Annotated in this window: 90 protein-coding genes, 2 pseudogenes and 1 riboswitch; of the genes and pseudogenes, 70 read left to right on the top strand and 22 right to left on the bottom strand. The window is 43.2% G+C overall.

Going from position 1 to position 97835, the window contains the following annotated elements; translation table 11 throughout:
* The 15 genes from mnmA to RP262_RS04245 form a co-directional block, all read left to right on the top strand.
* Positions 1-1094, top strand: a 1094-nt coding sequence (gene mnmA / locus RP262_RS04315) for a tRNA 2-thiouridine(34) synthase MnmA (protein WP_311154421.1), incomplete at its 5' end; no start/stop codon positions are given.
* A gap of 139 nt (positions 1095-1233) precedes the next feature.
* Complete coding sequence (mnmG, locus tag RP262_RS04310; protein ID WP_311154420.1) at positions 1234-3141, top strand: tRNA uridine-5-carboxymethylaminomethyl(34) synthesis enzyme MnmG; 1908 nt, start codon at positions 1234-1236, stop codon at positions 3139-3141.
* A 157-nt stretch (positions 3142-3298) separates the two neighbouring features.
* Positions 3299-5320: a DHH family phosphoesterase gene (locus tag RP262_RS04305; RefSeq protein WP_311154419.1), complete on the top strand. Its 2022-nt coding sequence runs from the start codon at positions 3299-3301 to the stop codon at positions 5318-5320.
* On the top strand, positions 5317-5769 hold the full coding sequence (gene rplI, locus RP262_RS04300; protein ID WP_002894242.1) for a 50S ribosomal protein L9: 453 nt from the start codon (positions 5317-5319) through the stop codon (positions 5767-5769). The genes RP262_RS04305 and rplI overlap by 4 nt, the downstream gene beginning before the upstream one ends.
* A 26-nt stretch (positions 5770-5795) precedes the next feature.
* Positions 5796-7151 (top strand): replicative DNA helicase, encoded by a 1356-nt coding sequence (dnaB, locus tag RP262_RS04295; RefSeq protein ID WP_311154418.1) that lies wholly within the window; start codon positions 5796-5798, stop codon positions 7149-7151.
* A 2-nt stretch (positions 7152-7153) separates the two neighbouring features.
* Positions 7154-7429 carry a Veg family protein gene (locus RP262_RS04290; protein ID WP_002894239.1) on the top strand — a complete coding sequence of 92 codons (276 nt, stop codon included), beginning with the start codon at positions 7154-7156 and terminating at the stop codon, positions 7427-7429.
* Between the two features lie 96 nt (positions 7430-7525).
* A complete protein-coding gene (locus RP262_RS04285; protein WP_311154417.1) occupies positions 7526-8149 on the top strand; it encodes an HAD family phosphatase in 624 nt (207 codons plus the stop codon).
* 84 nt (positions 8150-8233) lie between these two features.
* Positions 8234-8335: riboswitch (TPP riboswitch) on the top strand.
* Between the two features lie 90 nt (positions 8336-8425).
* On the top strand, positions 8426-9205 hold the full coding sequence (locus RP262_RS04280; protein WP_227969317.1) for an ABC transporter permease: 780 nt from the start codon (positions 8426-8428) through the stop codon (positions 9203-9205).
* A gap of 41 nt (positions 9206-9246) precedes the next feature.
* Positions 9247-10248 (top strand): ABC transporter substrate-binding protein, encoded by a 1002-nt coding sequence (locus RP262_RS04275; protein WP_311154416.1) that lies wholly within the window; start codon positions 9247-9249, stop codon positions 10246-10248.
* On the top strand, positions 10248-10970 hold the full coding sequence (locus RP262_RS04270; RefSeq protein ID WP_311154415.1) for an ABC transporter ATP-binding protein: 723 nt from the start codon (positions 10248-10250) through the stop codon (positions 10968-10970). The genes RP262_RS04275 and RP262_RS04270 overlap by 1 nt, the downstream gene beginning before the upstream one ends.
* 262 nt (positions 10971-11232) lie before the next feature.
* Positions 11233-11844 carry a 30S ribosomal protein S4 gene (rpsD, locus tag RP262_RS04265; protein ID WP_002899562.1) on the top strand — a complete coding sequence of 204 codons (612 nt, stop codon included), beginning with the start codon at positions 11233-11235 and terminating at the stop codon, positions 11842-11844.
* Between the two features lie 202 nt (positions 11845-12046).
* A complete protein-coding gene (locus RP262_RS04260; protein ID WP_311154414.1) occupies positions 12047-13078 on the top strand; it encodes an NAD(P)-dependent oxidoreductase in 1032 nt (343 codons plus the stop codon).
* Positions 13053-13880 carry an MBL fold metallo-hydrolase gene (locus RP262_RS04255; RefSeq protein ID WP_311154413.1) on the top strand — a complete coding sequence of 276 codons (828 nt, stop codon included), beginning with the start codon at positions 13053-13055 and terminating at the stop codon, positions 13878-13880. The genes RP262_RS04260 and RP262_RS04255 overlap by 26 nt, the downstream gene beginning before the upstream one ends.
* Entirely contained in the window at positions 13849-15108 is a 1260-nt protein-coding gene (locus RP262_RS04250; RefSeq protein ID WP_311154412.1) for a F390 synthetase-related protein, read from the top strand. Before RP262_RS04255 ends, RP262_RS04250 begins: the two co-directional genes overlap by 32 nt.
* A 100-nt stretch (positions 15109-15208) precedes the next feature.
* Complete coding sequence (locus RP262_RS04245) at positions 15209-16153, top strand: 3-oxoacyl-[acyl-carrier-protein] synthase III C-terminal domain-containing protein (RefSeq protein WP_311154411.1); 945 nt, start codon at positions 15209-15211, stop codon at positions 16151-16153.
* A 103-nt stretch (positions 16154-16256) separates the two neighbouring features.
* Here the strand turns inward: RP262_RS04245 and RP262_RS04240 are convergent, their stop codons facing one another.
* Together RP262_RS04240 and RP262_RS04235 are read right to left on the bottom strand one after the other, a co-directional pair.
* Positions 16257-16787 (bottom strand): TetR/AcrR family transcriptional regulator, encoded by a 531-nt coding sequence (locus tag RP262_RS04240; RefSeq protein ID WP_002918003.1) that lies wholly within the window; start codon positions 16785-16787, stop codon positions 16257-16259.
* Positions 16788-17019: 232 nt separating this feature from the next.
* On the bottom strand, positions 17020-17724 hold the full coding sequence (locus RP262_RS04235) for a DUF4947 domain-containing protein (protein ID WP_268697919.1): 705 nt from the start codon (positions 17722-17724) through the stop codon (positions 17020-17022).
* A gap of 373 nt (positions 17725-18097) precedes the next feature.
* Between RP262_RS04235 and RP262_RS04230 the strand changes: the two genes are divergently transcribed.
* The 3 genes from RP262_RS04230 to RP262_RS04220 all read left to right on the top strand — a co-directional run bounded on the left by RP262_RS04230 (position 18098) and on the right by RP262_RS04220 (position 22703).
* Complete coding sequence (locus tag RP262_RS04230) at positions 18098-20521, top strand: YhgE/Pip domain-containing protein (RefSeq protein WP_311154410.1); 2424 nt, start codon at positions 18098-18100, stop codon at positions 20519-20521.
* 189 nt (positions 20522-20710) lie between these two features.
* A complete protein-coding gene (locus tag RP262_RS04225; protein ID WP_311154409.1) occupies positions 20711-21424 on the top strand; it encodes a polyphosphate polymerase domain-containing protein in 714 nt (237 codons plus the stop codon).
* A 19-nt stretch (positions 21425-21443) separates the two neighbouring features.
* Entirely contained in the window at positions 21444-22703 is a 1260-nt protein-coding gene (locus tag RP262_RS04220) for a carbohydrate-binding domain-containing protein (protein ID WP_002934532.1), read from the top strand.
* A 79-nt stretch (positions 22704-22782) separates the two neighbouring features.
* On the opposite strand, the gene RP262_RS04215 is transcribed toward RP262_RS04220, so the two are convergent.
* From RP262_RS04215 to RP262_RS04200, 4 genes are all read right to left on the bottom strand, one after another.
* Positions 22783-23736 (bottom strand): S66 peptidase family protein, encoded by a 954-nt coding sequence (locus RP262_RS04215; RefSeq protein WP_002927374.1) that lies wholly within the window; start codon positions 23734-23736, stop codon positions 22783-22785.
* Between the two features lie 144 nt (positions 23737-23880).
* Positions 23881-24921, bottom strand: coding sequence for a DUF4097 family beta strand repeat-containing protein (locus RP262_RS04210; protein ID WP_311154408.1), 1041 nt, complete (start codon positions 24919-24921; stop codon positions 23881-23883).
* Positions 24914-25513, bottom strand: coding sequence for an HAAS signaling domain-containing protein (locus tag RP262_RS04205; protein ID WP_311154407.1), 600 nt, complete (start codon positions 25511-25513; stop codon positions 24914-24916). The genes RP262_RS04210 and RP262_RS04205 overlap by 8 nt, the downstream gene beginning before the upstream one ends.
* Complete coding sequence (locus RP262_RS04200; protein WP_002899377.1) at positions 25488-25826, bottom strand: PadR family transcriptional regulator; 339 nt, start codon at positions 25824-25826, stop codon at positions 25488-25490. The genes RP262_RS04205 and RP262_RS04200 overlap by 26 nt, the downstream gene beginning before the upstream one ends.
* A gap of 258 nt (positions 25827-26084) precedes the next feature.
* Between RP262_RS04200 and RP262_RS04195 the strand changes: the two genes are divergently transcribed.
* From RP262_RS04195 to RP262_RS04170, 6 genes are read left to right on the top strand one after another with little or no spacing between them, the layout of a single operon-like run.
* Positions 26085-26216: a teichoic acid D-Ala incorporation-associated protein DltX gene (locus RP262_RS04195; RefSeq protein WP_002894209.1), complete on the top strand. Its 132-nt coding sequence runs from the start codon at positions 26085-26087 to the stop codon at positions 26214-26216.
* Positions 26217-26235: 19 nt separating this feature from the next.
* Positions 26236-27786, top strand: a complete 1551-nt coding sequence (gene dltA, locus RP262_RS04190) for a D-alanine--poly(phosphoribitol) ligase subunit DltA (protein WP_311154406.1) — start codon at positions 26236-26238, stop codon at positions 27784-27786.
* Positions 27783-29027: a D-alanyl-lipoteichoic acid biosynthesis protein DltB gene (dltB, locus tag RP262_RS04185; protein WP_002899375.1), complete on the top strand. Its 1245-nt coding sequence runs from the start codon at positions 27783-27785 to the stop codon at positions 29025-29027. The genes dltA and dltB overlap by 4 nt, the downstream gene beginning before the upstream one ends.
* Before the next feature lie 19 nt (positions 29028-29046).
* Positions 29047-29286: a D-alanine--poly(phosphoribitol) ligase subunit DltC gene (gene dltC, locus RP262_RS04180; RefSeq protein WP_002894204.1), complete on the top strand. Its 240-nt coding sequence runs from the start codon at positions 29047-29049 to the stop codon at positions 29284-29286.
* Positions 29279-30547 (top strand): D-alanyl-lipoteichoic acid biosynthesis protein DltD, encoded by a 1269-nt coding sequence (gene dltD / locus RP262_RS04175; protein WP_311154405.1) that lies wholly within the window; start codon positions 29279-29281, stop codon positions 30545-30547. The genes dltC and dltD overlap by 8 nt, the downstream gene beginning before the upstream one ends.
* Positions 30548-30587: 40 nt before the next feature.
* Positions 30588-31073, top strand: coding sequence for an N-acetyltransferase (locus RP262_RS04170; RefSeq protein WP_311154404.1), 486 nt, complete (start codon positions 30588-30590; stop codon positions 31071-31073).
* A gap of 29 nt (positions 31074-31102) precedes the next feature.
* Here RP262_RS04170 and RP262_RS04165 read toward each other — a convergent pair whose 3' ends face one another.
* The 3 genes from RP262_RS04165 to RP262_RS04155 form a co-directional block, all read right to left on the bottom strand.
* Positions 31103-31930, bottom strand: coding sequence for a Cof-type HAD-IIB family hydrolase (locus tag RP262_RS04165; RefSeq protein WP_311154403.1), 828 nt, complete (start codon positions 31928-31930; stop codon positions 31103-31105).
* A 32-nt stretch (positions 31931-31962) separates the two neighbouring features.
* Positions 31963-32709, bottom strand: coding sequence for a DeoR/GlpR family DNA-binding transcription regulator (locus tag RP262_RS04160; protein WP_311154402.1), 747 nt, complete (start codon positions 32707-32709; stop codon positions 31963-31965).
* A gap of 164 nt (positions 32710-32873) precedes the next feature.
* On the bottom strand, positions 32874-33269 hold the full coding sequence (locus tag RP262_RS04155) for a hypothetical protein (protein ID WP_002917987.1): 396 nt from the start codon (positions 33267-33269) through the stop codon (positions 32874-32876).
* Between the two features lie 280 nt (positions 33270-33549).
* Between RP262_RS04155 and RP262_RS04150 the strand changes: the two genes are divergently transcribed.
* Together RP262_RS04150 and RP262_RS04145 are read left to right on the top strand one after the other, a co-directional pair.
* Entirely contained in the window at positions 33550-34131 is a 582-nt protein-coding gene (locus tag RP262_RS04150) for a DNA-3-methyladenine glycosylase (protein WP_042763746.1), read from the top strand.
* Between the two features lie 3 nt (positions 34132-34134).
* Entirely contained in the window at positions 34135-35397 is a 1263-nt protein-coding gene (locus tag RP262_RS04145; RefSeq protein ID WP_311154401.1) for a S41 family peptidase, read from the top strand.
* Positions 35398-35423: 26 nt separating this feature from the next.
* Here the strand turns inward: RP262_RS04145 and RP262_RS04140 are convergent, their stop codons facing one another.
* Both RP262_RS04140 and RP262_RS04135 read right to left on the bottom strand, forming a co-directional pair.
* Positions 35424-36590 (bottom strand): MFS transporter, encoded by a 1167-nt coding sequence (locus tag RP262_RS04140; protein ID WP_311154400.1) that lies wholly within the window; start codon positions 36588-36590, stop codon positions 35424-35426.
* A 39-nt stretch (positions 36591-36629) separates the two neighbouring features.
* The gene (locus tag RP262_RS04135; protein ID WP_311154399.1) at positions 36630-37151 is read right to left on the bottom strand and encodes a TetR/AcrR family transcriptional regulator; all 522 of its coding nucleotides are present in this window, start codon (positions 37149-37151) and stop codon (positions 36630-36632) included.
* Positions 37152-37320: 169 nt separating this feature from the next.
* Here RP262_RS04135 and RP262_RS04130 point away from each other — a divergent pair, with 169 nt between their 5' ends.
* The 23 genes from RP262_RS04130 (at position 37321) to RP262_RS04020 (ending at position 62016) form a co-directional block, all read left to right on the top strand.
* Positions 37321-38208: a cation diffusion facilitator family transporter gene (locus RP262_RS04130; RefSeq protein WP_311154398.1), complete on the top strand. Its 888-nt coding sequence runs from the start codon at positions 37321-37323 to the stop codon at positions 38206-38208.
* A 1127-nt stretch (positions 38209-39335) separates the two neighbouring features.
* Positions 39336-41018: a GspE/PulE family protein gene (locus RP262_RS04125; protein ID WP_125408847.1), complete on the top strand. Its 1683-nt coding sequence runs from the start codon at positions 39336-39338 to the stop codon at positions 41016-41018.
* Position 41019: 1 nt separating this feature from the next.
* Positions 41020-42084 carry a type IV pilus twitching motility protein PilT gene (locus RP262_RS04120; RefSeq protein WP_002899359.1) on the top strand — a complete coding sequence of 355 codons (1065 nt, stop codon included), beginning with the start codon at positions 41020-41022 and terminating at the stop codon, positions 42082-42084.
* A 3-nt stretch (positions 42085-42087) separates the two neighbouring features.
* Positions 42088-43314, top strand: coding sequence for a type II secretion system F family protein (locus RP262_RS04115; protein WP_125378295.1), 1227 nt, complete (start codon positions 42088-42090; stop codon positions 43312-43314).
* A gap of 169 nt (positions 43315-43483) precedes the next feature.
* Positions 43484-43957, top strand: a complete 474-nt coding sequence (locus RP262_RS04110; protein ID WP_311154397.1) for a prepilin-type N-terminal cleavage/methylation domain-containing protein — start codon at positions 43484-43486, stop codon at positions 43955-43957.
* A gap of 115 nt (positions 43958-44072) precedes the next feature.
* Positions 44073-44546 (top strand): prepilin-type N-terminal cleavage/methylation domain-containing protein, encoded by a 474-nt coding sequence (locus RP262_RS04105; protein WP_311154396.1) that lies wholly within the window; start codon positions 44073-44075, stop codon positions 44544-44546.
* A gap of 79 nt (positions 44547-44625) precedes the next feature.
* Complete coding sequence (locus RP262_RS04100) at positions 44626-45081, top strand: prepilin-type N-terminal cleavage/methylation domain-containing protein (RefSeq protein ID WP_311154395.1); 456 nt, start codon at positions 44626-44628, stop codon at positions 45079-45081.
* 140 nt (positions 45082-45221) lie between these two features.
* A complete protein-coding gene (locus RP262_RS04095) occupies positions 45222-45719 on the top strand; it encodes a hypothetical protein (RefSeq protein ID WP_002908293.1) in 498 nt (165 codons plus the stop codon).
* A gap of 17 nt (positions 45720-45736) precedes the next feature.
* Positions 45737-47119, top strand: a complete 1383-nt coding sequence (locus tag RP262_RS04090; RefSeq protein WP_002908291.1) for a VWA domain-containing protein — start codon at positions 45737-45739, stop codon at positions 47117-47119.
* 12 nt (positions 47120-47131) lie between these two features.
* Entirely contained in the window at positions 47132-48628 is a 1497-nt protein-coding gene (locus RP262_RS04085; RefSeq protein ID WP_311154394.1) for a prepilin-type N-terminal cleavage/methylation domain-containing protein, read from the top strand.
* Positions 48629-48671: 43 nt separating this feature from the next.
* Positions 48672-50084 carry a pilus assembly protein PilM gene (gene pilM, locus RP262_RS04080; protein ID WP_061603054.1) on the top strand — a complete coding sequence of 471 codons (1413 nt, stop codon included), beginning with the start codon at positions 48672-48674 and terminating at the stop codon, positions 50082-50084.
* Complete coding sequence (locus tag RP262_RS04075) at positions 50084-50665, top strand: PilN domain-containing protein (RefSeq protein WP_002894178.1); 582 nt, start codon at positions 50084-50086, stop codon at positions 50663-50665. Before pilM ends, RP262_RS04075 begins: the two co-directional genes overlap by 1 nt.
* Entirely contained in the window at positions 50649-52235 is a 1587-nt protein-coding gene (locus RP262_RS04070; RefSeq protein ID WP_311154393.1) for a hypothetical protein, read from the top strand. The genes RP262_RS04075 and RP262_RS04070 overlap by 17 nt, the downstream gene beginning before the upstream one ends.
* 264 nt (positions 52236-52499) lie before the next feature.
* A complete protein-coding gene (locus RP262_RS04065) occupies positions 52500-54236 on the top strand; it encodes an MFS transporter (RefSeq protein ID WP_311154392.1) in 1737 nt (578 codons plus the stop codon).
* Positions 54237-54291: 55 nt separating this feature from the next.
* Positions 54292-55380: a hypothetical protein gene (locus tag RP262_RS04060; RefSeq protein WP_311154391.1), complete on the top strand. Its 1089-nt coding sequence runs from the start codon at positions 54292-54294 to the stop codon at positions 55378-55380.
* A 7-nt stretch (positions 55381-55387) separates the two neighbouring features.
* Positions 55388-56452: a VanW family protein gene (locus RP262_RS04055; RefSeq protein ID WP_042763105.1), complete on the top strand. Its 1065-nt coding sequence runs from the start codon at positions 55388-55390 to the stop codon at positions 56450-56452.
* Between the two features lie 68 nt (positions 56453-56520).
* Positions 56521-57261, top strand: coding sequence for an A24 family peptidase (locus RP262_RS04050; protein ID WP_023917077.1), 741 nt, complete (start codon positions 56521-56523; stop codon positions 57259-57261).
* Between the two features lie 34 nt (positions 57262-57295).
* On the top strand, positions 57296-57895 hold the full coding sequence (locus RP262_RS04045) for a glucosaminidase domain-containing protein (protein ID WP_002894168.1): 600 nt from the start codon (positions 57296-57298) through the stop codon (positions 57893-57895).
* Positions 57896-58055: 160 nt separating this feature from the next.
* Positions 58056-58970 (top strand): hypothetical protein, encoded by a 915-nt coding sequence (locus tag RP262_RS04040; RefSeq protein WP_311154390.1) that lies wholly within the window; start codon positions 58056-58058, stop codon positions 58968-58970.
* A gap of 48 nt (positions 58971-59018) precedes the next feature.
* Entirely contained in the window at positions 59019-59909 is an 891-nt protein-coding gene (locus tag RP262_RS04035) for a hypothetical protein (RefSeq protein ID WP_002919950.1), read from the top strand.
* A 51-nt stretch (positions 59910-59960) separates the two neighbouring features.
* Positions 59961-60995 carry a SepM family pheromone-processing serine protease gene (locus RP262_RS04030; RefSeq protein ID WP_002927325.1) on the top strand — a complete coding sequence of 345 codons (1035 nt, stop codon included), beginning with the start codon at positions 59961-59963 and terminating at the stop codon, positions 60993-60995.
* 197 nt (positions 60996-61192) lie between these two features.
* Entirely contained in the window at positions 61193-61789 is a 597-nt protein-coding gene (locus tag RP262_RS04025) for a DUF3796 domain-containing protein (RefSeq protein ID WP_311154389.1), read from the top strand.
* Between the two features lie 2 nt (positions 61790-61791).
* Positions 61792-62016, top strand: coding sequence for a helix-turn-helix transcriptional regulator (locus tag RP262_RS04020; RefSeq protein WP_002894155.1), 225 nt, complete (start codon positions 61792-61794; stop codon positions 62014-62016).
* Between the two features lie 355 nt (positions 62017-62371).
* On the opposite strand, the gene RP262_RS04015 is transcribed toward RP262_RS04020, so the two are convergent.
* The 7 genes and pseudogenes from RP262_RS04015 to rpmF form a co-directional block, all read right to left on the bottom strand.
* Positions 62372-62806 carry a protein-export chaperone SecB gene (locus tag RP262_RS04015; RefSeq protein ID WP_223311006.1) on the bottom strand — a complete coding sequence of 145 codons (435 nt, stop codon included), beginning with the start codon at positions 62804-62806 and terminating at the stop codon, positions 62372-62374.
* Positions 62806-63150: a hypothetical protein gene (locus RP262_RS04010; protein ID WP_223311005.1), complete on the bottom strand. Its 345-nt coding sequence runs from the start codon at positions 63148-63150 to the stop codon at positions 62806-62808. The genes RP262_RS04015 and RP262_RS04010 overlap by 1 nt, the downstream gene beginning before the upstream one ends.
* A 14-nt stretch (positions 63151-63164) precedes the next feature.
* Positions 63165-63752, bottom strand: a complete 588-nt coding sequence (locus RP262_RS04005) for a hypothetical protein (RefSeq protein ID WP_223311004.1) — start codon at positions 63750-63752, stop codon at positions 63165-63167.
* A 262-nt stretch (positions 63753-64014) separates the two neighbouring features.
* Positions 64015-65259 carry a hypothetical protein gene (locus RP262_RS04000; RefSeq protein WP_311154388.1) on the bottom strand — a complete coding sequence of 415 codons (1245 nt, stop codon included), beginning with the start codon at positions 65257-65259 and terminating at the stop codon, positions 64015-64017.
* A gap of 2 nt (positions 65260-65261) precedes the next feature.
* A pseudogene (locus RP262_RS03995) lies at positions 65262-65769 on the bottom strand (ATP-grasp domain-containing protein); the annotation flags it as partial.
* A 287-nt stretch (positions 65770-66056) separates the two neighbouring features.
* Positions 66057-66206 carry a 50S ribosomal protein L33 gene (rpmG, locus tag RP262_RS03990; protein ID WP_001265622.1) on the bottom strand — a complete coding sequence of 50 codons (150 nt, stop codon included), beginning with the start codon at positions 66204-66206 and terminating at the stop codon, positions 66057-66059.
* Between the two features lie 15 nt (positions 66207-66221).
* A complete protein-coding gene (gene rpmF, locus RP262_RS03985) occupies positions 66222-66404 on the bottom strand; it encodes a 50S ribosomal protein L32 (protein WP_000290416.1) in 183 nt (60 codons plus the stop codon).
* A gap of 251 nt (positions 66405-66655) precedes the next feature.
* On the opposite strand from rpmF, the gene ilvD reads away from it, so the two are divergent.
* Complete coding sequence (ilvD, locus tag RP262_RS03980; RefSeq protein WP_399553053.1) at positions 66656-68377, top strand: dihydroxy-acid dehydratase; 1722 nt, start codon at positions 66656-66658, stop codon at positions 68375-68377.
* A 76-nt stretch (positions 68378-68453) separates the two neighbouring features.
* Here ilvD and RP262_RS03975 read toward each other — a convergent pair whose 3' ends face one another.
* Complete coding sequence (locus tag RP262_RS03975) at positions 68454-68795, bottom strand: metal-sulfur cluster assembly factor (protein ID WP_002899327.1); 342 nt, start codon at positions 68793-68795, stop codon at positions 68454-68456.
* 181 nt (positions 68796-68976) lie between these two features.
* On the opposite strand from RP262_RS03975, the gene hisS reads away from it, so the two are divergent.
* The 14 genes from hisS to RP262_RS03905 all read left to right on the top strand — a co-directional run bounded on the left by hisS (position 68977) and on the right by RP262_RS03905 (position 89061).
* Entirely contained in the window at positions 68977-70257 is a 1281-nt protein-coding gene (gene hisS, locus RP262_RS03970; RefSeq protein WP_311154386.1) for a histidine--tRNA ligase, read from the top strand.
* Between the two features lie 167 nt (positions 70258-70424).
* On the top strand, positions 70425-70712 hold the full coding sequence (locus RP262_RS03965) for a WXG100 family type VII secretion target (protein ID WP_009659211.1): 288 nt from the start codon (positions 70425-70427) through the stop codon (positions 70710-70712).
* 234 nt (positions 70713-70946) lie between these two features.
* Positions 70947-73946 (top strand): type VII secretion protein EsaA, encoded by a 3000-nt coding sequence (gene esaA / locus RP262_RS03960; RefSeq protein WP_311154385.1) that lies wholly within the window; start codon positions 70947-70949, stop codon positions 73944-73946.
* Between the two features lie 6 nt (positions 73947-73952).
* Positions 73953-74411, top strand: a complete 459-nt coding sequence (essA, locus tag RP262_RS03955; RefSeq protein WP_311154384.1) for a type VII secretion protein EssA — start codon at positions 73953-73955, stop codon at positions 74409-74411.
* 1 nt (position 74412) lies between these two features.
* Entirely contained in the window at positions 74413-74652 is a 240-nt protein-coding gene (locus RP262_RS03950; protein ID WP_002894139.1) for an EsaB/YukD family protein, read from the top strand.
* Position 74653: 1 nt separating this feature from the next.
* On the top strand, positions 74654-75913 hold the full coding sequence (essB, locus tag RP262_RS03945; protein WP_072074831.1) for a type VII secretion protein EssB: 1260 nt from the start codon (positions 74654-74656) through the stop codon (positions 75911-75913).
* A 2-nt stretch (positions 75914-75915) separates the two neighbouring features.
* Positions 75916-80325, top strand: a complete 4410-nt coding sequence (gene essC, locus RP262_RS03940) for a type VII secretion protein EssC (protein ID WP_311154383.1) — start codon at positions 75916-75918, stop codon at positions 80323-80325.
* Positions 80326-80390: 65 nt separating this feature from the next.
* A complete protein-coding gene (locus tag RP262_RS03935) occupies positions 80391-81059 on the top strand; it encodes a hypothetical protein (RefSeq protein ID WP_311154382.1) in 669 nt (222 codons plus the stop codon).
* Between the two features lie 12 nt (positions 81060-81071).
* Complete coding sequence (locus RP262_RS03930; protein WP_311154381.1) at positions 81072-83693, top strand: SA1320 family protein; 2622 nt, start codon at positions 81072-81074, stop codon at positions 83691-83693.
* A gap of 237 nt (positions 83694-83930) precedes the next feature.
* Positions 83931-84143: a hypothetical protein gene (locus tag RP262_RS03925; RefSeq protein WP_311154380.1), complete on the top strand. Its 213-nt coding sequence runs from the start codon at positions 83931-83933 to the stop codon at positions 84141-84143.
* A gap of 170 nt (positions 84144-84313) precedes the next feature.
* On the top strand, positions 84314-86068 hold the full coding sequence (aspS, locus tag RP262_RS03920) for an aspartate--tRNA ligase (protein ID WP_311154379.1): 1755 nt from the start codon (positions 84314-84316) through the stop codon (positions 86066-86068).
* Positions 86055-86990, top strand: a complete 936-nt coding sequence (locus RP262_RS03915) for a YitT family protein (protein WP_311154378.1) — start codon at positions 86055-86057, stop codon at positions 86988-86990. Before aspS ends, RP262_RS03915 begins: the two co-directional genes overlap by 14 nt.
* Before the next feature lie 182 nt (positions 86991-87172).
* Positions 87173-88450 carry an MATE family efflux transporter gene (locus RP262_RS03910; RefSeq protein WP_311154377.1) on the top strand — a complete coding sequence of 426 codons (1278 nt, stop codon included), beginning with the start codon at positions 87173-87175 and terminating at the stop codon, positions 88448-88450.
* On the top strand, positions 88447-89061 hold the full coding sequence (locus tag RP262_RS03905; RefSeq protein WP_311154376.1) for an HAD-IA family hydrolase: 615 nt from the start codon (positions 88447-88449) through the stop codon (positions 89059-89061). Before RP262_RS03910 ends, RP262_RS03905 begins: the two co-directional genes overlap by 4 nt.
* A 47-nt stretch (positions 89062-89108) precedes the next feature.
* On the opposite strand, the pseudogene RP262_RS03900 reads toward RP262_RS03905, so the two are convergent.
* Together RP262_RS03900 and RP262_RS03895 are read right to left on the bottom strand one after the other, a co-directional pair.
* Positions 89109-89585: pseudogene (locus RP262_RS03900) on the bottom strand (YcxB family protein).
* A 78-nt stretch (positions 89586-89663) separates the two neighbouring features.
* A complete protein-coding gene (locus tag RP262_RS03895; protein ID WP_009659209.1) occupies positions 89664-90206 on the bottom strand; it encodes a histidine phosphatase family protein in 543 nt (180 codons plus the stop codon).
* 97 nt (positions 90207-90303) lie between these two features.
* On the opposite strand from RP262_RS03895, the gene polA reads away from it, so the two are divergent.
* From polA to RP262_RS03880, 3 genes are all read left to right on the top strand, one after another.
* The gene (gene polA / locus RP262_RS03890) at positions 90304-92946 is read left to right on the top strand and encodes a DNA polymerase I (protein WP_311154375.1); all 2643 of its coding nucleotides are present in this window, start codon (positions 90304-90306) and stop codon (positions 92944-92946) included.
* 273 nt (positions 92947-93219) lie between these two features.
* Positions 93220-93657 carry a CoA-binding protein gene (locus RP262_RS03885; protein ID WP_227969220.1) on the top strand — a complete coding sequence of 146 codons (438 nt, stop codon included), beginning with the start codon at positions 93220-93222 and terminating at the stop codon, positions 93655-93657.
* A 1-nt stretch (position 93658) separates the two neighbouring features.
* Positions 93659-94171 carry a kinase gene (locus tag RP262_RS03880; protein WP_227969218.1) on the top strand — a complete coding sequence of 171 codons (513 nt, stop codon included), beginning with the start codon at positions 93659-93661 and terminating at the stop codon, positions 94169-94171.
* A 17-nt stretch (positions 94172-94188) separates the two neighbouring features.
* Here RP262_RS03880 and RP262_RS03875 read toward each other — a convergent pair whose 3' ends face one another.
* Entirely contained in the window at positions 94189-95064 is an 876-nt protein-coding gene (locus RP262_RS03875) for a DUF975 family protein (protein ID WP_311154374.1), read from the bottom strand.
* Positions 95065-95216: 152 nt separating this feature from the next.
* On the opposite strand from RP262_RS03875, the gene tgt reads away from it, so the two are divergent.
* The 3 genes from tgt (at position 95217) to rpsJ (ending at position 97705) form a co-directional block, all read left to right on the top strand.
* Entirely contained in the window at positions 95217-96359 is a 1143-nt protein-coding gene (gene tgt, locus RP262_RS03870) for a tRNA guanosine(34) transglycosylase Tgt (protein WP_223313988.1), read from the top strand.
* Positions 96360-96384: 25 nt separating this feature from the next.
* The gene (locus RP262_RS03865; RefSeq protein ID WP_311154373.1) at positions 96385-97023 is read left to right on the top strand and encodes a phosphoribulokinase; all 639 of its coding nucleotides are present in this window, start codon (positions 96385-96387) and stop codon (positions 97021-97023) included.
* Between the two features lie 373 nt (positions 97024-97396).
* Complete coding sequence (gene rpsJ / locus RP262_RS03860; protein WP_003009585.1) at positions 97397-97705, top strand: 30S ribosomal protein S10; 309 nt, start codon at positions 97397-97399, stop codon at positions 97703-97705.
* Positions 97706-97835 lie beyond the last annotated feature (130 nt).

The raw sequence follows: 97835 nt of genomic DNA, 5'->3' as shown, positions 1-97835 counted from the left end.
TTGTTGGTATGAGCGGAGGTGTTGATTCATCAGTAACTGCTTTGCTCTTAAAAGAACAAGGTTACGATGTGATTGGCATCTTCATGAAAAACTGGGACGACACAGACGAATTTGGTGTCTGTACAGCCACAGAAGACTACAAGGATGTAGCTGCTGTTGCAGATCAGATTGGCATTCCTTACTACTCTGTCAACTTTGAGAAAGAGTACTGGGATCGTGTTTTTGAATACTTCTTGGCAGAATACCGAGCTGGTAGGACTCCAAATCCAGATGTCATGTGTAACAAGGAAATCAAGTTTAAAGCATTCCTTGACTATGCCTTGACACTGGGTGCAGATTACGTTGCAACGGGTCACTATGCTCAGGTGAAGAGAGACCAAGATGGCTTGGTTCACATGTTGCGTGGCAAGGACAACAATAAGGATCAGACCTACTTCCTAAGCCAACTGTCACAGGAACAACTGCAAAAGACTATGTTTCCTCTGGGTCATTTAGAAAAGCCAGAAGTTCGAGCAATTGCTGAAAGAGCTGGTTTAGCTACAGCTAAGAAAAAAGACTCGACAGGTATTTGCTTCATTGGTGAGAAGAATTTTAAAGAATTTCTGAGTCAATATTTACCAGCCCAGCCTGGTCGCATGATGACCTTGGAAGGCCGAGATATGGGCCAGCATGCTGGCTTGATGTATTATACTATTGGCCAGCGAGGTGGTCTTGGAATTGGTGGTCAGCACGGGGGAGATAATGAGCCTTGGTTTGTGGTTGGAAAAGATCTCAGCCAAAATATTCTTTATGTGGGTCAAGGCTTTTACCATGACAATTTGATGTCAACCAGCCTTGACGCTAGTCAGGTTCATTTCACAAAAGAAATGCCAGAAGAATTTACTATAGAATGTACAGCTAAGTTCCGTTATCGTCAGCCTGATTCCAAAGTGACAGTTACTGTAAAGGGTGACAAGGCAGTTGTCAACTTTGATCAGCCTCAAAGGGCTGTTACTCCAGGTCAAGCAGTCGTCTTCTATGATGGAGATGAGTGCTTAGGTGGTGGCTTGATTGACAGAGCTTATAAGAATAGTCAAGTCTTGCAGTACATTTAGATTGACAATTCAGCTCAATCTGCTACAATAAGATAAGCAATACCTATGATGGTCAAAGCTCATGGATGTTGCAGGCTTTTTTGTCCTGCACTTCTGGAGACTTGGCCTTTTTTGGTGAAAAAAAACGAAGGAAAAAGAAATGTCACACAATTTTACTGAAAGTTATGATATTATCGTGATTGGAGCAGGGCATGCTGGGGTTGAGGCATCGCTGGCTGCTAGTCGAATGGGTTGCAAGGTTCTTTTAGCAACCATCAATATTGAGATGCTGGCTTTTATGCCCTGCAATCCATCTATCGGAGGATCTGCTAAAGGGATTGTTGTCCGTGAAGTAGACGCTTTGGGCGGTGAGATGGCCAAGAATATTGACAAGAGCTATATCCAGATGAAGATGCTCAACACGGGTAAGGGACCTGCAGTTCGGGCTCTTCGGGCGCAGGCGGATAAGGAAGTCTACTCCAAAGAAATGCGGAAGACTGTCGAAAATCAAGAAAATCTGACCTTGCGACAAACTATGATTAATGAAATCTTGGTAGAAGATGGTAAGGTAATTGGGGTTAAGACAGCGACCCATCAGGAGTATGCAGCTAAAGCCGTCATTGTTACGACTGGAACAGCCTTGCGAGGAGAAATTATCATTGGGGATCTCAAGTATTCATCAGGTCCTAACCACAGTCTGGCAGCTATTCCTTTAGCAGATAACTTGCGGGATCTAGGTTTTGAAATTGGTCGTTTTAAAACCGGAACGCCTCCGCGTGTCAAGGCATCATCTATCAATTATGATGTGACCGAGATTCAGCCAGGTGATGAAAAGGCCAATCATTTCTCTTATGCGTCTCGCGATGAGGACTATGTGAAAGATCAAGTTCCTTGCTGGTTGACTTATACCAATGCGGAAAGTCATGAGATTATCCAAAATAACCTGCATCGGGCGCCTATGTTTTCAGGAGTAGTCAAGGGTGTGGGGCCACGTTATTGCCCGTCTATTGAGGATAAGATTGTCCGTTTTGCAGACAAAGAGCGTCACCAACTTTTCTTAGAGCCTGAGGGCCGTGATACGGAAGAAGTTTATGTGCAGGGGCTGTCAACCAGTCTGCCAGAAGATGTACAAAAGGACTTGGTTCACTCTATCAAAGGTCTAGAAAATGCTGAGATGATGCGGACAGGCTATGCCATTGAGTACGATATGATTATGCCCCACCAGTTACGGGCAACCTTGGAAACTAAGAAAATTTCAGGGCTCTTTACAGCAGGTCAGACCAATGGGACTTCTGGCTATGAAGAAGCTGCAGGTCAAGGAATTATCGCGGGTATCAATGCTGCCTTGAAAGTCCAAGGTAAGCCAGAGCTGATTCTGAAACGCAGTGACGGTTACATTGGAGTCATGATTGATGATTTGGTGACCAAGGGAACAGTAGAACCTTATCGACTCTTGACTAGTCGAGCTGAGTACCGTCTGATTCTCCGCCATGACAATGCCGATATGCGTTTGACAGAGATGGGACGAGAAATTGGTCTGGTAGATGATGAACGCTGGGCTCGTTTCGAGATTAAAAAGAATCAATTTGACAACGAGATGAAGCGTTTGGAATCTATCAAACTAAAACCTGTCAAGGAAACAAATGCTAAGGTAGAAGCGCTTGGCTTTAAGCCTCTGACAGATGCAGTAACTGCCAAAGAATTTATGCGACGTCCGGAAGTGTCTTACCAGGATGTGGTTCAGTTCATTGGTCCAGCGGCAGAGGAGCTTGATGAAAAGATTATCGAGCTAATTGAAACAGAGATTAAGTATGAAGGCTATATTTCCAAAGCTCTTGATCAGGTTGAGAAGATGAAGCGCATGGAAGAGAAGCGGATTCCAGCTAATATTGACTGGGATGATATTGACTCGATTGCGACAGAAGCACGACAGAAGTTTAAGAAAATCAATCCAGAAACAATTGGTCAGGCTAGTCGTATTTCTGGTGTCAATCCAGCAGATATTTCCATTTTGATGGTTTACTTAGAAGGCAAGTCTAGAAGCATTTCTAAAAATCAAGCGAAGTAACTCTTGTAAAAGGCTTAGTTTCCTTTGGGAAGCAGCCTTTTTGTGTAAATTTACAAGCGGTTTACAAAGTTGTAAACTTTGAAAGGCTGTTTTTCGCTTCCTTTACCCTTCTTAAATGCCTTACTTATTGGGAGAAATTCGCTTTTTTCTCGAATTTATGGTAAAATGGCGGAATAAGAGGTCTATGATGAAAAAATTTCGTTTTGCCCCAATTCACTTAGCGATGGCGGGTCTAATTTCCTTTATAATCTTAGCCATCTGTCTGAGACTTTTTGGTGATAGTTTGGCCATGCTAGCTGCTCTCATGCTTGTGCTGGCTCTTTTGATTGTGCTTTTTATCCAGCAACAGAGAGTATCCGAGCTAGATGAGATTGAGCAGATTCATTATGTCAATCATCAGGCAGAAGGGAGCCTCGCTTCCTTGCTGGATAAGATGCCAGTTGGTGTCATTAAAATCAGTGAAGATAATGGTGATGTAGAGTGGTTTAATCCCTATGCGGAACTGATTTTTACAACCGAAGATGGTGATTTTGATGCAGATATGCTCAAGAATATCATGAAGGCTGCTTATTCAGACTCTGGTCATTATGCTACGGTTGGAGACAAGAAATATTCGGTTTACTTGGACCGTGCATCCAGTGTGTTTTATTTTTTTGATGCATCCAATGAATACGAAGCCACTGTTGGTCTGGTAACAACGCGCCCGGTGATCGGAATTATCTCGGTGGATAATTATGATGATTTGGAGGATGTCGTTTCTGACACAGATATCAGCCATATCAATAGCTTTGTGGCCAACTTCGTAGCAGAATTTTCTGAGCAGTTTCACATGTTTTACCGTCGGGTTGGTATGGATCGGTTCTATCTTTTTACGGATTACACAGTGCTGGAACAGCTGATGGAAAATAAATTTTCTATCATTGATCAATTCCGGACGGAAGCTAAAAATCGCGAGCTGTCATTGACACTCAGTATGGGCTTTTCTTATGGTGATGGCAATCATGATGAAATCGGTCGGGTAGCCCTGCTTAACCTCAACTTAGCTGAAGTTCGCGGTGGGGATCAGGCTGTCGTCAAAGAAAATAATGACAACATGAATCCAATCTTCTTTGGTGGAGGAACGGCGTCAGCTGTTAAGCGCACGCGCACGCGAACTCGGGCTATGATGACTGCGATCTCTGATAAGATTAAGAGTGTGGATCAGGTCTTTATAGTCGGACATAAAAATCTGGATATGGATGCCTTGGGTTCTTCTCTTGGTATGCAACTCTTTGCTAGTAATATCATTGAGAAAGCTTATGTGGTCTATGATCCGTCCCAGATGGCTTCTGACATTGAGCGGTCCATTACAAAGCTTCAGCAGGAAGGGGCTGACTATCTGCTGCCGCTTTCTGAAGCAGTAAATATGGTGACCAATCGGTCGCTTTTGATTATGGTTGACCATTCCAAGATATCTCTGACGCTGTCTAAGGATTTCTTTGATCAATTCAGTCAGATTATCGTAGTCGATCACCATCGTCGTGATGAAGACTTTCCAGAAAATGCTGTGATTGCCTATATCGAAAGTGGGGCTAGCAGTGCCAGTGAGTTGGTGACGGAGCTGATTCAGTTCCAGAATTCTAAAAAGAACCGTCTCAGTAAGATGCAAGCCAGCCTTCTCATGGCGGGGATCATGCTTGACACCAAAGGATTTTCATCTCGAGTCACCAGTCGGACCTTTGATGTGGCCAGCTATCTACGGACTCGGGGTAGTGACAGTGTTGTGATTCAGGATATTTCGGCTACGGATTTTGAGGAATATCGTGCGATTAATGAGCTGATTTTAAATGGCAAGAAGATTTTGCCTAATGTCATTGTAGCAGCTGGTCCAGAGGAGAACACTTATGATACAGTTGTTATCAGTAAGGCAGCTGATACCATGCTCTCCATGTCAGGAATTGAAGCTACTTTTGTCGTGAGCAAGAATACCAAAGGCTATGTGTCTATTTCGGCTCGCAGTCGCAGCAAAATCAATGTTCAGCGAATTATGGAAAAGCTGGGCGGTGGCGGTCATTTCAATCTGGCAGCAGCTCAAATTGAAGGTAAAATAGTTTCTGAGGTCCTTCAGTCGCTGAATCAAGAAATTATGGACCAAGTCATTAAAGAGGAAGTAATAATAGACGAGGAGAAAAAAGGATGAAAGTAATTTTTTTAGCAGATGTAAAAGGCAAGGGCAAAAAAGGCGAAATCAAGGAAATGCCGACTGGCTACGCTCAAAATTTTCTGATTAAGAAAAATTTAGCCAAGGAAGCAACAGCGCAGGCTATTGGAGAACTGCGCGGCAAGCAAAAGTCCGAAGAAAAAGCCCACGCTGAACTAGTGGCAGAAGCTCAGGCTATTAAGGCTAAGTTAGCAGAAGAAGCTACTCTTGTTGAATTTACTGAAAAAGTTGGTCCGGACGGTCGCACCTTTGGCTCTATTACCAGCAAGAAAATAGCAGAAGAGCTGCAGAAGCAGTTTGGCATCAAAATTGACAAACGGCATATTAAGGTGGACTCACCGATTCGCTCCATTGGTCTGATAGATGTTCCAGTGAAAATTTATCAGGATATAACTGGGGTGATTCGTTTGCGGGTTAAAGAAGGATAATAGTGATTTGAAGGAAGGATTTACCGATGGCAGAGATTGATGAACTCCGAGCTCAGCCTCAGGATATTTTAGCGGAGCAGTCCGTCTTAGGAGCCATTTTCATTGATGAGAGCAAACTGGTCTTTGTTCGTGAGTATATCGAGCCTGCTGACTTCTTTAAGTATGCCAATCGCTTGATTTTCAAGGCTATGATTGACTTAGCTGACCGCGGGGATGCCATTGATGCAACGACGGTTCGCAATATTTTGGATAGTCAGGGTGACTTGCAGAATATCGGCGGTCTCAGCTACTTGGTGGAAGTGGTCAATTCTGTGCCAACCTCTGCCAATGCTGAATACTATGCTAAAATCGTTGTAGAAAAGGCCATTCTAAGGCGGCTGATTTCGCGTCTGACAGAGTCTATCAATCAAGCCTACGATGGTGACCGTCTGTCAGAGGAAATTATCGCCGGAGCTGAAAAAGCTCTGATTGATGTCAGTGAGACGGCCAACCGCAGTGGCTTTAAAAATATCCGTGATGTGCTGAATCTTAACTTTGGCAATCTGGAGGCTCGATCTCTGCAGACATCAGATATCACTGGGATTGCGACTGGCTATCGTGAGCTGGACAAGATGACGACTGGTCTGCATGAGGAAGAATTAATCATTCTGGCGGCTCGGCCAGCGGTCGGAAAGACGGCCTTTGCTCTTAATATTGCTCAGAATATCGGAACCAAGCTGGATAAGACTGTAGCCATTTTCTCTCTGGAAATGGGGGCGGAGAGCTTGGTGGACCGGATGTTGGCTTCTGAAGGGGTGATTAATTCTCACTCTATTCGTACGGGGCAACTGACAGATGAAGAGTGGCAGAAATATACCATTGCGACAGCTAATCTGGCTAATGCCAGTATTTATATCGATGATACACCAGGGATTCGGATTACAGAGATTCGCTCGCGGGCTCGAAAACTAGCCCAGGAAACGGGTAATTTAGGGCTGGTCTTGATTGACTATCTGCAGCTGATTACAGGAACTGGCCGTGAAAATCGCCAGCAAGAGGTTTCGGAAATTTCCCGGCAGTTGAAAATCTTGGCGAAGGAGCTCAAGGTGCCGGTCATTGCGCTGAGTCAGCTCTCGCGTGGCGTGGAGCAGCGGCAGGATAAGAGACCAGTGCTGTCTGATATTCGGGAATCAGGTTCCATTGAGCAGGATGCGGATATTGTTGCCTTCCTTTATCGGGATGATTATTATGATCGAGCTGGTGAGGAGGAAGAAGGCATTCCCAACAACAAGGTTGAGGTCATTATCGAAAAAAACCGGAGTGGGGCGCGTGGTACAGTAGAGTTAATTTTCCAGAAAGAGTATAATAAATTCTCAAGTATTTCCAAAAGAGAGGACGAATAAAGATGAGTGATGCATTTACAGATGTGGCAAAAATGAAAAAAATCAAAGAAGATATCAAGGCGCATGAAGGACAAATTGTTGAGATGACGCTGGAAAACGGTCGTAAGCGCCAAAAAAGCAAGCAAGGCCGTCTGATTGAAGTCTATCCGTCTTTGTTTATTGTGGAATATTCCAATGAAGGCGGTCAGCCAGGGGAAATCTCCAATACCTATGTGGAGTCTTATACTTATTCTGACATTTTGACAGAAAAGAACCTCATCCGATATTTTGATGAATAGAAAGGTCCAGTGGGCCTTTTTACTTATATTTGAAGCAATTCCTCAGTCAAATCGACGTATATAGAGGATGATAAGCAAAGAAAACAGGTGGTCATCATGATTAAAAATTTAGTTTTTGATTTGGGCAATGTTCTGATTGAATGGAATTCAGAGAAAATCTTGACATATTTTGAACCTGAGAAAGAACGGCGGCAGGTCCTTAGGCAGGCCATTTTTGAATCAGGTGTCTGGCATCAGACGGACAAGGGAGAGCTGAGTTTGAAAGAAGCTTGTGAGGAAGTCCTGGCTCAGCTGGATGTTTCTTATCATTCCGCCATTAAGAATATCTTTTATCATTGGTATGAGGTTGTGCATGTTTACAGTGATTTACAGGAAAGAATTCGGCTATGGGTTGACCAGAGCTATCGAATCTATATCTTGTCAACCACTTGTGAGATTTTTTATCATATTGAAAAAGCTGGTTTGTTGCCTATTTTTCCACTGCTGTCGGGCTATATCCTTTCCTCAGAGGTCGGTGTCGTCAAGCCAGAAGTAGAGATTTACCACAAGCTGTTGAAAAAATATGGTCTGGATCCAGTGGAATCCGTCTTCATTGATGATATTCAGGCTAACTTAGACACGGCAGCTGAATTGGGCTTTGAAATCATCTTATCCACAAGTGAGACTGAGAATATCAGGGCTATGGAGACTTTGCTGGCTGCGAAAGGGAAGTTTGGCTGATTGATGATCGTTTGCTTCACTTATCGTTGAAAAGGAGCGAGCCCAAGCTCCAACCTTGACATTTGCTGATGATTGCGCTATCATAGTCCTATATATGGGAGTCTGTGTACAGTCTGAGAGGAAGTGTAAGCTTCGACCGCACCTGATCTGGGTAATGCCAGCGTAGGAAACATACCGAAAAATGTGGTATTTGTGCGCCTTTTCCGTATATGGAAAAGGTCTTTTCTTTTATCATCTTTATCGAATGGTGATATCTTGAAAAATTGCAGCGCTAAAATGCAGGAAGGGAGGAAAATCATTCTAATGAAAGCACTACAAAGGCTGATGCGACAGCAAATCGGTTTCTTAGGTATGTTGGGTGTACTTGTCATCTGGCAGGTCATGGGCTGGCTCAAGCTCTTGCCCAAGTTTATCCTGCCGACACCTCTGGAAATTGGTCAGGCCTTTATCAGAGATGCTGGATTTCTAGCAAGTCATAGCTGGGCGACCTTAAAAGTAGCCTTGCTGGGTTTAGTCTTGGGCGTCATCTTGGCTTGTATACTAGCTATACTCATGGACAGCATGAGCTGGCTCAATGATCTAATCTATCCCATGATGGTCGTGGTGCAGACGATTCCGACCATTGCTTTGGCGCCAATCTTGGTTCTCTGGCTGGGTTATGGGATTTTGCCCAAGATTGTGCTCATTATTCTGACGACGACTTTTCCGATTATCGTCAGTATTCTGGATGGTTTTCGGCATTGTGACCGAGATACTCTGACTCTCTTTGAGCTTATGCAGGCCAATCGCTGGCAGATTCTTTGGCATTTTAAGATTCCGGCTAGCTTGCCTTATTTCTATGCAGGCTTGCGCGTCAGTGTTTCCTATGCCTTCATCACGACTGTGGTTTCCGAATGGCTGGGCGGTTTTGAAGGCTTGGGTGTTTATATGATTCAGTCTAAGAAACTTTTCCAGTACGATACCATGTTTGCTATTATCATATTGGTTTCGGTTATCAGTCTTCTGGGGATGAAGCTGGTGGCTGTCAGTGAAAAATATATCATTAAGTGGAAATAGGAGCTCAGCTCTGCTATTTTCCAAAGAAAGAAAAGAGGATAATGATGAAAAAAAGTTATAAAGTGTTGCTGGCAGGTTTAGCTGCCGTGTCTATCTTTGGTCTAGCGGCCTGCAGCCAGTCGAAATCTACGTCTGAAAGCAAGGATAAAAAGATTGATTTTATCCTAGACTGGTCACCTAACACCAACCATACCGGCCTTTATGTGGCTCAAGAAAAGGGCTACTTCAAGGAAGCAGGCGTGGATGTGGATATCAAGTTGCCGCCTGAAGATAGCAGTTCGGATTTGATTATCAACGGCAAGGCACCTTTTGGCATTTATTTCCAGGACTCCATGGCTAAAAAATTGGATAAGGGCGCAGAAATCACAGCCGTTGCAGCCATTGTAGAGCATAATACTTCGGGCATTATTTCCAAGAAGTCTGCAGGGATTACTGGACCTAAGGACCTAGCTGGCAAGAAATACGGCACTTGGAATGATTCAGTGGAGCTAGGCATGCTCAAAACTTTGGTTGAAAGCCAAGGCGGCCAGTTTGATGAAGTGGAAAAAGTTCCTAACAACGATTCCAACTCAATTACGCCGATTGAAAATGGTTTGTTTGATGCAGCCTGGATTTATCATGGTTGGGACGGCATCATGGCAGAGACGCAAGGCATGGATACTAATTTCTTTTATATGAAGGACTATGTAAAGGAGTTTGACTACTATTCTCCAGTGATTATTGCTAATAATGACTATCTGAAGAAGAATCCGGACGAGGCGAAAAAGGTCTTGCAGGCCATCAAGAAGGGCTATCAATATGCCATGGAGCACCCTGAAGAAGCAGCGGATATTTTAATCAAGCATGCGCCAGAGCTGAAAAACAAGCGTGATTTTGTTTTGGCTTCTCAAAAATATCTGTCTGAGCAATATGCATCAGATAAGGACAAGTGGGGTCAGTTTGAGGCTAGCCGCTGGAACGCCTTTTACAAATGGGCTAAGGATAAGGATATCGTGGACAATGACTTGAGTGACAAGGGATTTAGCAACGATTATATAAAATAATGACAGAAATTAAACTTGAAAATGTAAGTTATGCTTATGATGAGCAGCAGACTTTGAAGGACATCAGCCTAAAGGTAGAAGCAGGCCAGGTCGTAGCGATTTTGGGGCCTAGTGGAGTCGGGAAAACGACCCTCTTTAATCTGATTGCGGGAATTTTGGAGGTCCAGTCGGGCAGGATTGTCCTAGATGGGCAGGAAAATCCCAAGGGCCGGGTGAGTTATATGCTGCAGAAGGACTTGCTGCTGGAGCATAAGACGGTGCTGGGCAATGTCATCTTGCCCCTCTTAATCCGAAAGGTATCCAAAAAGGAAGCGACGGAGCAGGCAAGTCAGATTTTGAAGGAGTTCGGGCTCTTTGATGTGGCAGATAAGTATCCACATGAGCTGAGCGGGGGGATGCGGCAGCGCGTGGCTCTGCTGCGAACCTATATGTTCGGCCACAAGCTATTTCTTCTGGATGAGGCCTTTAGTGCTTTGGATGAGCTGACCAAGATGGAGCTGCACACTTGGTATCTGGATATTCATCGTAGGCTGGGTCTGACGACTCTCCTTATCACTCATAGCATCGAGGAAGCTCTGGCTCTCAGTGACCGTATCTATATTCTGAAAAATCGGCCTGGGCAAATTGTTGCAGATTTCCAATTGACTTGGTCAGGTAGCGAGGATAAGGAACTACAGAAGCTGCGATATAAGCAGGAGATTTTGAGGATTTTGGGAGTGTGAAGCAACTGCCTGAATTCCTTTGCTTTCAAGAAACAACTTCAATCAAGCCTTTTGGCTTGATTTTTTGCATGATCCCCTTTACTTTTGACTTTATTCATGGTACAATAGCCCTTGTGTGAAATAGCAGCAGGAAAGCATGGAGCTCGTCAACAGAACATCAGCTATAAAAGTAGCCTTAGCTGTTTGGGCGAAAATGTTCTGCACGAATCAGGGCTTTCTAAGTGACTATTTCCTCAAAAATATTTTACAGGAGGACATTTTTATGTCACGTTATACAGGACCATCTTGGAAACAAGCTCGTCGTTTGGGTCTTTCTCTTACTGGTACAGGTAAAGAATTGGCTCGCCGCAACTATGTACCTGGTCAGCATGGACCAAACAACCGCAGCAAATTGTCAGAATACGGTTTGCAATTGGCTGAAAAGCAAAAACTTCGTTTCACTTACGGTGTAGGTGAAAAACAATTCCGTAACTTGTTTGTTCAAGCTTCAAAAATCAAAGAAGGAATCCTTGGTTTCAACTTCATGCTTCTCTTGGAGCGTCGCTTGGATAATGTTGTTTACCGTCTTGGTCTTGCGACTACTCGTCGTCAAGCTCGTCAATTCGTAAACCACGGTCACATCCTTGTTGACGGAAAACGCGTTGATATCCCATCATACCGAGTAACTCCAGGTCAAGTGATCTCAGTTCGTGAAAAATCATTGAAAGTTCCAGCAATCCTTGAAGCAGTAGAAGCTACTCTTGGACGTCCAGCATTCGTATCATTCGACGCTGAAAAATTGGAAGGTTCATTGACTCGCTTGCCAGAACGCGATGAAATCAACCCAGAAATCAACGAAGCACTTATCGTTGAATTCTACAACAAAATGCTTTAATTTGTATTTGTTCAGAAGTCGGTTTCACGGCTTCTTTTTTAATATTCTCAATGAATTAATTAGAACTATTTCCAACTAAAAAAATGTCAATGGATTGAGACAGCTGTTTGGGGAAATTATCTGATTTCTTTCTGCTCCTATCCAATCAGGTGAGACACCCTGTAAAGATTTTTTCCAGCTTTTTTACGGAAGATTTGCTGAAATGGTGTATAATGGGGACAAGACACAAACAGAAAATTGTATGAAAGGAGTAGCGATGAAGGTTCTAGTGACAGGAGCGACTGGCTTTCTAGGAAAGTATGTTGTTGAAGAGCTGGCTGAACAAGGCTATCAGGTACGGGCTTTTGGTCGTAATCTGAAGGCTGGTCGGCAGTTAGAAGGTTCTTTAGTAGAGTTTTTTGCTGGAGATTTTACCAGAGAAGAAGAAATTTTTGCAGCCTGTGAAGGAGTGGATGCAGTGGTGCATGCTGGTGCCCTCTCAACGATTTGGGGACCATGGGAGCAGTTTTATCAGGCGAATGTTGTAGGAACCAAGCTGGTTATGGAAGCCTGCCGACATTTTGGAGTACAAAGACTGGTCTATATTTCCTCCCCAAGTGTTTATGCTGCTGCGCGTGACCAATTCGCTATCAAAGAAGAGGCTGCTCCTCAGGAGAATGAGCTAAATTTCTATATAAAAAGCAAGCTCATGGCTGAGCGGATTGTCCGAAGCTATCCTCAAGTTCCATCGGTTATCTTACGTCCTAGAGGGCTTTTTGGTATTGGAGACACCAGTATTTTTCCTAGAATTCTGCGCTTGAGCCAAAAACTGGCGATTCCACTCATCAGAAATGGCCAGCAAATGATGGACATGACCTGTGTGGAAAATGTGGCCTTGGCTGTTCGTCTGGCTTTGGAAATGCCAGAAGCGCAAGGACAAGTTTACAACATTACCAACGGAGAATCCCGTAGTTTCAAGGATATGCTGGATGAAGCTTTAGATAGTTTACAGGTTCGTAAACATTATATTAAGTTACCTGCTGCTTTTCTAGGTCTTCTGGCACAGGGCTTTGAAAGCTTTTATCGCTTTTTTCACATTGAAAAAGAGCCGCCTCTTACTCTTTACACCTATTACTTAATGCGTTACAGTCAAACGCTGGATATATCAGCAGCAGTAAGGGATTTGGGCTATCAACCCAAGTTGACAATCAGTGAAGGGATTGCAAAATATGTCCAACATTATCGAGAAAATTGAGTATCTTCAGCCTGGGCGCTGCAGCAGTCACTTGCAGCAGATGTTTAAGGGAGTTGCCAAGAAAAAAATAATTTTTCCAGCTGGTGTTTTCCTCTTGAAGCATCGTGAGAAAGGCTTTATTCTCTATGACACTGGCTATTCTCCAGCTATTCTGAAGCCCAATTTCAAATACTGGCTTTATGGTCTGGGAACGCCTGTTGATATGTCAGAAGAGGAGCGTGTAGATCGGCTGCTTGAGCAAAAAGGAATTGCGCCAGAAGATATTTCTTATATCATCTTGTCGCACTTGCATCCAGATCACATCGGCGGAGCTGCTTTCTTTCCCAAGGCTCGCTTCATTCTGACCAAGACCGTCTTCAAAACTTATCAACATGCCAAGCTTAAGGATTTGATTTTCAAGGAATTTCTTCCGCAGGATTTTGAGAGTCGGTTGGAAGTGGTGGAACCTCAGCAGGTCCAAGCAGCATTCCTCTATCGTAAGACAGTTGACTTGTTTGGGGATGGCAGTATATATCTGGCCTCAGTTGATGGCCATGCCGCTGGTCAAGCTTGTCTCTTTTTGCCAGATTATCATCTGTTTATCGGAGCTGATTTGTGCTGGGGCATGGATCTGTTGCCTTATACGGAGCAGATGCGTTTCTTGCCGTCACTGATCCAAGATAACAAGGAAGAATACATGGCTGGTGTGGCCTTGCTGCGGCAGTTGCTTGCTGTTGGCTATCAGGTTCTAGTCAGTCATGATCCGGCCGAGAGAGCGGAGCAGATTTTGTATGAAACTAGGAACATTTCTAAAAACCTTTAGCGTCATGCGCTGGGGGAATCGATTTAAAGATCGACAGGCCCTGGAAAGCTATCAAGTTAAGGCTTTAGCAATCTATCGGGAATTTCTGCAGCAGGAATCACCTTATTTCAAATCAGGTATTCCAGCAGATTTTAAGATGAATAAGGCCTTTATGATGGAGCATTTCAATGAGCTCAATACTCAGGGGCTGGATCGGGATGAGTTGTTAGCCTTGGCTCTGGAGAGCGAGCGGACACGTGATTTCAGCCCCATGATAGGAGAAATCGCTGTCGGCCTGTCTTCTGGGACATCCGGTCACCGAGGTTTGTTTGTCACCACTGAAAAGGAGCGGAGTATGTGGGCGGCAGCCATCTTGGCCAAGATGCTGCCTACAGGCAAACTCTTTGGGCACAAAATAGCCTTCTTTCTTCGGGCAGATAACCAGCTCTATCAGACTGTCAATTCAGGCTTGATTTCTCTGGAGTATTTTGATACTTTTCAGGGAGCCGAAGAGCATGTAGAGCGATTGAATGCTTACCAGCCAACGATTTTGGTAGCACCAGCATCAATGCTCTTAGAGCTGGCTAAACAAGTCCAGGCAGGGAATTTGCAGATTACCCCTAGCAAAGTCGTATCGGTGGCAGAGATTTTAGAAGAGCCGGATCGGCAGAGGATTCAAGCAGGATTTGGTCTGAAAAAGGTGGACCAGGTCTACCAAGCGACCGAGGGCTTTCTAGCCTGTAGCTGTTCCTATGGGAATCTTCATCTAAACGAAGATATTGTCCATGTAGATAAGTACTACTTAGATGATAGGCGCTTTTATCCAATAATTACGGATTTCAAGCGGACTTCTCAGCCAATTTTTCGATATGAACTGAATGATATCTTGGTGGAAAATCCTGAACCTTGCCCCTGCGGTTCGGTCTTTACACGGATTGACAGGATTGAGGGGCGCTCAGATGATATTTTCATTTTTGAAAATGCTGCAGGCCAGTCGGTGGAGGTCTTTCCAGACTTTATTCGCCGCTGTCTGCTCTTAGTTGATGGGATTGGAGAATACCAAGTCGCTCAGAAAAAGGACTATTCGCTGACCATTGCTATCGAACATCGTAGTCAGCAGCGAGAAGACGAGATTGTCCAGCAGTTTCAGAACTTAGCGACTGATAAAGACTTTCTTATGCCGGCTATTTCTTTTGAAGATTATCAGCGGGACAGAAGCCGTAAGTTGAAACGCATCTATCGAGCTTAAGAATGCTCCCAGTGGAAAAATATATGAATCAGAGGCTCAAGCGCTTTAGCAGTTTACCTAGCTATTAAGCAGCCCCAAGTCTGACAAGAAGGAGTTTAATATGACTGCAGTAAAGAATCATATAAAGATTGTTGGTTACGGTACGCATCTACCTAGAAATACTGTGACTTTTAAGGATCAGACCCGTTATCGGGTGGTGGAAAATGAAGAAACCCAGCTTTCTATGGCTGTTAAGGCGATTGAAAAAGCCCTAGAGCAAGCGGGCTTGACAATCAAAGACATCGACTGTATCGTGTCAGCCAGTGCAGTGGGCGTTCAGCCTATTCCCTGCACCGCGGCTTTGATTCATGAGTTGGTGGCTAAGGGGCTGTCCATTCCAGCCATGGATATCAATACGACCTGCACCAGTTTTATCTCGGCTTTGAGTCTCATGTCTCATTTGTTGGAGGCTGGTGAGTATCAAAGGATTCTCATCGTGTCTAGTGAGGTTGGAAGTTTGGGTCTCAATCCCAATCAGAAAGAAAGTTTTGAGTTGTTCAGTGATGGAGCGGCTGCTTTGATTTTTGAAGCAACAGAGGAAGAAAGAGGGGTCATCTCCAGCCTGCAGCGAACGTGGTCTGAAGGAGCTCACGATACAGAGATTCGCGGTGGTTTGACATCGTTTCAGCCTAAGGAGTATTCGGACGCTACCAAGACTCACTACATGTTTGACATGAATGGTAAGAAGATTCTCTTGCTCTCTGCCAGAAAAATTCCGGAAATGTTTAAAGAATTTAAAGAAAAGAGTGGTCTCAGCCTATCTGACTTGGATTATATCATTCCGCATCAGGCGAGTCGTGCTCTGCCAATGGTCATGCGCAGCTTGGGTATTCCTGATGATAAATACCTTAATATTGTGCAAGACTATGGTAATATGGTGTCAGTAGCAGTGCCCTTTTCTCTCTGCTATGCTCTGGAGCACAATCTAGTCAAGGAAGGAGACACCATCGCTCTGATGGGAACAGCAGCTGGTATGACAGTCAATATGTTGGCTATGAAATTATAATACAATAAAAATAGGGTGTACAGAACCTCTTTTGGTTTTGTACACCCTGTTTAATTTTTCAAAATATCAGAAGAGCCAGGATCCATCGGATTCGAGCAGCTTCTTACAGCATTTTCAAAAGAAATTCTGCTATTTGTTCAGGACTTTCTTTTTTTCCTCTGGAAACCCACATCTGGCAGACGCCGAAGAAGGCATTAGCGAGAAAGACCCGGCTGTATTCTTTTTCAAAATGATTGTAAATGCGATTGCTAAAGCGATCCTGAAGGCTATCAGCTAGCATCATCTGCAGCTTATGGCGCAGGAAATTTTGAATTTCTTTCGTTCCGTTTTCCGTCAGAAGAGCAGCTAAAAGCGGCTCTAGCTGGAGGAACTGAAAGACCTCCGTAATCGCAGTTTGAATATCCTCCTGATTGTTATCAAAAATATACCCCAGTTGATGAAAGAGGTTTTGCTGATAACGTTCAATCATATCGTACTTATCCTTGTAGTGAGTATAAAAACTACTACGGCTGATGCCAGCAGCTTGAGCTAACTGGACAGTAGTGATATGGTCGAAGGACTGCTGATGCAGTAGTGAAACCATGGCTCTCTCAATAATAGCCTTGGTTTTTCGGCGTTTATTGCTTTCTAACATAAAATCTCCCTTTGAGGCTAAGCCTCAGTCTGCTCTTCAAACTAATAGCTATCATAGCAAACTACTTTTTCTTTTTCTCCATGTACTATTATATCAAATGTTTTTCAAGTGGAAAAGAGTTAAATTCCGAAAATAGGCATAGATAGGCAAAATTTTATTTTATTAGGTTTCTTAGACTGGTAAAATAATAAAGCCAAGACTTAAAATAAAGTCTTGGCCTTCGTTTTGAGCATTATTTAAAGTAGAGGTAGTCGGGGTCGGGAGTGACGTAAAGCAACTCACCCTCTTGCGAGAAGATAATAGAAATTTGTTCATTTTTATAAGAGTAAATCGTATAGGTATTTTGTAACCTTGATGCTTGAGAAATATCAACTACACCTGCTAAGAAAGCACGCGCTTGTTCGGTGTTGATTTTTTGCTCCTGAACCAGCCTCTTCAGATTTTCTAATTCTTTGTTTTGGAAAGCTTCGTATTCAGAAGCGAGGTCGGTGCTTACTTTTTCTGGCTCGCCGAGAATACTTTTGACTTTTTCTTGAGTATATCCTTTAAATTCAGGAATTTGAGCTTCAAAACCGCCAGATTCATAGGATTGGTAATAAACCTTGGCATTGCCAGTCGCATAAATCTTGTCTTTCTTAGCATGATCGGCATCTTCTGGAAGACCATCTGTGGTTTTTTCTATATCCTTACTAGAACTACTATTTTCTTTACTAGAACTTCTGGAAGAACTACTGCTGCTAGAGGAGCTGCTTTTGCTTTTGGAAGATTGCTTTGATGAACTTGAGGAATCCTTTAAACTAACTTTTTTTCCTGATTTATCTGAATTAGAAGGGTGAGTGGTAGACTCTGAGTTAGATGGTACAAGGAAACGGCAGGCTGACAGAAGAAATAGTACTGCAACTAGAGAAAATAAGCTAAATAGTGTTCTTTTTTTCATTGTCTTAAACCTTTCTTTACTATGCTCAATCTGACTTGAGCTATTGTGATATGAGGCATCTGCTGGCAGCAGTGTTTCATATGGAACCGTACCTTCAAGTTAAGATCTCGATGCTTGACTCCATTTACCTCGCTTATCATTCTAACATAATACTGATTTTCTGTGTAGCTACCAGTGGAAAAATATTTTTTATCTACAGATTATTTAGGGATTAAAGACAGTAGGACTAACTTATTCCGCTTCTCTACAATCTTTTTAAACAAAATTAGACACGGTGTCCAATTTTTAAAGAATAAACTTGTAATAATTTTCGATTGGTGTATAATCAATTTTATCGAAATTTGGACACTGTGTATAATTTTAGGAGGTAGACATGTTAAGAGAATGGAAAGCTATTTTAAAAAAGCCGACTTTTATCATTGTGATGTTAGGAGTCTCTTTGATTCCTGCCTTGTATAATGTTATTTTCCTGAGCTCCATGTGGGATCCGTATGGAAAGGTATCGGACTTGCCAGTGGCGGTCGTCAATCAGGATAAAGCTGTAACTGCTAGTGGCAAGACCTTGTCTATAGGCGAGGATGTTGTTTCCAGCCTCAAGGAAAATAAAAATCTGGATTTTCACTTCGTCAGCAAAGAAGACGCTCAAGCTGGTCTGGAAAAGGGTGATTACTACATGGTTGTGACGCTTCCAAGTGATTTATCTGAACGTGCAGCCAGTATTTTGACCGATAATCCTCAGCAAATGAAGATTGACTATCAAACGTCTAGCGGCCACAGTTTTATTGCTGGTAAGATGAGTGATTCGGCTATGGCTTCTTTGAAGCAGACGGTGGCGCAAAATGTGACGGATACTTATACAAGCGCTTTATTTAAGAATATGGGAGATCTAAAGACTGGCTTGGTGAAGGCATCTGATGGTGCTCAGCAATTAGCATCCGGCAGCCAACAACTAGATTCAGGCAGCCAGACAATTGCAGATAACTTAAGAACTCTGAATCAAGCTACGAGCAAATTATCGTCCGGCGCAGCTCAATTTAACACAGGACTACAGACTTATACTGGGAGTGTTGCACAAGTATCGTCTGGACTGGGTAGTTTGTCAAATGGGATAAACACTTATGCAAATGGTGTAAGTACTGTGGTCGCAGGTGCAAATCAGCTGTCGGGTCGATCAGCAGATTTATTGGGAGGAGTCCAACAGCTCACCCAGTCAGGAGATGGAGTTCAGGCCTTATCAACAGGTGTGACGAATCTGAACACTGGCTTGGCTACATTAAAGTCATCGGTAGATACCACCTTAGCTAACAACCAGCAAAATGTGAATGATTTAGCAAATAGTTTGACACAGTTGAATGCTAGTATTCAAGCTGCAGCAAGTGACTCAGCTGTTTCGACAGACAGCATTGAAGCTTCACTGACTAGCATAGTAGCATCCGCTCAGGCCATTATCAATAATAATCAAGACGCCAAGGCCGCAGCTTTAGCAAGTGTCCAAGGGACCAGTGCTTATCAAGGACTTTCTAGTGAGGCTAAGGCGGAGATTGATACAGCAGTCAGTGCTAGTCAAGCAGGAAGTGATCAATCTGCTCAGGCAATTTTATCAGAAGTTGATACGATGAGGGCTTCTCTTGAAGTGATAAAAGCTACCAGTCAAACGAAGATTAGTCAATTGGGAAACACTTCTACTCAGGTTTTACCCCAAGCATCTACCATGATTAATGGCCTTTATAATGGCTTATCAACGGTGAGTACTAGCCTCGGTTCAGCAAGCGGAGGAGCCAATCAACTAGTCGCAGGTGTAGACACCCTAAATGAGAAACTAACGACTGGCGCGACACAATTGGAACAAGGGGTGACAAGCTATACCAATGCAGTCGGTCAGCTATCTGAGGGGACATCAGCTTTGGCAAGTAAGAACCCTGATTTGCTAGCAAATACAACAAAATTAGCAAACGGGGCTGCCCAATTAACAGATAAATCGCCAGAATTGACCTCTAGTTTCGGGAAATTAGCAGATGGAACCAATCAATTAGCGAGCGGTACAGAAAAGCTGGCTGATGGCAGCAGTGCTTTAACAGATAATCTCTCTAAACTTACTGTGGGAACGAGCGATTTGTCCAATGGCCTCTCAGATGCAGGCGATAAATTGTCGACTGTTTCTACTAAGGAAGACAATGCAAAAACTCTGGCAGATCCTCTGACACTGAGCAAGACAGATGAGAATAAGGTAGAAAAAAATGGCATTGGGATGGCGCCTTATATGATTTCAGTAGCTTTATTTGTGGCAGCTATTTCAACCAATATCATCTTTAGCACACTTCCATCGGGTCAAGAACCCAAGACGAAACGAGATTGGCTGAAGGCCCGTATAGAGGTAAATGGAGTCATTTCTGTCGTAGCGGGTGTTTTGGTCTATGGTGCTGTGCACTTGATAGGCCTATCTGCAAACCATGAGTGGGCAACCCTTGGTTTGATTGTCCTAGCCAGCATGACCTTTATGGCTCTTGTGACGGCTTTGGTTACTTGGGATAGCAAGCTCGGCGCCTTTGCTTCTCTGATTCTCTTGCTTTTACAGCTGGCTTCTAGTGCAGGAACCTATCCGCTGGAGCTGACTAGTAAGATTTTCCAAGTTATCAACCCTTGGCTGCCAATGAGCTATTCTGTATCGGGCTTGCGCCAAACGATTTCCATGAATGGTCAAATCGGTACTCAGGTCCTCTTCCTTGCTTTTGTTTTAGTTCTTTTCATGACACTTGGTACTCTAGTTTATCGAACAGATAAAAAACAGCTAGCTTAGGGTTCGTGCTTTTATGAATCTGTAAAAATGTAGATGAAAAGTCTATCTGTAATTCGTTTACTTTTTCTCTAACCAACATCTCCTGAAAAGGGAGATGTTTTGTTTTCTTTAAGTTTTCTTTATTTTTCTTTTAAGTTTTTATCTTTAAAATTGCATTACATTCAAGAAAGATAGAGAGGTGAGAAGCCCATGGCAGTAAAAATTTTTCAACATCATTTTCAGCGCTTTGAAACCAAATACATCATTTCCAAGGAAACCTTGCTGGATTTATTGCTAGAGTTTGAAGGCTATCTGGTGGAGGATGAGCGAGCTTATTCGACCATTAACAATCTCTACTATGATACGCCATCTTATCAGCTCATTCGTGAGTCCTTGGAAAATCCTTGCTTTGATGAGAAGGTGCGTTTGCGGACCTATCAAGAGCATCCGACCGAGGATAGTCAAGTATTTTTGGAAATCAAGAAAAAGACTGAGAATCTGGTCACCAAACGCCGTCTTGCAGCAGATTTGTTGACAGCGGAAGCCTATCTGGACGGTGATTACAGTCAGCTGACTGACCTTCAGATAGACAAGGAAATGGCCTGGCTGACCCAGCATTTTGGCAACATTCAGCCTATGATGTATATCGGCTACAATCGTTATTCGATGAAAGGGATTGAGGACGAGCGGATTCGGATTACCTTTGATCACGACCTGACCTACCGTCCTTATGATCTGAGTCTCTTGGCTGGTCGCCATGGGGATCATCTCCTGCCAGCCAATCACGTCATCATGGAAGTTAAGATTCCAGAAGCTTGTCCGCTATGGCTCAGCGAGATCATGGATCGCTACCAGCTGTCTCCGAGCTCTTTATCCAAATACGGCTTTGCCTATAAAAAGGCAAACTGTATCAGCAGCAAATAAAATAGATGGGAAAAGAAAAATGAAACAATCAAAATCAACTCTTAAAAAAATTAAATTGATGATTCCACTGGTCTTGATGACAGCAGTGCTGGGAGCATGCAGCTCAAACGCCAGCAGCTCTACAGCTTCAAGCACCACTCAGACTGCTAACGCTACAAGCACTAGTCAGACCAAGACCAATACTTCTGATTACTTTGCTTCAGAAGACTCAGACGCTTCTTATGATGAGTCCAAGGCGATGACCATCAGCCTGAGTGGCTCCAGTGCTAAGACCTCTGGTGACGGCGCTAGTGTCTCCGGCTCAACTGTGACAATCTCAGAGGCTGGGACCTATGTTATTTCCGGAACGAGCGAAAATGTGCAGATTGTCGTCAAAGCAGGTGATAGCGACAAGGTTCAAATCGTCCTAAATGGTGTAACCATGAGCGGGACAGACGCAGCTATTCTGGTAGAAAATGCGGGTAAAACAAGCTTGACTCTGGCTGACGGCAGCCAAAACACAATCTCAGACTCATCAAATCATAGTAATACGGATGCAGATGCAGCTATCTATAGTAACTCTGACCTGACTCTCAATGGCTCTGGAAGTCTGACAGTTGATGGCAAGTATGAAACAGCGATTAAGTCTGAGCAGACCTTGCGGGTGACAGGTGGCACTTATACGCTCAAGGCAGCTAAGAATGGTCTGTCAGCTGCTTCAGCTATTAATATCAAGGACGCTACTATTGATATCACAGCGACAGAAGATGCTATCCACGCGGACAATGATGAAGACACTTCTCTGGGGAATCTCTATATCCAGTCCGGCACCATCGCGATTAATGCAGGTGATGATGGTCTGCACGCTAGCAATATTGCTTTGATTGATGGTGGAACGATTACAGTTTCCAAGAGTGTAGAAGCTCTGGAAGGAACCAATGTCACCATTAACGGCGGCAAGCTGGACCTTTATGCGACGGATGATGGGATCAATGCAGCTAGTGATGTAACTGGAGCTGATATCTTTATCAAGATTACCGGTGGCGATATCAAGGTCGAGGTCGGTGAAGGCGATACAGACGCTATCGACTCCAACGGCGATGTCATCATGTCAGGAGGAAACTTGGATATTACTTCTACGGTATCTGCCTTTGACTTTGATGGAACAGCTACCTACACTGGCGGTACCATCACGGTCAATGGTGAGAGCCTAACAGAAATCACAGCAGACGGACCTGGCGCTGGTGGACCCGGTGGCGGCGGTGCCCCAGACGGCCAAGGCGGTTTTGGTGGACGATAAAAAAGCCGACGAGATAACAATGAAATGGTGCCTAATGAAAGAGAAGAATCCTCATTCCAGCTGGAATGAGGATTTCTTGCTATTCATCAATTCTAATCAACATCTTCTCCGTATCCACGGTCACTTGAGCACCGATGGTAATGGTAAAGAGTGGCTGAGTATGGGCAAAGTCCAAGTCATAGAGGACGGGAATCGTCTTTAGAATTGGATATTTATCCAAGATATAAAGGAGCAGTTCCTCTGTCATCTGACATTCTTTTGGAAAGCGGCCGATGAGAAGGGCCTGCGGGTTAGGATAGGCCTGAAGGAGGGCAGCTAAATTGCGCTCAAACTCCACATAATGATCTTCCTCCGCCTCTTCAACAAAGAGGACATAGTTTTCATCTGTTGGGGCATAGGGCGTACCACGTAGGAGCGAGAAGGTGGAAAGATTACCGCCGATAACAGTGGCTTGGGCTTGTCCGTGATGATAAACTTTCCACTCCGTCTTATGGAAGGTCAGTGGGGCATCAGGCAGATACCAAGCATTGTCGCCCCATTTTTCACTAGGAGTCAATTCATAAGAAGTCTGGCTGACGGCCTTGAGCCAGCTCTCAGTCTGATAGTCCTGCAGGGCATCCATTTTAAAGCTGGAGTAGGACGGTCCCATGTAGGTTTTCATGCCGGTCTTGCTATAGATAGCGCTGAGCAAGGCAGTAGTATCCGAGTAGCCGCAGAAAATCTTAGGATTTCTAGCAATCAACTCAAAGTCCAGATAGGGCAGTAGCTCATTGCAGTTGAAACCGCCGATAGTAGCCAGAATGGCATCAACGGAGTCATCCGAAAAGGCAGCATGAATGTCTGCCACCCGGCTTTCGATGGAGGCAGAGCCTAATATATCATTTTCCAGATAATGCTCCGAAAAAGACACGGTAAATCCTAGCTTTTCCAAACGCTCCTTGGCGGCTAGATTGGCCTCAAAGCCACCGATGTGTTCGATTGACAACGAGGGGCTGACGACCCGAATGTGCATACCAGGTGTGAGTTTTTTCATAGGGACCTCCTTGTGATAAATTTTTATAGAATATCATAGCACAAAGGCCAAGGCCTGTAAAGCAATCTTAGGGCATTACGGGAATTTTTATTAAAAAAGGGAGCCGCTGAGGACTCCCTGATTGTATATATTCTTTTCTATGATTTATTCGCTGAGCTTAATGCTGCCGCTTTGAGCGTTGGCAGTAAGTGTAGTTGTCGGATTTTCGACTTTACGGATGGCAGAGCCGCCAAGTTCATCGCCTTTGGTGTGCTCTACACTCATACCACTAGGGATGTCAATTTCACCTAGATCCGTTTTCAGATCAAAGGATAGCTGCGACAAACTGCCAGAAACCAGATGCAGATTAATATCGCCCAGTTGGTTAGTGATAGAGATTGTACCAGCTAATTCCAACTGTTCAGAGTTCAGTGAGCCACTTGAGATTTTCAGAGTGCTGTCGGAGATTTTGCTGGTGTTTAGGTTTACTTCTCCTAGAGAGCTTGCTATTTCGCCAGATGCGAACTGGCTGTTGCTCAGAGTGATGGTACCCGAAGAAGCATTGATTTTTCCAGCGTTAATCTGACTGTTATTAAGGGTAATGTCTCCCAGAGAGTTCTTAAATTTACCAGATGCGAATTGGCTATCATTCACAGTCAACGAGCCATTGGATAGAGAGAAGTCAGCATTTTGGGCTGATAGATTGGACAGCGTAACATCTCCTAGTGACGAACTGCCGCTGAATGTCTCAAGCTTGGTCCCCTTAGGCAGGGAAAGCTGCACAGTACGCTTTCCTTGAGATTCTTGGTCAAATAAGCTGAGTAAGGAGCGGATACCAGCGCTTATGTGGAAGGAGCCTGCACCGTCTTCCTTGATGTTTAAGTTTCCGTTTTCAGAACTTGTCGTGATTTTTCCAAGCATGCTGCCGCCAATCTGATAGTTGCCGTCTCTTTGGTAATAGGTCAAGTGAGCCTTGTCATCAGGAGATTCGCTGATGACGAGGTTTCTAGCTGCTAAGTTGATATTTAGGGAAGAAAGATCAGAGAAACTTTCTTCTTTTTTCGTTAGTTTTACCTTGCTTTTGGCAGAATTGACCAAGTCGTTGACACCGCCTGTAATGGAGCCGATAGTTGTCAAGGCTCCACCAAAGAGGCAGGCTAAAATAGCTGCGGATAAAAGAGGTTTTTTCAATTTGATGTTAGCCATGACGTGCTCCTTTCTTTGCGAAAAGTTGAGCTAGTTTGACAAAGCCAGCCTTGCCAAACTGAGTAACAGGAGAAATGCCTGCGTAGAAGATGCCGGACAGTCCCAGAGCTAGAACACTGAGCCCCAGAGTGAACAGGAAGGCCGGGATCGATGTTGTCAGTCCCACTGTCAAAGTGTCCCAGATCAGGCTGATTCCAAAAATAAAGAAGGCGAAGGCACCTATAGCCATGACTAGAGCAAAGATAAAGACTAAGAGGAAGAAAACGAAAGTCAAAAGTGCTGCTACTATAAAGAGCGGAATAGCCAAGGGTGCTGCCAAAATGGATAGGATAGCAATCTGGACGATGTTCTTAGTGTTTTTTGATGAACTGCTGTCTTGATTATCTTCCTCGACTTTTTTGTCCAAAAGATTCAACATAATCTCGTGAGCCGCTTCCTTTGGGCTACCAAGCTCAGCAATAGCGGCTTCCTCGCCCTCTGGGCCTACCTCGTCGAAGTACTCAGTGAAGTAATCCATAGCTTCCTGATAGTCCTTGCGTGGCAGTTTTTTTAGATATTTTTCTAGCTCAGCTAGATACTCGGTTCTTGTCATGACGGATGCTCCCTTCTATGATACCGCTGATGGTCATGGTATAAGTTTGCCACTCTTCTTTTAGAGTGAGTAGATGTTCATGCCCGTAGGCAGTGAGTGAATAGTATTTTCGTTTTCGTCCTTGGTACTCCTGCGAATAAGTCGTGAGGCAGTCATTTTGCTCCAGCTTCTTCAGAATAGGGTAAAGTGTTGATTCTTTGATATTGGCAATCAGCTTAATCGTCTGGCTGATTTCATAACCGTAGGAATCGTCTTTTTCAAGGATGGCTAAGATGAGAAACTCAATCAAAGCCGATGATGTGGGGAAAGACATAGGACCACCTCCTTGTGTAAAATATTTATATATAATCTTTCTATATATAGTCTACAACCTCTTAGGAAAAAAGTCAAGCAAAATATATAAAATTTTTATATATTTTTTGAAAAAGTCTTTTAATGGCTGTTTATAAGGCACATCAAAGTACCTTTCTTCCTTACAAGAACTTTACATCTTCCTTAGCTTTTGTGTTGAAAACATCTTCCATAAAATGGTAAAATGGTGTAAGTCTAACTAAAAATATAAGAGAGATCAATGAAAAAACATCAAACCCTATATAAATTTTTAGGCCAAACCCTACTATATTTTGTTATCTTTCTGGCCTTGCTTTATTTCTTTAGCTACCTGGGTCAGGGTCAGGGCGGCTTTATCTATAATGAATTTTAATGTGAGAGAGTAGGAAACAATGTCAAATAAAGTGATACATGATATGATTGAAGCGATTGAGCATTTTGCTCAGGTGCAGCCGGATTTTCCGGTTTATGATATTTTAGGTCAAGTTCATACTTATGGCGATTTAAAGAAGGATTCCGATTCGTTGGCGGCTCAGATTGACCGTTTGGGACTTCCTGACAAGTCTCCAGTTGTGGTCTTTGGCGGTCAGGAATACGAAATGCTGGCTACTTTTGTGGCCTTGACCAAGTCTGGTCATGCCTACATTCCTATCGACAGTCATTCAGCCTTGGAGCGCGTGGCAGCGATTGTGGAAGTTGCTGAGCCAAGCTTGATTATTGCCATCAACGATTTTCCGTTGGCAGATGTAGCAGCCCCTATTTTTAGTGCTGAGCAAATTCAGGCAGCCTTCAGAGAGGGAGCGTCCTATGAGCTTAGCCATCCGGTGCAGGGAGATGATAATTATTATATCATTTTCACATCAGGGACGACTGGCAAGCCTAAGGGAGTGCAGATTTCCCACAATAATCTGCTCAGCTTTACGAATTGGATGATTACAGATAAGGAGTTTGCGACTCCGGCTCGTCCTCAAATGTTGGCTCAGCCGCCTTATTCTTTTGACTTGTCAGTCATGTACTGGGCGCCGACTTTGGCCTTGGGAGGAACTCTTTTTGCCCTACCTTCGGCTGTGACTCAGGATTTCAAGCAGCTGTTTGAGACGATTCTCAGTCTGCCTATTGCTATCTGGACTTCGACACCTTCCTTCGCGGACATGGCCTTGCTGTCGGAGGACTTTAACAGCCAGAAGCTGCCTCAGCTGACGCATTTCTACTTTGACGGCGAGGAGTTGACGGTCAAGACAGCTCAGAAGCTTCGCGATCGCTTCCCTCAAGCTCGCATTATCAATGCTTACGGTCCAACTGAGGCAACAGTGGCCCTGTCTGCAGTAGCAGTGACAGATGAGATGCTGCAACATTGCAAGCGCCTGCCGATTGGCTATACCAAGGCGGATTCTCCGACCTTTGTCATTGATGAAGAAGGGCAGAAGGTACCGAATGGCCAGCAGGGAGAAATCATCGTCTGCGGCCCAGCCGTATCCAAAGGCTATCTGAATAATCCTGAAAAAACTGCTGAAGCCTTCTTTGAATTTGAAGGTCTGCCAGCCTATCATACAGGAGATGTCGGCTCAATGACAGATGAAGGCCTATTGCTCTACGGCGGCCGGATGGACTTCCAGATCAAGTTTAATGGTTTCCGTATTGAGCTGGAGGATGTGTCTCAGAACCTGAACAAATCGAAATACATTGAGTCTGCAGTGGCTGTGCCCCGCTACAACAAGGACCACAAGGTCCAAAACCTGTTGGCCTATGTCATTCTCAAAGACGGTGTGGCTGAGCAGTTTGAGCGGGAAATTGATATTACCAAGGCAATCAAGGAAGATCTGCAGGATATCATGATGTCCTACATGATGCCGTCCAAGTTCCTCTATCGAGAGACCCTGCCTCTGACTCCAAATGGCAAGATTGACATCAAGGGGCTGATTAGCGAGGTCAATAAGCGATGATGGATTTCTTGAAACAGCTGCCTCACTTGGAACCCTACGGCAATCCAGTTTACTTTGTCTATATCGTTCTAGCAGTTCTGCCAATCTTTGTTGGACTTTTCTTTAAGAAACGCTTCCCCCTTTATGAAGCCTTGGTCAGCTTGGTCTTTATCGTCCTGATGCTGACAGGCCCTAGTCTGGCGCAGCTTTGTGCTCTGCTGGGCTATGTCATCTGGCAGATAGTTTGGGTTTACTCATACAAGCTCTATCGCCGGTCGCGGGACAGCAAGTGGATCTTTTATCTGCATACCTTGCTGGCGGTTCTGCCGCTTGTGCTTGTTAAGGTAGAGCCCGCAATCAGCGGTCATCAGTCTCTCTTTGGCTTTTTGGGAATTTCCTATCTGACCTTTCGCTCGGTAGGGATGATGATTGAGATGCGCGATGGGGTTCTGACAGAGTTCACGCTCTGGGAGTTCTTGCGTTTCCTGCTCTTCATGCCGACCTTTTCGAGTGGACCCATTGATCGTTTTAAGCGTTTCAATGAAGACTATTTGAACATTCCTGAGCGAGATGAGCTGCTGGATATGCTAGAGCAGTCTGTCAAGTATATCATGCTAGGCTTCCTTTATAAGTTTATCCTGGCCCATATCTTTGGACATCTCTTGCTGGGTCATGTCAAGACCTACGCTCTCTATACCGGCGGTTTCTTTAATCTGGGGACTCTGGGCGTCATGTATGTCTTTGGTCTGGATCTCTTCTTTGACTTTGCCGGTTATTCGATGTTTGCGCTAGCTATTTCCAATCTCATGGGAATCAAGAGCCCTATCAACTTTGATAAGCCTTTTCTCTCACGCGATTTGAAAGAATTTTGGAATCGCTGGCACATGAGTCTGTCCTTTTGGTTCCGTGACTTTGTCTTTATGCGGCTGGTCATGGTCCTGATGCGCAATAAGGTCTTTAAAAACCGCAACACGACCTCTAGTGTAGCCTATCTGATCAACATGCTGATCATGGGCTTCTGGCATGGTGTGACCTGGTACTATATCGCCTACGGTCTCTTTCATGGAGCTGGTCTGGTCGTCAATGATGCCTGGCTGCGCAAGAAGAAAACGCTAAACAAGGAGCGCAAGGCTAAGGGGCTTCCGCCTCTGCCAGACAATAAATGGACTCAAGCTTTGGGGATTGTGGTGACCTTTCACGCAGTCATGTTCTCATTTTTAATCTTTTCGGGATTTTTAAATGAGCTTTGGTTTAAAAAATAAAAATGAATGAGGAAGAAAAATGGATATAAAAGCAGAAGTAATTGAAATTATTGAAGAACTATTTATGGAAGATGTGTCAGACATGATGGACGAGGATTTGTTTGATGCTGGTGTCCTAGACAGTATGGGAACGGTCGAACTGATTGTTGAGCTGGAAAACCGTTTTGATATCCGCGTGCCAGTGTCAGAGTTTGGCCGTGATGACTGGAACACAGCCAATAAAATCGTTGAAGGCGTAACGGAGCTTCGCAATGCTTAAACGACTCTGGCTGATTCTGGGGCCAGTTTTCTGCGCTATGGTCATGGTTGCCCTGCTCTTTTTCTTCTATCCGCTTGATAAAAAGCATGATATAGAAGCAGAGAAGCGCTCGGCAGTGACCCTGACAGCAGAAAACTTCAAGAGCCGCAGTAAGAAAGTGACAGCCTTGACCGATAAGAAGATGCGCTTTGTTCCCTTTTTTGGCTCTAGCGAATGGCTGCGCTTTGATAGCATGCATCCAGCAGTGCTGGCTGAGAAGTACGACCGCTCCTATCGGCCTTATTTTCTAGGTCAGCGTGGGGCAGCATCATTTAATCAGTACTTTGGTATGCAGCAGATGTCCTCTGAGTTGGAGGGGCAAACGGCGGTCTATGTGGTGTCACCTCAGTGGTTTACCAAGACTGGCTATGATGCTTCGGCCTTTCAGCAGTACTTCAATAGCGATCAGCTGACGGCCTATCTGTCTCAGCAGCAGGGAGATGCGGCGGCGCAATATGCAGCCCAGCGCCTCCTTCAGCTCTATCCAGATGTCGCTATGGCAGAGAGCGTCCAGAAGCTGTCTGAAGGTAAAAAGCTGAGCAGCTTTGAAGAGCGCCATATTGAGATGATGGCTCATCTTAATGAGCGCCAAGATGCTTTTTTTAGCAACTTTGCTGCCCTTAATAATGGAAATTATGACCAGCGAATTTTGCCTTATATGGCGGATCTGCCAGATACCTTCTCCTATAAAGCTTTGGAAGAGATTGCCACAGCAGAAGCCAAGAAGAAGACCAATAACAACCAATTCGGCATAGACAATCAATTTTACAAGACCCGTCTGGCCGGCAAGGTTGCCAAGCTCAGAGGTTTTCAAACCAAGCAATCTTATGAAAAATCTCCTGAGTACAACGACTTGCAGCTGGTTCTGGACCAGTTCGCCAAGTCAAAGACCAATGTCATCTTCATCATTCCACCGGTCAATTCTAAGTGGATGGAGTATACAGGACTCAGTCCAGAAATGTACCAGCGGACAGTGGCTAAGATTCGCTATCAGCTGGAAAGTCAGGGCTTTACCAACATTGCTGACTTTTCTAAGGATGGCGACAAGCCTTACTTCATGCAGGACACTATTCACATGGGTTGGAATGGCTGGCTGGCTTTTGACAAGGCGGTTGATCCTTTTGTAGCCAATCCACAGCCGGCGCCAAACTACCATATGAATGACCGTTTCTTCACTAGGGAATGGTCTCAGCATACTGGCAAACCAGAAGAATTCAAATAAGGTTGGGACTTCCCAGCCTTATTTTTATAAAGGAGGAAAGATGAAAATTCGTTTGTCCCAAATAGAAGATATCCCAGCCATTATGGCGATTTATGATGTTGCCCGACAGTTCATGAAAGATCAGGGCAATCCGACTCAGTGGGATGGAGGTTATCCCAGCGCGGGTTTGATTGAGGAAGATATTGTGGCTGGCCACTCCTTTGTTGTCGAGGAAGAAGGGCAGCTGGTCGGCACCTTTGCCTTTATCATCGGAGAAGACCCGACCTATCAGGTCATCGAAAAGGGCAGCTGGTATTTTGCAGAGCCTTACGGCACCATTCACCGCATCGCCTCGAACGGGCAAGTCAGAGGCCTATCCCGTCAGGTCTTTGATTTTTGCTGCCAGCAGATTCCCTATTTGCGAATTGATACTCATGCGGACAATCAGCCTATGCAGGCTGCTGTCCTGAACTACGGCTTTAGGGAGTGCGGTATTATTCATGTGGCAGACGGCAGTCCTCGCCTAGCTTATGATTATCATCAATAAAAAATCTGCCCTTGAGCAGATTTTTTGCCTTATAGTAAAACATACTTTTCGACAGCTTCCGCGACCCCGTGCTCATTGTTGCTTTTGGTGACGGCTTTTGCCTCGGTTTTGACTGCTTCAGGGGCATTGCCCATAGCGACTCCAAGTCCAGCCAGGCGGAGCATAGGAAGGTCATTGAAGTTGTCTCCGATTGTCATGACCTGCTCTAGGGGCACTTGGTAGTGCTGGGCAATTTCGTACAAAGCTTGCTCCTTGGAGACATGCTTGGCCGTGACTTCCATGTAGTTGTCCTTAGAAAGGTAAAAGGCTGTCTTGGTAAAGTCCAAGGTTTGCAGGTAGTCGTGAAGTTTCTGGATGACAGGCGCTTCATCAATGAGGAGTAACTTGTGAGCGGGCATTAGCACGTCCAGCACTGGCATTAGTACATTCTGAATCATCGGCTGCTCCCCTGTAATAGCAGCCTCTATCTGTACCCACTTATCCAGACGGTCAGCAATCCAATCCTTACCAGAATAGAGATTGATGGACACGCTAGGAAATTCAGCCTTGACAAGTTCCAGAAAAGTGCGGATTTCTTCCTTATCCAGAGGGTGATCGATAATGGTTTCATAAGCTTGCGGGTCGCCCTTGATGACCAGAGCGCCATTGTAGCAGGCTAACGGATTATCTCCCAGTCCCAGCTCACGGGCAATGGGCTCCATGCCTAGAGGAGAGCGGGCAGAAGCCAGAACGAAAGGGATCTTTTCTCGGTTTAGTAGGGGAATCATATCCTTGAGCTTAGGATCCACTTGGTGCTGATCGTCCAAAATGGTGCCGTCAATGTCGCTGATAATCAGGCGAATCGCTTGTTTTGTCATGGGGCGTCCTCCTATGTGTCTAATGAATCGATTTAATAAATTATTTTAACCCTGTCTCCAAGCAGTTTTTGGACTTCAGGGCCGGGCTCTTGGTCCGTAATCCAGTAGTCAAAGTCGCTGACAGGACCTAGTATGTACTTAGACTCTTTCTGCCATTTGTCTTGCTCAGCCAGCAGAATCTTAACCTTGGCGTGTTTCAAAGCCAGTTTTTTCAGGTGAGCATCGGCCTCGTCTTCGAAGCTGACTAGACCATCAGAGACACTAGCTGCACCGATAAAGGCAATGTCAAAGGAAATTTGCTGCAGCAGCTCTGCTTCATTGAGCGCGTAGTAGAATCGGTTTTTGGGATAAAATTTCCCACCTAAGAGGTGAAAGTCTACTTTGTCCTGACTGCTCAGCATGATTGCATTATCCAGAGAATGGGAGTAGATTGTCATAGGCTCCTTGATGCGCTGAGCCAGATGGAGAACGATGGTTGAGACATCAAAGAAAGCTATTTGCCCCGGCTTGAGAAAGCCATGAGCCTTCTGAGCAATAGCCTTTTTTTCTTGACTTAGTTGGTTGATACGGTCGTTAAAGGACGGGATTTGCCGGCTAGTATCCAGCGGGATAATGCCTCCGTGGGTGCGCTGCACAAGCCTACGCTCGCTCAAAATCGAAAAATCTCGCCGAATAGTATCTTTAGAAACCTGAAAATGCTCAATCATATCCTTGGCTGACAGCTGTTTTTTCTCAGCCAAGAGCTCTAAGATTTCAGCTAAGCGTTGTTCTTGGTACATGGTTGTCCCTCCCTGCTTTTCTAAATAGAGTATAACATAATGAATAAGTTTTTAAAAGTATTTATAATCATTTATAAGTCATTAAGAATTACATTGGAGAAAATCAAAAAAACCGAGTAACTCTCGGTTTTCATGGTTTATAATAATCGAAATATGTTTTTCAATTAAGGTGTTTGGATATTGACAGATCCATCGCTGCCGACCTTAACATCAACACCGCCGCCTTGAACATGAACGCCATCTTCATTTACGCTAACACCAGCGTTGTCAGTTTGTACATTAGCACTACCGTCTCCGTTAGTTTCAACAGAAGCATCTCCGCTTTCGTCTCCGCCATTTACATTAACGCTAGCATCTCCGCCGTTTACATTGACTTTGGCACTGCCGCTTTCTTCAGATGTGCTGCTAGAGCTTGTCTTAGCTTTAGATGAAGAAGATACGCTTGAGCTGGAACTTGAGCTTTCTTCAGTCTTCTTATCTGCAGAATTTCCGCAAGCTGCCAAAAAGAAAAGTGCAATTAGTGGTAATAAAAATAAAGAAATTTTAGATAATTTTTTCATCTTACCCCTCCTTCTAGTATAATATTAAACAAATATTTCATTTGAAGCAATGAAAAACTGGATTGATACATAAATAACATACTCTGTTAATAAAAATGTTACAAAATATATGCAATGCAATTAGACAATAAATAGATTTTATAAGCTTTTCCACGATTTTTTGGCTGTTTGCATCGTAATCTTTTTGTAATAAATAATGAGTCTATGAGAAGGAGAAAAATAACATTTTTGCAACATTTCTTTTCCTCTGTAAATGGAGAAATCATGCTATAATCAACCTATGTTATCAAGAAATTTCCAGAAACTAATTGAGACAGACACAGTTGCAGCAGCGCGAGCTTTGCTAGGTATGCAGCTGATTCTAAATGGCCAGAAGTTAGGCCGGATTGTCGAAACAGAAGCCTATCTAGGAAGTCAGGACAGCGCCTGTCATTCGGCTAGAGGGCGTCGCTCCCCTAAGAATGAATCCATGTATCTGCCAGCTGGTCACTGGTATATCTATCAGATTCATGGCCATCAGATGCTGAATCTGGTGACTAAGGCTGAAAATGTGGCCGAAGCCATACTGATTCGAGCCTTGGAGCTACAGGATGGCCGCCTTTTAGCTAACGGCCCTGGCAAGTTAACCAAGTATGCTGGGATTGATAAGCGCTTTGATGGACAGAGTTTAGCGACCTCCAGTCTGCAATTAGCCTATGACCTGACTCCCAATCAGATTGCCAGCCGTCCGCGGATTGGCGTGACCTGCACAGATACCTGGCTGGATGAGCCTTTGGGCTTTTATGTGGCCGGCAATCGTCATGTCTCAAAAATGCCCAAGCGAGGCCTGCTGGATGATGAGTACACCTGGAAGAAGGAGTAAAAGATGAAGAAAACAGAGATTTTTGAGCAAGTCGTAGAAATTATGCGAGAGGATTCCTCTACAAAGAAAGACATTCTGGGTGCAAATCCCGAAGAATATCGAGCGCGTATCACAGACCAGATGAGCCAAGAGGACTTTCTTTACCAGATGCATTGTTATATAGCCAGTTTTGGAATTTTGTCTCATGTTTGGTTTGGACTTAAGGAAACGCAAACGCCCGGCTTTAAACTGAGATACTACCAAGACTGCCTCTACGTCCTGCAGGCAAATAGCGATACGGGGCTGAAACGTGGAGACCAGATTCTAGCCTTAGATGGAAAAGCCTTGCCTCAGGTGTATCAAGATCACAAGGATTATTTTGTCAGTTCCACACCAGAGCGACAGCACAAGGAGTGGGCTTACTTTGTGGGGCATGCAGGAGAAGTTACGGTGGTACGCAATGGCAAGGAGGAGCAACTGCATGTTCAGCCGACCGCTCACCCAAAGAAGCCACCGCAGTTTGAATGGCGCAATCTTTCTGAGGACATCGTTTATCTCAAGTTAGAAGATTTTACGGATGAGGCTGCTATCAGTCAGCTATATGCAGACAGTCAAGCAGCTATTGAGCAGGCCAAGTATTTAATCATTGATGTTCGAGTCAATTATGGCGGGACGGACTCGCTTTATTATCCACTTTTCAAATATACTCTCCCTCAGGGAAAGACCTTCAGTGACTTAGATTTGCCAAGCGATGATGGGATGGAGATTCTCTATACTGATAGAAATGTTGATTTGCGTCAGCAACTCATGCAAAATATCCTAAAAGATCCAAACTTGTCAGCAGAAACTCACCAAATCATCAAAGAATTTCTAAAAGAGCTAGAAGAAAATCGGGGGAAAGGTTATGTCCTCTATGGCGATGAAGACAGCAATCAAAACTTTCTGCCAGATGTCCTAGGCCTAGCTCGACCTGAAAAAGTCTTTGTGCTAGCAGATGTTACCTGTGGGTCTTCAGGTGATAATTTTGTTGATACTATGAAAAAGATGCCCAAGGTTACGGTCCTAGGGCGTCCGACTATGGGAATTTTAGATTATTCCAATTGCTGTGTGAAGGATTTTGGTGACTATGAGCTCCTGTTTCCCACTTCACGTGACATTAGGATTGATCAAGGAAAGGGCATGAATGACAAGGGAGTTGAACCAGATATCTTGATTCCTTGGACACCAGAGCACTTAGAACGGGATGTGGACCTGGAAGAGTGCCTCAACTATTGCAAAAACGCTTAGGATTTCTAAGCGTTTTTTCGTCTATATTAGATCTTGTCAAACTTCTCAATGTAAAAGAGTGTTAGTGTCACAATGGCAGCCAAGCCAATGAGAATGAGGATGGCTGGAGTCCAGGAATGGAATAAATCAAAGCTGTATCCAAAGAGGCTAGGTCCAAAGGCGGCCAGAATATAACCACCAGTCTGGGCTAAGCCAGATAGCTGAGCGGTTTGCTCAGGAGTACTGGTTTTGAGCGAGAAAGTGACCATGAGGTAGGGGAAGAGGGCGCTGACGGACATACCGATTAGCAGATTGAGGATGAGCCAGTAGACAAAGGAATCTGTCTTGACCAGCAGCATGCCCAGACCAACCATACCAGTTGCAGAAAAGAGAGCTATCATCCCCAAGCGTTTTTTAGCGGATAGACGCGTTGTCAGACTAGGTATCGTCATAGCCAAAGGAAGGCTGATAATTGAAAAGATAGAGGCTAAGAATCCAGTAGCATCATCAGAAAGTCCAGCCAATTGTCCAAGAGTCGGCAGCCAAGTGATAGCTGTATAAAAGAGTAAAGATTGCAGGCCACCAAAAATAATCAGAGCCCATACTCTAGGATTTTTTAGCAGGGAGCCCATTTGCTGCTCGCGATTTTTACTAGTCAGTTTGTGATTGTGCCGGCTGTTGGGCAGCCAGATTAAGCAGGCCAGTAAGCAGATGAGGGTCAGGACGAGAATCAAGCCTTTCCAGCCAGCTAAGCGGACAATAGGTGCAGCCAAGGGAGACATGATTGAGATAGCTAGTCCCATAGAAGTGATATAAAGCGTGGTTAGAAATCCAATTTTCTCTGGCTGATTAGCCTGAATGACATTGGGCAGGAGCACATTTAAGACAGCGATGGCAGCCCCTAGCATGATTGTACCTGCGTAGAGTAGAGGCAGGTTAAAGATACGAATAAAAGAGCCCAGAGTCAGCACAATCATGGCTATGGTAAAGAGCTTTTCCAGGCCGACCTTTTGAGCCAGGCGTGGGGAAAAGGCTGAACAGAGGGCAAACATGATTAAGGGCAGGCTAGTCAGCAGTCCCAGAGAGTTGACGGGAACTTGCAGTCCCTTAGCAATATCTCCCAGCACAACAGGTAGCACTGCAAAAGGCGCCCGTAGGACAACCCCCACCATCAGAATACCTGGAAGCAAAAATGTCGAATGTTGCTTTTTCATAAAGTTAAGTTTCCTCCTATTATAAGTATCAAAATAAAATCAGTCCATCAAATCCAGAAAATACTGGCTGATAACTGTTTCTGGTAATGTTTTCTTTTGCTGGAGCCACCAGCTGACCGTCTCCACAAAGGTAGAAGTCACATAATTTCTTAGAAAGGGCTCTGGCAGCTGAGATTTTTTCTGCAGGAGCTGCTCCTGAATCATCGGAAAGAGATAGTTTTCCAGCTCAATCTTTAAGCGGTTGGTGAAATAGATATTTTTCGAAAGCAGCAAGGTTGCAATCTTGTCCTGATTCTTTTGAAAATGCTGGAAAATATGCGTGGTTGCTTCAAAGAGATCCTTGCCGTCGTCGCGCTCAAGAAAAGTATGCTGAAAGAGGTCTTGGCAAACCTCCTCTAGCAAAGCTTCCTTGGTATCAAAATGGGCATAAAAAGTCGACCGGCCAACGTCTGCCAGGTCGATGATTTCTTGCACGGTGATGTTTTCATAGCTTTTTTGATGCAGCAGGCTGATAAAAGCTTGGTAAATAGCTGCGCGTGATTTCTTGACTCGTCTGTCCATAGCATTTCGGAACAAAAGAGCAGGATTGTTCAGTAACAGACAAAGCCCCTCAATTGCTTCTTGTTTCCTTTCTGAGAATAAGGGATAATAAAGATGAAGAAAACTGAACAAGGTGTTCCGTTTTGATTACATTATACTATAAATTTAGCCAAACTGAAAGGAGGCTGCCGTGAAATCTAGTAAAAATATGACTATTGCTTTTCTATTAAACTTTTCCTTTGCCATTCTTGAGTTTATCTTTGGCTTTATGTTCAATTCCAGCGCTGTACTAGCCGATGCTGTGCACGACACAGGAGACGCGATGGCCATCGGACTTTCTACCCTTTTTGAAAAAATTTCTAATAAAAAAGAAGACAAGAAATACACTCTGGGTTACAAGCGTTACAGCCTTTTGGGAGCCCTGCTGACCTCGGTCATCTTGCTAGTCGGATCTACCTTGGTGATTATCGAAAATGTACCCAAGGTATTTGCACCTGAAAAGGTCAATTATGACGGCATGCTGGTGCTGGGTATTTTTGCCATTATAGTCAATTTAGCAGCCAGCAAGGTCGTGGGCCATGGGCATGGACACAGTCATAATGAATCCATTCTCAGTCTCCATTTCTTAGAGGACATTCTGGGCTGGGTGGCTGTTATTCTGGTCTCTATTGTTTTGCGCTTTACCGACTGGTATTTTCTTGATCCGCTGCTTTCCCTGCTCATTGCAGGCTTCATCCTCAGCAAGGCCCTGCCTAAGTTCTGGGAAAACATCAAGATCTTTCTGGATCACATCCCAAGCGATATTGATTTGAGCCAGCTTTATCAGGAAATTCTGGCGGTTGAAAACGTTCAGGCTATTACCCAGCTCAATGTCTGGACCACAGACGGTTTGGAAAAATTTGCCATGATCCATATCTGTCTTGAAAATCCAGAGCTTCTAGCCGAGACCCAAACCACCCTGCGTCAAGAACTGCAAGCTTACGGTATTACCAAAATCACTATTCAGACAGATAGTAGCTTGGAAGAGCATGAAGAGTGGTGTATAGGTGGAGAAGGCGATTTAAAACTTCATACTTAAATAGTGCTACTATAAACTATATCTCTGCAGTCCGATATTTCGGGCTGTTTTTTCGTTTTGCAGTCTAATTTTCATCACTTAACTGGTTCTATTTTTATGATTTTCTTCTTATTTAATTCCTCTATTTCCCTGTCTGAAAATTCTAGCTTTTTAAATCTTGTTACTTTGCTTGCAAAAATAGACAAGCTGATTACATTGTGCATTTTTAGAGAAGTTCTACATATAATAAAATGCAAATGTATTGACAATGCATTTTCTTTAGCATATACTATTGAGTAGGAAGAAACAGGCAAAGCTTGCTAAGCCTTGTCCTGAAGCGCCTTTCCTAAGCATATCGAATACCGATTAGAAGAAGACAGATGCTGTCACACTGTCCATCTGAAGGTTGAAAAAGAAGCAGTAAAGGGGAGAAATTCCCTCAAAAATTTTGCTGTTTTTTAAACTTTGAAAGAAAAAAAGCTATTTAAAAAACGTTAGAAACGTTGATATAACAAGCTTTTATCAAAATTAAACATTTTTTTAAATGCAATCATTTTTTTCGAGGCAAACCTGTTGACAAGATGTCAATTATGTCATATACTGTGATAGGTAAATGTTTTTTAAAGCAAATAAAGCTTTTGTTCCTAGCATTTCCTACCACAATATGCATATCGGTAAAAAGAAAAACCATAAGATAAGAATTCTTATCTTATGGCAATGGCTGCTTGATGATTCGGGTTAAACCAACTTCACACACACACGGTTTAACCTGCATCTAAAAGCATGAGAAATTTTGCAAGAGAACTTGCTTTGTATAGTATTTAAGAACGCAAGAACAAATGTTTTTGGCATCTGCTTTTTTGCGCCCCTTTTGACACAAAACTAAAACGTCCCTTATCAATCCTAGGATTGACTTAAGGACTGTTTACTAGGTTTATCAAATGGAGATACTGCTCAAAGCATCTAACTTAAAACATTAAGTTTGGTTCTATTGGTAAATTTTCCATGTACTAGCCTAACTTAAAAAGCTTAAAGAAACCTTAAAGGAAACTTTAAGCGAGGGAGATTTTTTTAAGAAAGCTGTTATCTATTAACGCATAGAAAGAATTGAAGGATTTTTACAAAAAAATCACAGACAGGAGAAACAAATGGCACTAATCGCTATATTGGTTCAATTCAATCTGATAACGGCAGCTCAAAAAGAAGAAATTCTTCAAGATATGCCACAATCAAACATGCAGTTAGAGAGATATCTAATCAGCAAGGGCTATGTGACAGAAGAAGATATGCTGAAAGTCATGAGTTACTATTACCGTGTACCTCATGTCAATCTATCACAATTTGTGATAGAAAAGGAAGCTGTCGAGAAGGTTTCAGAAAAAGTTGCTAAACGTCATGGATTGATTCCGATTGCCTTCACCGATGGAGAAGCGGATGAAGAACCGAAATTAATAGTTGCAATGGCAGACCCAAGCAACTATATCGCCCTAGATGACGTTAAAATCGTCTCTAAGATGGCGGTAGAACCTTATGTAACTTTTCGGGATGATATTGAGAAGTATATCGATCAATACTATTCTAAAGGAGAAGAAGCCCAACAGGCAGCGACCGAAATCGAAGGTTTTAATGTGGATGAAGAGATCGTTGAAGAAGATCTCGAAATCAAAAACGCTCCGGTTGTGCGTTTGATTGACTCGATTATCAGTCAGGCAATCAAGACGCGGACCAGCGATATCCATATTGAGCCCTTTGAAAAAGTTGTTCGTGTTCGTTTCCGGGTTGACGGAACCTTGGTGGAAAACATGCAGTTGAAAGCCAATGCTCACTCAGCCATTGCGACACGGATTAAGATCATGAGTGGTCTGGACATCGCCGAGCGGCGGATTCCTCAGGATGGACGGATTGAAACAACCATCGACGGCAAAGAAGTCGATATGCGGGTTTCAGTCTTGCCTACTGTATTCGGTGAAAAAATCGTTATTCGGATTTTGAGCCGGAATGCAACTCTCCTCAGTAAAGAGGAGTTGGGATTCTCGCCAACCAATCAGAAGCTCTTTGAAGATATTCTTAAGGCACCAGAAGGCATCATCTTGCTGACTGGTCCTACAGGAAGCGGAAAGACAACCACTCTCTACACAGCGCTCCGTGAGCTCAATGATGTAGGAAAAAATATCATCACTGTTGAAGATCCGGTTGAGTACCGATTGGAAGGGGTCAACCAAGTTCAGGTAAATAATAAAGCTGGACTGACCTTCGCGAGTGGTTTGAGAAGTATCCTGCGTCAGGACCCGGACATCGTTCTCTTGGGGGAAATTCGGGACGAAGAGACAGCTAGTATCGCGGTTCGGGCCGCTATCACTGGTCACGTCGTTCTCTCGACTATCCACACCAATGACACAGCTAGTACAGTCAACCGTTTGGTCGATATGGGCATCAAGCCTTATCTGGTCTCAACGGCGACTGTCGGTATTATCGCACAGCGCTTGATTAAGCGCATCTGTCCTAAGTGTAAGACTGAATACACTGTAGAAACAAATGAACATGCAGGTATCGGTATTCACAAGGGAGACACCTTGTATCGCGGACGCGGCTGCAACTACTGCAGCGGCACGGGATACTATGGACGTATTGCCATCCACGAAATCATGGCGGTGACAAGGGAGATTAAATCACTAATTAATGATGGTGGAACAACGTCACAGCTTCGAGCAGAAGCTAAGAAAAATGGTATGCGAGACTTGGCGGAGGAGGCCATTGATATCGCAAAACAGGGGACTACAACGATTGAAGAAGCAATGAAGATTGCCTTTAGTCTAGAAGGGGAAGTTTAGGATGAATTTGGATGAGTTAATTAAGCAGGCGATTGAAGCGGGTGCATCAGATATCCACTTCACGGTTGGCGCTGAGCCAACCATGCGTCTGCACGGGAGGTTAACACAACTCAACAATACAATTTTGACCAACGAAGACACGGTTCGCTTCACCAAGCATATTTTAAATGAGAAGCAGATTGCTCATCTTTTAGAAGTCGGTGAAGTGGACTGTGCCTACGAGGTCGACAATGGCTATCGCTTGCGGGTCAATATCTTTAAGCAGAAAAACAACTGCGGGATTGCCTTGCGGGTCATTCCCAAGGATATTCCATCTATGGAATCTCTGGGATTGCCACCAGTTATCAAAAAACTGGCTGAGAAACGCCGGGGGCTGATATTGGTTACCGGGCCAACAGGAAGCGGAAAGTCAACGACCCTGGCAACCATGATCAACTACATGAACAGCTTGCGGGACGAGCACATCATCACGATTGAAGATCCGATCGAATACATGCACACGCATAATAAGTGCTTGGTCAACCAGCGTGAGCTGGGAGCAGATACGCAGAGCTTCGGAAATGCCCTCCGCGGTGCCCTTCGTCAGGACCCGGATGTCATCCTAGTCGGTGAGATGCGGGATAAGGAAACGATTGAAATCGCCCTGCGTGCGGCGGAAACAGGTCACTTAGTTCTGTCAACCCTCCACACGGTCGGTGCGGTAAATACCATGGACCGGATTATCGACGTATTTCCAGCTGAGCAGCAAGAGCAGATCCGTGTACAGCTTTCAGCCGTTATGGAAGGGGTTGTATCGCAGCAGCTCATGCGTACAGCGACCGGCAAGGGGCGTGTAGCTGCCTTTGAAATCATGCTGGGAACACCCGCTATTCGCAACCTCATTCGCGAAGGGAAGACCCACCAACTGCTAACCCCAATCCAAACAGGGGCTCAGCTAGGCATGATTACCATGGACACTTCGCTCATGGGACTCTACCGTCGTAATGTCATCGACCAAAGAACGCTGCTGTCTTACTCAGTGGACCGCGCTCAAGTTGAAAAATCCCTAGGAATAGTGGGGTACTAGAGCATGACAGTATATGTTTGTAAATACTTAGACACTAGGCAAGGGGTCGTCACACTAGAGGTGGACGCTCCTAACCGGACAGACGCCGTCAATCGGATCCGTCTCAAAGGTAAGCCAATCAGTGTCGAAGAAAAGGTCATGGGCTCTAAGGAAATTACCCTTTTCCAAAGTAAGAAGATCAAGCTCAAGGACATATCGCTCTTCTGTAAGCAGATGTCGGTTATGTTAAACTCGGGTATCCCGCTCAACAATGCAGTGGATATCTTAGAGCAGCAGACAGATGCCAAAAACTTAAAGGCAAGTCTGAAGGTTATCAGCAAAAGCCTAAAAGAAGGTAGTCAGTTGTCCAAGGCCATGTTGGATCAGGAAGGGATGTTTCCCGATCTCCTGATCCGTATGGTACAGGCTGGTGAAAAGACTGGTAAGCTGGACGAAGTACTGGAAAAGATGTCTGAGCACTATAACAAAGAGCTCAAGACCAGTCGCCAGATTCGTGGGGCTATGATCTATCCCGCAGTCCTGGCCTTTCTAGCTGTGGCGGCAGTCTTGGCTTTGCTCTATATTGTTATTCCAAGTTTCTCAGGAATATTTGAGCAGAGTGGGATGGATATGCCGCTACCGACGCGTATTGTGCTAGCAGCTAGTAACTTTGTCCGCTCTTACTGGTATATCCTCTTCGGTGTGACGGGGATTCTAGTCTTCCTCTTCCTGCGCTATCGCAGCACAGAGGCAGGTCGCTATCAGCTGGACCGCCTTAAGCTTTGGCTACCGGTCATCAAGGGGCCGATGCAGAAGATTGTCACTGCTCGCTTTGCTAGCACCTTGGCTATCTTGACAAGTGCAGGTATCCCTCTGGTCGAGGCTATTGAGTCTGCTGCTGCAACGACCAACAACGCTGTCGTCATTGAAAAGATGAAGATAGCTAATGAAGGTCTGCAAAAAGGGGAACGTCTGACAGGGATGATTACCGCAACCGGTCTCTTCCCACCGATGATGCTCTCTATGGTCAAAATCGGTGAGGAGTCGGGGTCTCTGGAGTCCATGCTGATCAAGACATCAGATTATTATGAAGAAGAACTTGAAACAGCGATCAAACAGCTGCTCTCACTCTTGGAGCCTGCCATGATCATCGTCATGGGGGTTATCATCGGAGGTATCGTTGCCTCTGTCATGCTGCCAATGTTTGAGCTTGCTCACGCTGTGGATGCAGGATCTGGGGTGGACCAGTAGGAACGCATTCCGGAAAAGTTTAGGAGATAGCAGGGCAACTGCTCTGCAAAAAAAGTTAGGAAACCGTTCTGATGCTGGGAGTTTGTAGGGTCTCCCAGCTAGGAACAAAACAAATGCCCCTGTGGGCGAAAATAGTAAAAATTATGAAAAAATAGGAGATCTATTCAAAATGTTAAACAAATTGCAAAAATTCCGTCAGGATTTGAAGAAAAAAGGTAAAGGTTTTACCTTGGTTGAGTTGATCGTGGTAATCATCATTATCGCTATCATCGCAGCTGTAGCGATTCCAGCGATTACTGGATTCCAAGATAATGCGCGTAAGAGCCGTATTCAATCAGAACACCGCGAGTTAGTTTCAGCAGTTCAGTCCTTTATTGGAAGCCAAGATGATCCTGAAAATGCGAGCCTTACTAGTCTTAACCAGTTAGCCCCTTATATTTCTAAGAATGCTAAACAAGAAAGTGATTTGGCTTCAGCTTTGGCTAAAAACGATAAGAATCCAGCTCACAAGATTGACGGTGGTCAGTTGGTATCAGAGTTTATTCCAGCAGGAAAAACGAATTCCGATCCTAACTACAAACAATGGACTTATGATTGGAAAGCTCAAACAACCGCAACTAATGCACAAGGTGGCCATAATTAATCAAATCATCTAAGTAATGATGTATTAAAACCCTACATTTGAGAGATGTTAAAATTTAAAAATATAAAATGGCTATTTATCAGCCTTTATAAATAAAGAGATAGGAGAAAATATAATGTTAAACAAATTGCAAAAGTTCCGTCAGGATTTGAAGAAAAAAGGTAAAGGTTTTACTTTGGTAGAGTTGATCGTGGTAATCATCATTATCGCTATCATCGCAGCTGTAGCGATTCCAGCGATTACTGGATTCCAAGATAATGCGCGTAAGAGCCGTATTCAATCAGAACACCGCGAGTTAGTTTCAGCAGTTCAGTCCTTTATTGGAAGCCAAGATGATCCTGAAAATGCGAGCCTTACTAGTCTTAACCAGTTAGCCCCTTATATTTCTAAGAATGCTAAACAAGAAAGTGATTTGGCTTCAGCTTTGGCTAAAAACGATAAGAATCCAGCTCACAAGATTGACGGTGGTAAGCTAGTATCAGAGTTTATTCCAGCAGGAAAAAACAATTCCGATCCTAACTACAAAAAATGGACTTATGATTGGAAAGCTCAAACAAGCGCAACTGCTGCACAAGGTGGTCACAATTAATCATCAAATTATCTGAGTAAGATATTTGGATAGTTATTTCGATATAATTATGAAAAAGAATTAGGAGAGATATCATAGGATGTTAAGCAGTTTGCAAAAGTTCCGTCAGGACTTGAAGAAAAAAGGGAAAGGTTTTACCTTGGTAGAGTTGATCGTGGTAATCATCATTATTGCCATCATCGCAGCTGTAGCAATTCCTTCCCTCACTTCGTTTCAGGACAATGCACGCAAGACCCGTATTCAATCCGAACATCGTGAGCTAATGTCAGCGGTACAATCCTTTGTTGGAAGTCAAGAAAATCCAGAAGAAACTAAACTGGAGAGTCTTAATCAGTTGGCTCCTTATATTTCTAAGAATGCTAAACAAGAAAGTGATTTAGCTTCCGCTTTGGCTAAAAACGATAAGAATCCAGCTCACAAGATTGACGGTGGTCAGTTGGTATCAGAGTTTATTCCAGCAGGAAAAACGAATTCCGATCCTAACTACAAAAAATGGACTTATGATTGGAAGTCTCGTACAACAGCTAATAGTTAATTATTGAACTAACAATATGTAAAAGAGGCGATTTCTCTACTCCGACTGCTAAAGCAGTCGGATATTACCAAAGTAGTTGTCAGACTGTGACAGCTATTTTGGCAATATCAAAAGTAGAAAAGTATTAGGAGAGTAATAAAATGAAAGGCAAAAGAAGACAGGGCTCTACTCTGCCCATGGTTATCGTAACCATTGTATTACTAGTAGCTATGATTGGGATTTTGGCTTCCATTGTCGATACAGGGCAAACGCAGACTCAACGCATGTATAGCTATCTAAAAGCAAAGTACACAGCGACTTCTGGGACACAGTTGGCGTGGGGTGCGTATTTGGAAGCAGATCCTAAAAAAAATCCATCACAACTCTATCAAGAGTTTAAGAATAGAGCAAATAGTCCAACCCCTTCAAACATTCCTGTTAAATCAACTCATACATTTAAAGATGGTGGTGTAGCTGAGATTGAAATGAATGGGAAGCTTGAAAAAGGATTAAGAGGTCCAGAAAATTACTATATTACTATTAAATCAAGGTCTAAGTTGGCTGGAAGTAATGACTACTATGAGCATGTTGTCATTTTTAATTTCCAAAGTAGAGGTATTAGGTCGGAAGAAGGACACCTGAGAACAGTGAATAAGTAAAAATAAATTAGGTAGGAATGATGAAACAAATACAAAAAGGATTTACCCTAGTTGAGATGATTATGGCGATCATGTTGATGAGCATGATAGCAGTCATTATAGGCATTATCTTTAATACTATGTTTTCCGGACGAGAGCTAGTTGAACGTGAAGCCAGTATCCAAGCAGAGATGAGGACTTCCATGCAGTATGTAGATAGAACCATTGGTAAGGCAACTTCAATCTTTATTTTAGATGATAGTAAGTACCAAGGAAGTGAAAAAGGTTTGACTAAAGAATGGAGCTATATTGGTCTTTCTGAGGATGGTAAAAAAGTAAGGAATTATGTTTGGAACAAAAGTAAGCAAAACTGGGATATTACTGATTTAGGGACTAAGTCTCTCTATAATATGAAACTAGATTTAGAATTTAAAGCAGATGATTTATATAAAGATAATCGACTGATTAGTTATAATCTAACTGGTAAATATCCAGATACCAGTAACAAGTTATCTATTGATACTGCTATTTCTGCTCTCAATAGTAAGCAAGTTTTCTCCAAGGTTGCTAAAGGAAAGAAAGGAATTGCAATAGCTTATCGGAATGATCCGATTGAAGGACAAATGAATGTTTCTATATCTTTTGTTTTTGACAAATCAGGCTCCATGGCCTGGGATATGCTAGGAAAAGAGGTGGAAGAAACGAACCGACCGAGTCGAATGAAGATTTTAAAAGAGAAATCTATTGCAATGATGAAGGATTTAAAATCAATCGGTAATGTTAGTGTTAATTTAGTTGCTTTCTCAACTCTGGGGTCTTACGTTCAGGAAGATTTTTCTGAATTGGATAAAGGGACTACTACAATTGAAACAAGTATCAATAAATTAGATGAAGGGGGATACACTAACCCTGGAGATGGTTTACGTTATGGAATGGTAAGCTTACAAAAAAATCCTGCTCAACTCAAATATGTTGTATTATTGACAGATGGTGTACCAAATGCCTTTACTGCCAAAACTAATGATGTATCAAGTCGAAATCGTATAAAAGTTTATTATCCTAACGGTTATTATTGGATAAGATTTAATAATTCCACTTATGATTTAACAACTAACTTTACAAGTAATGAAGATTACGCAGCTTATGATCCATATTCTCAGGAAACCTTACGAAAACAATCTATAGAATATTCAGGAAAAGTATCACAAACTTTTGGAGCTGGAATTAAAAGGGTTAATGTTATCGGATTTTCTGGGAGGGAAGAAGATGTCCGCTATGGTCAAGATTTGACTAAAGCAATCAAAGAAGGTAAAACAGATGCTGAGTACACTTCAGCTGAAAATGAAGAAAAATTACAAGCTACTTTCTCTGATATTAAAAAGCAGATTCAGCAAGATCTCTGGTTTGTATCAGGACCCTAGAAAGGAGTAAGAATGAAAAAAGTAAAGAAGTATAGAGGGATTACGCTAGTTGAAGTATTGATTTCTCTAATTCTGATAGGAATTATTTCTGCTGGTCTTTTAACTTTCTTTGCTGGAAGTTTTAACAACATTCTTCGTCAGCGGGGACAAAATACTACGAATTTTGATATTCAGGAGGCTTTTGAAACAGAGTTGGCCGAAATTAAGAAAAATGGTGGTCAAGGAACGGATGTTGAAGCTTTTAATTATAAAATTGGTAGTGGTAATACCCAAAATATCAATGTTACAGGCAAAATACTATCTTATAAAGATAATAAAATTAAGAATATTCATCTATTTGCAGCCAATGTTAGTGAGACGATGCTAGAACTTCCGAGTGATTTAGCCGTGTCTATTCAAAACTCGAAAGGTTTTTATTATGTTGGTGAAACTACTCCAGCTGGAACAGCAGGGCTCAAAGATAATAAACAGGATAGTAGAACTCGTATCTATACTGAGTCTGGCTGGTTTCTCAGCGATCGAAGTATCGGTTCTGGAGCGACTGGAATTGTTCCAGTAGGAACGATAGGAACGCTTGGGGATAACAGCGTTTCTCAGTTAGTTCTCCCGGAGATGCCAACAGATTTTCGTCAGCAATCAAATCAAGAATCTGGCATATATATTAAAGACAACATGCGTGGACGTTTTCTTACGTTTGCTGCACGCGCAATTAATTCTTATGGACGTGTTGGTAGTTATCAAGAAGCTAAAAATCGCATATGGGTAATGGGGTTGCCAGAAGTAGAAAACGGATATCAATATTTAGATGTTCATACTGATGCAGATTTGGCTGTATTAAGCAGCGATAGTAAAAAAAAGATTCGCATACCTACAGACAATAAATTATATACAAATGTTGAAGTCCTTAATTATAAAAGGCCTACAGATATACCTTATTCTAATATTTCAGTGCTGAGTTATTATGAAGATATAATAAAACAGTCACGTCAGTTCATTGCTCTAAGAGATAGTCAAGATGATCAGAGACAGAGTAAACAAGAGATGGCCTTTACCAGGGATTTCAGTGATTCTAAATCGTATACAACCTCTATTCTTATCGGGAACAGAAACCAATCAGGAAAGTTATTAACCTATAAATTTGATAATACATTGACGTGGGGAATCAATCTGCAGGCAGATGGGAATTTAAATTTTATTACAACGGGGACAGGTGAAATTGCTAGTGACGGACAACAAACTTCATCTGTGAAGATAGATTACAGTAAAGACAATTCTATCCAAGTTCGGAGTTCAACTATTGGGAAAAAAGTAAATATTGAAGTTTTCGTTAATGGAACATTGATTCATAGCCAGATAATACCACTGAATGATCATGATGCCCAAAGAGCACAAATAGTGTTTGGTGGCAATACCTATATAAATGAATTCGCCATATACACAAAAGCTTTGAGGGATACGGATATAAATAAACTTGCCGTCTACTTCCGTGATAAGTATAAGGCGAGCTAATAGGGAAATAGTTTTTAGGAAAAATAAGGGAGATTAGGAGATTATGGCAAAAAATATGTTTTCGTCCAAGGGGCGCAGAAGAGCTCTGGACGAAGAAGATAATGAGAAAAAAGGCTCATTTTTAGGAAAATTAAATAAACCGCTCTTCTCATCAAAAGGGAAACATAAAGAACACTTATCTATTCAAGGAGTTCAGATCAAGTCAGACCGTCAAGAAGACTTTGACGATGAGGAAAAGTCAACAGCAAAAGGGAGCTTCTTAACCAAGCTCAACAAGCCGCTCTTTTCTAAGAATAGTGGCAGTGATGACATGCCTGCTAAGTCTGGAAATCGTTCACTCTTTGCTAAGAAAGGCAGTGGTGCAGCGAGCCAACCGGTTACTAGAATGCATGCACCTTACACTATGTTTGGCAAGCCAATCAAGGGCAATCTGATGGCCATTGACTTCACTGACGAATCAGTCTATCTGGTTGTTGCCAGACAGAAGCGCAATGAGCTGGAGATTATCAAGATGGCGTCTGCCAATCTGCCAGAAGGTGTTGTACTGAATAGTGAGATTATCGACCCGATTACTCTCAAAAACATTATCAGCGACCTGATGGAGCAGCATGCTATCACTGCTAAGTATGCTTTCTTTGCTCTGGGCAATACCAATATCATCGCCCGTTCGGTTGATGTGGCAGCTAGTGTGCAGAATGATGAGGATATTGAGGGCTTGGTATCTTACGAGCTCCAGCAATACCTGGATATTGATCCGACTTCTTATGTTATTCAATTTCAAGAGCAGGAGTCTAATTCAGCTTTTCCGCTTGATGAAGATACTCGCTCACTCATGGTCTATGCTGTGCCAAAAGGCGTGGTAGAGCAATATCTGGGCTTGGCTGAGAATTTGAAGCTGACACCTTATGTCTTTGACCTTCAGTCTAATACCTTTGAAAAATGGCTGGAACGCGTTCAGGCGGTTAACAATCGTGCCAAGAAGCTGACCAAGGAAAATGTCGGTATGGTACATCTGAGCAAGAGCTTCATTGGTGTCTATCTCTACTCGGAAGGCAAGTTTGTGACTAGTAACTATCTCAACCGTGGCTACAAGGACATCCTGAGCTATGCAGACGATGCTAGTCTTTTGCAAAAGCTTCCAGCAGTGGCTTCAGATGATCTGGACACAGGTCTCTTGAAGAGAGCCTTGGATGAGTGGGTGGCTGATGCTAAGAACCACATTCTTAATACTGAAAACTTCTTTAGCGGGTCAACTGGTCTCAACATTGACAGTTTCTACGTCTTTGGTGACCAGGACATTTGCTGGCAGTTAGCAGCTATTTTGAAGCAGAACATGAATCGGGAATTCATCTCAATTGATAATGTAGATTATGAGAATGTACTGTGGGAAGGTTCTGCCGAGTTTAATGCGGAGTTCATTCCGGCTACAGCCATGTTGATTAGGAGAGCGAACTAATGCGGAGAGATTTAAACTACTTTTCAAAATATCATGTGGCACCGGCTAAGGCCAGTCCACTGAAACTTGCTGCTATTTCCGCTTTTGCTGGGATTGCAGCGATTATGATTGTGCTGATTGGCTTCTTCCAGTTTAGCGCTATGCACCTCCAAGGCGAGATTGACCGAGCGGAGCAGACGCTCAAGAGTCCAGAAATGGCTCAAGAGCTGAAGGCAGTCTCTGAGACTGAAGATAAGATTGTTACGGTCAAGAATGACGAACTTCTCTTTACCAGTCTGGAAGGCGACTTCCGCCGCCTGCACCGAGTAAACAAAGCCTTTATGGACTTCCTTAATAAAAACGTGACACGGAACCTGGTCTTTGACGATATCAAGATTAATAACGACAATGTAGAAATCAATGGTTCGTCTCAAGAGCATCTTTCTATCGCTAAGTTTGAGGAAGAGCTTCGTAAGTCTGAGAAGTTTAACCATATTTTTGTGGATAACATTACTCGCGAGGAAAAGGATAACAATACAGTGTACAAGTTTAACATTAAAATTTTGACGAAGGATGTAGATTTCAATGAAGAGCAAAAATGAGAAAGAAAAGAAAAAAATCCTGAGTAATTTAAATGAGCGTGACAAGAAATTGTTGGCCTGTGTTGGAGGAGTAGCGGTACTTGCTGGTGGTGGGTATCTGGTAACAAATTCTTATACACGGATGGCGCAGTTAGCTGAAGAGCATGCAACTATCTCTACAGAGTTGGAAGGCAAGAATGCCAAGATTAGTCAGAGGAAGTCTCTTACCAAGCAGCTCCAAACTTTGAATGCTAAGACTCTGGATCAGGCTAAGAAATACTATGGTACGACTAATCAAGGGGAGTTCATCTTCTTGATTGACAAGTTGGTCAACGAAAGCGGTATTAAATTCAAGTCTGTCAACTACACTGAGAGCACAGAGTTGGAACTCCAGCAGGAGGGATTAGCTGCAACTTCATCTAAGGGTCAAAACTCCAACTCTTCTGGTACGACTAGCAGTTCAAGCTCAAGTGAGACATCTTCTTCATCCAGTACGACCTCTAGCTCGTCTGGTACATCGTCCTCATCTTCATCAAGCAGCAGCTCTTCATCAGATGCCAATACTGCAACAACAACGGCAGCTAATACAGCGACACCAGGGAACGGAACAACCAATAATACGAACATCACGCAGATGACAGCGGACATTGAGTTCGAAGGAACTTATACACAGGTTCTGAAATTGTTGGAATTGATTGATGGCAATCAACAAAAAATCGTTTCCAGCGAGCTGGAATTGGGCGGAAAGAAAAGCCTGTCTAGCACTGAGGAGAATAAAAACCCAGAATTGACCAGCGGTAAAATCAAGCTGCGCTTCTATCAGGTTAAAGACGTTGAGCGCTATGTGACCTTAGAGAGCAATGTCGATAAGACGCCGATTCAGTTTGCAAACTGGCAGTCTCCATTTGCGATTCCAACGTGGCAGGCAGGTTCTATATCTGTAACGACAGCTGGTGGCGGCACTGATGCAACTGGCAATAAGGGCAGTTTGGGGGCCGCAACAACCAATACAACTAGCAGCGCGAATGCTAACAGCAGTACCAATCTGGCTCCGTCTTATCTGGAGCAGCTTAGCACTCAGTCTAGTCGGAACGATGGTCTGTCAGCTTATTACAATTCATCAACTATCTACCGCTTCGAATCACCACTGAAGCTGATTCAGTCAGGCGGCAGCAATCAATATGATGTGACGGTTGACAATACGGACTTCCTTGAGGGTTCAGGTTCCAATGTGGTTAAGATTCCAGCAACCAAGTCTTCTACTATGTATGAAATGGAATTTGCAGCACCGTATGTATCCTTGAACAATAAGCCGGATGCTATCAGCTTCTCTCTATCTCTGTCTAATCAATGGCAGGGTAAGATTGGCTTGATTGTCAAGAATGCCAGTGGGCAGAAAATTTACCTTCATGTCATTCGTCCAAACAGCTGGACTGGCTGGCGCGAAGTTAGCTTCGATCCTGAAAACATTCCAGGATTCAGCTATCCAATGACTATTGTGGGTTACTACTTTGAAACTCCAAGCGGAGAAAGCCCTGAAACGACTATGAAGCTGGATAACCTATCTGTGAACAACTTGGTAGTCAGCTAAAATACTTTGAAAAAATACCAAATAAGTCTATGGTTTAAAATTTCAAGAGCATGAGTAAATTTTTCTTAAAAAAATGCTAAAAACCAAGTTATTAGACTAGTATTCACGGTGCATTTATAGTAAACTAAAACATAGAGATATTTGAAGTATAATACAAGCAAACTCAGAATAGACGCCCGAGTCTATTTTGGGTTTTAATGGAGTTTATGGAAAAACAAAATCAAGACTGGTTTTGCATTGAAAAAGTTTAATATCATTTAGAAAGTGGGGGGTGTCGAAAATATTCAAATGGCATATTTTTTACCTTTTGGAGCAGGGCTAATAGCGCTGCATACGATTAGCATTTTATTTGTTTCTAGGATTTCATTAATAAAGCGCCTTTTTCTCGTAGTATGGGTCATGCTATTTGCGATTGGTGCTCCATTCCTCTTTCAACAAGTTCCCGGCATAGCCTTTGTTGGACTCTGTGCTTTGGCCTTGGCAGTCTATATGGTGCTGCTCTTTTCACAGGAGCTAGCTCCAGTCAAGAAGAGAGCAACTGCTTCAGCGCGAAGCAGAAGCCAGAAGCATACCAAGAGCACACGCAAGAAAGCGGAAGTGACGAGCGCAGGCTTGTCATCTGCTAGGGATTTGAACTTATCCAATGCTTCAACCGGTAGGATGAGAAAGGAAAGTAAAGAAAGGGTTCAGGCTGAGGAAAGTCCGGCAAGGCAGAGAGTATCTGCTTCTGGTCGCACCCTGGCAGACCGTTCTATCAAAAAGGATATGACAAGATTTGAGAAAGTAAAACCTCTCTACCCTGTTGATAATCTGGCTACAGCTCCTGCCTTTGGAGAATACGAGCCAAACAGTCAGCTAGCGGCAGCTGAGGTCGGTATGGTGGGTATGGACCACAGCGCACAAAAGGCCAATGATGAATTTTTGCAGTCCCTGCTTCATCACCGAAAGGGTTCTACTAAGATTAAGGTGGCCAACTCTCTGATTCAGCCTACGGAAGCAAATGCAGCCGGCAATCAAGGCTATACAGATATAGATGATCCAGCCTTTGAGACTGCTGTTCTGTCTAAGATTAGACCGATGTCCTATACGGAGTCTAGCTATGGCAACTTCAGACCGCAGGCGGTTGAGGTGACAGGTGTTGTTTCTCAAGATGAGGAAGAATTCTTCACTGAGCAAGAACAAGCTCAGCAGCCAGTGGCAGAAGAAGTAGGCAACAGCCTGGAAGATGTTTTTGCTGCTACGGGAGATATCAAGCCAGTTAGAGCGGAAGAGTCAAGAGCAACAAACAGCTTAGAATCTCTCTTCTTTGCTGATTCAGACACTGAGCCACAAGCTAAGATGGATTCAGCCTTCAGCCAAGCTGCTGCAGAGCCAGAATTTTCTGCTTCTGAAGAGTCTATGGTTAGCCGTGATCGCGCTGATATTCAGGGTTATCAAGATATTCTCAGCCAGATTCAGCATGATTTGCTGGGATCTGAAGAGGAAGATTTAACTGCTGAAGTCGCAGAGACTTGGGAGGAAGAAAGTAGCTTCGAACCTGCATCAGAAACGTTTGAGTTTGAAGCAGCCGCTGAACCAGCAGTTGTTCAATCAGTTTCTGAAGACGCACTTTGGACACAGGCTGAGCCTATCCAAGAAGCAGTTGCAGATGAAACAGAAGAAGACTTGCTCAAGGGAATTGCTGACATCCTCAAAGCTGAGGAAGCACAAGTCAAAGCTGCTCCGGTCGTTCCGGCTACAGATGAGACAGAAGAAGATTTGCTTCAGAAAATCACTGATATCCTCAAGGCTGAGGAAGCGGCAGAAGCAAGACCAGCTGCAGCAACTGCGGGAGATAAAGAAGTCTATTTCCAATTCCTCCTACTGGAAAGTCAGGAATTATTGGCTTCTAATGCAGTTCAAGAAGCTGAGAGCTATCTGAAAGAAATTGTCCAAGGCAGCTCAGATCAAAATCTTCGTCAAGAAGCGTTCAACATGCTGGACAAAATCGTGAAAAATTAATACTATATAAACATACAATTGATTGTAATCAATTAGAAGGGTTTTAGGGGAAATTATGAAAAGTTGTAAAACAATCACAGGGACCGTTGTCATTGAGATTGAAAAAGGGATGGGACTGGGTGAAGTCCATGAAGTCTTTGTTGACGAGGGGGTCAATCTGACTTTTGTCATTAAGTCAAAGCAGTCTGAACAGCCTTTTGCCTTGCTGTCTAGCAAGAACATCCAAGGTATCGGTGACTTTGCGGTCATGGTAGAAAACAGCTCAGTTTTTCAAGAGCTGGAAGAATCTGATCTGAAGGTCTTGAACGACAAACAGGGTAGCGTCTTTGACGAAATCGTCATCACAATTGATGGAAACAAGGTGGGAACTGTTGTTGACTATCATATTGACGAAAAAAATGAAATTGGCTACTTGGTGGTTGATTCTGAAGATGCCAGCGAGGAAATTCAGATTCCTAAATCACGCATCTTGATGATTGGTAAAGAGTATATCATCCTCAATGATGAAAAAAAGACAGCTCCTCATCTTGAAGCAGATGTAGAGATGGGCCGTCTGGCTGCAGCAGATCTGCTCCATGAGACTGAAGCTGCAAAACCTGCTGAAAAAATTGAGGAAGTAGTTGCTGAAGCACCTGTATTCGAGCCAGTTGTAGATGAAAAAGTAGATGTAAAAGAAGAAGCTGCGACAGATTTGACAGAGGCCTTGGCTGCTGTAGGTCTGGGAGCTGCTGCTTCTGATTTGGAGTTTTCTGAAGCAGTCGTAGAGACAGCAGAAGAGCCAGAAGTCCAAGACTTGGTACAAGAAAAGACAGCTCCAGCTGAAGAAGAAGTTGATGAAACAGATGCAGCGCTGAGTCTGGATGCTGCTTTGGAAGAAGTATTGGCAGCCCCTGCTGAGGAAGTAGAAACAACTATCAGCACAGCGCCAGTTGCTGAGGAAGACTCTGCAGCAAAGAAAGCTGTTAACGACTTTATCGATCGGCAAAAACGTCTTCTAGTGGGCAAAACACTGCAAAAAGATCTTGTTAATGCAGATGGAGGAGTTATCCTGAATGCCGGAGATACTGTTTCAGATGACATCATTGATTTTCTTCGCCGTATCGACCGTAAATTCCTTATCCGCTTAGCTGAATGCGTAGTATAAGGTTGGGATGAGATTCATGTCAAGAAGAAAAAGAAAGGTTTCATCAAAATATCAAAAACTACTTCCAGCAGCGACACTTGCTGCCTTTCTGCTGGGTAGTTTATTTTATGTCATTTTTGTCTTTAATCCAACGATTGACCTGAGTATCAATGGCCGCCCCTCTATGAAGGTTCGCTCTCGGAGCGAAGCTGAGATTGAAGTTTACAGAGAACTGCCCTATAAGGCTACATTTCAGCTGTCTACAGGGCAACACTTCTCTGTAGATATGCGCTTTTTAGGACTGAGCTATTTCACAGAAGAAGAGCTCAAGCGGCTGGATAATATCTCAGCCAAGACAGTTTGGGATAAGTTTACACCGTTTTTCGATACCAAGGAAAACCTGCAGATTTCCATCTATCCCAATCGACTCTTTTGGCTCAGACCTTTAAATGATGTCTTGGCTGCCCATCCTGATGTTCTCAGTCAGCTTCCAACGACCAATCATCTGGTCATGGACGGCGAGTCTAACGTAAAGGTGGGAGACAAGTCTAATGGCTATAAGATTGACCCTGCTGCTTTTATCCAAGCATCTGAGGAGATTGCCAAGACTGGTAAATTTGATGATGTCAAGGTTGAGAGCACGCCTGTCGAAGCAGAAGATCAGAGTGAGCTTCTGAGCCAATATACGCACTTTATAGAGCGTAAGGAAGTACCTCTGCCGACTAACGCTGCCCAAGCTCAAAACATGAAGACAGCTTTTTACAAGCTGCAGAATGTTTACTTGGCTCCTGGTGAGACCAAGTCTATCTCAGAATTGCTGGGCGCTTTGAATGCGGAGTCTGGCTATCTGCCAGTCAAGGGCAAGGATAATAAAGAAGTTTACGGTCAGGGTGCTGAGCAGATTGTAGATGCCATTCAGCAGCTCGCCTTTTCACGGACCAATGTTATTTCCTATCGAGGACAGTATTTCAACATCGGGACACCTGCTGAAGGTTTGACCGAATTGACCATTCAAAACAATACAGAAACAGATATGGTGTTTTCATTAAGTTTGGAGGAGGGGCAAGTATCCATCATTTTGGCATCTAAGTGATACTCAAGGAAAGTCGAAGTTTGCCATAGTCACCTGAGATTTTCAAAGAGTATAAAAAGGGAAAAATTATGATTGCAAGTTTAGTATTTATATTAGGTGTCGTATTTGGGAGCTTTTTCAATGTCGTCATCTACCGTGTACCGCTGGAAAAGAGCATTGCCAAAGGTCGGTCTATGTGTCCGTCCTGCGGTCATGTCTTGACTTCGGTGGAGCTGATTCCGGTTGTGTCGATTATCATGCAGGGCTTTAAATGCAAGCACTGCAAGGAGCAGATTTCACCGCGCTATCTCATTGTGGAGCTCCTGACGGGTCTGCTCTGGTTGGCTTCTTATCTGATCTTTCAAGATCAGGGGCCATGGATGGTTGTTTCAGCCTGTCTCTTGGTGTCGCTTTGTCTCATTATTGGTTATATCGATTTTGATACTCAGTACATCTCGGACTCGGTTCTGCTGGTTTTCTGGCTGGGCCGCATGGCTGTTACGTTTTTTACCAATGAGTTTAATTGGGAACTGCTCCTTTCACTGCTAGTCGGCGCTGGCCTCTACTCTCTCATTTATTTTGGGGCCAAGGCTTATTACAAGAAAGAGGCTTTCGGGATGGGAGACATTCTCTACTTAGCTGCTCTGAGCAGTTGGTTTAGCCCCTTGAATACGCTGATTTTGGGATATGGTTCTTTCTTTGTGGCTGGAGCGATTCTCTTAATCGCAACCATCTTTAAGAAATTCAAATTTAAGTTGAAAGAAGAAGTCCCTTTTGGTCCTGCTATGAGTATCATGGCGGTCGTCCTATATTTCTGGGGAGGAATCTAGGAAACCAAAAGCGACATAGAAATGGATAGAAAAAATGTTTAGGAAGAAAAAAGTTATCATAGCATTAGCGACAGCTACTGTTCTTTCAGGCAGTGTGTTGCCTGTCAGCCGCCTAGCGGCAAATGAAAAGGCCAGTTTGGATCCATCTTTAGTGCAGGTGTCAGATCAGTTTCAGGCTAAGAAAACAGGAGCAGTCGTCTTTTCAGAAGATGTAACAGTGCCAAGCACAGTGTCAGCTGATTTCATTGATAGTCGTCTGGCTGGCACGCCGATGGCTGGATTGGGAAAAGCTTTCAAAAAAGCAGAGAAAGATCATGGAGTTAATGCAATTTTTCTCGTAGGGCTGGCTATTCACGAATCGGATTACGGCCGCAGTCAGATTGCTCAGGCCAAGCACAACCTGTTTGGTTTCATGGCTTATGACTCCAGTCCTTTTTCCAGTGCAGGAAATTTCGCAACATTTGACGATGGTATAGATACAGTTGCCCGCTATCTCAGCGAGCACTATCTCAAGCCTGGCGGTCAGTTCTACAATGGTAAGAGCATGGCTGCTATCAATGTAAGATACGCATCTGACAAAACTTGGTCAAGCAAGATTATGATTCGTATTCGAAATTTTTTGAAAAAAGGTTAAGGTGGCTGGGACAATCATGTCTCAGCTTGCTTTATTATAGAAAGAATTTCTTTTGGTGAGGTGATTGACGGGGTTTTTCTTGTTCTATGGGGCTCTAAAAATTCCTAATCATCCTCTCAGGACTAAAAAATAAAAACTTGCTTCTGCGACATCGTCTTTTATGGCGAAAAATGACTTAATTAGGGGATTTATGAAAAGAAAGTTTGATGTAAGCGATGTTTTAAAGGAAGCCTGGGGACTGACTGTTGATTACTTTTTTGTATGGACAGCAGGGCTTGCTATCATTCAACTGCCATTTTTTATTCTGGGGCTGTTAATTCTATTTTTTTCTCCATTGACTTCTACATTTCTTCCAAGTATAATTCTGCTGGGATTTCTATGTTCTTTTGTGATTGCTTATATCCATAAGTTTTCCTTGACCATGGTTCGTAATCCGCAGATGGTGCGAAGAAACTTTTGGAGGGCTGTTGGCTACAGTATTTCTGATGGCTTTTTGGGGCGTTTGCTTTCTATGTCTATTTACGTCTTCATGTTTTTCTTGGCTATGTTACTTCTTTTTGTATACTTCTATAATGTCTTGATGTCAGATGCAAATTTTCAAGAGATTATGGGAACTTGGATGATTTGGGTTGCAAAAAATCAAGAGAAGATAGCTAGCATGCTCTTCCTGATTTTTTTGATAGCACCAATGTTTAACTTGGTATTCCATTTGTTTTACAGCTATTTTATCGTCTCTCACTTCTTCTTGTTGCCCTATATTATTCAAGATACCAACTCCTCTGATAACCTCTTGCGTCCTCTGTCAGCTTTTGGCAGCTTGGGCAAGTCTTTTTCTCGTATGAATGGTCAGAGGGGGCGTTACTTACTGGTAGAGCTTGTCTTAAAGCTTATTCCTGTAGTATTGGGTCTGATAGAAGTTTTGAGTTTACTTTTTAGTGCTGGTGTGTCTAATATTGTGGGAATGATTGTTAGTATGATAAATGGCTTTTTGCTGATTTATGCTTTGGCAGCCCGCTCGGTTATGGCCGACATCCTGATGTCTTATGATCGGGAAATAGTTAATTTTGGAGATTAATATTTATGAAAAAATTAGAAAGGGTTTTAGGATTTAGGATAATGAACGATGAATGATGTAAAAGTAACAAGGGTTTTCAGAGAAGCTTGGATTTTTGTTACAGAATATTATTTTGTCTGGCTGAAAGGCCTTTTGCTGGTCGGAATCCCGCTTGCAGTGCTGGGCTGGTTTCTTTTTCCGCTGGTTTCGAGTTGGTCTTACCGGTCCATTTTAGTCTTGACCTGTTTGGCTTTTATAATTGCCTTCGGTTTTGCTTACGTCAATAAATTTGCCTTGACAATGATACGAAATCCGCAGATGGTTAAGCTCTATTTTGGCTATGCGGTTTGGTACAGTATCTCAGATGGCTTGCTTACTCGCCTCTTTTATTCCTTCATTGTCAGTGCAGTCCAGGTTCTGATTTTGTACATGGGTTGGTCGGCAATCGGCATCAATCTTGGGGTTGCTAGTCTCTTTGCCTTTTATCGGAGAGCAGTAAGTCCAGAGGCCATTGTAATTTTCCAGTTTCTTTTTCCTTTCTTGTTCATGGTTTTTTACCTGCTCTTCACTTATCTGGTTGATTCGCACTTCTTTTTGCTGTCTTATATCATTCAGGATACTAGCTCAAGAGACAATCTGGCCAAGCCGCTTTCTTTTTATGGCTGTTTGAGAAAGTCAGTCCTGTTGATGAAGGAGCGCAGGGGTCGTTATGTTCTGCTCAGCTTTTTTCTAGCTTCTTTTGGTGGGCTGATTGGCTTGGGCACTCATCTCCTAATGGATCTGATAAGGCAGTATATTGGTCCCTTGCTGGGGGAACTGGATGATTTACTTGGCCTGATTCAGATGATTCCTGTCCTAGTTTTCAGTAGCTTTTACTGTGTATTTGTTCTGGTTGTTCGGACAGTTTTTGCTGATACTCTGATGGAAAATGATACGGAAGTGGTGGATTTTGGTGATTAAGTCAGGCAGTTGCAAGACCAGACAATACTTGATAGAAACAAGAGGAAGGGTATGAAATCAGTAACAAGAATCTTAATAACAGCTTTGGTGCTAACTGGGATAGGCTTTATTCCTCTCCCTTATGAATTAGAGACCGTGAGGCCGGCTTTGAATGCCAAAGACTTTGTCCAAGTTCAAGGAGGAACTGATAAAGGAAAAGGTAAAATCTATGTCATGGCTGTTGGTGTTTCCAAGGCCCGAGTCTTCAGTCTCTTTTTGACTCTGCTGCCTAATTACAGGCTGGAAACAGAGTATGTCTCTGTTCCTGAAAACTATTTCGATAAGGAAAAGGGACGGGAAGAGCGAGAGAACAGCACTATGGGGTCTTCTCATCTCAATGCCTTGCAGGTAGCTTATCAAGCAGCTGGTCGTACTGTTGAGATTAGACATAAAGAGATTTTTGTGGATGCTGTCAGCCAAGAGACGCCGTTAGCTCAGGAGCTGCAGAAAGGCGATGTGATTTTAAAGATTGACAATCAGACTTACACTAGCCCATACGACATCGTTGATCAGATGGAACAGCGGACAGTCGGCGATGTGGTATCAATTGAGTACAGCCGTAATGGTGTAATCGGTTTGGCTAGCGGTCCTGTGATTGTGGATGAGACAACTGGTAAGCCTGGTTTGGGGATTGCATTAGGTTCCAAAGCCAGTGTTGCCATGAATCCTCTGACAAAGTTTAAGAGCAACGGTGTAGCAGGCCCCTCTGGTGGACTCATGTTCAGTTTGGAGCTGTACAATCAGCTCGTGTCTGAAGACATTACCAAAGGAAAAGCTATTGCTGGTACTGGAACGATTGACCACAAGGGAAATGTTGGCCGGATTGGCGGGATAGAGATGAAGGTCATGGCTGCCGATAAGGCAGGCGCGGAGATTTTCTTTGTTCCCGATGATACCATTGACGCCGATATTGCCCAGTACAATCCCAAGCTGCGCTCTAACTACCATGAGGCACTTCGTGCTTCTATCAAAATCAAGAGTAAAATGAAAATCGTCCCTGTCAAAACCTTCAACGAAGCTTTGAACTATCTCAGAGAGATGGAATAAGAGACTTTACTACTCTATGAATAGTCAATAGAAACACAAGCTCTTGCTAGTTATTTATCTGGCGAGGGCTTTTATTATAGAATTTTTTAAAATAATTGCCACCTTGGCACATAAATTCTTGCTTTCCAAATTGAAGTGTGATATATTTATAACATAAAGAGTGTTAAATATTTCTAACATAAGGAAAGGAGTCTATCATGAAAAAAAGTCAAAAAACGGGTGGCCTCATTACAATGATTGCCGCAGCTCTTTTTATTGATTTTACTGTTTTACTTGGTTCTAATCTTAGTTGGGGTCCCAAGTTGATTATTCTCGGTATTTCAGTATTAGGTCAGATTGTAGCTATTTGGGGCTGGCTGCACATGAAACCATGGCCTCATAAGAGTCAGAAAGGTAAGGGGAAGACTATTTTTGACTTGTCTGCTAAGCTTTACACGATGCTTTTGTTTGCAGCAACCATTTTTTATACAGTAGGAATTTGGGTTGCAACCCCAAGCGAAGGATCCAGTATTAAGGAATGGATTTTGGGAGTTGGCCTCGTTATTGAAGCGATTGTATTTGGTTTTTTCTCTTTGAAAAATGTCAAGGAAACTCCAGACGAACGCTTTTATGCTAATTTAGCTAAGGCAGCTAGCTTGATGTTTGTCTTTATACTAGGCGCACTGATGATCCTAGCAGTTATCATTGGGTACATGGGTTCTCTCACTCTCTACATGGGCCAGATCTTTATTAGCATAGCTGCCTTGATTTGCATCTTTGCAGTTGTCTATCTTATCTTGGAGCGGAGAGGATAACCATGGCCAAAGAAAGCAAGATTATCACTAATCTCAAATCCGTTCGCGAATCCATGGGCATGACCCAGCAGGAGCTAGCCGACCGCATCGGCATGCGGCGCGAGACAATTCTGCACTTGGAAAATAACCGCTACAACCCTTCGCTGGAAATGGCTCTCAAAATTGCTCAAGTTTTTAACCTTAAAGTGGAAGATCTCTTTGAACTCAGACAGAAAGAGGAGGCATAATTCTTTTCGAGACCTAGTATTAAGTTTGTTGTTCAGCTAGGGCTTGAAACAAAAAGAAAAAACCTTTGAAACTTTGATTTCAAAGGATTTTTGTTATATAAATTACTTAACTTCTGTAAAAGTTAACTTATATACTTACAAAGCTTATTTTAACAGATTTTATAACTGTTTATAAAAAAAGTAGAGAAAAAGGTAGAGTTTTAACTTACATCACTATAATACAAAACTCTTCGGGCGTATTTATTTTCATCATAATTTTTACTTATTTATTTTTCTATTTCTCTAAATACCTTCTAAATGTACATTAAAGTAGAAAAAGCACGTCATTGGATCTTTGAAAAACATTACACTATTTTTATTCGTATGTTAACTTGATTGAATCTTTTTCTTCAAGCATTTTTTTAATGTTAATGACAGGTAATAGGAAGTTTGGGAACTCATTACCACGAGTGATCATATCAGATACGATAGGCCGAATATAGGACCAAAGAATTGCTAAACCATTCTCTTTAAGAAAAGTTTCAAAACTAATATCAAATTCTGTTTTGTCGTATATAAACGAAAATTCTCCTACAATATCTACAATAAGCTCAAAAGCAGAATCATCTGAATACATATTTCCTTGCTTTGTTATTAAGTTAACGTAAGCAAGGTTTTCAGACTTTCTTATTAAAATCTGAGCAGATAATTCAGGTTTTAAATTAATAGTACTATTTGTTTGATCAAAACTAGGATTTCTTCGATATGATACTTCATTTAAAAAATAATCTTTAAATTGTAAAGAGGACATTAAGCTGCCACCTCACTACTTTCTTTTGTTGTAATTAAGTTTTCAGAATCTATTGGGAAATATGAAAAACATGATTTCTTGTTTTTTATAATATATTTAGACATTGCATCTACTTTATTTATAGAATTCAAATCATAAAAATCATTTTGATTATCTAATTGAGAGGTAAAATGTATTTCATCTTTATATTTTTTAGGACTTCCTGACATATTCAAAAAATAATCAAATTCATTGTTTACTGAATAGATTTTGTTGGCCTTAATATTTTCAACTAATTCTTGGAACATTGGAGAATCCATCAAAGAAAATTCTTCAGTTCCTAAAAAGTTTGATAATAAACTCATAAAAGCCTCCTTATTTATAAAATGTTTGTAATACAATTTAAATCACGTATACAAATTTCTTCTCCATTCTTGCCGTTAATCACTGGTAAAAATGAAATATCAGTATATGTTTTGGACTGTACGGCTTCAAAATTCTTTCCATACTGAGACGCTAAATCAAGTAGTAGTTCAATAATTAACCCTTGATTTTGGTTAAGAAGAGTAGCTCTATTTTTGGCTCCGCTATCTGAAATACTTGCAATCTCACGTTCAATTTCAATATATGCCTTTTGTCGATATTCATCTAATATACTTTGGTTTGTTGGTTCATCCAAAATAAAAATATTGTCTATAGATTTTATAGTGATTTCGGCGTTAACTAATTCAGGCTTAACCCCAGGTTTGCTTAGTTCAAATGACTTATACTTTGCTACATAAGCAGAAGCAATAGTTTTACCAGTATCGTTATTAAAAGGCAGAAAAAAGTAAACACCGTTACCCAAGTCGTTCGGATGTCTCTGTTTATTAATACCAGGTTCATATTTTTTATAAGAAAAACCAGCAGATAGGATATTTTTTTTCCTTTTATTGGTGGTGCCGTGCCACCCACTATATTGTAGCATAGAACCTCCTGATAAAGCTACTACCTTGATTATACTGTTAAAGATTAGATAATTCAAACATTAAGGCCTTTTTTGAAAAAATTCTAAACTATTATGAGGAGTTTTTTAACTGTACGAATCATGTTTTCTGGGAAAACAGTCAATTTCTTAATGATATTTCCGAAACTTTTAAAAAAGAATGGATTTCCACATCAAGCCAATTACGGTATTTATTTTTCTTCAGTCCAAATATTCGCCACCTCAAGGCGAGAGTAAATTTCGATTATTTTGTATTCTCCTTATTATAATTCTCTTCTTCATATAACAAATATTCCCAAAGATCTATTACATCGTCATTTTCCAAATTCCTATAGATATCATTGAAACTACTAATAAAAAATTCTCTTGAAATCTCATTATTCAGGTATTTATTAGCAGTATCAATAATAGATTCTATATTCTCTTGAATTATTCTATCATCGATATAACAATTAGCTTCTTGTAACTGTTTTGTAGTTTCTATACTAATATCCTTCCTCTGTTTTATATCTTGTAGAAGTGTGTAAATTTTTTTTTGATACGGAAAATCAAATGAAACTTGCATATTATCTTTTGCCATTAATTCCAATTGCTCTATTCTTTCACGCACATTAATATTTTCTAAATCATATAAATTTTCAATTTGATCAATTAAATACTGAGGAACTCTATTTTCCAACAAAAACACAGATAAATACCCACTAATTTCCATTCTATCAAAGTTAAGAGGAGTTATTTCCTCAATAAATTTTAAATACGAGGATTTATCTGATGTATTTCTTAAATAAACCAGAATTTCACTTATAGCTATTCTCTCATCTATTTTTATAGCACTTAACCCTCTTTTATTTTCTGTATGATAAAATATTTTCTGAGCCTTTGAATCATTTCTAAGCTCATATGAATAAGTACCTGATTTTTGGCTTCCTTTCTCAACGAGTTCATAATAATGTTTTGCTATTTTGGAGACTACTCGTCCAATCAATTTCCTTATGCTATCATTAATTGAAATAATACTTGGGTTAAGAGTCGAACCTCCATATTCAACATGATTATCATCAAAAAATTTATGAATTAGCTTATATTCCCAATTATTTCCTACCTCTGCAAATCTATCATATCTTGCATTACAATAGAAGTTCGCTAAAAGATCTAAAAATTGATGTTCTTGCTTGTTAAAATTATCCTTTCCTCCTACTGCTTTTGCAATCCTTGCATTCAATGTTACATGATTATGAATCTTAATACTTTCGGAGTACTCCTTAATAGGTTCTGCTCCCTCAAATTCCCATAGTACTAAAATTATCTTTTGTAATCTTTCAATACCTACAGAAATATTATATAAAGCTAAAAATAATTCTGTAGGCATCTCCAAATCAATTATATTCATATTGTTAAAAATAGATATACCATGATAGATAAACTCTCCTGAAATATCTAATTCAGAAACCATGTTAAAATTTTTATAGTACCAGTTTTTATTTTCCATTTTTACTCTCCAAAATCTACCACATTATCTGGTTCGTTATTAAACAAAGTCACGCGTCCCATCTTTCGGTTGTTCTTTTCTTCTAGTTTAACATATAAGTGGAGTGGGCGCTTGAATTATCTATCACGTATTTTCAACAGCCTTTACGTGTTGGCCAAATACATTGGGTACATGAAGGTGAATTGCTGGAAGTGGTGCTATGAGAACACTTAAGATATGTGTGTCGAACTGAGAAAAGTCACAGGCTTCAAATGAGTAGTGGCCTGAATTATGTCTAAGTAGCTCGATTTTGTTGACTATGATGTCATCAACTATCGCAAACATTTCCACGCAAAGGGTTCTAGATAAGTTAAGCTGTCCTGCAATTCTTACTGTCACAGCTTTGATTTTTTCAGCTAGACTTTCTGAAATGTTAGCAGGTACATTAGTTTTTGAACAAATATTGTTGCAATGAATATTTTCCTGAAAATGGGAAACCGTCACATCCTTACTATTACCAGACACGATTAATTGCTATAATTTATACCTTCTGACTTAGACGACTATTTTGTTTGAAAAATAGGCAACATCTTAGTGCTTCATTGTAAGCCTTACTACCTTTTAAATAGTAATCATGTTTAGCTATATTAGCTTTCTTTTTCACGATTGTTTCTCCTTTTTTATATTATATACTATTGATAAAAAACATAGTTAAACTAGGTGAGAAAAAGGTAGAGTTTGGATTGCAATACAATATCGCATTTAATAAAAAGAAAAAGCCTTTGAAATATTGATTTCATAGGCTTTCTTTGTCTCAATTATTTTACCTCTGTAAACACAACGTGTTTGCGAAGTTTTGGTGAGTATTTCTTCAATTGAAGACGGTCTGGAGTGTTACGTTTGTTTTTAGAAGTAAGGTACAAGCGTTCACCAGATTCTTTGTGTTCAAGTGTAATATTTACGCGCATGGTATCTCCCTTCTATTATTCAGCTGCAGCAGCTTTAGCGATTTTACGTCCTTTGTAGTATCCTTTAAGTGATACACGGTGAGAACGTGAGTAATCTCCAGTAGTTTCGTCAAAATTTACAGATGGAGCTGTTACTTTGTAGTGTGTACGACGTTTGTTTTTCTTCGCTTTTGAAGTGCGACGTGCAGGTACTGCCATTGTTTGTTTCTCCTTTTAGAATGTAATTCGATGCAATCTCATGATTTTCATCAACTTTAACAGTATAACAAAACTTTTTTGTAAAGTAAAGTTACTTGACAGAAATTTTTGATTTTCTTTTGGACAATGGCAAAGTTTTTTAGCAGTTACACCTATTTTTGGAGCATTGTTTTAATATTCTGAAAATTTAAAAATTTTCTTCTGTCCAACAGAGCATAAGTGTGGTATAATAAAGCACAAAGATGACTACAATGAAAGGGAAAGACATGACAGATAAGCTAGATACACGCCACAGAAGTAAGATTTATGACAGTATGGTCAAATCTCCTAACCGTGCCATGCTTCGTGCGACAGGGATGACAGACAAGGACTTTGAGACTCCGATTGTCGGAGTGATTTCGACTTGGGCTGAAAATACGCCTTGTAATATTCACCTACATGATTTTGGTAAACTAGCCAAGGAAGGAGTAAAAGGACAAGGTGCTTGGCCTGTTCAGTTCGGTACGATTACCGTAGCAGACGGGATTGCCATGGGGACACCGGGCATGCGCTTCTCTCTGACTTCACGCGACATCATCGCAGACTCCATCGAAGCTGCCATGGGCGGACATAATGTGGATGCCTTCGTCGCTATCGGGGGCTGTGATAAGAATATGCCTGGCTCTATGATTGCCATTGCGAACATGGATATCCCAGCTATTTTTGCTTATGGTGGAACTATTGCACCGGGAAATCTGGATGGCAAGGATATTGACTTGGTTTCCGTCTTTGAAGGCATCGGGAAGTGGAATCATGGCGATTTGACTGCTGAGGAAGTGCGCCGCATCGAGTGTAATGCCTGCCCTGGCCCTGGTGGCTGTGGCGGTATGTATACGGCTAATACTATGGCGACAGCTATTGAAGTCCTTGGGATGAGCTTGCCTGGCTCTTCTTCTCACCCAGCAGAATCTCAAGATAAGAAGGATGATATCGTGGAAGCTGGTCGAGCAGTTGTCCGGATGCTGGAAATGGGGCTTAAGCCATCTGACATTCTGACTCGCGAAGCCTTCGAAGATGCGATCACAGTGACCATGGCTCTGGGCGGCTCTACCAATGCTACTCTGCACTTGTTGGCCATTGCCCATGCGGCTAATGTGGAGCTGACCTTGGATGATTTCAATGTCATTCAAGAGCGCGTGCCGCATTTGGCGGATTTGAAACCATCCGGCCAGTATGTCTTCCAAGACCTATACAATGTCGGTGGTGTGCCTGCCGTTATGAAATATCTTTTGGCTAACGGCTTCTTGCATGGTGATCGAATCACTTGTACAGGTAAGACTGTGGCGGAAAACTTGGCTGACTTTGCTGACTTGACGCCAGGTCAGAAGGTCATTATGCCGCTTGAAAATCCAAAACGTGCGGACGGTCCATTGATTATCTTGCATGGGAATCTGGCACCAGATGGCGCGGTTGCCAAGGTATCAGGTGTTAAAGTTCGTCGTCACGTCGGACCTGCTAAGGTTTTTGACTCAGAAGAAGCTGCTATTGATGCAGTGCTGGCCGATGAAGTAGTCGATGGCGATGTAGTCGTGGTTCGCTATGTTGGTCCAAAAGGTGGCCCTGGCATGCCAGAAATGCTGTCACTTTCTTCTATCATTGTAGGGAAAGGTCAAGGAGACAAGGTAGCACTCTTGACAGACGGCCGCTTCTCAGGTGGTACCTACGGCCTCGTTGTCGGACATATCGCTCCGGAAGCTCAGGATGGTGGACCAATTGCCTATCTTCGTACAGGCGATATGGTCACGGTTGACCAAGATACCAAGGAAATTTCCATGGCAGTTTCTGAAGAAGAACTTGAAAAACGAAAAGCAGAAACAACCATTCCACCGCTTTATAGCCGCGGTGTACTTGGTAAATATGCCCATATGGTATCCTCTGCTGCTAAAGGTGCTGTTACCGACTTCTGGAAACCAGAAGAAACAGGGAAGAAATAGCCTATATATGACAAAAGAACCCGCTAGTTTTTCTAGCGGGTTTGATATTTTTAATATAGAAGAACTTAACACTTTCTTATCTGGGACTGATCCCCAAGGCAATGCGGCCGAAGCGGCTGATACGGGTGATTTTCCAAGCAGGAGACCAGGTAACCTCGACAGAGGCACTTTCAATCTCGTCGATTTTCTTAAGAGAGTCCATGATGGCGATGGGCAGACTCTCAGCACAGTCACAGGCTGTATCGGTAAAGGTCATAACAACCTTGCAGTGGCCGTTTTCGTCTAAGTTAATTTCATAAATCAGCCCTAAGTTATAGACATCCAGCTCTACATCCGGATCGTAAATGCGCTCGAGCTTCTCCACCAATTTATCCTGAATTGCAGCTGCTCGGTCGTTGATTTTGATATCGTCTCTCATGGCTATCCCCTTCTATTCTGAGTTGAATTGTTTTTATTTTCTCACAATTCAGACTTTTTTTCAAGCTATTTTGGAATGTGAAAACGGATTTAGTTCTTCCAAATGAAAAATCCCTTTCGGGCTCCTCAAAATGGCGGACTTATGATAGAATATAAGTACTAAAGAAGGCGGAGGTCAGAAGATGAAATTACAAAAACCTAAAGGAACTCAGGACATTCTTCCTCAAGAATCAGCCAAGTGGCAGTATGTAGAAGACTTTGCCCGCAAGATATTTAAAAAATACAATTACGGCGAAATCCGTACGCCAATTTTTGAGCACTATGAAGTCATTAGCCGCTCGGTCGGGGATACAACAGACATTGTGACTAAGGAAATGTATGACTTTTATGATAAGGGCGACCGCCATATCACACTGCGTCCAGAGGGGACAGCGCCTGTGGTGCGTTCTTATGTGGAGAATAAACTTTTTGCTCCTGAAGTTCAAAAGCCTGTTAAAGTCTATTATATGGGCTCTATGTTTCGCTATGAGCGGCCTCAGGCTGGCCGTCTGCGCGAGTTTCACCAGATTGGAGCAGAGTGTTTTGGATCCAGTAATCCTGCTACAGATGTAGAAATGATTGCCATGGCGGCTCAATTTTTCAAGGATATTGGCATCACCAATGTCAGCTTGGAGCTTAACTCGCTAGGGAATCCTGAGAGCAGAGCTGCTTACCGTCAGGCCTTGATTGATTATCTGACTCCACTGAAGGCTAGTCTCTCAGCAGATAGCCAACGTCGCTTGGAGGAGAATCCGCTGCGCGTGCTGGATTCTAAGGAACCCGAAGACAAGGCGGCAGTAGAAGGTGCACCGTCTATTCTGGACTATCTGGATGAGGAGAGCAGTACCTACTTTGCGGCTGTTCGTTCTATGCTAGAGACCTTACAGATTCCTTATGTCATCAATACCAACATGGTCCGTGGCTTGGACTACTATAATCACACCATTTTCGAGTTTACGACAGAGGTGGCTGGCAGTCAGCTGACTATTTGTGCTGGCGGCCGTTATGATGGGTTGGTGGCTTACTTTGGTGGCCCTGAAACGCCAGGTGTTGGCTTTGGTATGGGCTTAGAACGCCTGCTTCTTGTACTTGACAAGCAAGGAGTAGAGCTGCCGATTGAAACCGCTCTGGATGTGTATGTAGCTGTTCTAGGAGCTGGTGCCAATGGCAGAGCTTTGGAGTTGGTACAAGCTCTCCGCGCACAAGGTTTTGCGACGGAGAGGGATTATCTCGACCGCAAGCTCAAGGCTCAGTTCAAATCCTCAGATATCTTTAAAGCCAAAACTCTTATCACCTTGGGTGAAAGCGAAGTGGAAAGTGGTCAGGTGACTGTTAAGAACAATCATAATCGTGAGGAGATTACTGTTAGCTTAGACCAAATCCAAGAAAACTATCAGCTTATTTTTGAGAAATTGGGGTTTTAAAGGCTTGAGTCTAACAACCGAAAATGCTATAGTATCAGGCGTTTTAGCGAACTTGGTTGACAGCATGTCAATATATTTTCTAAAAAAATATCTTTAAAAGCTTGAAACATAAAGTGATTATTGATATAATGTACCCGTTATATAAATTTGCTAAAGGAGAAACAACTATGGCACAAATTAAATTAACTCCAGAAGAACTTCGTCAATCTGCAAACAGATACACTGAAGGTTCTGAAAATGTAACTCAAGTTTTGACTACATTGACTAATGAACAAGCAATTATTGCTGATAACTGGGATGGTTCTGCATTTGATAGCTTTGAAGCACAATTCAACGAATTGTCTCCAAAAATCAAAGAATTTGCACAATTGCTCCAAGATATCAATGCTCAGTTGATTAAAGTTGCTGACATCGTTGAGCAAACTGACCAAGATATCGCTGCACAAATTCACTAATTTTGTTATAACGGCTTTAGGAAGGCAAGAGCCTTCCTATTTTTGTAAAGATTAAAAATGAAAAAATGGCAGTTTCTTTCATGTTTGATAAGAAAATCGCTGCAATGTAAAGGCAAGCTCTGACAATCTGAATCAATATCTGAATTAGACTGTTAGAGCTGTTTGTGTCTTTCTGTGTGCTTTTTTATGTAACAATAAACTAAAAAATTTAAAAAGAAAAAGAAATTTACATCCATGGGAAATAAAAAATTACTTAAGTATATAGGAAACGTTGTTTTGGTTATCGCCTTGCTGGCTGCAGTAGTGACGCTGAATGTCGCAGTGCAAAAGAATACAAGCACTGCTAGGGACAGCAAGATTCGCACTGACCAAAAGACTAAACTGAATGTTGCGGTTGTTAATGAGGATCGGGCTGTCAAGGTTGACAAGAAAGAGTACAATCTTGGTGCTAGCTATGTCAAGAATCTGGAACGAGATGACTCTCAAAACTGGTATATTGTGACGCGTGGAGCTGCGGATACTGGTCTCGAAAATGGCAAATATCAACTGGTCGTAACGATTCCAAGTGACTTTTCAGAGAAGGTGCTAGATGTTAATGCTATCAGTGCAGATCGGACAATCGTCACTTATAAGGTCAATGCTGCTGGAAATCAGCAGATTGAAAATGAAGCTAATAATCTAGCTAAGGATATTATCGCGGATTTGAATAGCCAGTTGGTTGATATGTATATGGCTAGCATCCTGAGCAATCTTTATACAGCCCAGCAAAATGTGCAGGCTAGTTCAGAGGTGCAAATTACCAATATTGGCAATTATCGAACCAACTTGTTGGAGTCTGCCATTGGATCTAAGAATATCTTCCCAACGCTAGTCAGTATGTCCGCTTCATCTGTCGAAGCCAATAACTCTCTGAAGACGACTCTGGAAACTTATGCTAAGGCTTTTGATGACTTGGATAACTCTCAGGCCACTTATGGAAAGAATTTTGATAGTCTTCTCAAACAGCGAGCGGATGACCAAGTTAACTATGCCGCATTTATGAAGCAACTGATGGAAATGGACGAAAAAGTTGTCCATAATAATACTCAAGAGCTTTATGCTAAAATGGAGACGACACTTAAAGAATTGGAAAAGCAGTTGAGTTCTTCCGAAAGTGCAGATAAGTCTTATGCACAGCTAACTGGAGATGTTAATGATCAAATAACAGCTTTAACAAATAGTTTGAAGGCTGAACGTGCTAAATTGGATGAGCATACAACTAAAGAAAACATTGAAGGATTTGTTAAGACAAAATTAGCATCCTACTATGGTGTCGATGAAAATACATCAATTACTTTGGAAACATTGCTCGGAAGGGATGGTTCGACTGCCCTCAATAGCTATGAAGAGATTCTGAGAAACCAAATAATCGCAGCATTGGCGACTGTACCAAAAAACTATCCTGCTGAAAAGGAATTCGAACTTTCTGTCTCGATGAATGGTTTTGATTATGAAGCGGCTCAGCAGTTTGGAGGAGCAAAAGGAAATGGAGCTGATGAATTGGGAGCACTAGCAGTTGCGGCAAATCAAGCAGCCAGTTCTACTACCGATCAGGTCAGTGGCCAAGCCGGCAGCAAAGCTACTGTTTCTGTTCATTCACCGGCTGGGGTAACAGTTAACTCTATTACTTACAATGGGAAACCAGTAACAGTTGGTGAGGCGATTGACTTAGATGCAAATGGTAGTTTTTCTGTTCAATACAGTGTGGCTAGTGATGCTGTAGCCAATCCATTCGATACCCAAATCGATATTTCTTTGAATGGCGTCGCGATTGCTAGCGCACCTGTGAATGTAAAGGAAGCTCAAAAAGCTGCCGCTTTATACGGTGCTAAAGTCCAAGAACTTTCTTCTGCTTACCAAAATGCTAAAAATCTGATGGATGTCTATTCTGCTTTTGTCAAACTCAAAAATGAAGATGTTTCCAAGGCTTTGTCTAATCTGATGTTTGATGCTGTTCAAAGCAACCTTAAGGGTTATCAGGACAGTATTGAAAAAGCTAATAATCAAGATAATAAGAATCAAAATCAAGATAATCAGAAAAAAACTGAAGAAAATGGAAGCATTAAAGAGAGATTGGATAATGCTCTGAGTGAGCTGAACAAATTGGGACCAGACTTAACAGCTAATCTTCAACAGATTGAAGATAGCAATAAGGCCCTGACAGACAGCATGAGGGAGCAGATGGCTTTGTATGTTCAATTGACAGAGAAGGTGGAAAGCATGAGGACTTCACGAGAATCCTCTACTGATGCACTGAATAAGACGGATGCTGATTTGTCATCTCTGAATTCAGAATTCTCATCCTTGCTGTCTTCGACTTCTGGCGTTAAGTCTTCTTCACAGACCAATGTGCAAGCAGCTGATAGTGTCAACCAGATTTTCAGCAGCTTCAATCGTGAGCTGGAAAATGCACAAGGAACAACAGAGAAACTGTCTGCGAATGCTGAGAGCTTGATGGGGCAATTCAATAAGGAATTGGAAGATAATGGCAACTTTGTGGAGTCCTTTGTCAAGGTTCTGAATAATGCCTATGAGAATGGTGTTCCTAATGAAGTATTGCTGGACTTCCTGTCTAATCCAGTTGCTCAGTCTTCTTCATCTGTCAAAGCGACTGTCAATGTTTACCGTCCGTTTACTTGGATCCTCTTGTTGGAGATTGTCAGTCTCTTTACGGCCTATCTCTTTGCAACGCAAAATATTGTGCGCAAAGTTAAAGACCGCTTTAAGCTTAATAAACTACAAGATACAGATATTACGACTGTGGGCATTCTAGGCTTCCTGTCTCTGACGATTGGTCTGGTTATTGGGATTGTCTCTAGCATGCAGCTTCACATCGGCAAGGAATATGTTCCGTCTTGGGTCTTGTTGATTGTGGTTGCTAGCTTTGTCTTGATTCAGGGGCAGTATTTGATTCTCAAGCACTTGCGCGTGATGGGTATGGGCTTAGCATTCTTCATGATTATTAGCTTTGTCTACCTGTCTAATGCTATTGGTACGACAGCTAGTTTGACAGGCTTCCCAGCCTTTATCAAGAGCTTGAATGCCTTGTCAGTGCTAGAAGGCATGCTGTCAGGTTACTTTGACGGCAAGACCGCTGGTTTCTTTGCCATCTTTGGTCTGATTGTCCTACTGGCTCTGCTGGTTGCAGCTAATATCTTTATCAAGACTAGAACATTAAAAACTGAGGAAGTTTAAAAGAGTATGAAAAAAATTCTGTTTTTATTCCTAGTCCTAAGTTCGTTTGCGGTGACGGCTGTCGCCGCAGATGAGCTGAAGGATAATCGTCTGCAGATAGATAATTCGCGGATTGAAAAAGAGCAAGAACTGAACTTTGGTGCACAATCGGAAGGCACCAAGTCTCTTTTCGTTGCTGAGAATCAGGAAAAAATTCAGGAAATGAAGCAGTATCAAAATAAACAGTTGGCCACAGAAGCGGGACAACTGTTTTCTGCTATACAGGGGCCAACGGATATTTACCATTCCAAGGAGCTTTTTCAGCCGGGAACGGAAAAATTGTCCAAGTTGCAGACGAGTTTGAAAAGTGATGATGAAAGCAGCTGGGATGATTTTCTGCCAGGAGTAGTCTACTTTGTAGCAGCCGTACTCTTGGTCAGTATGACTGTCTTTGTCAGCTATCGTATCAGTAAGGGAGAAGTATAACATGGAAGGACATATCAATATCACCCTCCGTTTGCGGGATAAGGACGTGGATATTCGTATTCCTAAGCGGATTGAGGTCCGTCGTTTCATTCGGGAGATTGATCAAATTTTCAATATCGAAGGAAAGCGTCATAAGTATCAGCTGCGGATTATTAACAAGGGGCTGATACTGGATGAGGGCAAGGTTTTGGCTGATTATCCAGTCACAACAGGAGATTTAGTAGAGATTGAGGAGATTTAAGGTGACTGAGGAAAAATTTGTATTTGCTGAACAAGAGTTTATCTATGAAAAAAATGATAAGAATTGGAGCCTAACACTGAAGCGTTCGGATGTGGCAACGCAGGATTTGCGGGAGCTCTTGCTTTTGGACCTGCATCATCCACTTTTCTTGGAGCAGGAGACTAAGGCCGACCATGATAGTGTTTATTTCACCTATCAGATTGAGCCTTTGGGGCTGTCCAAGGAAGAGATTGAAAAGCGCACGATTTCTGAGCGGATTCGTCTGGCTCTCAATGTTTTTGCTTTGGAAGCGGCGCTGGAATTGCCGGTGACTTTTTTGTTGCATCCTAGCAATCTCTTTATTACCAAAGATGCACAGGCTAAGATTGCCTACCGCGGAGTTCCAGGTATTATGACACCTCAGTCTATTTCTCGGGAGGACTTCTTGCGTCAGGCTAAGTGCTTTGCGGTGACGCTCTTTGCAGATTTGGACTTTATGGAGCTTTACAAGGGCTCGTTGGAGCTAGAAACTCTGCCAGATTTCCTCGTGGAGCTGCGTGAGGCTGACAGCCTGGAAGATGCGGTTGCTGTTTTGGAGAAATCCTATCAGGAAAAGGCTGCAGAAGAAGCAGAGAAGCAGACACTGGTCTCCAAGCGCCAGCATAAGATTTTCAAACTGGCGACCATCTGGCTGACAGCAGCTGTTGTGATTTTGACCATTCCTTTGATTTATTTGATTTTCATACAAAATCCTTTCAAGGAAAAGCTGTTACAGGCGGATACTGCCTTCATCAAAGTGGACTACAGTAAGGTCATCGATGAGCTGGAAGGAATCTCTCCTAAGAGTCTGCCGAATACACAAAAATATGAACTAGCCTATTCTTATATCCAGGGGCTGGAATTTTCCGATGATCAGCGTAAGGTCATCCTGAACAATGTCACACTAAAATCAGATGATTTGTATCTCAATTACTGGATTCAAGTTGGACGTAATGATTTTGAAGATGCTTTGGATACAGCCAAACGGATTAATGACTCAGATCTGATCATCTATGCCTTGACTCAGGAGATGAAAAAGGTGCGTGAGGACGATAGTCTGTCTGGTAAGGACCGGGAGACTAAGCTTGAGTCCTTGGAAGGCGAGTATAAGAAATACTGGGATAGCCGCAAGGAGCTTCTAACTGGTGATTCTAGCTCAAGCGCTTCTGGCGAGGAAGGTTCTTCAGGAGCAAGCTCTTCCTCCAGCAGTGAAGCGTCGTCTAGCAGTAGCGCGAAGGAGTAAGTATGAGCAAGACAATCATCATCTATACAGACCATCTGCGCTATGAGCTGCAGCTGACAGAGGACAAGAAAGTTCTCCTAGCAGCGAGTGAGAAGGCTCAGCTTTACCTGCCTCATCAGGAGACTCCTATCCAGCTTCAGCTAGCTAAGGGGCAAGTTTTTTATCAGATGGGGGAAGAAACGGGTGTCGTAACTGACGGCCTGACCTTGGGTAATCTGACCTTGTATCAATCTGATTCAGAACCGGCTGTTTATGACCTACTGGACAGAAAAGAGTTATTCATCAGCGACCAGAAGGGGTCAGCTATCAGTCTGGAAGCGCCTTTGGAGTTGCTCTTGAAGCGAACGAATGATTCTTGGCTTTTGACTAAGATGCGAGGTCAAGTTTACCTCAATCACGTTGAGTGGACGGGAGACCAAATTCAGCTGGAAGCCGGCGACGAGCTAAGCTTGGAAGGTATTTGTCTCAAGGTCTATCCAGAAGAAATCTGGGTGACAGGTCCGGCTACGGTCAGCTCTAGTCTGACCTTGCGGGGGGCTTCTCGCCATGGTTTTTATCCAGACTATCCAGACTATCACCGCTCGCCGCGGATTATCTATCGGAGCTCAGAGGACAAGATTCAGATTGCTCCGCCAAGCAAGGAACCTCAAAAGCCTAATGATGAGCTCTTGAGACTGATTGTGCCGCCACTTCTCATGGTTGGGGTGACGGTACTGATTACACTGGTTCAGCCGCGGGGAATTTATATCCTCGTTACAGTTACTATGTCAATCGCCAGTGCAATCTTTTCGGTTCGCGGTTTCTTCAAAAACCGCAAGAAGTTCAAGGAAGACAAGAAAGAGCGCATCGATCTTTATCACCTCTATCTGAAAGACAAGGCTATTGAGCTGAATAAGCTGGAGCGTGAGCAGCGTGATGGCATGCTTTACCATTTCCCAAACATTAACGAATTAACGGGTCTGGTGACAGACTACAGTCACCGCATCTACGAGAAGACACCGCTCCACTTTGACTTTCTCTACTACCGCTTGGGGCTTGGCCAAGTGCCAACCTCCTATAAGCTGACCTACGGTCAAGAGGAGCGGAGCGGAAAGAAAGATGCGTTGGAAGAGGAGGGCTATGCTCTCTACACTCGGCATAAGAAAATTCCTGATCTTCCTATCGTGGCTAATCTCAGCCATGGGCCGGTCGGCTATATCGGTCCGCGCAATCTAGTCCTGGAACAGCTCCAGCTCTTGGTTATGCAGTTAGCGGTCTTTCACTCCTACCACGATGTGCAGGTGATTACCATCATGCCAGAGGAGGAGCGCGACCAGTGGGATTGGCTGCGCTGGCTGCCGCATGCGACTCTGCAAGAGCTGAACGTCCGTGGCTTTGTCTATAACCAACGGACGCACGATCAGGTCCTAAACAGTCTGAACCAAATCCTGAAACTGCGCAAGGCACAGAAGGAAGAAGCGACCCGGCAGGAGACGACACTCTACAGTCCTCACTATGTGGTATTGGTCACAGATGAAAAGCTGATTCTCGACCATATCATCATGGAGTTCTTCACAGAGGATCCGACTGACCTGGGCTGCTCACTCATCTTCGTGCAGGATGTGATGAGCTCGCTGTCTGAGAATATCAAGACGGTTGTCAATATCAAGGACCGCAACACTGGTCAGCTGGTCATGGAAGAGGGAATCCTCAGAGAGATTGACTTCCGCTTGGATCATTTCCCAGAAGGCTATGACAAGGAGCGAATTGCTCGGACTTTGGCGCCGCTCAATCACTTGCAGAATCTCAAAAGCTCAATCCCTGATACGGTCACCTTTATGGAGATGTATGGGGCAGAGACCTTCTCGGATCTGCAAGTCTTGCAAAAGTGGCAACAGAATGCACCGTATAAGAGTTTGGCGGTGCCTATCGGCCTGCGGGGGAAAGAAGATCTGGTCTACCTCAACCTGCATGAAAAGGCTCACGGACCGCACGGGCTGATTGCCGGGACAACCGGATCAGGTAAGTCAGAGACCATCCAATCCTATATCCTGAGTCTGGCCGTCAACTTCCACCCGCACGATGTGGCCTTCCTGCTCATCGACTACAAGGGTGGGGGAATGGCCAACCTCTTCAAGAACCTGCCTCATCTCTTGGGGACCATCACCAACTTGGACGGTGCCCAATCCATGCGGGCGCTGGCTTCCATCAATGCGGAGATTCACCGTCGGGAGCGTCTCTTCAGGGAGTTTGAAGTCAATCATATCAACCAATATCAAAAGAAATTTAAGAATGGGGAAGCAACTGAACCCCTGCCCCATCTCTTCCTCATCTCGGATGAGTTTGCGGAGCTCAAGGTCAACCAGCCTGACTTTATCAAGGAGCTGGTTTCCATCGCTCGGGTCGGGCGTTCCCTCGGGGTCCACTTGATCCTAGCTACCCAGAAGCCGTCCGGGGTGGTGGATGACCAGATCTGGTCCAACTCCCGCTTTAAGCTAGCGCTCAAGGTGGCAGACCGGACGGACTCGATGGAAATGCTTAAGACGCCAGATGCAGCGGAGATTACCCAGACTGGCCGGGCCTATCTGCAAGTCGGCAATAATGAAGTCTATGAACTCTTCCAGTCAGCCTGGTCAGGGGCAGACTACCAGCCAGATAAGGATGAGATGGGAATTGAAGACCATACCATCTACCTGATCAACGACCTAGGTCAATACGAAGTGCTCAATCAAGACCTGTCAGGTCTCGACCTAGCAGAAGATATCAAGGAAGTACCGACAGAGCTGGAGGCTATTGTCAGTCAGATCCAACTACTGACAGAGAGCCAGCAAATCCCACCGGTACCACAGCCATGGCTGCCGCCACTTAATGAGCGGATGACCCTGCAAGAGCTGGAACCTATCCAGCCTCAGGAAGCCTGGGAGCAGAAGAAGCCGGTCTCTGTTCTTCTCGGAATGGCGGATATTCCGCAGGCACAGAAGCAAGAGCCGGTCTCTGTCAATCTGTCCAAGGATGGGCATATCCTGCTCTACGGAAGTCCTGGTACGGGGAAGACAACCTTCCTGCAGAGTGCGGCTATGGACTTGGCTCGCAAGTTCAGTCCCAAAGATATCACGCTCTACCTGATGGACTTCGGGACCAATGGTCTGGCACCGCTGGGCCAATTACCGCAGGTGGCCGATACCCTGCTTTTGGATCAGACGGAGAAGATTGCCAAGTTTGTCCGCATCATGGAGCGGGAGCTCAATCGGCGTAAGAAGCTCTTGTCTGACTACGGTGTTGGGACCTTGGAGCTCTATCGTCAGGCTAGTGGTCAGCAAGAACCGGCTATTGTCATCTTACTTGATAGCTATGAATCTATGAGGGAAGAAGCTTATGAAGCGGAGCTCTTCAAACTTTTAGTGCGAATCTCCCGTGAAGGTCTCAGCATCGGTGTTCACCTCCTGGTGACAGCGGGGCGTCAGTCTAACCTTCGGGCGCAGTTCTATGCCAACTTCAAGCACCAGCTGAGTCTGCCGCAGAATGATGTAGGAGAAGTCCGCTCGATCGTGGGTTCTACCCCTCTTGCGAAAACCATGGAAGACATCAAGGGCCGGGCGCTTATGAAGCGTGACGAAGTCGATGTTATCCAGCTGGCTTTGCCAGTAGCGGGTGCCAATGATGCACAAGTCCTCAACAACTTGCGTCAAGAAGTCGCTTCTCTCCAAGAAGCTTGGACCGGACAACGCCCAAGTGCCATTCCGATGGTACCAGAGGAGTTGACGGAGGCAGACTTCTATAGCCGGGCTAGTGTCCAAGCTGCTTATGAGCAAGGCTTAGTACCGTTAGGACTGGATATGGAGACAGTTGAACCAATTACTTGGAATCTATCTAAGGGTAATCTTCTCTACTTAACAGACAAGGAAGAGCAGATGAGTACTTTGACTCGACATATTACACGAGGCAAGCAGAAGGTAATTGTGCTTGCGCCACGATATTCTACACTAAATCTAGAAGTATATGGCAAGGAAGTCATTTATGAGAATGATATACAAGATATAGAAAATTGCTTGGAAGTTCTTGAAATAGAGATTCAGAAACGCATACAACAGGAATTAAAGGATCACACAACAACAATTATTCTTTATAATGTAACAGAAATAATTGGGAATTTAACACCTATGGCACAAAAGATACTTGAGTTTATCTTTAAACAAGGTTTATATGCTGGCTATGCTTCGGTTGTCATGACAAATCAAAGCATCTCTCGGAATATTGAGCCGCCTTTGCGACTTGCAAAAAGCTTCAAACAAGCTTTGGTTAGTATGAGGCTTAATGATCAAACGATTGTGCCAGTTGCTAAAAAACCTTTAAGAGAACCTTTTTTAGGTATGCAGGCTCATTACTTCGTTCAAGAGAATGACTTTAATAAGATTAAAGTGTTGATGCGTTAACAATTTACTTCTATATCTTTAGTAACTGTCGAATTTAAATTTGAATACGATAGAAATGAGGCAACATGAAAAAAAAGACAAAATATATATTATACATTATCTTAGGAGGAATAGTACTTATGACAATAGCATCAATGAACGGTTGTAGACTGGATGATTACACCGTTCCAAAAAACAGAACAAGAGAACAGTATGATTTTGAAGGCACTTTTGAACCAATGTTTAAGTTTTTAGAACAAGAGAAAAAGGATTTTACTGGATTAAAACTTTATACAAGTAGTGTTTATATTAAAGACGGAGACGAAGTGAAAGATTATGAGATTAGATTAGATACTACCCAATCCGACGTTAAAGGTGACTATATAATAAAGATAGGGGATAATAAAGAGAGTGTTCCTGTTACTTATTCTAACGGCAAACTAACTTACAGCTCAGAGATAACTCCTTTATTTGATGAAGAGATTCTTAACTTAGTTGTTCAAAGAGATCATTTCGCTTCCTTGGATGTGAAAGAGACTTTTAAGAGTGCAGAAACAGAGCTTCGTGATATTATCTACAAGCCAGAAAATCATTCTGAACTCTTTAAACATCTCAAAAACAAGTATGATATGCCAGAGGATACTACCTGTCGAATAAGATTAAAACACTCAAGTGGAACAATCTATGGGATTTCAATCCAAATGAAATCGAAAGATAAGGCTGTTCAAATAGATTTAATGATATTTAAACAATAGGGAGGATAATCAATGAATGGAATTGAAAAAAGTAATCGTCGAGTTGAAATGTCGGCAGTCCTATCTGATGCTGTATATGAATACGAGAGAGAATATACTGCTGGTGGTGACAGCCCAGAAAAAATGGCAGTAGGTGTATTATCTGATGCTGGTATAGATATCGATAGTTATGACATCGTCGACTCCATGTACGACGAGAAGTCAGGTGTTGCTGCTATTGCTGTTAAAGACAAGCTAACCGAGGAAACCTATATTTCCTATGCGGGAACAGACTATGAAGCTGATGGCCATAAGGATATTATTGTGGATGTAGCTATAGGATTAAATGACTCCTTGTATCTGAAGGAAAAGAGTCAGCCTGCTGTTGATTTCTACGATAGGGTAGAAGCAAAAGGATACTATATCACAACAACAACAGGACATTCCTATGGGGAGTTTCAGAGTGGGAGAGTTGCATTAGAGAGACAAGTACTTTATAATTATGGCTTTCAAGGGGCCCCCCAGTCAGTAAACGGCCCAACAGCCCAACAGATGATTGCGAATGGAAATTCTACATTATTTAAAATTATTCATAGTAGCAAGAATTTTGAGGAATTTAAACAAAATTTAAAAACATTTAGCGGGGACTACAGTGGTAGACTATTTGATGCTTCACGAGTAAGACTAATTAAACTTCCAGACGATGATGCTCTTAAACAGTATTGGGATTACTTTTCTCATTTGAAAGAAACTTCTCCTGAAACACTGAAAGCAGCTGAAGAAGAGGCTAAGCGAGTTGAAGAGTTAAGAAAGAATTACAAAGGTCACTCTGTTACTTTTTCTACAACTCGTGACGCACTAACTAATGTTGCTTGGGCACAAAGCGGAAAAGAAATTTCGTTTAAAGGGCAGACACTTGATGGTGAAATTTCTGAATGGCTATTAGATAAAAATACTCCTGCTTTGTTGAGTATTTTAGGGATAACTATGGAAACGAAATATCCTGGTTCTGTAATTGCTGTTGACTTGCCGATTCATCACAATATGACTGAATACAGGAAGAGCGCAGAGGCTTTGCAATATACAAAGCAAATTGTCGTAGAGCAGTTATTTGGTGTTGATATTGAGGGAGATGGGATTTTTGATTTTGCAGTAACGCCTGAGAATTCTACAACTAAAGATCTATTTCCAAAGTATGGTGGCTCAAAAGAAATTCGCTTAGATACAACATCCATGACTATTTTGATTACAAATTTGAGAGCTAGTTTAGGGCATGCGGAGGATTTAGCCGATGTTGCTAAACGAGCAATTCAAGCAAACGAAGAGGTTATGAATGGGTTATCGAATCGTAAAAATAACCTCAAGGATGCGGTTTTCCAGCATTTGAAATCAATAAGTTTGATTGACGCTGTCCAAAAAATAGATAAAGCTTATAGTAATTATGATGGTATTACAGGAACTTTTGATACACTCAACGCTTATGATCCGCAAGAGTTTTCTAGAAAATTTGACTGGCTTGGTATAAGTGGACTTTATGACTATTTGGATAGTGCTGGTAATGACTTTGATCATGGGAAAATTACTTCAAAGTTAAACAGCATGAAGTCAAATACTGAGAGTGTCGTAATGGATATCAATCTGCATAAATTGGCATCAGGAGGGAAATCTGATGGTAAATTATGGCCTCAAGCAGGTATGTATACTCGCTTTGGGACCAAGGGTGCAGAGCTAGTGAATTCATTTGAGGGGATGATTGAGAAAAGTACGACAGGTTTAGATAATCGTTCACATTTTGGAGATGGAATTCCACAAGCTGTTAATGAAATTCTAAGAGTATTGGAACAAAATATCCAAACAATAATTTCTTGTATCTCATATACAATTTCAGTAGCTGAGATTATTAAAACTGCTTTAGAAGAAACGGATAGGGGATTAGCTAGAAATATTGATAGTCTAGATTTTAGTTCAGTGCCAGATGTTAATACAAGTGTTTCACAGGATTATAATTCCTACTTAGAGGAAAGCGGTATATTTGATGATCGTGATGTTATTAGCGCTTTTGATGATCAAATAGATGTTAGATCTGAGGATTTAGCTAATCAAATGTCTTCATCGTTTAGTAGTTATCTAGACAGTGTAAAAGCTGCCATTGAACAGACTAATAAAGTTATGACCACTACTAAATACGATCTCCAAACAATCGTCAATGAGTTTCCTACTGAGATTTACTATAAGCTAAAAATTGATAAAAAGGAAAAGAAAAAATTATATGGTACAGTAGAACCTCTAATTTCTGTATCTGCAACAATTCGAACTGCTATTACAGATATTGATTCTGTGGATATAGACTTGACCACAGCGGCTACAACGATTAATCTAGTTGTATCTATGTTAGGTGGATTCAAACCGGCATTTAGAAATGGGATGGAAGATGCATTTTATGGAGCAGCAAGTTTACAAGGCATTGTTCGTGCTCAAAAAGCAATTGGGGCAGTTATTAAATCATTGCAAATTCGGTTTACAAATTTCAAGAGTGATTTAGACAGTCTCGCTTCAGGTACTGCTGCACAAGCTTTGGGATATAAAGTTGGAGATATGACAAGCCTTATGGGAAATGTTAGTCAAGTAATTGATGATTGTTTTGGAGATGGCTAAAAACAAATTTTAGAATGATGAGTCTAAGATGAAATAGCTATAGGACATTTCTAAAAATACCTAGCAAAACAATGAAAAGTCGTTCCAACTGTTACAATTTCATTGACCACCTGAATTATCAATTCAGGTGTTTTTTTCTTGCACCATGTTTGTATCCTCTGTTGTTCCTAAAAAACACAAAACTTTCCACTCCCATCCCTCCCCTTATGCTATAATAGTCTATAGAAAGTCGAGGGAATGATGAAGAAAATATTATTGATGGTTGTGGTGCAGGGTTTGGCTATCTTTGTGATTACAGGTCTGCTTTGTTTATTTATGCGGGGGGATTTTTTCTTCCGTGCTTTGGCGCCGATTTTTGGTTTGGCAGCGGGAGGTTTTCGCTTCGTGACGGCCATGGTGACAAAAGTATTTGCGCCCAGTCTCTATGAAGACAGCAAGAAAAAGGAATAATCTATAGAGTAGACAGTGGGTCTGAGGTCGTTTGCCTCAGGCCTTTTGTCATAAATATCAGCATTAGTCATGTGAAGCTTTAATATTTTTTAGAAAAAGAACGGACAGAAGGGCTTTCTTAGGCGCTTTGTGGTAAAATAGTAACAGAATTAAAAATTTGGAGAGTAAAGATGAAACGTTCTATGTATGCTGGGCGTGTTCGCAGGGAGCATGTTGGTCAGGAAATCACTTTGAAGGGCTGGGTAGCCCGCCGTCGGGATTTGGGCGGTCTGATTTTCATTGATTTGCGCGACCGCGAAGGCATTATGCAGCTGGTCATCAATCCTGAGACAGTGGCTGCAGAGGTCATGGCAACAGCGGAAAGCCTGCGCAGTGAGTATGTGCTGGAAGTGACAGGTAAGGTGGCTGCGCGTGAGCAGGCCAATGACAAGCTGGCGACAGGAAGCGTGGAGCTGCATGTGGAAAGCCTGACTGTCTTAAATACAGCTAAGACGACGCCTTTTGAAATCAAAGACGGCATCGAGGTGAATGACGATACGCGTTTGCGCTATCGTTATCTAGACTTGCGCCGGCCAGAGATGTTGGAGAACTTCAAGCTCCGTGCCAAGGTGACTCACTCCATCCGCAACTATCTAGATGAGCTGGAGTTCCTTGATGTGGAAACGCCTTTCCTATCTAAGTCAACGCCAGAAGGAGCGCGTGATTACTTGGTGCCTAGTCGGGTTCATCAGGGACATTTTTACGCTCTGCCACAGAGTCCGCAGATTACCAAGCAGCTCTTGATGAACGCTGGTTTTGATCGTTATTACCAGATTGTTAAATGCTTCCGAGATGAGGACTTGCGCGGTGACCGTCAGCCAGAGTTTACTCAGGTGGACTTGGAGACTTCTTTCTTGTCTGATCAGGAGATTCAGGACATTACAGAAGGCTTGATTGCTCGTGTTATGAAAGAGACCAAAGGTATTGATGTTTCTCTGCCTTTTCCTCGTATGAAGTATGATGATGCCATGGCTCTTTATGGTGTTGATAAGCCTGATACTCGTTTTGAGATGTTGTTGCAGGACTTGACAGAGCTTGTCAAGGGAGTTGACTTCAAGGTCTTTTCAGAAGCTCCAACTGTCAAGGCAATCGTCGTAAAAAATGCTGCAGATAAATACTCTCGCAAGGATATTGATAAGCTGACAGAGCAAGCGAAACAGCATGGTGCCAAGGGTCTTGCTTGGGTAAAAGTTGCTGATGGAGAGCTGGCTGGTCCAGTTGCTAAGTTCTTGACAGACTTGACAAGCCAGTTGACAGAAGCTTTACAGCTTGAAAATAATGACCTAGTGCTCTTCGTGGCTGATACTTTGGAAGTGGCCAATGCTGCTTTGGGAGCTATTCGAGTGCGCTTGGCCAAAGAGCTAGACTTGATTGACGCTGATACATTTAACTACCTTTGGGTAGTGGATTGGCCCATGTTTGAATGGTCAGAAGAAGAGGGCCGCTATATGAGTGCCCACCATCCTTTCACCCTGCCTCAGAAAGATTCTGAGCAAGAGCTGGAAGGCGACCTGAGCAAGGTACGGGCTGTGGCTTATGATATCGTCCTCAATGGTTATGAGTTAGGCGGCGGAAGTCTTCGGATCAACCAGAAAGACTTGCAGGAGCGGATGTTCAAGGCGCTTGGCTTCTCAGCTCAAGAAGCTGCTGAGCAGTTTGGCTTCCTTCTGGAGGCTATGGACTATGGTTTTCCACCGCATGGCGGCTTAGCTCTGGGCTTGGACCGCTTTGTGATGCTCTTGGCTGGTGAAGAAAATATCCGCGAAGTCATCGCCTTTCCGAAAAATAACAAGGCTTCTGATCCAATGACACAGGCACCTAGTCCAGTGTCGGTAGCTCAACTAGAGGAATTAAGTTTACAAGTGGAAGCACATGAAGAAGACTAATTTTTATAAACTCTTTCGCTATTATGTCCGCAGGTTTGCTTATAATTTTAAGATTTTGCGGTCTTTAAAGAGTATCTCGCGTGAGAAGTACGATGAGAAGATTTCTGCCTCGCTTGTTTATGGCTTTTTGTCAGCTGTCGCAGTCAATTTCTTCTTTCAGCCGGGGCATGTTTATTCCAGCGGGGCGACTGGTCTGGCGCAGGTCATTACTGCCCTCAGTACTCGCTTCTTTGGTTTTACCATTCCGGTTTCTGTGACCTTTTACGCTATTAATATTCCGCTGATGATTCTGGCTTGGTACCAGATTGGGCATAAGTTTACCATTTTCACCTTTATCACGGTTACCATGAGCTCGCTCTTTATCCAGTTTGTGCCGGAAGTAACCTTGACTGACAATCCTATTATCAACGCCCTTTTCGGTGGTGTGGTCATGGGAGCAGGGATTGGCTTTGCCCTTAAGTCCAGTATTTCCAGCGGTGGGACAGACATTGTCAGCCTGACCATTCGCAAGAAAACAGGTCGGAATGTCGGTCATATTTCCTTGATTGTCAATGGGATTATTATGCTGATTGCGGGTCTGACCTTTGGCTGGGAGTATGCGCTGTACTCCATGATTACTATTTTTGTATCAAGCCGAGTGACGGATGCTGTCTTTACCAAGCAGAAGCGTATGCAAGCTATGATTATCACCAGTCATCCAGACAGAGTGATTGATAAGATTCACAACAAGCTGCACCGTGGGGCGACAGTTATTCATGGCGCTGAGGGAACATATAATCATGAGAAAAAAGCTGTTCTGGTGACGGTGATTACCCGAGCGGAGTTTAATGAATTCAAGCAAATCATGAAGAATACAGATCCAGCTGCCTTCGTCTCCGTAGCGGACAATGTCCACATCTTGGGACTCTTTGTTGAGGAATGAAGATATCCATTAAGTTTGGGAATGCGAAGCGGTATAGTGTGGGAGTTTGTGCTTAAAACGAGGTTTTATGATAGAAGATTAATATGCGGTAGGACAATAGTCCCACCGCTTTCTATTCTCTATGGTGGAGGGTGGAAATCTCAAGTAAGAAAAGATATACAAATGCAGGAGATCTTTAGATAATGACGACTTATAAAAAAATCATGAATATCGCTTTGCCGGCTATGGCGGAGAATTTTTTGCAGATGCTCATGGGAATGGTCGATAGCTATCTGGTGGCCAGTCTTGGGCTGATTGCCATCTCTGGTGTCTCAGTGGCTGGCAACATCATTACGATTTATCAGGCAATCTTTATCGCACTGGGGGCTGCCATTTCCAGTCTCATTTCCAAGACTCTGGCACAGGGAGACAAGGAGCGTTTGGCCTATCATACAGCCGAGGCTATCAAGCTGACCTTGCTTCTGAGCCTTTTATTGGGGCTGGTTTCCTTGCTCTTTGGCAGGCAGATGCTGGACCTTCTGGGGACAGAAAAGGCGGTGGCTGAAGCAGGCGGTCTTTATCTGGCTCTGGTTGGTGGGACTATTGTTCTGCTAGGCTTGATGACTTCCTTTGGGGCTCTAGTGCGGGTCACGCGCAATCCTAGATTTCCCATGTATGTCAGTCTTCTGACTAATGTCCTCAACGCTCTCTTTTCCGGTCTGGGGATTTACGTCTTTCGGCTTGGTATTGTTGGTGTAGCGTTGGGGACGGTGCTAGCTCGTTTGGTCGGTGTGCTGATTCTCTGGCGGGAGCTGGATTGGTCCACAATCAGCTGGAGCTGGGGCTTAGATGGAGAACTCTTGCGCCTGTCTCTGCCGGCTGCTGGAGAACGGCTCATGATGCGGGCTGGTGATGTAGTTATTATCGCCATTGTGGTCGTCTTTGGGACGGACGCAGTAGCGGGGAATGCCATCGGTGAAGTCCTGACTCAGTTTAACTATATGCCAATCTTCGGGGTCGCAACAGCAACAGTCATGCTGGTAGGCCATGCGGTAGGTGAGGGAGAGATGCAAGAGGTCGTTCTGATTCGTCAGCGGACCTTCTGGCTGTCTTTTGCTTGCATGCTGCCCATGGCTCTAGGAATTTTCGTTTTTGGTCGGCCGCTGACCTTGCTCTATACGGATAATAGCGGAGCTATTAGAGCCAGTCTTTCAGTCATGCTTTTCTCCCTGCTGGGAACTCCCATGGCAGTGGGAACCGTGATTTACACAGCTATCTGGCAGGGGCTGGGCAATGCCAGACTGCCTTTTTATGCCACGACTGTTGGCATGTGGCTGATTCGCATCGTTACTGGTTACTTGCTGGGTGTGACCTGTGGCTTGGGTCTGCCGGGAGTCTGGACTGGGATGCTCTTGGACAATGGCTTCCGCTGGCTATTTTTAAAGGTTTTATTTGACAGAAAAATGAGGGAAATCACATGAAAAAAGCGTTTATTTGGGATTTGGACGGCACCTTGCTGGACTCCTACGATGCTATTTTGGCGGGGATTGAGGAAACCTATACTCACTATGGTTTGGACTTCGACAGGGCGAGTATTCACAGCTATATCCTAAAGCACTCTGTCCAGAAGCTCTTGGAAAAAGTAGCGTCTGAGAAAGGTCTGGACGCTGCCGAGATGAATGTCTTTCGTGGAGCAAGCCTAAAGGAGAAAAATGCTCAGGTCCATCTGATGGAAGGAGCAGCGGAGATACTGGCCTGGGCTGAAGAGCAGGGCATTGCCCAGTTCGTTTATACCCACAAGGGACTCAATGCCCATCAAATCTTGCAAGACTTGGGTATTCATGACTATTTTACAGAAATCATCACAACAGCCAACGGCTTTGAGCGCAAGCCCCACCCAGAAGGTGTCGACTATCTGCTCGAGAAATATGGCCTGGATAAGCAGCAGACCTACTATATCGGCGACCGGACACTTGATGTGGATGTCGCCGCCAACAGTGGTATCCAGAGCATTAACTTCTGTGCCTACCGACCAGAAATCAATCTGAAAATAGAGAAGTTGATGGACATCAAGCAATTATTTACAAGATAAAAAGCAGACCAGAATTGATCTACTGTCAGTCTAGCCTGCTTTTTCTTTTACATATGCTCAATGTGAAGTTCCAGCAAGAACTCAAGAACCTCGGGAGAACAGTTTTCTTTTTCAATTGCGAAACCAGTGTTCTCTCCTATCAAGATATAAAAATCTTGCTTTGTCATAATGACTTTGACAATATCATCATAGGTATAGTGAAATTCTCCACGTTTATTCTGAGCTACAAAAGCCTCTCTGTCAAATATCAGAGTGACCTCCATGTTCTGAAATAAAGGATTTTTTTGCTAGGCCCTCTTTATCTGATAATTCATGCCAAAATAGTACATAGAGGCGCAAATAGGGGGAGCCAATATGATAGATATTATCTTTTTCTCTAACGGACTGAACATTACGTAGGCGAACAGCCCGATTATCAGTATGATTATGTATAATACAAATCCTTTTCGTCGTATGAGAATAGCCCATGAAAATCTTTTATAAACTTCTTCAGTCAGAAGAGTTGTAATACGGATTGGAAACATCTTTTACCTCCAGTTTTTATTATTATACCATATATGAGCGATAAGATTTAGCCGAGTCTTCCTAGGAGATGCCATCTTTTATAGGAGGTGAGTGATTTTTTCGTTTTTATCTAAAACCAGCACATCTGGCATGCTTAGGCCACACCAAAAGTTATAATCAATGCTGGAGTCGAATGCGCTTAGTAAAATGCAGATAAGGTTGCCGTGGGAGCTGAGGATAATTTCCTCATTTTGATGTTTGCTTTCCAGTTCTTGAAGAAGAGCTAAGGCTCGCTGTTGAGCTTGTTGATTAGACTCGCCACCAACAAGTGAAAATGTTGGCTGTGACCAAAGTTGCATGAGGGCTTCTTCAAAATCTTGGTCGGCAATCGCTTGACTGCTTAGCTTTCGCTCTATTAGACGTCTGTCGGTTTGAATAGCGAGTTTCAGACTCTGAGCCAAAGGCTCAACCGTTTGGATGGCTCTTTGATAGGGGCTGGAATAAATGGCGGTAATGGATTTGTATGCTAAAAATTCAAGCTGTGCCAAGGATTCTCGCCCTTTGTCTGATAATGGTCGGTTGATTTCATCAGGTGTATAGTTAGAATGCGCATGACGGATAAAATAGTAGGTATTGTTCATAGGATGATTATAGCAAAATTTGGATCTCAGGACACTTTTTACCCTTTTCCACGCCGCCTTTTCTGTCTTTGTCCGCCTTTCGTGTTATAATAAACCTATGGAAAAAAAGAACAAGTTATTATTAATCGACGGTTCGTCCGTTGCTTTTCGCGCTTTTTTTGCGCTTTATAATCAAATTGACCGTTTCAAGAGTCCATCAGGTCTGCATACCAATGCCATTTATGGCTTCCACCTCATGCTCAATCATCTCTTGGAGCGCGTGCAGCCGACCCATGTCCTAGTAGCTTTTGATGCTGGTAAGACGACCTTCCGGACTGAGATGTACGCAGACTATAAGGCAGGTCGGGCCAAGACGCCGGATGAATTTCGTGAGCAGCTGCCCTTTATCCGAGAAATGCTGCAGCACTTGGGCATTCACTACTACGACTTGGCTCAGTACGAGGCGGATGACATCATCGGAACCTTGGACAAGATGGCTGAAAAGACAGCTGTGCCTTACGATGTGACCATTGTCAGCGGTGATAAAGATTTGATTCAGCTGACAGATGATAATACCGTGGTGGAGATTTCCAAGAAAGGCGTGGCCGAGTTTGAGGAGTTTACACCAGCCTACCTCATGGAAAAGATGGGTATCACGCCTGAGCAGTTTATTGACCTCAAGGCGCTGATGGGCGATCAGTCGGATAATATCCCCGGTGTGACCAAGATCGGTGAGAAGACTGGCCTCAAGCTCCTCTTGGAGTATGGCTCTTTGGAAAATCTCTATGAAAACATTGACCAGCTCAAGGCTTCCAAGATGAAGGAAAATCTCATCAATGACAAGGACAAGGCTTTCTTATCTAAAACTCTAGCTACTATCAATACTCAGGCTCCGGTTGAAATCGGGCTGGATGATTTGGTTTATAAGGGTCCGCAGCTAGAGGCTCTGAGCAAGTTCTACGACGAGATGGGCTTCAAGCAGCTCAAGGCTCAGCTAGGAACTGGTCAAGAGCCGGTAGAAGTCAAACCAATTGAATTTACCAAAGTGACTGAGGTGACAGCGGATATGCTGGCACCAGAGCAATTTTTCTATTTTGAAATCTTGGGTGACAACTACCACAAGGAAGAGATTGTCGGCCTTGCCTGGGGCGATAGCCGTCAGATTTATGTCGGCACCAGCGATTTACTGCAGCAACCTCTCTTTCAGGAGTTTTTGACAAAAACAGCTTTGAAAACTTACGATCTCAAGCGGACCAAAGTACTGCTCAGTCATTACGGCATTGAACTGCCAGCAGCATCCTTTGATGCGCGCCTAGCCAAGTATCTGCTTTCGACGGTCGAAGACAATGGGCTGGCGACTATTGCTCGCCTCTACGGCCAAACAATCCTGCCGACTGATGACGAGGTGTATGGAAAGGGAGCCAAGCGTGCTCTGCCGGAGCAAGAGCAGCTCTTTGAGCATCTAGCTCGTAAAGTTCAGGTACTGCTGGAAACAGAAGAGCCAATGAAAGACCAGCTCCGTTCCCACGATCAGCTGGATTTGTTGCTTGAAATGGAGCAGCCGCTGGCCTTTGTCCTAGCCAAGATGGAGATTGCAGGGATCAAGGTTGAGCGGGAAACCCTGCAAGGTATGCAGGCGGAAAATGAAAAGACGCTGGAAAGTCTGACTCAGGAGATTTATGATCTGGCTGGTCAGGAGTTTAATATTAACTCGCCCAAACAGCTGGGAACCATTCTCTTTGAAGATATGGGATTGCCACTGGAATACACCAAAAAGACCAAGACGGGCTACTCGACAGCGGTGGATGTGCTGGAGCGTTTAGCACCGATAGCACCGATTGTGTCTAAGATTCTGGAATACCGTCAAATCAGCAAGCTTCAGTCGACTTACATTATCGGATTGCAAGAGGCCATAGCGGCTGATGGCAAGATTCATACTCGCTATGTTCAGGATTTGACTCAGACGGGCCGCCTGTCCTCGGTTGACCCGAACCTGCAGAATATCCCTGTTCGTTTGGAGCAGGGGCGTCTTATTCGCAAGGCCTTTGTGCCAGAGTGGGCAGACAGTGTGCTACTCAGCTCGGATTATTCCCAGATTGAGCTGCGGGTGCTGGCTCACATTTCGCAGGATGAGCATCTGATTGCGGCCTTTCAGCATGGAGAAGATATTCACACGGCTACAGCTATGCGGGTCTTTGGTATTGAAAAGGCAGAGGATGTGACACCTAATGACCGCCGTAATGCCAAGGCTGTCAACTTCGGAGTGGTCTATGGAATTTCCGACTTTGGCCTAGCCAATAATCTGGGAATTTCCCGCAAGGCTGCTAAGGACTACATTGAGACCTATTTTGAGCGTTTCCCAGGAATCAAAAATTATATGGAAACCATTGTCCGCGAAGCGCGTGATAAGGGATATGTAGAGACCATTTACCATCGCCGTCGCTCCTTGCCGGACATCAATTCCCGCAACTTTAACATCCGAAATTTTGCGGAGCGCACAGCCATTAACAGCCCAATCCAAGGATCCGCCGCAGACATTCTCAAAGTCGCTATGATTAATCTGGACCGAGCTCTGACTGAGAAGAATTTCAATTCTCGCATGCTCTTGCAGGTGCACGATGAAATCGTGCTAGAAGTGCCAAATGACGAGTTAACAGCCGTCCGCCAGCTAGTCAAAGAAACCATGGAAGCCGCGATTGAGCTAGCCGTTCCACTAGTAGCTGATGAAAATGCCGGCCAAACTTGGTACGAGGCGAAGTAAGATAAGATACAAAGAGCGTCAAAACCGACTGAAAATTAGGCAGCCGGACGAAGGAGCGATGCTCCTAGAACGGATTATCTATTTTCCAAGGTTTTAGCTCGTGTTCAGTTTAAGATATCAAGGGCGTAAAACACAAAGTGAAAATAGAAAGCTGACACAGCATTCGATGAATGCGAGGAAGCTTGTCTTTTTCACACGGTACTTAGACTAGATTCTGTTAAAACATGAATACTACAAAACTATCCAACTTTATTATGAATGAGGAGGAAGCCCATGACTTATCATTTTCAAAATCCCAGTGATGCCATCGTCAAGCATTATTTGAAAAACAGCAAGGTGATTGCTGTTGTCGGACTGTCTGATCGTGAAGAAACGACCAGTAACCGTGTGTCCAAAGAGATGCAAGATCGGGGCTATCGCATTATCCCTGTCAATCCGCGGGCAGCGGGCAGTCAGATTTTTGGTGAGACTGTTTATGCCAGCCTTAAAGACATTCCTTTCCCGGTGGATATTGTCGATGTATACCGTCGCAGTGAGTTTTTGCCAGATGTGGCACTGGATTTTCTGCAGTCAGATGCCAAGATTTTCTGGGCTCAGTTGGGCTTGGAGAGCGAGGAGGCTGAGCAGATTTTGCGGACAGCCGGTCGGGATGATATTGTCATGGCTCGCTGCATTAAGCGCGAGCATACACGCTTGATTCTGGGCGAATAAGATGGCCAAGTTAGTTATCATTCGTGGAAATTCCGGCTCTGGCAAGTCTAGTCTCGCTGGGAAACTGCAGACTCACTACGGCCGAGGAACTCTCCTGATATCGCAGGATACGGTTAGACGGGACATGCTCAAGGAAAAGGTTGAGCCAGGGAATTTGTCTATTGACCTGACAGAGACATTGGCACGCTTCGGTTACGAACATGATTTGCTGGTTCTGGTAGAAGGATTTTATGAGACAGACATTTATGGACAGATGCTAGAACGGTTGAAAAAAATCTTCGCTCCGCAGGTCTTTGCTTACTACTATGACCTATCCTTTGAAGAAACAGTCCGTCGCCATCAGACCAGAGCTAAACAAGAAGAATTTACCCCAGCCGACATGAAGCGCTGGTGGAAAGACCGAGACTTCTTAGGCTGGGAAGAGGAATCCTTCTTCACAGATGAGGATTCGCTGGAGGCAGCCTTTGATATAATCCGCTCTGCCCTTGACAGAACAGACTATAATAGTAAATAAAAAAACAACTCACAAGCTTAGGACAAGGAGTTCCGTGCTTGCGGGTTGTTTTCGTTTAGAATAGCTTTTTCTTTTTTCAACTCTTCGTAGAAGAGAATGTAAGCAGTCGCTGTATAAGGGAGAACCATAATATTCAGTACACCGTAAGTCATTCTGGCCAGTAAATTCCAACCGATGAAGCTCAGATCCAGCATAAATAGCTTTCTCTTGTAGCCCTTCATGAGCTTCCGGCTTTGACGGATAGCATAGAAAGCTCCCCGGTAACTCCCGGTCTCAAGCTGGTCGTAGAGTATCAGTTCTGCTTGAGAATATGCGTAGTACTGAGGGATGGTGATGCCTAGACCAACCAATATCAAGAGGCTTCCCAGTAACATACCAGGAGTGTATTGAAGAATCTGCTGGCCTACAGCACTTTGAGCCATCAGCGCAGTATGGGCAGGAAGTTTTTCTGAAATGTTGAGAATCTTATAAGCATTGAAGACGGACAGAAGACTCCCGCAAAATATAGGAAGATTCCAAAGGAAAAGCAATAGCTGCTTGAGCAAAACGGTTTTGAAAACAGGTGTGAAGTTCTTGCTCGTAAAAAGATGCCCAATATCTGAAAAGCGAACCTCATCCTTTTTCTTGCGGATGACGGTTATCATGGTGTAGCTGGCAGAAATCAGCAGGAGAGTCGTGATAAACTGGATGGTCGTCGGAAAAAGATTTTTGCTAACGAGGAGATAGATAAATTGCCTGAAGCTCAGGTTGGGAATGGAATTTCTTAGATTGTCATAAAGGGAAAGTAAGATACTGAGGGTGCTGACAAGGGTTGGGGCCGCAAACAAAAGAAAAATCCCCCTCGTTTGGCTCCGGATGGTTCGAGCCTGAGCTCTGATGTTACTTAGATTCATAATTCCTCCATTTGGATTTGTCTGTTACATTATATCATACCCCGTGACAGATAGAAGTTTTTTTGGTAAAATCATACGGTATCTTGTGAGCCCTTGCTGCTCCTTATATAGAAGAAAAATCGCTGGGACTGTTTTTCCCAGCAGGAGGAAACATGTCAACATCACCGATTCAGTATCGTTTGATTAAAAAAGAAAAACACACAGGTGCTCGTTTGGGAGAGATTATCACGCCTCACGGGACTTTCCCGACGCCTATGTTTATGCCGGTTGGAACCCAGGCGACAGTTAAGACCCAGTCCCCTGAAGAGCTCAAGCAAATGGGCTCTGGTATTATCTTGGCCAATACCTATCATCTCTGGCTACGTCCAGGCGATGAGCTGATTGCCCGTGCAGGTGGCCTGCACAAGTTCATGAACTGGGACCAGCCTATTCTGACTGATAGTGGCGGTTTCCAGGTCTATTCTTTAGCTGACAGCCGCAACATCACAGAAGAAGGAGTAACTTTCAAGAACCACCTCAATGGTTCCAAGATGTTCCTGTCGCCAGAAAAGGCCATCTCTATCCAGAACAATCTGGGTAGCGACATCATGATGTCCTTTGATGAGTGTCCGCAGTTCTACCAACCTTATGACTATGTCAAGAAGTCTATTGAGCGGACCAGCCGTTGGGCAGAGCGTGGACTCAAGGCGCACCGCCGTCCACACGACCAAGGTCTCTTTGGGATTGTTCAGGGTGCTGGCTTTGAAGATTTGCGTCGCCAGTCTGCTCAAGACTTGGTCAGCATGGATTTCCCAGGCTACTCAATCGGAGGACTGGCAGTTGGTGAGTCTCACGAAGAGATGAATGCAGTGCTGGACTTCACAACACCTATGCTGCCTGAAAACAAGCCCCGCTATCTTATGGGAGTGGGAGCACCAGATAGCTTGATTGATGGGGTTATCCGTGGCGTTGATATGTTTGACTGCGTCCTGCCGACTCGGATTGCCCGAAACGGTACCTGTATGACCAGTGAAGGACGTCTGGTGGTTAAAAATGCTCAGTTTGAGGAAGATTTCACTCCGCTGGATCATGACTGTGACTGCTACACTTGCAGCAACTACACGCGGGCCTATATTCGCCACTTGCTTAAAGCGGACGAAACCTTTGGGATCCGCCTAACCAGCTATCACAACCTCTACTTCTTGGTAAACCTTATGAAGAAGGTGCGCCAAGCTATCATGGATGACAACTTGCTAGAATTCCGTGAAGACTTTATTGAGCGCTACGGCTACAATAAATCCAGCCGAAATTTCTAAGGAGCTCCATTTGAAAGGGGAAGCTATGTCTGATGAAGAGAAATTGCTGAAAAGATTGACAACGAATCTGTCAGACGACCAAAAACATATCTTGCGTATTTACGGTCATGGTGCTTCGGGCAAGTCAACTTTTGCTCGAAAACTCCAACTAATATTGGGTGAGGAACGAGCCAATCTTCTGGAAACAGATCCTTATGTAATTACTGGGGAGTATCGAGATCTCCTCAGTTCCAAAGATTTTCCTCATCAAAAAGTAACAGCCTGTCTCCCAGCTGTTCATGAACTAAGCAGCCTGGAGCGAGATATTTGTGCCTTGCAGTATGGTCTGGATATTCTGACCATTGGCACAGCTTGGTCGCCTAGCTTGCGCTTATCAGCCCAAAAGCCGATTTTAATAGTAGAAGGCATGTCGGCTGCCTTTTTGCCTGAAAGTTTGTTTGATTTGTCGATTTGCTTTTACACGGACGATCAGACCGAGTTAGAACGCCGCTTGGCACGGGATGTGGCTGTGCGAGAGCGCAGGCCAGAGTGGATAGAGCAGACGCATCTAGCTCGACGAGAGCAATATAAGCACTTTTATCAGCCCTATCTAGCAGCTGCTGATCTTGTCATCTGCCAGTCAGGCAACAGTTTTCGCATCGAAAAGGACAGCCCCTTACTATAAAATAAAGTAGCCAAAGGTAAATTTTCATTTTTGATCTCACTGATGTGCGTCAGTGGGATTTTGTATTTTCTGAATACAAAATCGAATAAATAGATGAAAAAGTCTGAATTTTTTTCTAGATAATGACTTACAAGCCTTATAAATTGTTTAGAAAACACTTTCATAAAAAATTATCCTAAAAATCTTTAAAAAATTACTCAAATCCCTTGCAATGACTGGTTCTTTGTGTTAAGATACTATGGTGCTGTAAAAATACAGCGTGTAGCTTTGATGCAAGAGGTTGCGACACGCTCGGTTGCATTGCCACGCAATCACCTGTCGGTTTTCTTGTGGAGCTAGCCTATTATCTTAAATAGACGAAAAGGAGAAAAAGATGGCAAACAAAAAAATCCGCATCCGTTTGAAAGCTTACGAACACCGTACGCTTGATACAGCGGCTGCAAAAATCGTAGAATCAGCTACTCGTACAGGTGCACAAGTTGCGGGTCCAATCCCACTTCCAACTGAGCGTAGCCTCTACACAATCATTCGTGCGACTCACAAATACAAAGACTCTCGCGAACAATTTGAAATGCGTACTCACAAACGCTTGATCGACATCATCAACCCAACTCAAAAAACAGTTGACGCTTTGATGAAATTAGATCTTCCAAGTGGTGTGAACGTAGAGATTAAACTTTAATCTAAAGCTTGATCTAAACCAGAGCATGAAAAACGCTCGTTAAAAACTTTTTGAAAAAATTATAGAAAAGGAAACATTTTCTCATGACAAAAGGAATCTTAGGGAAAAAAGTGGGAATGACTCAAATCTT

This window comes from uncultured Streptococcus sp. (assembly GCF_963456385.1).
Lineage (GTDB): Bacteria > Bacillota > Bacilli > Lactobacillales > Streptococcaceae > Streptococcus.
This window is presented reverse-complemented; position numbering and strand designations above follow the sequence as displayed.

What these genes read in the sequence shown, in the direction of transcription:
- mnmG (WP_311154420.1), top strand. Translation starts at nt 1,234, where the DNA reads ATGTCACACAATTTTACTGAAAGTTATGATATTATCGTGATTGGAGCA.
- RP262_RS04305 (WP_311154419.1), top strand. Translation starts at nt 3,299, where the DNA reads ATGGTAAAATGGCGGAATAAGAGGTCTATGATGAAAAAATTTCGTTTT.
- rplI (WP_002894242.1), top strand. Translation starts at nt 5,317, where the DNA reads ATGAAAGTAATTTTTTTAGCAGATGTAAAAGGCAAGGGCAAAAAAGGC.
- dnaB (WP_311154418.1), top strand. Translation starts at nt 5,796, where the DNA reads ATGGCAGAGATTGATGAACTCCGAGCTCAGCCTCAGGATATTTTAGCG.
- RP262_RS04290 (WP_002894239.1), top strand. Translation starts at nt 7,154, where the DNA reads ATGAGTGATGCATTTACAGATGTGGCAAAAATGAAAAAAATCAAAGAA.
- RP262_RS04285 (WP_311154417.1), top strand. Translation starts at nt 7,526, where the DNA reads ATGATTAAAAATTTAGTTTTTGATTTGGGCAATGTTCTGATTGAATGG.
- RP262_RS04280 (WP_227969317.1), top strand. Translation starts at nt 8,426, where the DNA reads ATGCAGGAAGGGAGGAAAATCATTCTAATGAAAGCACTACAAAGGCTG.
- RP262_RS04275 (WP_311154416.1), top strand. Translation starts at nt 9,247, where the DNA reads ATGATGAAAAAAAGTTATAAAGTGTTGCTGGCAGGTTTAGCTGCCGTG.
- RP262_RS04270 (WP_311154415.1), top strand. Translation starts at nt 10,248, where the DNA reads ATGACAGAAATTAAACTTGAAAATGTAAGTTATGCTTATGATGAGCAG.
- rpsD (WP_002899562.1), top strand. Translation starts at nt 11,233, where the DNA reads ATGTCACGTTATACAGGACCATCTTGGAAACAAGCTCGTCGTTTGGGT.
- RP262_RS04260 (WP_311154414.1), top strand. Translation starts at nt 12,047, where the DNA reads ATGGTGTATAATGGGGACAAGACACAAACAGAAAATTGTATGAAAGGA.
- RP262_RS04255 (WP_311154413.1), top strand. Translation starts at nt 13,053, where the DNA reads ATGTCCAACATTATCGAGAAAATTGAGTATCTTCAGCCTGGGCGCTGC.
- RP262_RS04250 (WP_311154412.1), top strand. Translation starts at nt 13,849, where the DNA reads ATGAAACTAGGAACATTTCTAAAAACCTTTAGCGTCATGCGCTGGGGG.
- RP262_RS04245 (WP_311154411.1), top strand. Translation starts at nt 15,209, where the DNA reads ATGACTGCAGTAAAGAATCATATAAAGATTGTTGGTTACGGTACGCAT.
- RP262_RS04240 (WP_002918003.1), bottom strand. Translation starts at nt 16,787, where the DNA reads ATGTTAGAAAGCAATAAACGCCGAAAAACCAAGGCTATTATTGAGAGA.
- RP262_RS04235 (WP_268697919.1), bottom strand. Translation starts at nt 17,724, where the DNA reads ATGAAAAAAAGAACACTATTTAGCTTATTTTCTCTAGTTGCAGTACTA.
- RP262_RS04230 (WP_311154410.1), top strand. Translation starts at nt 18,098, where the DNA reads ATGTTAAGAGAATGGAAAGCTATTTTAAAAAAGCCGACTTTTATCATT.
- RP262_RS04225 (WP_311154409.1), top strand. Translation starts at nt 20,711, where the DNA reads ATGGCAGTAAAAATTTTTCAACATCATTTTCAGCGCTTTGAAACCAAA.
- RP262_RS04220 (WP_002934532.1), top strand. Translation starts at nt 21,444, where the DNA reads ATGAAACAATCAAAATCAACTCTTAAAAAAATTAAATTGATGATTCCA.
- RP262_RS04215 (WP_002927374.1), bottom strand. Translation starts at nt 23,736, where the DNA reads ATGAAAAAACTCACACCTGGTATGCACATTCGGGTCGTCAGCCCCTCG.
- RP262_RS04210 (WP_311154408.1), bottom strand. Translation starts at nt 24,921, where the DNA reads ATGGCTAACATCAAATTGAAAAAACCTCTTTTATCCGCAGCTATTTTA.
- RP262_RS04205 (WP_311154407.1), bottom strand. Translation starts at nt 25,513, where the DNA reads ATGACAAGAACCGAGTATCTAGCTGAGCTAGAAAAATATCTAAAAAAA.
- RP262_RS04200 (WP_002899377.1), bottom strand. Translation starts at nt 25,826, where the DNA reads ATGTCTTTCCCCACATCATCGGCTTTGATTGAGTTTCTCATCTTAGCC.
- RP262_RS04195 (WP_002894209.1), top strand. Translation starts at nt 26,085, where the DNA reads ATGAAAAAACATCAAACCCTATATAAATTTTTAGGCCAAACCCTACTA.
- dltA (WP_311154406.1), top strand. Translation starts at nt 26,236, where the DNA reads ATGTCAAATAAAGTGATACATGATATGATTGAAGCGATTGAGCATTTT.
- dltB (WP_002899375.1), top strand. Translation starts at nt 27,783, where the DNA reads ATGATGGATTTCTTGAAACAGCTGCCTCACTTGGAACCCTACGGCAAT.
- dltC (WP_002894204.1), top strand. Translation starts at nt 29,047, where the DNA reads ATGGATATAAAAGCAGAAGTAATTGAAATTATTGAAGAACTATTTATG.
- dltD (WP_311154405.1), top strand. Translation starts at nt 29,279, where the DNA reads ATGCTTAAACGACTCTGGCTGATTCTGGGGCCAGTTTTCTGCGCTATG.
- RP262_RS04170 (WP_311154404.1), top strand. Translation starts at nt 30,588, where the DNA reads ATGAAAATTCGTTTGTCCCAAATAGAAGATATCCCAGCCATTATGGCG.
- RP262_RS04165 (WP_311154403.1), bottom strand. Translation starts at nt 31,930, where the DNA reads ATGACAAAACAAGCGATTCGCCTGATTATCAGCGACATTGACGGCACC.
- RP262_RS04160 (WP_311154402.1), bottom strand. Translation starts at nt 32,709, where the DNA reads ATGTACCAAGAACAACGCTTAGCTGAAATCTTAGAGCTCTTGGCTGAG.
- RP262_RS04155 (WP_002917987.1), bottom strand. Translation starts at nt 33,269, where the DNA reads ATGAAAAAATTATCTAAAATTTCTTTATTTTTATTACCACTAATTGCA.
- RP262_RS04150 (WP_042763746.1), top strand. Translation starts at nt 33,550, where the DNA reads ATGTTATCAAGAAATTTCCAGAAACTAATTGAGACAGACACAGTTGCA.
- RP262_RS04145 (WP_311154401.1), top strand. Translation starts at nt 34,135, where the DNA reads ATGAAGAAAACAGAGATTTTTGAGCAAGTCGTAGAAATTATGCGAGAG.
- RP262_RS04140 (WP_311154400.1), bottom strand. Translation starts at nt 36,590, where the DNA reads ATGAAAAAGCAACATTCGACATTTTTGCTTCCAGGTATTCTGATGGTG.
- RP262_RS04135 (WP_311154399.1), bottom strand. Translation starts at nt 37,151, where the DNA reads ATGGACAGACGAGTCAAGAAATCACGCGCAGCTATTTACCAAGCTTTT.
- RP262_RS04125 (WP_125408847.1), top strand. Translation starts at nt 39,336, where the DNA reads ATGGCACTAATCGCTATATTGGTTCAATTCAATCTGATAACGGCAGCT.
- RP262_RS04120 (WP_002899359.1), top strand. Translation starts at nt 41,020, where the DNA reads ATGAATTTGGATGAGTTAATTAAGCAGGCGATTGAAGCGGGTGCATCA.
- RP262_RS04115 (WP_125378295.1), top strand. Translation starts at nt 42,088, where the DNA reads ATGACAGTATATGTTTGTAAATACTTAGACACTAGGCAAGGGGTCGTC.
- RP262_RS04110 (WP_311154397.1), top strand. Translation starts at nt 43,484, where the DNA reads ATGTTAAACAAATTGCAAAAATTCCGTCAGGATTTGAAGAAAAAAGGT.
- RP262_RS04105 (WP_311154396.1), top strand. Translation starts at nt 44,073, where the DNA reads ATGTTAAACAAATTGCAAAAGTTCCGTCAGGATTTGAAGAAAAAAGGT.
- RP262_RS04100 (WP_311154395.1), top strand. Translation starts at nt 44,626, where the DNA reads ATGTTAAGCAGTTTGCAAAAGTTCCGTCAGGACTTGAAGAAAAAAGGG.
- RP262_RS04095 (WP_002908293.1), top strand. Translation starts at nt 45,222, where the DNA reads ATGAAAGGCAAAAGAAGACAGGGCTCTACTCTGCCCATGGTTATCGTA.
- RP262_RS04090 (WP_002908291.1), top strand. Translation starts at nt 45,737, where the DNA reads ATGATGAAACAAATACAAAAAGGATTTACCCTAGTTGAGATGATTATG.
- RP262_RS04085 (WP_311154394.1), top strand. Translation starts at nt 47,132, where the DNA reads ATGAAAAAAGTAAAGAAGTATAGAGGGATTACGCTAGTTGAAGTATTG.
- pilM (WP_061603054.1), top strand. Translation starts at nt 48,672, where the DNA reads ATGGCAAAAAATATGTTTTCGTCCAAGGGGCGCAGAAGAGCTCTGGAC.
- RP262_RS04075 (WP_002894178.1), top strand. Translation starts at nt 50,084, where the DNA reads ATGCGGAGAGATTTAAACTACTTTTCAAAATATCATGTGGCACCGGCT.
- RP262_RS04070 (WP_311154393.1), top strand. Translation starts at nt 50,649, where the DNA reads ATGAAGAGCAAAAATGAGAAAGAAAAGAAAAAAATCCTGAGTAATTTA.
- RP262_RS04060 (WP_311154391.1), top strand. Translation starts at nt 54,292, where the DNA reads ATGAAAAGTTGTAAAACAATCACAGGGACCGTTGTCATTGAGATTGAA.
- RP262_RS04055 (WP_042763105.1), top strand. Translation starts at nt 55,388, where the DNA reads ATGAGATTCATGTCAAGAAGAAAAAGAAAGGTTTCATCAAAATATCAA.
- RP262_RS04050 (WP_023917077.1), top strand. Translation starts at nt 56,521, where the DNA reads ATGATTGCAAGTTTAGTATTTATATTAGGTGTCGTATTTGGGAGCTTT.
- RP262_RS04045 (WP_002894168.1), top strand. Translation starts at nt 57,296, where the DNA reads ATGTTTAGGAAGAAAAAAGTTATCATAGCATTAGCGACAGCTACTGTT.
- RP262_RS04040 (WP_311154390.1), top strand. Translation starts at nt 58,056, where the DNA reads ATGGCGAAAAATGACTTAATTAGGGGATTTATGAAAAGAAAGTTTGAT.
- RP262_RS04035 (WP_002919950.1), top strand. Translation starts at nt 59,019, where the DNA reads ATGAATGATGTAAAAGTAACAAGGGTTTTCAGAGAAGCTTGGATTTTT.
- RP262_RS04030 (WP_002927325.1), top strand. Translation starts at nt 59,961, where the DNA reads ATGAAATCAGTAACAAGAATCTTAATAACAGCTTTGGTGCTAACTGGG.
- RP262_RS04025 (WP_311154389.1), top strand. Translation starts at nt 61,193, where the DNA reads ATGAAAAAAAGTCAAAAAACGGGTGGCCTCATTACAATGATTGCCGCA.
- RP262_RS04020 (WP_002894155.1), top strand. Translation starts at nt 61,792, where the DNA reads ATGGCCAAAGAAAGCAAGATTATCACTAATCTCAAATCCGTTCGCGAA.
- RP262_RS04015 (WP_223311006.1), bottom strand. Translation starts at nt 62,806, where the DNA reads ATGTCCTCTTTACAATTTAAAGATTATTTTTTAAATGAAGTATCATAT.
- RP262_RS04010 (WP_223311005.1), bottom strand. Translation starts at nt 63,150, where the DNA reads ATGAGTTTATTATCAAACTTTTTAGGAACTGAAGAATTTTCTTTGATG.
- RP262_RS04005 (WP_223311004.1), bottom strand. Translation starts at nt 63,752, where the DNA reads ATGCTACAATATAGTGGGTGGCACGGCACCACCAATAAAAGGAAAAAA.
- RP262_RS04000 (WP_311154388.1), bottom strand. Translation starts at nt 65,259, where the DNA reads ATGGAAAATAAAAACTGGTACTATAAAAATTTTAACATGGTTTCTGAA.
- rpmG (WP_001265622.1), bottom strand. Translation starts at nt 66,206, where the DNA reads ATGCGCGTAAATATTACACTTGAACACAAAGAATCTGGTGAACGCTTG.
- rpmF (WP_000290416.1), bottom strand. Translation starts at nt 66,404, where the DNA reads ATGGCAGTACCTGCACGTCGCACTTCAAAAGCGAAGAAAAACAAACGT.
- ilvD (WP_399553053.1), top strand. Translation starts at nt 66,656, where the DNA reads ATGAAAGGGAAAGACATGACAGATAAGCTAGATACACGCCACAGAAGT.
- RP262_RS03975 (WP_002899327.1), bottom strand. Translation starts at nt 68,795, where the DNA reads ATGAGAGACGATATCAAAATCAACGACCGAGCAGCTGCAATTCAGGAT.
- hisS (WP_311154386.1), top strand. Translation starts at nt 68,977, where the DNA reads ATGAAATTACAAAAACCTAAAGGAACTCAGGACATTCTTCCTCAAGAA.
- RP262_RS03965 (WP_009659211.1), top strand. Translation starts at nt 70,425, where the DNA reads ATGGCACAAATTAAATTAACTCCAGAAGAACTTCGTCAATCTGCAAAC.
- esaA (WP_311154385.1), top strand. Translation starts at nt 70,947, where the DNA reads ATGGGAAATAAAAAATTACTTAAGTATATAGGAAACGTTGTTTTGGTT.
- essA (WP_311154384.1), top strand. Translation starts at nt 73,953, where the DNA reads ATGAAAAAAATTCTGTTTTTATTCCTAGTCCTAAGTTCGTTTGCGGTG.
- RP262_RS03950 (WP_002894139.1), top strand. Translation starts at nt 74,413, where the DNA reads ATGGAAGGACATATCAATATCACCCTCCGTTTGCGGGATAAGGACGTG.
- essC (WP_311154383.1), top strand. Translation starts at nt 75,916, where the DNA reads ATGAGCAAGACAATCATCATCTATACAGACCATCTGCGCTATGAGCTG.
- RP262_RS03935 (WP_311154382.1), top strand. Translation starts at nt 80,391, where the DNA reads ATGAAAAAAAAGACAAAATATATATTATACATTATCTTAGGAGGAATA.
- RP262_RS03930 (WP_311154381.1), top strand. Translation starts at nt 81,072, where the DNA reads ATGAATGGAATTGAAAAAAGTAATCGTCGAGTTGAAATGTCGGCAGTC.
- RP262_RS03925 (WP_311154380.1), top strand. Translation starts at nt 83,931, where the DNA reads ATGATGAAGAAAATATTATTGATGGTTGTGGTGCAGGGTTTGGCTATC.
- aspS (WP_311154379.1), top strand. Translation starts at nt 84,314, where the DNA reads ATGAAACGTTCTATGTATGCTGGGCGTGTTCGCAGGGAGCATGTTGGT.
- RP262_RS03915 (WP_311154378.1), top strand. Translation starts at nt 86,055, where the DNA reads ATGAAGAAGACTAATTTTTATAAACTCTTTCGCTATTATGTCCGCAGG.
- RP262_RS03910 (WP_311154377.1), top strand. Translation starts at nt 87,173, where the DNA reads ATGACGACTTATAAAAAAATCATGAATATCGCTTTGCCGGCTATGGCG.
- RP262_RS03905 (WP_311154376.1), top strand. Translation starts at nt 88,447, where the DNA reads ATGAAAAAAGCGTTTATTTGGGATTTGGACGGCACCTTGCTGGACTCC.
- RP262_RS03895 (WP_009659209.1), bottom strand. Translation starts at nt 90,206, where the DNA reads ATGAACAATACCTACTATTTTATCCGTCATGCGCATTCTAACTATACA.
- polA (WP_311154375.1), top strand. Translation starts at nt 90,304, where the DNA reads ATGGAAAAAAAGAACAAGTTATTATTAATCGACGGTTCGTCCGTTGCT.
- RP262_RS03885 (WP_227969220.1), top strand. Translation starts at nt 93,220, where the DNA reads ATGACTTATCATTTTCAAAATCCCAGTGATGCCATCGTCAAGCATTAT.
- RP262_RS03880 (WP_227969218.1), top strand. Translation starts at nt 93,659, where the DNA reads ATGGCCAAGTTAGTTATCATTCGTGGAAATTCCGGCTCTGGCAAGTCT.
- RP262_RS03875 (WP_311154374.1), bottom strand. Translation starts at nt 95,064, where the DNA reads ATGAATCTAAGTAACATCAGAGCTCAGGCTCGAACCATCCGGAGCCAA.
- tgt (WP_223313988.1), top strand. Translation starts at nt 95,217, where the DNA reads ATGTCAACATCACCGATTCAGTATCGTTTGATTAAAAAAGAAAAACAC.
- RP262_RS03865 (WP_311154373.1), top strand. Translation starts at nt 96,385, where the DNA reads ATGTCTGATGAAGAGAAATTGCTGAAAAGATTGACAACGAATCTGTCA.
- rpsJ (WP_003009585.1), top strand. Translation starts at nt 97,397, where the DNA reads ATGGCAAACAAAAAAATCCGCATCCGTTTGAAAGCTTACGAACACCGT.